This is a genomic window from Pseudomonas sp. Y5-11 (assembly GCF_022368695.1).
Lineage (GTDB): Bacteria > Pseudomonadota > Gammaproteobacteria > Pseudomonadales > Pseudomonadaceae > Aquipseudomonas > Aquipseudomonas parakoreensis.
Window position 1 is genome coordinate 547,847 of sequence record NZ_CP058974.1, and the last position, 115,343, is coordinate 663,189.

Consider the following 115,343-nt stretch of genomic DNA (forward strand, 5'->3'; position numbering starts at 1 on the left):
TTTGGCGACAAGAATCATAAGGCTTTCAGCCGTTTTTGTTTATGCGGTCATGAGAAATCCGGGCTAGGTACCCAATACGTTTGAACGTTGATCACCACATTAAAACCAGCTACTCCCTTCACCACGAGAGCGCTATACGAGAACCTCTTCTTATTCACGCTCCTCAACCCATGCAACAGCATCAGTGCGGCCTTGATCCATGCACGCTCGTAGGCTTCACCTTCGCCACCGGTGGAGTACAAGTTGTATAGCGTGGCCTCAAGCTTACGATTTTTCGCCCTTGCTACCGCACGCTCGCTGAGTTCTGTTGTAAGGCTGAGTCCATGGGTTCGGTTCAGATAACTGATGAAGCCCTGCGCGGTCGCACGCTGTCCCGGCGACTGAGTGAGATATGCCGTTACCGTCTTCTGCGTGGGCAACGTATCGAACTGCTGTGACGCTGAAGCCAATACGTTTTTCGCGGCACGCAAGGAAAGCCGAACAGAACTGATCGACGTAGATCCGTCGCCTTGTTTGGTCCGAAGATACTCTCGGTAACCCAGCAGTGCTTCCAAGCCAACGCCGGCGGGCGTCGATTCGATCAACTCTTGAATTCGGCGTTTTTCGGAGTGTTGGTTGCGCAGTTGCTCATCGGCCGCGACACCGTACCGCTCACTGAGCCATAGCATTGGGGTCTGCATCCTACGAAGCCCCTCTGCACTGAAATGTTCGAGCAGGAAAACGTACGAGGGTAAACCTACGGAATGCGCATCCAGGAAGCTGAAAAAGGGCACGTAGTGTTTGAGTTTCAGCGCAGCCTTCTGCGCCCCCATCTGACTTTTGAGCCACAGGCAGAACTCATTGAAGCGTTGACGCGTGCTGGCATGGGCGAACAGTTCGACATGAATATGCGCGCGACGATCAAGGCTCTTTTCCCAGGCGCAGGTCTCGCATTCGTTTTTGCGTCCCGCCGGCATCAACCGGGTGCAGCTGGCACACTGAACTTTGCCTTTTTCAGCGCACAATTTACACCGCATCAGACCATCGTTGCACTGGACCAAGAAACGGTGATGCCGGCAATCCGGGCACGTTGCCGCGCCTGCCCGTGCGCATTGAGCGCAGCAGCGAACATCGGGATCGATCGCTAGGACTCGGGTTAGTTTTGTTGATAGCTTGCCGCATCGGTGGCAAGGCTCAGGTTCGGAAAAGTGATGTGCACAGCTGGCACATGCTGGGCCATAGACCGTCATCAATCCGACCGGCTTCCCGGTCTTCTTGCACCGTACACAAGGCGCTCTCGACTCGCAGCGGATGCATTTGGCGTCTTTTTCAAATACGGGGAGCCGGGCGAAATTGTCACAGCCGGAACACAATCGGCGCTTGAACAGTCGGGCATAGCACGTGTTGCAGAATCGCCGTCCCTTGTGGATCCGGTGAATCTTCGATGCGATGCATTGGCATTCATCGCATTTCAGTGGCAGTTCCGGAGGTGTCATCGTTGAAACTTCCTGAGCAATCGTCGCCATCTCATCAATACGCTTTTCACAGAGCGCGGGGTTCGGACTGGGGCGAGGTTGTAGTTACGGCGTCGACTGCTTTTCAGCACTGCGCCAAGTCTAGCAAGTGAGGCCGGTAACTCTCCCGAGCGCGGCAGCAACAGCGATGGGCGCACGCGCTCCCGCTCGGCCACGGCCATCAAGCGCTCGGGACCGACCTCCAGCATGCTCCAGACGTGTGCCAAGAGGCCTGCGCGGTCCACGGGTGACAAATACTCGAATGGCAAGCCCGTTGGAGGAGGCCTGAGTTCGGCCAGGTTCACACCAAGCTCACGGAAAAACATCTCCGTGCAGGGGCTGGGTGCGCGCGCGGCGGTGCGCAATATACCAATCATCCATCGCGACAGAGCAAACCATTCAGTCAGAAGCAGATGGTTCTCGCCATACCGCAGGGTAGGTTTGGAAAACAGCTCATCAGCCGCAAGCTGGAAACTCAGAGCCTGGATCGGTGCCCTGTCAGTTGACGCGAAGCCCAGCTCATATCCGCAGCGATGGCACCGACCTAGCGTCTGCTCAGGTGGTGCAAGCAGATGAGGGCATAATGGCGCATGGCAGCATTCACAGCGGTCCAGCAGAATCACCTGGTGCAGTGGACATGCGCTGTGCCACGCCAGCCGATCCTGTATCAGGTAATGAGGAAGTCGTTCCTTGAAGCATTTTGGGCAGTACTGAAGGCCACCGCTGCGACGTCGATTCCGGCACCCCAGACAGAGAAACCAGGGCGCTATCCCTCTTGGGAATTCCGCAGTTCCCGTCATCAACTGATACAGCGGCTGTAAAGTGGCCGCTTGAAGCGCTGCTGTGGGAATGCCAGAAAGGCGGGTCAGATGCTGCGACTGTTCAATGGATAAATCTCTGTCCGGATCGTTGCACCAGTACCTCAGCCTAGGCCAGACCTCGCCTGTTAGCGTCGTGGCATCGCAACCTTGGGCCAAAGCACATCGCATTAGCCAGGAGGAGATAACTTCGTCCTGCAGAAGAGCTGGCACCATCGGCCAGACCGGATTTAAAGGACGCGCTCCCGCACCCCATCTGCACTGGTAGGACGCATCCATTGGTTTTTCTCCAGCAGTCGACGGTCAATCACTTCCGAACCGTTTCGAATCGCCTCCCTTGCACACTCACGTAAAAGGTATTCGATGTTGCCCGTGTTGCCATTGGAGATCGCGTGAATGAGCGGGGTGAGCTCCGGCGAGTACAGTTTTGAAGCGAATTTGAGAGGGAGCACTGATTCGAAGCTTTTCAGGAAACGCTGAAACTCGGCATTGACCGACCAGTTGGGCAGCGAGACAACCTCAAACCGGCTTGAATACTGCGAATCCAGGACCAGTAGCTGAAGTGCCGTCCGGGTGCCGACCAACACCAAAGGAATGTGGAGGATGTTCGACAGCATCTTCAATTCGTTCATGACATCCATGCGCTTGGCAGCCGATCCGTTGTTGATCGTATGCACTTCGTCAAGAATGAGCATGCGAGTACGCGCATCACGCAAGAGATGAATGGCCTGATGTCGAAGCTTTTCCAGCGGCGCGACGGGGTTGTGGGGTGCCCAGAACTCTCGAAGAATGGCGTTATACAGCTCTCGCTCATCAGGCTTGTGAACTTCAGCGCAAATCACTGGCCGCACGCTGACCGCATCGTCACTGACGTACGGCTGCCCTGATAGCTCCTTGAACCGGGTGACCACCGTGGTTTTGCCTGTATTGGACTCACCGACAAGCATGAGGTTTGGCATGCGAGGACGCTCGGGCTTGCGTAGCAAGCCATTGAGGATGTCCATCAGGTTGTTAGCCGCCTGGTAATCAACCCAGCGCGGCTCATCCAGGAATGCGAGCCGATCAAGATCGGACTTTTCCATCACGTCTCTGAACTGCGGTGTGATATGGGCGTAATTGGTCACCAGACTTCTCCAAAAGTGTCCACTTCATCCACCGACAACAGTTGCGGCGATTCAGGTAACCCAATAGGTGGCAACTTGGGCTCGACGTGCGGCGTGGGCCGAGCCGGCGTAGTTTGTTTGGTGTTGTTCGTCCGCTTCTGAACACTTTTGCGAGCCTGCTTGGTGCGCACGGCAGCCTCAGTTTCCTGCTGCTTGTTTTCGTCCAACATCCGTTCGATAACGTCGTGGTTGACCGCGTCGCGGCCGGCCTTCCTCGCTTTTTTCTTGGCGTTGACGTACTCGCCCACCGTTACGCCGGCGTATCTGCCACGAATGATCGGTACCTCAAAGTGCTCTCTCAACGCCGGGTCGTAGAACCAGATTCGATTAATGTCACGAGGGTCGCGGCGAAAAAGGAATTTTCGAGCCTTGCCTGTTTTAGGATCGGTTGCACCTATCCACGGCCGCAGTGCTTCAGCGAAATACATCGCGTCCATTTCCACGCCATAGGGGTGAATGGTTCGCAGCGTCGCAGGCAAGAAGTCGAGTTGGAAACCCCACGGATCCGCGACCCTGGGCGGTAGGGGCACAATCGGGTCGTGCTCTTTATCTCCGAAAAATGCCAGATTCCATTTCTTGATCGGCGCCATGTCGATCTCTTCATGGAATTTATTGTTGTACTTGATGAGGTTTCTGACCAACCGCTGCTCGTATTCTGCAAACGTGTAGATCGACTGCTTCTCAGAGTCATATTCACGACGCTCGGCAGGATTGCTAAAGGTTGCGCCCCGATCTTTTTTGTTGATGCCGGCGAATGTGCCCATCCAGCGCTCAATGTGTCCACCCCATTGCGGGTTTTTCTTCGGCCTGAAGTCACGACGGATATTGTGGTTCACACAGGACTGCACAAGGCTATTGGTCTTGAAATCAGCACCGTTGTCACTGTGCAGCGTGCCCATTTTCCCCCACACCGGCCATTCAGCATCCACCCCATGAAGTGCCAGCCACTTTTCCTTAGGTAGGATTGAATGGACAACGCACATTGCCACCGAGACCGCAGAGGGGGCATCCATCGACAGGTAGTAGCCGGTCACCATTCGCGAATACACGCAGATTGCCAGCGTCAGCCAAGGACGACCGATGGGACGCCGGTGAACGTCGTCGACAATGATCATATCCGCCGGCGTGTGGTCGATCTGCACGATCTGGAGCGGGTACTCAGTGTTAAGTCCGCCTGGGCGCGGGTCATATTTGTTGCCCGCGAGTTCTTTATCGCCGCGTCTTCGCAAACGCGTCCGATCAGGAATGTTCTTGATGCGCGCCTGCACCGTCGACACGGTTGGAGGAGACAGCTTCAAAGCCTTGCAACGCTTTCGGACCTCATAAACCGTTGAGGCAACATCCGGGCGTTGCTCGGTCAGGTAAAAATCGTCGATGGTCTCGGCAATAACCTTCTCGACGCCCTCAGAGATCCTGGAACGACCTTTGCCCCACCCACGCTTAAGTGGGATCAGTGCGGTAACTTCGCCTTGCTCTTTGTAACGGCGCAGCCATCTGTAAACCGTAACCGCATCAACACCGGCGTCTTTCGCACGTTGCTCGACCACGCTACGTGACTGACCTTCAATGCTCAGGAGTGGGGCGATGACCGCGTAGCGTTTCTGCGCGATGGCCCATTCCTCAGCACCGATATCCTCTAAATCGTAATCTGCGTAGGGCCCTCTTACCTTGTCTCCAAGAAACGGCTTGAGCTCGCCGATTTGAAGCACCTTCGGTTGCCCGGTTTCGACATTGATCGCCAGCACGGATTGGAAATCTAATATCTGGGTAATCCGGAAGGTCTCTTTCTGATAGCAAGCAACCTGGCCGGGCGCGATATTTACGAAAGACCGGTCAATCTTGCCTCTCTTAGGCTGTTCACTAACGAAGTCATTCATTCGGCCACCATGACTTCTAACGAATCGCTCAGAGGCCCGGAAATATCGCAATCCAACTGACGGGTCGCGATGAGATGAAAGATATGCGATTTGCCCAGAGCTTCAGCGCCTTGAAAGTGCAGCGCCACGAGATAGCTGATTGATGCAATGCCCTTGAAAGCGACCGTGCGAATGATGGCGTCCAGATCCTGATCCGCGTAATCCGCGTTCTTGAATCGTTCTAAGTACTGGATGTTCTTCAGTGATTGGCCTCTGATCCGCGATTCGTCATAGATATGGAAGCGCCAACCTCGCTCCTTCGCATAACGCAACGCTGCCTTCCATTTTGGTAGCAGGTCGCGCCAGTTCTCACGCCAGTTCTCTGCCGGTTTGACCTCCACGAGCATGGGGCGCAGATGGGTGTGAGAATGGAAATGAACCAGATAATCCGGGGTATAAGTATAGGATCGGCCGCTGCGAGCAACGAAATCCAGTTGAACCGGCTGCGAGACCACAGTCAGAACATCCTTCCTGAAATCCATCCGACTGAGGAAGTCACGCTCCAACATGGACTCGAAGGCAACGCCTTGTCCGCGAAAAGCAAACACTCCGGAAAGGCTACGCGTCGTAGATTTTATGCGCCTCGCAACTGAGAACCGAGGCTGGTTGCAGCTATTGCTATCCATAATGCGGCCAGTTGCACCTATTAGCATGTTTGAGTTGCGTAATATTTGGGCGAATCATACGACAGAATGCGGAGCACAGCGTAGGTGCGTTGCATCTATTCCCAAATGTCACAGCAGCTCGAAACCGCAACCCGGCGAGATCACCCTCGCCCACCACGGCGTACTGTTTCTCGATGAGCTCAGTGTTAGGTGAGCATGTCAACAGTGTCGACATAATCCTGTCTAACTTAGAATCTGGCTAGGTACGCTCAGCATCGATTCAGCCGGCAAAGCAGCGCCCCCGGCTGTTTCGCTCCTGGTCACCTCATACGAGCTTATGAGGTGACCAGGAATAAAAGCCTCTGTTAGCTAGTCCGAGGGGAGATAAAAATTAGCATACCCGTTGCGACATCGGGCAATTGTTGAAAAAACGGGAAATAACTGAGAGGGGCTCCTTCACAACTAGCCCCATTGCCTGGTGGATTCTCAACAAGCCAAATCGCAGAAGCAACTGACCCCACCTGCCCCNGAGAGGGGCTCCTTCACAACTAGCCCCATTGCCTGGTGGATTCTCAACAAGCCAAATCGCAGAAGCAACTGACCCCACCTGCCCCCACTTCTCTTCGATAGTCATTGCAGGTTGTGCCCCCCCCCCCGCGACTACAGGAGGTCGCTTTTTGGTCGCGTCGATCTCAGTGCACGTTTTTACACAGCCTGGGCCAGAAGCGGACATTGAAGCGACTAATACAGGGGCCACATATCGCAACTCACTGACGAGACCTAACCAAGGTGAGTTTGTTGAGCCGCTAGGTCTACCTGAATTGGATAACGAGACCAAAAGTCGGGCGTTTGTGTTAGCAGTTTTTAGGATGCTGATGGCGGCGAGAGGCTTGGGGAAATGTGAAAAACGGCGCTAGGGTCAGACCTTCTTGAGGCCGGTATTGCTCAGTCGGGTTAGATTTCTGACAGCTGAGGCAGAAGGCTTGAAGGGTCGCAGGCGAGCTCCCCTGCGATGCGGTATAGCTTCTCGACGGTGATGTTTACTTCGCCACGCTCGATCCGCCCCACATAGCTGCGGTCGATATTGCACGCCAGCGCCAGTGCATCCTGGGAAATCCGACAGGCTTTCCTCTGCATTCGGATGCGTTCCCCTAACGCTTTCGCCAACTTATCCATGACCGTCTCAATTCCACTGAGGCGGCACTATCGTGCGTTTGCGGACACACGAGCCACGGATTATAATCCGTATTTCTTTCGCATTAACTCTTCTGGTGCCTCAATGAAATCGGCCTCGTTTATCTTCGATAGGCGTCTGTATGAGCTGCTTCAGGAGGAAGGGCGCACAACGTTCACGACCCGTGAACTACGCGATGCCTATGCCAATCGCCTGGACGGCATGAATTTCCGTATCGCCGATGTACGCCGCTATGTGTATGAGCAGATCCGTCGATTACTGCGCATGGGGTGGGTCGTACTCGATAAAGATCTCCGTGTTCGAGGGCAGATCTACCACCTGCAGCCGATTCCGGCGCATTTGCAACTGGAGCTGATCGACAACGGGTTTGAGAACAGCCTCAAGACTGCCTGTGAGCCCGAGCAGATACTTGCAGTGCCAGAAAATGAGGCTTTACCGCTTAACTCTTCAGACCATACGGATCAGCACTTGGAAGCGCTTCACAAAGAAATTCGCTTGGATTTCCTGTCTTCAATGGGCGAGGCGGAGCGATTCAAGCTGCTTCTGGAGGATATGCCCCATTTGCGGGACAAGGTTGAAGGCGAGTACCTGGAGGCCAGAGATCGCAGTTCTCGCCTGCTCGGGCATCTTCGTGCCATCGAAAAGACCCTCAAGACGCTTGCTGCCCCCTTATGACCCGATTGCTACGGGACTGGCAATGCAGATGTATCACCAGGGCACTGGAGCACTTTAATGTCACGCCGCATTTCTTCTGCCAGGCAACACCGGGGGCTGGCAAGACGCGCATGGCTGCAGAACTGGCCAGCCGGCTGCTTGAGCAAAACAGGATCGACCTAGTGATGTGCTTCGCGCCATCCTGCCAGGTCGTTGAGGGCTTCCGTTCGACCTTTGCTGCGGTGCTTGGCAGGCGTCTCGACGGCCAGATAGGTGCCGTGGGTGCGGCATTCACCTACCAAGCCATGGAATACCGGGATGAGGGGTTCTGGCAGCTTCTTGATAACTACCGTGTGCTGGTGGTCTTTGATGAGATCCACCATTGCGCTGGCCATGATCCGCTGCTCAGCAACGCCTGGGGCCAGCAGATACTGCACCGGATACAGGATCGCGCTGCCTTCACGCTGGCCCTGTCTGGCACACCCTGGCGTTCGGACGATCGGGCCATTGCCCTGGCTCGCTACTCCTCGCCGGAGGGGCACTTGATCTGCGACTATCGTTATGGCCTGGAAGAGGCCATTGCAGACGGCGTGTGCCGATCCCCTCGCATTGTCCTGCTCGACAATCAGAAGGTGAAACTCACGGAAGAACTGGGCGCTGATAGCTCTGTGAAGCTGTTTCCCAGCATTCCCAAGCTCTTAGGGGAATCACCTGTCACCTACGAAGAATTGCTGCGCCATGACGATGTGATCTATCAGCTACTCGATCTTGGCTGCAGCAAGCTCAATGATCTTCGCCAGATCAAGCCGGATGCAGCCGGCTTGGTCGTTGCCACTGATATTGAGCACGCCCAGCAAATTGTCCAGGCCCTGGATGCTAGGGGTGAGGGTTGCCGCTTCGTGACCAACAAAACCCCTGATGCGCAACAGGTGATCAATGCGTTCAGGCAGGGTGCTTGCCGCTGGATTGTCGCCGTCGGAATGATCAGCGAAGGCACCGACATTCCACGCCTGCAAGTGTGCTGCTACCTCAGTCGCACCCGAACCGAACTGCATTACCGGCAAGTACTGGGGCGGATACTTCGGCGCACAGGTGAATCCGATGACCAGGCTTGGCTATTTATGCTGGCGGAAACGACGCTGCAGAGCTTTGCGGAGCGAATAGCGGATGACCTGCCTGATGACCTTGCGGTGCTGAACGAGGTGCAGATGCCAGGCCTTACCCCGGGTTCAAAGCCCGGTTTGATTGGAGTTGTTGGCAGCGTTGAAGGCCTGGATGATGGTATTGGTGGAGGGTTTGAGCTGGCTGACGGGGCAGAAGCTACGAACAATATTTCTCTTGGGGGCTTTGCAGCTGAGCCAAGCTATCAGGTGAACTTTTCTCAGCATTATAGGCAGCAGTTGTTGGCTTGTTTTTGATGCTGTGAGGCCTTAGCCAGAGTTGTGGCAGCGTGTGAATTGCGCGCGATCGTCCGCGTCATTGGCTAGGCAAATAATCGGAGGTAAGCATGGGGATCAAATCGCAGGCAACGGTAATTGTGGCTACAGGGGAGGCCGTAAATGGCAAACATAAGCATTGAAAAGATCAGTGATTTTCTATCAAAAGAAGGCGAAGCAATACATAGCGCCTGTGACGACGAGGCTGCTGGCATCGTGCTTGCTCAGGAGCTGTGCCAAGGAAAACCATACTGCTCAGTAAGGCAGTGGATTCTCGTCGATCTCGATATTTCAGATGACAAGAAAGCGTTGGTTACAGAGCAAGGTTTTCAGCCAGTCCTTCTCTATGCCCACACTGTAGTTACCGATAGTGCACGTCGCTTTTCACCAGGTGATTGGGTCAGGAGCACGCTCTTGGTCGATCAAAAGAGTAATTGTCTTTTTGAAACCAAAAATAGTGTTTACATCCTCCTGGGTGCAGGAAGCCGGAAGACAGCAGATCCAGCTATAGTGACCAGCATGTTTTAATGAGCTGCGAAGAGTTCGCCAGATGACGATGCCCCACGAGCGTTCGCGTGCAATTGTGCAGGCGCGGAGTTTCTGGAGGAGCTTTCACGGGATGCTTCTCAAAGCGAAGAAGTTCGGAGAGCCGCGATACACCGTCTCTGGCACTACCCAAGCATAAGTTAGGTACTGCTTCAGGGGCGGATTCAGGACGGGCTTGAGGCTAAGTATAGGTATCAGCCGTTTCTCAGTTCGAAGCTTGAATAACTCAGTTTCTTGGGATTTTTACAGGGGCCGGTGTTTGCCACATCAAAAAATCACTGCCTATTACGACCGGCAGTGGCCGACCGATCGCTGCCGGTCGTGACGGGCAACAATCGGCCAAAGGCGGACAAATCTTATCCGTCCTAAAATTGACGGCTTGCGTTGGAATCTAAAACTTGGCGCTACTCAAATCGAGGGGGCGTCGCCACGATAATCAAGACTGGCCCACAGATGTGCGCCGGCCTTTTTAATTACCTAGACTATCCTTGTCCGCTTCGGACTGATAAGACGAAAACACCACTCAAAGTGATATTCAGAGGGCACCTACCTTGAGCGCATTTGTTTTACTCGTAGCAGCAGCCCATGGCCTTGCCCCCGTTCTTGGTGGCGTTATAGGCAAATCCAGGAATGCGGTAATCATTGGCGCGGTTATTGGCGGCGTCATTGCCCTAGCAACTGGGAGCCCACGATACGCCCTGCCCGACCTGTTCGCAGTGGGTGTCGGCACCTGGCTGGCCCTTTCTCGATTCCCAAAGACTGATACAGACAGTGGCTCGGGAGCCAGCTAGGCCCTTTCCGGCGCCCACCGGCGGAATGACCTCCCAGGCCTCAAAAGGCTGGCGCCACGATGAATATCAGCGGTAGTATCTGTGACACGCGTTCATCGACGCGTGCTGCCCACCTATGGCTCACCTGGTTCGCCGGGACGATGAAGTTTCACCTTATGCGTTGATTCCTTGAGTTTGCGGAATTCAGCAGTGGGCACTGGATAAATCCGCTCTAACTTTTGGAGCACACGCATGACCCTCCCCCTGATTACTGCTACCGCTGTTGAGAAACTCAATCGCGAAGCGAAATCCCTTGTAAGAAGTTCAGACATCAGCCTCGCTCAGGCCCTAGACCTTGTCGCCCATAAAGCTGGCTACTCAAACTGGCACCAGCTTAAAGAGCTTCACAAGCAATCTGAACACTACAGAAATCTTCTGCCACCTCATCACCGTCAAAGGCTCACATGGGTCAGTTTTAAGGATCGATCCTCAAAGCAGGTCCATAGCGTAAATGAGCTATGTGAAGCCCTCGGAGGCGTAACCCCCTACTTCTTTCGTCTGCCGTGTGAACATGCATCACTTGGTAACCCTTGCCTATGCCAACTGGATCCGTTCGCAACAGCCGTCCAGGCCAATGTCAGGCTCGACATCGGAGATAAGTACGATCATTGGAACTACTTGTTCATGATTTACGAACCAGCACGTGATTTTCACCCGTATCAAAAACGCGTGGTCGCGGGTCTTGCGTCTGCGGCTCACTACCCCAATGAGCATCTGACCATTCCGGGCTCAAATACGGCCAACGATGATCGCAGCAATACGCTCAACCCCAACAACCCGGCCTTCAAGGCTACTGCGGATAACCACGCGAACCAACTCAATCCGAATAATTTCAGGTATGAGCTCAAGGACCATGGCCCAAAACGAGATGATGACGAAGAGGAGGACAACGGCCCGTACTTAGGCATCCCTCTTACCTGGGCTGAAATCTAAGAGCTGAGTTCTCATAGGATTGCGTTACCAGCACTCCGTGAAACGATGAGGTCTTTACGGATGCCGAGGACGCACCATGCGAATTGAGTTTGAGAATGGCGCGAATTTCATTACTGCCCGCCAGGACAACGGCATGGTAGAAATACGCTGCCAGTACCGTCTTACCAACTGCCACTAGACCGCGTCGCCGGATGCTTTCACGGAGCGCCACGGCGGCCCTGCAGCAACAGCCGAGTATCTCAAGCAGTGCTATCGCAGCCAGTAACAACCAATCTGTTCGAGGGATATGCCATGGATGCCTGGATCGCTCACCAGATCTTCATTCGCCGTTTCAATGCAGCCATGGCTTACCTTCTGGTCATTGGCACGCTCGTGACGTAGTTCTTTGCCGGGCCCAGACCAGTTGGAGCCTTGTTCCTCATCTTGCTGGTCGCCGGCGGTCTCTGTGTTTGCATGGCAAACGTGGCTCTGCAGCTCGGAACCCCGCCAGTCTCCGCCACTGACGAAGAAATCCGCCACGCCGCAGCAAGCGGCCCAGCCCAGCCTGGCTGATGCGCCTTGTGGCCAAGCTCGACTGTTGAGATGAAGCCATCAGCCTTGCCGCAGCTGAAAGTCTTCTCTTCGTTGCAATCGCATGGATCATCGGAAAAGAAAAACCCAGCTAGTGCTGGGCTTTTTAATTGGTGTGCTGGACAAGCAACACGTTGAATCGCGATGAGTATTCTCGATTAAGACCGAGATACTCGAATGGTCAAGGTAGGCAGGTTGTTGACGCAGAAGGCTGTTGTTGCATTTGCCATGAAATTTACAAATGTTTTAATAACCACTTTCTTCATACGCCCTTCTCCTTCTTGTCCAGGTTGTTGAGTTGCTTTTGGTGTGTCGATGAGTGCTTGCAGGTACCACATTAATATTGCCAGCACGATCAGCATCAACAACCCGCCTCCCCAAGAGCCGCATATGACGCAGCATATTGCTCTGGAGTCGAAGCAACTTTTGTTGCCAAGACGAGATATAACAATGGTATCACAAGGGCACTGAAAAAGTAAACTTGTCAACAGCTAAACGACTAGATTTAGAATGAAATTTAAACGGAGCCGCACCACAAGAGCGAGCACTGAAGCCCTGATCACCCGGATTGCAACCGATCTGGCGCAGCTGAAAGAGCTGCTCGACCAGCCCTGCCATCTTTCAAGAGTCAACAAGACTGGCATAGAGCTGTCACCGGAAAAACTCGAATCCAGACTTAGCGTCATTCTTGAGAACAACGCAGCTGTGGCACATCCCTGCCCTTAATTACGTTGAAACCAGTTTGCCCAGAATTCGCCTACTGCTACGCAAAATACCCAGAACATGAACAGAGGGTGTCCGGACTTTTGTGAAATCGAGACTAGTGGACTGTCCGTAAAGTTCGTTTATCTATAAAGGAGTAACAAATATACTGTGCACCCCTCCTTTTTCGGCGTGAGTAACATGGCTCGACCAGCGGCTTCTTTTTGTTTAAAACCCACTGATGTTGAGACGCTGCAAAGCTGGTTGTGCATGGGATCTCTGCCTCAGAGCCTTGGTCAACGCGCCCGGATTCTGTTGCTGTTGGCTAGCGGCCTCACGCCCAAGCAGGTCAGCGATCGGTTGGAAATTTCGGCGCCAGTCGTATTCAAATGGCGCAAGCGTTATCAGGAAGCTGGCCTCGATGGGCTGAGCGACCTCCCGCGCAGCGGACATCCACGCAAGCTCGACGAGGCGAAGATTAAGGAAATCCTGACCCTGACGACCCAGCGTGTACCGCGTGAGGCGACTCACTGGAGCTTGCGGCTGATGGCCAAATACGTGGGCGTTACCGTCTGGCAAGTCGCCCAGGTATGGGCCGCCGCCGATCTCAAGCCTCACCGGCTGAAAACCTTCAAGATCAGCAACGACCCACACTTTGCTGACAAAGTGGTCGATGTGGTTGGGCTGTACCTGAACCCGCCTGGCAATGCACTGGTGCTGTCAGTTGACGAGAAAACCCAGATCCAAGCGCTGGATCGCACCCAGCCCATGCTGCCTCTCAAGCCGGGTCAGATCGAGCGCAGGACGCATGACTACAAGCGTCACGGTACGGCCAGTTTGTATGCCGCTTTCGACATCCTGACGGGCCAGGTCATTGGTCGCATCACCCAACGACACAGGGCCAAAGAGTTCCTTGAGTTCCTTCGGCAGATCGACCGCGCGACGCCTGCCGAGCTGGATCTGCATTTGATTCTGGACAACAGCTCGACTCACAAGACGGCCGCCGTCAGGGCGTGGCTGGAGAAGCATCCCCGCTTCAAGCTCCACTTCACGCCGACCAGCGCCTCATGGCTGAACGCCGTAGAGGGGTGGTTTGCTCAATTGGAAAGGCGGGCGCTGTATCGCGATGCGTTCAGCAGCGTGGCTGATCTGAAAGCGGCCATTCGCCGTTTTATCGAGGCCCATAATGAGCATTCAGACAAGCCATTTCGCTGGAACAAAACGGCTGAATCCATCATCAGCTCTGTTAATCGCGCAAAGCTCACCGCAATCAAGAATAAGTTATTGAACTAACCAAACAGTCCACTAGGAGAACTAAACACGACGCACTGCTGACGTAAATCATCTTGTCTAGCACAGAGACGATGAATGTCCCCTTATGGCCCAGGCTGTGTAAAAACGCTGGCTCCTTTTTGAGGTCTGCGTTGCTACGTAAAATCTGCCCGCGCGTGGTTGGTCAGCAGCCCTGAAATTTGCATACGGACGCGTTTTTCGTTGCGATTCTGACTGTCAAACTCGCCTTAAAGCGTTTTCACACAGCCTGGGCCGGTAGCGGCCTGTCGTGAACGGCCGGAACAGATCCATTGCTGCCTGTTTGGACGGGTAGAAAACGGCCCGAGGCCGCCGGCCTGCTCTATAAATAAAGTCCCCCTTTTTGTCCGATGTTCAAACGCAGTCCGGGTGCGGTCTTGATCCGGCGCTGAAATCAAAATGCCATTTCAAGCCTCCTTGCTTTCCTGGTTCTGAAACGCGTCACTGAAAGCCGCCGCTAATATGCCGGTTGGCATGGCGACCAACCCAATACCAGCAACCGCAGTAATACCGGCGAAAAAGCGGCCGGCAGCGCTTATTGGAGTGACGTCTCCGTAGCCAACCGTTGTCAGCGTGGCGACACTCCACCACAAGGCTCTCGGGATGCTGCCAAACGCTTCCGGTTGCTCAGCAGCTTCAAGCACGTAGAGGAAGGTGCTGGAGACCAGAAGCAGCATCAATGCGGCCATGCCACTCAGCATCAACTCGTAACGGCGCTTGGCGATGGCTTGCCACAGAAGCGTCCAGGCTTTTGTGAAGCGCCCAAGCTTCGACACCCTGAGAATTCGCACCAGTCTGGCCAGGCGCAAGTAGAAGGCGGTGCCGTCGAATACAGTCAGCAGCAAAGGTAGTAGAGCAATGAGATCAATGATCGACCAGACGCTGAAAATGTATTTGAGCCGGCCATATTTGCCCGAGAACAGGGGATTCATCGGAGCGATGTAGACCCTCAAGCAATACTCGATCAGAAAAACCCCAAACAGCAACCACTCTACTGCACTGAACATCTGATGGTAGGTTTCGGCTATAGGCTGCTCGGTTTCCAATACTGCCAGCAGCACCGCGCCGATAATCAGTATGCAGATGAAGCGGTTGAAACCTGATAAGCCATGGCTTCTGGCAGTTGCATCGACCTCAAGAAAAAGACGTTCCCTGATATTCATCGTGATGCTTCCCTATGTTGGCGATATGCATGGCAAAGACTTCTGACGGATTTTTCTCAGACACCGTCGGTCACTCGAAGTGACTATTTCGATGGATCATGGTGCGATTCCGTGCTCTCTTGGCTTATCAGCAATGATGGCATTATGAGGTCGCCCATGAAGCGTTTGGCTATTGGTTTTGCTCTACTGTTTGCCATCAACCTCCCTTCTCTGGCGGTCAGTTCCTCTAGCCATGGTATGTCACGAAACGGAACGGAGATTGTCGAGCACGGAGGTGGATGCCGCAAAAGCTCACCGCCAGGGCAGTGTTGTCATATGGATAACAAGGCCGGGAGTGTTCACTGTCATTGAGGCTGAGGCCCAGCACCGCATGCAGTCGACTGGCTGAGGGCTATGTGCCGACATGCCCAGAGGAGCGGCTATATCGGCAACGGGCAGGCCTCGCTCGGTCACTTACCTGACGGCTTCAGCCTTGACTTCTGGGGTGAATCGTTGGGTGCTCATAGACTTTCTCCTATGCTCAAAGCATAGGCCGGGGATGTCTACCGGGGCGGGGGTAGTCCAAGCATAGGCCGCTACCGGATCGGGGGTAGTCCAGTGCTTGCTGAGCGCCTCAAAAATGACTCACATTGAGGGCTCCAAACGACTTGGTACCAGAACGCGAACTGAAATCGCAGGCAAAAGTGATTCACGAGGCCATATCCCGAGGATCAAAGAGATTGGCTGATCAGCTCAAATTGCAGATACTGACAATAAGCCAGTATGGACTTAGAGGGGCAGTCAGATCTGATGGCACGGAAGCGAAGAAACAAATCTGAAATTTCCGGGGTAGCTATCCTTGGAGTTTTGTTCTTGGGAGCGATTGCCTCCATCCCCAAAGAAGCCTGGATTGCTCTTGCTGGAGTCGGGGTGATCAGCTTCGGTATATGGCTGATTGTAAAGGCCTACAGCAACTCGTCCAGAACCCCGCCCGCGGTGACACATCAACAGCACCGCCCTCCATCTTCGACAAATCGGCCTAGAGCGGTAGAGGCTGATCCGAATCGGGTCCTAGTGTTCTCTCTGGACGAGGTCGAAATCCAAGATCAGGCCCATACAGGCAACACTCGGGAACTGGCACCTGCTGTGGAGGAGAAAGTCAGGCGGCGAGCGGACTCAGAATTTTTCACGGTCACCCTCGAGGTCTCGACACCATCCTCATATCGCCTGCCGAGTGCGCCGGTGACACTGATGGATGAAAATGTCCGATGGATTCCGGCCGGTGAATTCGTAGAGGTAGCCGGAGAAAAGATTCCTGGCGGCATGATCTATGTCGGTACAGGGCGAGTTGATCGTTATGCTGCACCCGAGCCGTCTTTGATCAACCCCAAACTCAAGGTTTCGCGTGGTGTTATCGACATCGCCGAGAGGCTGACTGGCTACTGGGCCAGTTACGACTCGATTTCACCCGAGGCGCGGCGCGCCTACTTGCAATGGCTGTCCAGTGGACGGAAAGCACCTCATGCCAATATCGGCTATGTATTCCTGTTCTTCTACGGCCTTGAGCGGCGTGTATTCGTTGATGCGAAGAGCGATCCTAATGTCGCTTCCGAAATCGCTGGCATCGCGTTGGAAGTCGAGCGCCTTCTCGCCATCTATGGGGGGAGCAGTTCATTCAGCAACTACGCCGGTCGGTTTCTCGCGTTTCTGCGCATGGGTGAGACCCCGCCGAGACGTTATTTGGCACCGCCTCCGGAAAACCAGGCCTACGGTTATGAAATGCCCATGGAATTGCGTATTGGCCTGGGGCAACTAGCTACCGACAAGCAGCGTGTGCCCGCCGAATGGGCCTTGTCCTGGGCGCTGGCGGATCAGAATATTGGCAAGCGAACGCCAGTGAGCCGTTGCCATGACGCCTTCGCCGTGTTGTTCAAGATCAAGTATGAGCAGCTTCATGGCGACGGCTTGATTCTGCCGCAGAATAAGACCAGGTTGAAGTTGCAGTACAACACCGCGTCGGCTGCCTTGCCGGTTCAAGCGCTCGAGGGGGTGGGTGATATCCCCGACGTAACAGCGACTTCAGTACCCCGAAAAAAACTGCAGCAGATAGTCGATGAATGCACGGCGGAGCTGGAGGCCTACAGCCGATATCTCGGTCGTAATCCGGATGCCCCCGATGCCTTGGAAGGCTTGCTGCAGCTTCCCATCATGCTGTGGCCGGCGGCTTCGCGTGCTGAGTTGGATGCGCTGAAGCAGCGCCTAGGTGACGGCATGGTGGTCATGAGTTTCGGCGAATTGGCGGGGCGACTGAAAAGTGCCGGAGCCCTTTCGCGGGACAAGGTGATCGCACTGGCGCGGGCGTTGGAGTCATTGCATATCGGCATTGAGCCAGATGTATTAGCCGGCAGCAAAACACCTAAGGCGGAAGATACCGTGGCGCTGTTTGCCACCCAGATCGAAGACGGGGATCTAAGAGCATCTCCCGCTTACAATGCCGCCTCGGTCACCTTGGATCTAGCCTGTGCCGTTGCGGCGGCGGATGGCGACACATCTCCAGAAGAGATCATGCTGCTGTCCCGTCACGTCGATTCTTGGAGCCACTTGAGTGGGGCGCATCGCAAGCGCCTGAAGGCCCACCTCCGTCTAAAACTCAACCAGCCGCCGACCTTGCAAAGCCTGAAGAAAAAGCTGGAACCGCTGACCAGCTCGGCGAAGCGAACTGTGGCGGCGTTCCTTGCCCACCTAGCTCAAGCGGATGGGGAGGTGAGCCCTGCGGAAGTGAAGTTGCTTGAGCGTGTCTACAAGGTTCTTCAACTGGACTCTCAGCTCCTATACGGCGACCTCCATGTGGCAGCTAGTGGCGCGCCGACGAGCACTGCTCCTGCAGTTGCGTCGATATCACCGTCCTCCGCATCGTCAGCGTCGATGACTGGCTTCACGCTGGATCATGAGCGGATTGCCCAACTACAACGTGAAACCGAGCAGGTGTCGGCGTTGCTGGCCCAAGTTTTCGTGGATGAGCGAATCGTCGAGCCTGAGGAGCCCGATAATAGTGGCGCTTCGGATGACGCCAGCAGCATCTGTGGGCTGGATGCTGATCACTCGGCCTTCCTTCGCTTGCTTGTCTCTCGGATGGAATGGTCACGAGAGGAGTTGGAGGCGGTGGCCAGCGATATGGATCTCATGCTCGATGGCGCGCTTGAGCACATTAACGACATGGCCTTCGAGCATTTCGATATGCCTATTACCGAAGGTGAAGATCCCCTCGAGATCAATCCTGACATCATGGGAAAATTACCGTTATGAGCAGCATCAGAGCTAAAGATCGCGATGCGGTTATTCAGTCCCTTCGTGCGGGAGTCGTTCCGCGGGCAGGTCAACACCTGATCCAGGTGGGTAGGGTTGGTGAGCTGGAAGCGCTCATTCGTGATGTCGAGCGCTTGACCGAGAGCGGTTCAGCGTTTCGAGTCGTAATTGGTGAGTACGGCGCGGGAAAAACCTTTTTCCTGAATCTTGTGCGTTCCATTGCGATGGAGCGCAAGCTCGTGACCATGCATGCGGATCTGAATCCCGATCGCCGGCTCCATGCCTCTGGTGGCCAGGCTCGCTCGCTTTATGCTGAGCTGGCGAAAAACATGTCAACGCGTACCAAGCCTGATGGCGGAGCCTTGCAGGGCATTGTCGAAAGGTTCATATCCCAAGCCAAGAGCGAGGCCAAGGCGTCCGGTAAGGACAGCGAGGCTGTGATACGCGAGCAATTGGGCCAATTGACCGAGATGGTCAACGGCTATGATTTCGCTGATGTGATTGCGGCCTATTGCAAGGGCTTCGAGGAGGGCAACGAACAGCTCAAGGCCGATGCCATCCGCTGGCTGAGAGGTGAGTTCACCACAAGAACCGACGCGCGCTCTGCCTTGGGTGTACGCACAATCATCGACGATGCTTCCGTCTATGATCAGCTCAAGCTCCTGGCTCGGTTTGTCCGCTTGGCGGGCTTTGAGGGGTTGATGGTTTGCCTGGATGAGCTGGTCAATCTCTACAAACTAGCCAATACCCAGGCACGTAACGCCAACTACGAACAGATCCTGCGCATCCTTAACGACTCTTTGCAGGGTTCTGCCGAAGGCCTTGGATTTGTGCTCGGAGGCACCCCCGAATTCCTGATGGATACCCGCCGCGGCTTGTACAGCTATCCGGCTTTGCAGTCACGTCTGGCGGAAAACAGTTTCGCCAAGTCTGGGTTGGTGGATCTGTCAGGGCCAGTCATCCGCCTAGCGAGCCTGACACCCGAGGATTTCTATGTGCTTCTTCAGAAGCTGCGCCATGTCTACGCCTCGGGCGACAGCGCACGCTACCTCCTTCCTGACGAGGCGCTGCCTTTGTTCATGGCGCATTGCAACCAACGGTTGGGGGATGCCTATTTCCGTACACCCCGCACCACGATCACGGCATTCATCAACTTGCTGGCCGTGCTGGAGCAGAACCCGGGCGCGGACTGGAGACATTTGTTGGGGGCTGTGGAGCTGAGCCCGGATAGAGGTGGTGAAACCGACACTCAAGTAGATGCCGACGATGAGCTCGCAACCTTCCAGCTCTGAGTCGGAGGGCTTCAGCCTTCTTGACTCCCGGATTCAGCGCTGGATTTGGATGGAAGGCTGGACCTCTCTACGAGATGCCCAAGAGCGGGCCATCCCCGCGCTGCTCAATGCTGATCAGGACGTCATCGTCGCCGCGGCGACGGCGGCGGGGAAAACCGAGGCCGCGTTCCTGCCCATTCTGACGAACCTGCTGAAGCAGCAGGAGCCGCCAGGGTCAGTGCTTTACATCAGTCCGCTCAAGGCACTGATCAATGACCAGTGGGAGCGATTGAGCAAGCTATGCGACGAACTCGAGATTCCCGTCGTTGCCTGGCACGGCGATATCTCGTCGAGCCGCAAGCATCGCTTTCTAAAATCCCCTGAAGGCGTGCTGTTGATCACCCCAGAGTCTCTTGAAGCGCTGTTCGTGAACCGGGGGACGAGTCTGCCTGGGATTTTCGCGAACCTGCGCTACCTCGTGATTGATGAGCTGCATGCCTTTATCGGCAGTGAGCGAGGCAAGCAACTGCAGTCTTTGATGCATCGGGTCGAGCAGGTGATCGGACGTCCTCTCCCGCGAGTAGGTTTGTCAGCGACACTGGGCGACATGATGCTGGCTGCTACCTTCTTGCGCCCAGCTTCCCCGAGCAAGGTGACGGTGATCGAATCGAAAGGTTCGGGGCAAATTCTGAAAGTTCAGATCAGAGGCTTTCAGGAGCCAGAGAAAGACACACCCCAGCAGCCCGAAGATAAGGAGAGCCTAGAAGACAACTCAGCCTCCGATCACGCAATTTCCGAGCACCTCTTCCAGGTGCTGCGTGGAAGCAACAACTTGGTGTTCCCTAACAGCAGGACTCAGGTCGAATGGTTTGCCGATCAGCTGCGGCGTCGCTGCGAGCAAGACGGTGTACCTAATGAGTTCTGGCCACATCATGGCAGCCTGTCGAAAGATATTAGGGAGGATACCGAGCGGGCCCTTAAAGCGGGGGACCGGCCGGCGACTGCGATCTGTACCACTACGCTGGAACTGGGCATCGACATTGGCAGCATCAAAACGGTTGCACAGATAGGGCCGCCGCCTTCAGTTGCCAGTTTGCGCCAGCGTCTTGGCCGTTCTGGACGTCGCCCAGGAGAGGCAGCCATTCTCCGCGGATACTGCAAGGAGCGCCGATTGACGGATGACTCCCCAATATCGGATCGCTTGCGCCAAGGATTGGTACAAAGCATCGCGATGATCCGGCTACTGATGAGGGGATGGTTTGAACCGCCAAGAGCGCAGGGGCTGCATTTGTCGACCTTGGTGCAACAATGCCTCTCGATGATTGCGCAGCAAGGTGGTGCCACTGCGGCTGAGTTGTGGGGAACGTTAGTACGCAACGGCCCTTTCTTGGCTGTCGAGCAGGGCAGCTTTCTGAATCTCCTGCGTGCTTTGGGTGAACGAGATCTGATTATTCAGGAATCGGCTGGGCTTCTGCTGCCAGGTGAGTTGGGCGAGCGGCTGATCAACCACTATGACTTCTACAGTGCATTCACAAGCAATGAAGAATTCCGAGTTGTTTGCGATGGCAGACCCCTTGGGGCCCTGCCTGTCTCGCGACCACTGTGTGCTGAACAACGCATCATCTTCGCCGGGCGTCGTTGGCAGGTGATTAACGTTGATACGGAAGGCAAGGTGATTGTCGTCAGGCCCTCTCCAGGAGGAGCTCCCCCGGCTTTTGACGGTCTGGCTGCTCGAGTTCACGACAATGTTCGGCAGGAGATGAAAACCGTACTGCAGGAAGAGAAGGCTTATCCCTACCTCGATCCAGTGGCACAGAGTTTATTGGCGGAGGCGCGGCAAAGCTTTGCTGATCTTGAGTTGGGCCACCAGAGCTTTATTGGGAGCGGAGGAAGAACCTGTCTTTTCACCTGGCAGGGCGATTGGACCAACGACGCCTTGGCCGTTCTTCTGGAGTACGTCGGTTTGCCCACTGAGAACTCAGGGCTAGTCATCGAAGTGCAGGGGGGAGTGGCGTTGCTTGAAAGCAAGCTTCGAGAGGTTGCTGCGTTGAAAGAGCTTAAGGCGAGCACCGTCCTTCACAATGTTCAGAATTTGATCAGGGAGAAATGGGACTGGGCGCTGCCTCCTGAGCTTCGTATGGAGTCGTTCGCCACGATGTATCTCGATCTGGAGAAAGCACAGCAAACCGCAGCTCATCTGATTGGACTTGATACCCCAGCTTCTCTTTCGTGATGCCATGTATTGCTAGATTGAAGACAGCGTCCTACCGGGATTGGCCGCTTTTGGCCGGTAGTAGCTTGTTAGGATGCCCAGAAACGGTCAAAAGCAGATGCATTGAAAATGCCTACCAAAGCAGTGCCGTTTCAGCACTCGGCCTTTAGCCTGTCCATAAACAGTTGCAGGTCGCTCAAATCCAATATCGGGGCCGCATATAGCGAACCAGCAACACCGGGCGAGAGAGGCAGAATATGGCGACCTGCACATAGACGCTCAATGTCGACTCGAACCTGCTGGCCACTCCCCTTTTTCCGACAGAACGGGCAAAGGGTGGCAGCCTCCGGTGAAACCATGTGGCAGGTGTTGCATCGTCTTCCCTTTCCCGCTTGGTGAACGAAAACCCAGAGCTCTGATGCTAGGATCGCCAGTACACGTTCAGCGACATGCGGCTCCATGTGAGGGGGTGGGCCCTTGCGCAGGCGCTCCAAGTATTCGTCCTGATACCTGCAAGCCTCATCGGACTTACGGGCTTTCTCGACACAAGCATTTTCAGTCGCTTTGACGTGTGCCGCATGCGCTTCTTCAAGCGTGCTACCCCGCGGCTCATAGGCAACTCGCAAGATGCTTGTCTTGAAGTGGGTACGCTGTCTCACGATCAACCCGAGAGAGCACAGGTGATCCAGGTACGCAGAGATCACTACCGTAGACCGCGGTAGGGCGGCAATCTCATCAGCGTACAGCGCCAGTCTGCCGGACTTTGTACGCATGGCGTTCCTCAACTCTTTGATGAACCTGGCGACTCCGAACTTCGACTCGACCTCGTCACCGACGAATTGCAGCAGCACATACTTGGGCGGCTCACGGTCTATTGGATAGAAGTGATCGAGGACGTAGGACTGCCATTGAGCGAACGTGGCATTGAATACCCAGTGTCCTTTGACCCGAACGAAAAGGTTAGCGACCCCGCACACTTCGTATCGTCCCAAGCTGGGCACTGAAATCCGCTCGGATAGTTTATGTTCACGGGTAGCCATCCTCTCCGTATTTTGACTGAGCATCAGTTGCTCCAAGTGGGGTTCCAATGTAACGCGCGCAACCTGGATTTTCGTGGGTTGCTCTGCCCTGTACTGTTCCGTAGCTACTTTACGTTGGATGCGGGGCTCTTTCTTGCGCTGCTCCAAGGCGCGTTCGGCCGCACGTATTTTCTGGGCCTCTGGTGTGTGGACTGCAACCCGTGCGCGTAGCCTCGCCCTCGCCTCCGACTCGAGCTTGTCGATCTTGCGCGAATGTAACCAAGTCCGAATAGTGGGGTCTGAAACCAAGCAGTTATCAAATGAGGCCTGATCCCTTAGCGCCTCTGGCTCAATGACGCTCAGATCAATCTCAATGGCGGAAATGCCCTTTCCCTTGATTTTCGCCAGTTTTACTTCATCAACCGCATGGGTGACCTTGATCTCAATTAGCAGTTGTTTGCCATTAACCTCAAACACTACATCGGGCCGAAACCTACCCAGCCACACCTCCTCCCAAGCTTGATCCGCCTTGATAGGTGTGGTGGTTTCGAGATGAATCGTTTCCTTGAAAATCTTGCCGTCGATAGCTTGGGCATGGAGCGTGGTGATGTACTCAGGAAGGCACACGCGCTTTAGTCGCTGGAGTGCTTCCTTGCCGGCCAGGTGAAGGGCTGTTTCGTAGCCACCAGCGCAATCAGCCCCCGACGAATGGCTAAAGTGGGCAGCCCGGACTCTCCCATTGTTCTTGGCTTCCAGCTGTGCGGCACACTCAGGGCAAACACAGCCACAGGCTTTCCCGTTGGGCACATCCTTAACATGCCACATAGTCCCCTTCCGAAGCCCGAACATCAGCATTCGGCCATGCACTGAAGGGGCTCGCGTTGGGGATGCTAACTCATCATCCAAGATAGGCATCTGATTGCACTCGGCTGCACCTGCTCACACCGCAGCGTGTTGGCAACTGCGGTCTGTCACGACCGGCAGAAATCGGCCAGACTTTAAAGTCCGAGACGCACCGGAATCAACCGGTCTCTTTTGATAATGCAACAAAAAACCCGCCGAAGCGGGTCTCTTCAAGACCATTCCGACATCCTGTCGGCAGCCTCCCAGGCGATGGTCGATCATCCGTGATCCTGAGCGCGTCCTGCGCTTCAGTTGATGTATGTAGGTTAGGCTTAATGGCGAAGCCTCAACAGAGGATATCGCAGCCAATGTGTGTAAGCCTTTCGCTATGGGAAACCTGCGAGCGCGTGATGTTCTTTGTTTGCATTGGACGATTGCAGTCATTCTCACAGACCGGAATCGGCCAAAAGCAGCCGTTAGCTAGGTGCTACTTCCGGCCCGAAGCATCCTATCCAAGATGATTCAAAACACCTGTGCAGCCAGTCAGAGCGAAAGCGGCCAGCCCCACTCACAGCAACATGGGGCTTAAGTCTAACTATCGAGGACTCTACGATAGCTGGACCTATTTGCGGGTACGGCCAAGCCCGCCACTCTGTCTCGGCGCAATTGGTTGGCGTAGTCCAAATACTACCGCGTGACAATGGGGAAGCGTCCGTCTGGCTGATCCAGTAGGCTGAAGAAGCGCCCAAGGGCCAGGGGGTTGCCGTCGATCGACACCTGATCGGAGCTGAGCAGGGCAGCGGCGCCGGCTTGCCCACTGATCATCTGCAAGAAGAAGTCCTTACTCAGGTTGAGGCTGGCGTCGGCCTCGGCGACTTCGTCTTCATTCATGCGGCGGTGATGCAGCACGGCGTTCTCGATCCACAGGTGATAGCGCGCGCCGCTGTCGGTGAAGTTGAGGTTGATACGCAGCGCGCTGTCGGCTGCCGCCGTGCCATCGAGCTTGGTGGCCATCACGTCCAGGAACCGCTCGGGCGCGGTGTGTTTGAGCATGTCGAGCATCATCACCGGGGTGAAACCCTCTTCCGGCAGGCCGTGGCGCAGCTCATAGGCGCCACTCAGGTAGAAGTTGCGCCAGGGCCCCGACTCGGCCTGATAGCCCAGTTGCTCGAAGCTGCGTGCCTGCAGATCGCGGGCGCCCTGGTCGTCCGGATCGGCATAGAGCAGATGTTTGCCCAGCTCCGCGGCCCAGCGGTAATCGCCCTCGGCATAGGCCTGCTCGGCGGCTGCCAGCAGCGGCTCACGGCCGCCGGCCAGGGCCACGTACTTGGCGGCGGCGGCCACCGGCGGCAGTGGGTCGAGGTTGGCCGGGTTGGCGTCGAACCAGCCCAGGTAGAACTGATAGATGCCGCGCACGTTGTGCTTGAGGGTTCCGTAGTAGCCGTGCACGTTCAGATGGCGGTCGAGGCTGGGCGGCAGGTGCAGTTGCTCGGCGATCTCCGGCGCGGTGAGGCCGGCATTCATCAGGCGAACAGTTTGATCGTGCAGGTAGCGGTAGACATCACGCTGGGTGGTGAGGAAGGTCTGGATGTTGTCCTGCCCCCACACTGGCCAGTGGTGCTGGTTGAACAGTACCTCGGCGCCAGCGGCTTGCGCGCGGCTGGCGTCGATGTAGTTGGCCCACTGCAAGGCATCGCGCACCTTGGCGCCGCGTAGGGTGTACAGGTTGTGCAGGGTTTGCGAGAGTAGCTCGGCGCCGCCAAAGGCGTTCAGCTCCGGCAGGCTGAAGGTCATTTCCGCCGGGGCTTCACTCCCGGGTACGTTGTAGAAGACGAAGCGCACCCCATCCACGTCCAGCGTCTGTTCGCGGCCGTCGATCAGTTGGGTGGGCGGCAGAATGCCCATGTGCCCGAAGGCCACCGCCTTGCCCAGGCCGTTGTCCACCAGGCCCTCGGCGCTGCGCGGCAGACGCTTGCCATACATGAAGGTGGCACGGCGGGACATGGCGATGCCCATCATCAGGTTTTCGCTGGTGGCCTCTTCCATAAACCCAGCCGGGGCAATCACCGGCAGCTGACGAACCTTGGCGTCTTCGGCGCTGATCACGCCGAGGGCGCCGCCAAAGTGATCGACATGGCTGTGGCTGAAGATCATCGCGCTTACCGGGCGCGGGCCCAGATGTTGCGCAACGAAGTCCATGGCGAAGGCGGCGGTTTCCCGGCTGGTTAGCGGGTCGATGACAATCCAGCCGCTGTCGCCTTCGATCAGCGTCATGTTGGCTAGGTCGAAGCCGCGTAGCTGATAGATTTTGTCGCTGACTTTGAACAGCCCAACCTGGTTATTCAGCAGCGCTTGCCGCCACAGGCTGGGGTTGACGGTAGTGGGGGCCTCGCCTTGGATAAACGCAAAGCTATCGAAGTCCCAGATCACTTCGCCTTCGGCATCGCGCACCTGGCCCTGAGGCGTGGCAATCAGGCCGCGGCGTGCCTGGGCCAGGCCCTCGACATGGCTCAGGTCATAGCTCTGCGCCACCTCGGCCTGGGCAGCTTGCGTGCGTGGCGTGGCGGCGCTGTGGCTGGGCGCAGGGCTGTCGCTGCATGCACTGAGTAGCAACAAGGTGCTGGTTAGCATCCAGCGAAAGGGCAGATTCATCGGCGTTCTCCAGAGAGTGTCTGGTCAGAGCATGGCGTGCGCCCTATTATGCGTCCAATGCAATCAAATCATCTCCTTGATGCGCGAAAGACATGAATATAGAGCTCCGTCACCTGCGTCATGCCTTGGCCCTGGCCGAACATGGCAACTTTGCCCGCGCCGCAGAGGCGCTGCACCTCTCCCAACCGGCGCTGACCCGCAGCCTGCAAGCGCTGGAAGCGCAGGTTGGCGAGCAGTTGTTTGATCGCAGCCACCGCGAAGTGACCCCCACTACGATGGGCGAGCTGCTATTGCAGCATGCCCGGCAACTGCTGCTGCACGCCCAGGACTTGCAGCGTGACCTGCAATTGGCGCGCGGCCTGGAGCAAGGTGAGTTGCGTGTGGGAGTAGGTCCGTTTGCCGGCGCCGCGCTTGTCGCCCCGGTGCTGGCCATCTTGAACCGCGCGCACCCCGGCGTGCATTTGGAGGTGGTGCTGGCACCCTGGCAAGAACTGCCCGCGCGTTTGCAACGCCGGGAAATAGATCTGCTGGTGGCCGACTTGCACGAGATCGAAGACGACCCCAGCTATACGATACAAGCCCTTGGTGAGCACCACACGCTGCCAATGTGCCGCGCCGGTCATCCCTTGCTTGAGCACCCCGAGCCTAGTCTGGAGATGCTGTTGAAGTATCCACTGGCCGGACCCAACCTTCCCGAGGATATTCGCGAGCAGCTGCTCAAGCGCCTACCTAGAGCCTTGCAGAACACCTGGCGTGAGCAGTGGAAGCTGGCCATCACCTGCGATAGCTCGGCCATTCTCAAGCAGCTCCTGCAGGGCTGTGAGGCGCTGGCGATATTGCCTTGGTTTATGGTGGAAGACGAACTGCGGCGCGGCGACTTGCAGGCTTTACGCAGCCTTGACCCTGGCCTGCGTGGGCGTTTCGGGATTGCTCGTCTGCGCGGCAGGCGCCTATCACTGGCTGCGCAATGCTTCATCGAGGTGCTTCTGGCCCATGATGCCACCGTGCGCCAGCGCCAAGATGCTTGGTTGGCCCGTTAGGGAAGGGCATGGCAAGGCGGTCAACCTGCAGCAGATCGTCGTCCGACGCCGAATGGCTGACTCGCCGAAGACCGATCCTTCAGTTCTTCCCACCCAAGCGGCGCAAGGCATCTGGCTTGAAGTCTTGGCGCAGAGCCTCATGGCCGAAGCTGGCTTCGCGCTTGACTTCGTTGCTCAGACCGCTCAGCAGGTAGCGGCGCGACTGCAGGTCATGTGTGGCCTCAGCGGTCATCCATGGCACCAGGTCGTTGTAGAAGTTCATCTGGTAGGCGGTCGATACTCTCCAGAGCTCTCCGCGAGCATCATAGTGATCCGCCAGGGCAATTTGCCAGGTGTCTTCATCGATGAAGAAGGTGCGCTTCTGATAGATGTGGCGCTGGCCAGGTTTGAGCTCACCTTCAATCTCCCAGACCCGATGCCGCTCGTAACGTATATAGCCGCTGTTGATGTGGGCGGGCTGGATGATCTGAGCGTATTTCAGGCCTTTGTCGTGCAGGTGGTAATTGTTGTAGGGAATCAACAGCTCCCGTTTGCCTTTGAGGGTCCAGTTGTAGCGGTCGAACGCACCGTTGTACATATCCATGTTGTCTGAAGTTGCCAGGCCTTCCGCGCTGTTCTGTGGGGAGTCGTAGGCCAGTGTCGGAGCGCGGCGCACACGCCGCTGTCCGGCGTTGTAGGACCAGGCCTGACGGGGCGTACGTAACTGATCAAGGGGCTCGTGAATCAGGGCGATATTGCCGGCCAGGCGGGCAGGAGCCAGGGTCTGGCCGATGAAGTAGAAGAGGATATTGCTGTCCGGGGTGTTGTCTTTGACATGGGTGGCAAAGACCTGGGTCTGGCGGATGAGACTGGCCTGATAACTGCCGTCAGTTTGCACTGGCATACGATGCGTCTCGCGCATGACAGCGCCGCCGCGGTAGCGGGTGACATGGTTCCAGATGACCTCTTCGGCCCGCTGCGGAATCGGAAATGGCACGCCACTGGCGTAGCCGCCCTCCAGGCCACTACCACTGGCATTGAGGCTGATCTGGGTAGCATTCTGACGGCTCTGCTGCAGGATGGACTCGGGGTAGGCCGCGCTACGGTGTGTGGGATACAGCTGCAGGTAAAAGCTCTGCGGATACTGGTGGAGCATCGCTTGGGTGCCGGGGCTCAGCCATTTGGCGAACGGCGCCATATTGCTGGAGTCGATGCGTTGCAGCATCTGTTCGGTGCTATAGGGGTCAGCCAGCGTTCGGTCCATGCTCGATGTCTTGAAACCTCCGTCCCAGGAGGGAATGCTTCCGTCGGCATTCCCGGCGCGTTCGGCCCCCATGGGGGTCAGCTGTAGATCAAGCTGTGCAGCCAGCTCGGGTGAAACTGCACAGAGTACGGGTTGACTGAGCGCCAGCCCCAATGCAAAGAGGACGTGGCGGGTGGCAGAGTGATTGAACATGCGTGGTTCCTCAGAACTTGGCGCCAAGGGTGAATGAGATGAAGTCCCGGTCAGTCTGTGGGTTGAAGTCGCCCCCAAAGAAGTCGGTGTAACTGAGCGCCGCGTTGTACCGATTTTGATAATCGAAGTTCACGGCTAGCGTGACGGCCTGGCGACCCTCGATGAACTGTGGTGCCGGAGAGGGCGCGTAGCCTTTGACATCATGGCGCCAGGCCAGCGACGGGGTGACCACGGTGCCTGGTAGCAGGTTGCTGTAGGTCAGGTTGGCCCGAGCGGCATAGCCCCAGGACCACGGCGTGGTGTAGCCATCAAGCCGGCAATAGTCTTTGTTCAGCGCCGGGTTCTTGCAGGCGATGGCGGTGCCTTCCACGCCAGAGCCGTAGACCGCATCGCGCCCGTAGGCAATGGTTTGCACCGGTTCCAGGTCAGCCACATGCACGGCCCCGACCTCGGCCATCAGCAGCAGGTTCTCCGCGCCCCAGATGTCGCTGAAGGTTTGCATGGCGGTCAATTGCAGCTGGCTCACAGGTTTGCGCTGGTAACCCTGTACTTGCTTTCCATAGAGACCTGCGGCTTTAGCAAGGATGGGACCGGTGCCCGGGGTCACGATGTCCAGGCCGAATAGTTCATCGACGATGGGCGACTCGGTATCGAGAAAACCGCTGGCATAGAGAAAGTCCTGGCCGTTGATGGCAATCGGCTGGTTGGGCCTGTGGCTTATCTCACCGGCTAAGGAAATTCCCCAGGGACCCGAGGTGTTGAAGCTCAGCCCGTACAGGCGGATATCTTCTGGGAAGGCCATCTGATAGAGCGGTGCCTGGGCCAAGGGATTGGCGATGCTGCCTCCATAAGCCGGGTTGTTGGTGACCCCGGGCAGGAAGAATCCGCTTCCGGGCCGTTTCGAATAGTCGGCAGTGGCGGCGTTGGTATAGGGCAGACGGCTGTGATAGTTCATCACGTAGAAGGCGAATTCGGTGCTGTTCAGCGCTTCGGCGAAGTAGTCCAGCCTTAGGCCCCACTGCCCGCTATCTGAAGGCTTATCGTCACTGAGACGAGGAATTCGCATGTTGGCCCCAGCTGGCAGCCGCGGGTAGACCAACTGCAGGTTGTCCTGCTGCGCTTCGGTGAGCGCGGCCACTGCGTGCAGCGGGCCGCAGCCCGGTTGGCTGGCATCCGACTGAGCGAAGAAGGTGCCGCAGCCCGGTTGTACCGTGGCACGCCATTCCAGCTGATAGAAGGCGCTGGCCGAGAGGTTGTCGCTGAGTCCCAACGACAGATTGAACAGGTTGACTGGAATCAAGGCTTCCTTGATCTCGACCCCTGGGCTGGTGAGGGCATTTGCGTCGATGGGATTGATCACATTGATACCGCCCTGGATGAAGGTGCTTTCCCCCCAGCTCAGGACCTGCTGACCAAGGCGGATATCCAGCGCTCGGTCATTCAGCTGGAACTCACCCCAGACGTAGGCATCCATCAACTCGGCCCCGGAAAACGTGGCCAGTGAATCAAAACCCGAATCGTCGAAGTCTTTGAAGCGGGCGTCCCCGTTTTTCAGCAGGTCGTCATACCAGAACTTGCCACTGATCTGCAGGCCGAGGTTGTCTCGGCTCAGAGCCAGCTCGGAGATGGCTTTGACCCGTCGGGAGAAGGTGTCGCCAGCCTTGAAGTTCTGGCGCCCATCGTTGCCGTTGATGCCGGCTGCAGACCCGCCGTAGGCAATGGGCAGTAGCGGCTTGTCCGGATTGCTGGTGCTGATGCTGAGGCCGGCTGACAGGCTGGTGTCCCAACGGCCGCTGATGCCGTTGTCCAGCTCGAAGGTAGCGGCCTGGCAGAGCGCACCATTGAGGGCTAGCAGCGGGTACAGGATTGCACCGCGGCCTCTGCGAAATTTGTGCATGAGAATCCTCGAGGATTGTTTTTGTTGTTGTGAGCGCAAACGGTTGTTCCGCATGGCTGGAGGCTTAAGATATGAAGAAGCGTCTTATCTTTCTTGGCGTGCATTGCCGCTTTTTTGGCATTTTCAGACAGGAATACAGATGAGCAGCGCCCCCCACGAACTGGTCCACACCACCATCGCTACATGGACTCTGGCTATTCAGCGTGCCCTGCAGGGCTATGGCATAGAGGCTGAGCCTCTAATGTTGGAGGCGGGCATCGATCCGGCGTCGGTACTCGATCCGGAGTTTCGGGTCGCGGTGGTCAATATGTGGAAACTCTGGCGGCTCAGCGTGGAGCGGACTGGCAACGATGCCTTCGGACTGCAGGTGGCGGCCAACCTCTACCCCACACACCTCAATGCCATGGTCTTTGCCCTGCAGGCCAGCGCCACTTTGCGCGAAGCTCTGCAGCGTCTTCAGCGTTACGTCCAGGTGGTGACGACCATCGCCGAGATCGAGGTGAACGAGGGGCCGCAGGGAGTCGCGCTGATCCTCGGGTCCGACAGTTCCACCTCTGCGCAACGGCCTTATTTTCCGATCGATGCCTTCATGGGGGTGTTGTTCCGCACCTTCCGCGAGTTGCTCGGCGCCTGTGCGGCGGATGGCCTGCTGGAGGTGCATCTGCGCCGCCCGGTTCCGCAGCAGCGGGATGCGTTCGAGCAGTTCTTCGGGGTGCCCCTGCACTTCGGCGCGGAGGCGAATGTACTGCTGATGGCCTCCGGCATGCTGGACCGTGAGCTGCCGGCGGCCAACGCCATGATTGCTGGCATGAATGAGCAGCTGCTACGCGATTACCTGGGGCGCATGCGCCATGAGCAGGTCAGCCTGCAGGTGCGCAAGGAAATCATTGCCCTGCTGAGCACCGACCAGTTCGGGCTTGAGCAGATTGCCGAGCGCCTGAACATGAGTGGACGCAATTTGCACCGCAAGCTGGCCGAGGAAGGCACCTCGTTCAAGGAGCTGCAGGACGAGATCCGCCATGACTTGGCGCTGCGCTATCTGGGCATGCCCGGCATGAGTCTGAATGAGATCGCATTCAGCCTTGGTTTCATTGATCAGAGCAGCTTTAACCGGGCCTTCAAACGCTGGACAGGTGGCAGTCCTGGGCAGTACCGGCGTGAACGGAAGGCGCGCTAGTTTGCAGAGTTCAGGCTGGGGCATAAGGCGGACCCAGCCTGGCCGCTATCAGCTCTGGTCCTGAGGCTGAATGGCGGGAATAAATTGCTGCAGTGTTTGCGGATTGCGTGTTTGCTCATTGGGCAGATAGATGCGGTAGTTCAAGCGGAATAGACCCGTTTGTGGAGTCGGTAGCCAGTTGCTCTCCTGCCCTGCCGGCGGCTGGTGCTGGATGTAGAGGGTCAGGGAACCATCCGGGTTGTATTTCAGGCCCGGGGTGCGGTCGCCGATCGAGTAGCGGTCGATGGCATTGTCCACCAACTGGAAATTCGTGCCGTACAGGGTGATGGACCAGAAGCCCTTGTTCTGCAGTTGAGGCAGTGCGTCGCGCTCGAAGTGCAGGACATAGCGGCTCTGGCCGTCGAGCAACTGGCCGGTGCCGTCCTCGTAGGTGCTGAAATACACCCCTTCCTCGCGATCATGCACCATCAGCCCTTCGAGCGCGCCTTCTGCCCGGTTGATGAAGTGGAAGCCGTAGGTGCCCTCGTGCAGGTTGTTCCAGCGAGTCGGATAGGGCGTACCGCGGTACTTCACCTTCCAGGTCATCAGGTCCTGGCTGTCCTGCAGGGCGCGTTTAAGGCCAGCCACCGTGGCAGGGTGCAGCTTGCTGGCATCGAAGGGCTTGCCGAGCTCGATGCCGATGCTCTGGAACATAGCTACGGCGGCCTGTTGCCCAGGGCGTGGAGGGTTCTCATTAAGCAGGTCGACCATGCGTTCGAAGACGGCTAGGTCGCCACTGTATTCCTTGCGGTTCATCTTCACCGCGACCACCTTGCCGAAGCCATCGGGTCTGCTCCAGTTGCTCAGCGACGTGGTATGCACCTGTTTCTGCAGCTCCAGCACGCGCGGCAGATCCTGAGGGTCTTCCTTGCTCACCCCGTAGCGCAGGGCGAGGGCGCCGGAGTTGGTCGGCAAGCGACGCAGTTCGACGCCGGGCGGTACCTCGCCCTGCCAATCCGGGCCGGTGAACAGATAGTGGCCGCCCTTGCCCAGGGTCGCACGGGTGCCGATATAGGGCAGATTTTCAAGATAGGCATCGACGACCTGCACGCTCCAGTAGCGGTCGTGGACTTCCGGCAGGCTGAGGATCACCGGATCATCCTTGAGCTCCAGCATGACGCCGCTGTAGACGGTGTCATTGTTCGGGGTGTAGGGCAGTTCATCATCCGAGGTGGCGAGTTTGGTCATGTGGCCAATCTGGTTGATGGGCGCGCAGGGACAGATCTGGCGTTCCGTGACGAACCGCAGTTTGCGTTCGTTAAGCCGCAGCAGGCGCTCGCGGTCGGTGATGGTCAGCGGCAACCCCCAGATATATGCCTGCAAGCCCAGTGAGTAGGCCCAGTTTTCTTGCGCACGCTCATCGCGGCTGCGAAGCTCGTCGCGACTGAGGCCTGCATCCGGATCTTTCTTCTGCAGGTCGGGGACGGCAAGGTACTGATACCCGGCGGTCAGAGCGACGCCCACTAGAACCGTCGCCAAGAGTTTGAGTTTCATACGCATTCCCTGTTATTGAAAGTATCGGGAATGCCACTCTAGGTTTGGTTGGCTGGTGGGTCTCAACTCTGGTTGCCAGTTTTTTGACCTGCGCAGACAAGCCTAAGCAAGCCACAGCGCCCAAGCCTCTCATCAAGGCAGCTGCATTGGTGAGGTTCGCGCAGCTGCAGGCTAACCGATTCAATCCTGAGCCAAGGGTCGCTTCAGACCTATTGCAACCAACTGCCATGGACGGAGACATTGTTCGGTGGCCGTCAGCTCCTGACCTTTTACGCTGCCTGCTACAGGCCGCTTTTGGCCGCTTTGATCCTGTCGCATCAGGCAGGAGTCGGCCAAAAGCGGACTCACAATTAGGCATGGAAGCCTTTAGAGAACTCGAGGCTATTCAATCAGCTAAAAGATGGCGCTTACCGAGGCAGTAGTCGATCAGTCTCCTGCCTGACTATGGCATAGCACTCACAGCTCAGATGTTCGAGTTTAATACGATCAAGCACAGTGATATGACCACGGTTGTATGCGATCACGCCCAATCTCCGCAGTATACCGGCAGCTTCAGTGATGCCCTCACGACGCACCCCGAGCATGTCGGAAATGAGCTTCTGGGTCATCGTCAACTGATTGCCCGGCAAACGATCCAGCGATAACAGTAAGCATCGGCATAGCTGTTGGAGGATGGAGTGATACCGATTGCAAACTGATGTTTGCGACATTTGGATAATCAGTGTCTGGATGTAGCGCAGTATCAGTATATTCAGCTCACTGTGGTGGTTGAACTCGTCCTGGAGTAGTTTTCCAGGCATTCGGTAGGCACGACCAGCACTTTGTACGACTGCACGGCTGATTGTGCTATCGACGCCCAGGAACAGCGAAATACCGGCTAGTCCCTCGTTACCAACCACAGATACCTCAGCTGAATCACCGTTCCCCAATACATGGAGGAGCGAAATGATCGAGTCAACGGGAAAATAGACATGACTTATTGTCTCGCAGGACTCGTAGAGAATTTCGCCCTGCGGTAATGCCACCCATTCCATATGACTGAAAAGGCGCTTTTTAGCGGCCTCTGAAAGGGCTATCAAAAGGCGGTTCTGCCGAAGCATGCTCAACATCTCTAACAGAAGTTGAGTACACTGTAATAGCGACAGAAATGAAGCTCTGTTCGGTACTGCACATAAGGTTTGCGAACGATCCAAAAAGGTGCGGCCCAACAAGCAAGCAGTCATTTCGGAGGTCTGCCTGAAGAAACGGCAGAGACGATAGATTATCCGCAGGCCTTAGTGGCAAGGCTTCGTTCTGTTCTGCCGTCAGCGCTCGAAGGCGGTGGCCACCGCACTCGCCCGATTACTGGCAGCAGCCGATACAGATGTGAGTATCGCCAATTACCACGGCTGACTTTTTCAACAGAATCGGCCAATGGCTGCCTGTCGTGGGCGGCTGAGATCGGCCAGAAGCGCCCACAAACTAGCTGTTTACGATCCAGGGCTTGATGGGGCTGGCGGATAGCCTTCCGACATGCCCTCAAACCTCATGTGCACTTGATGAGGAATCGCTGCGGAAGAGCTTCGCGAGGATGAAGAAGAGCGCGAGCGTACCGGTAGCTTCGAATAGGCTACCCCGACGACTCCATTTGGCCGGCAGCGGGCACATCTGACAGGCGGTACCCGTCACTTGCCGCTCTTCGAACCGCCTCTCGCACCTTGTCAGTGATTGGGCGACTCGGCGCCGAGCACGAGTGATTTTAATCCACGATCTGTTCCACAGCGGTATCGACGGCCTTGTCCTGTATACGCTCTTTCGGCTTTGTCTGATTACGTCGTGCTTGTCCGCGCTGCCGCTTAGCCTGCTGCTTAGCATGCAGCGCCTGAGCCGCCGTCACCATGCCAACTGCCTGGCCGTTTAAGTCCAAGCGCGGCGCATTCTCCGTCATGCTTGCCCAGTAGCGATTTCCTCGGCACCAGGCAGCGATGCCCTGCTTGAGCTGTTCGCAGGATATTCCGAGCAGCTCCAGGTGTTGCTCGGCATCCTTGAAAATGCCCTCCTTTAGCGGAGCCTTGGGGGCCGGATTGACCGGGAAGGCCAATGGAAAGTGCTTCTGCAATCGCCAGATCGCTTCGACCGCAGGATCTTGCTCGCTAGGCTTCGTCTGCAGAGAAGGATTCCGCATACGCTGCTTCGTACTATCAGTCTTTACCTGCACTTTTTCGGCCCGCAGGCGGTCGCGTAGCTCAGCTAGTTGTTCAAAACCCATCGTTCAGTTCGCAGCCTTATGATTGATTCATGGTGCAAGGTTATCCCATTCAGTCTTTTGACACAGCCTGGGCCGAAAGCGGACTGCATCCAAGGGTTGCTATCGGCCCAGAGTGTGTAAAAACGCTGAGCCAAAATTGAAGTGCGCGCGTCTACGCGAAATCTGAAATTTATCGGTAGGTCAGCAGATATGGATTTTGCGTAGAACCGCATTTTTCAGCACGTTTTTTGGTCTTTGCTGCCCTTGAAAACGTTTTTACACAGCCTCGGCCAAAAGCTGTCATCGAGTGTCTACGAATTCAGGGCCGATTCAGTTTAGCGTGCTTACTCTATCCATTAAAATGAGTATGATATGGTTGTTATTTTTACCCGCTTAAATTTATTTGGAGCATCAAATGTCCCGTCTTGCTGAGTTTCGTAAACTCGAACAACAACTTGCGTCCCAGCTTGCTGAGCTTGAAGCAATGAAGGGCGATGCAGGTCTCAAGAAAGAAATAGAATTTGAATCGAAGCTACGGGACTTGCTTGCCAAGTACGGCTTCAGCTTGAAAGACATCATTAACCTGCTTGATCCTCAAGCTGGTCGTCGCGCTCCAACCGTCGATTCCAAAGCCGGCAGCCGCAAACCACGCCAGGTAAAGGTTTATAAAAACCCTCACACTGGCGAAGTCGTAGAAACCAAAGGCGGCAATCAGAAAACGCTGAAGGAATGGAAAGCTGAGCATGGCTCCGCTACCGTCGAGTCCTGGCTGACCAAGTGATTTTTGTTTGAGTACAAAAGGGCCCTGCAAGGGCCTTTTTTTGAGCCGAAATTTTGGATGGTTGAATCGCCCCTGTATTCGTAGAAACTCGATGGCCGCTTTTGTCCGACCTCAGTCTGGCGCAGCGGGCAGATGTCGACCCAAAGCTGCCGGTGGCGACAGGCAGAAATCGGCCAGAAGCGGTCGTAGGTGTCTACAAAAGCCGGGGTAATTCATCTCATACTTCCCCCATCAGTCGCGATTACTCAGTTGTCGGAGTTGCAATCCGCGAACACCTTGCAGCCAACACCTACAATCAGAAGCTGCAACGGTTGCTCACCTAGAGTTCAGCGCTCGTCTGGCTTCTTGGCTATTTGTGCCTGATACGTCCGGCATTGACCAGGTGATGGATGTAGGGTGCAAGACTCTCTACATAAGCTTCAATAAACTCGTCAGGGTCTACTTGGTCGTTGCCCGCGAAACGACGCTCCATCGCTGCTCGCGAGCTGGCAAGAACCTCTTCTAGATGCTGCTCCTGCTGCCGCTGGATCTCATGGGGAAGGACAGCGTGCAGGCAGTCCAACGCTACCTGCGAATCGTAGAACTGATACTCATAGATTTTCCTGATCTCTGACTCATCAAAATTCAAATCGAAATCGACAGAAAATTCCTGACCCTTGGTTGGGTCTATCGCATACGAATGCTTAAAATCGTCACCCTCGTAATCTGCGCTCAGCGAAATAACGATTCGGACAATGCCAAAATATTCGAGATACGCTTGAACCGTCCGCGCGGCCTTGTTGCCCTTCACGCAAATGCAGTGGACGGGCACGCCGACTGGCCGGTTGATGAGTAGGTCATGGTGGTAGTAGTGGCCGAAGCACGGTTCACCATCGTTGAAGATATAGGCGTTCGCTCGCTCGCAGATCTTGGGGTTGATACCGTTTGCAGACAGCAGAGCTAGAGCCGTTTTCACGAACGACTTGCCAACACTCAGGCCGCCGAAGCTGAATTCGAAGTGGAAATACCCATCAGGGTATTTTGGCTGTGCTATCGCGCCGGCTAAGGTTTTCTCGACATCCAGCGTGGGATAGGTGCGTTTCAAGCCAGTCACGATCTGGCGGGCCTGCTTCATGTCATTGGCGCTGATTTGAAAGTGAACGCCATCTTCCTTCACTTCCTTCTTGATCTCTGGCGCGAAGAATTTCAACGAATTCTTATCGTAGATTAGCTTTTCGCCAGCAGTCGTCTCAACGACTTCAGCGCGGTTCTCGCCTCTGTCACGTACGACACGGAAGAACAAGGCCAGCTTGTTCAGTTGCTTGGCTAGATCTGTATCCCACGTCTCCCCGGCCTTACCATTGCACGTACGACAGATGAAACCTTTAACCTCACGTATCCCGCCGATTGAGTTAGGGATGATGTGCTCACCAGAATCGTTTTGAGGCGTTAGAGACTCACTGCACAGGTAGCAATCCATACTTCCCACTCCTAACGGCTCACCGGGCTTTCCAAACCTTCAACGCCTTCTTCATAAGGGTGTTGAACGTGGCACCCATGCTACCTGTAATCTCGTTCGTGGAGGCATACAGCACACACTCGGCCTAGGTCACGAACGGCCAAGAGCAGTCACTCGCGCGACTGAGTCCGCATCAAGTTTACGGCAGTATCCGACTTATCGGACAAGAAAGCCTTTGTGAACTTCGTGCTTGCCTGATATGCCAGGCATGATGCTCGTGGGCTCGCTCAGGAGAAGCTGTCACCATTGCTGCGACTTCGCTACAAGGAGCTGTCGGCTGCATTTGCAGAGCTCGGCACGTTGTAAACAATCAGGAAAGTCTTCGTCGAATTTCAGAGGCACACGTATGTCGGATAAAGTAGCCACAGAGCTGGCGGGGTGGGAGAAGACCCGGCCCATACGGGTAGCGTTTCTCATCGAACCAGGTGAACACGCAGATCTCATTCTCGACGGTATATTTGCTGACTGCTACTCGCGATGGGGTGGTCGATTCAGCCTTATCGCCCCATGTGCAGCCGGCCGGATTGTCGCCGACTACTGGCCATGGTTGGAGGCCTTCGATCCAGACATCGTCTACTCCTATGTTGAGCTGGCCGGAGATGCGGTTCTTGAAATTCACGAACGCCTCGTCCCGTCGGACTACATCCTTCATCGGCTGGAGTCCAATTCGAGACTGGATCTTCCTGCGTTCAGGCCGCAGTATCGCTTTACCGCGCTCTCCTCACTGTCGACCATGTTCCGTCTAAGTCGTCACAGCCCATTGCCAGATGGGCCAAAGATCAAGGTCATCGACAGTTGGCACACGGAAAGGCCTACCCGATTCCTGACCGACAACCTTGGCACCTACCATACGAGTGCGGCCACGGGCATCTACCCAAATGATGCGCGGTCAACGGCTGGCCTACTGACGGTTGTCTCCGAAGAGTATTTTCAAGACCTCAAGTACGGAGTGCCTCGCGATCTTGATCGCGTCGCGTCCGAAGCTGAGGCCTTTACCGAGTTTGTGTGCAAGCGGGCAACGGGCATCAGTTTGCTGTCGTCCTTGTATGCGACGCGTCTCGAGATACGGGACAGTCGGTGGAGCAGTGCGTTCAACCTGGTAATCGGTGAGTCATTCGAAGACAGGCTTCTGTTCTGGAATGCAAGGTTGCTCATACCCGCATGGCTCGACAGCGACCTGTGCTGCTTCCGGCTGACGCTTGACCAGTTGAAGGACGAGGACTGGGTTAGCCAACTCGCCCAACTGCTTAATTCGCGCAATCACGTTAATAGTGGTGCTGGAGGACAGTCGCAGCTTCAGGTGCGCTCGGCGTCACATAGCGCAGATGAACTCGCCGAAGTACTGAGTACGCTTCGCGGCGCAAAAGTGTGGAGCGTTAGTGGAACGGGAGACGTCGTGCCGGGTGGTCACGTCATCCCGAGCGAGGATTCGCTGCGACGTGCATGTGAAGAGACTCAAGCCATGGAGGGACGACTTAGGGGGGCTGCATGGCATGGCTTTCGGTGGAAACCGCCTATTGCTCGGCCGTCAGCAATGGAGCCGGAACATCTGAATGATGCTCCACCGGGTCAATCGTTCACACTTGGACTCTGGGCGCTCGATCTGAGCTTCGAGTATGAGCGGGACAAACCCAGATTTGCGCAGGACAACATGTGGATGCTGCCAAAGCGGTGGCGCATGGCCGCTGCCTTTGAGGCCAAATTCGTAACGCGCGGCCTCGGGCAGAGCCTGCCTCCTATGTGTCGCACGGGTAGGCACGGTAACCTGGCTGTATTTGCTGGTGTTAACCGTGCGCTTGAGTCGGTAAGGGTCCCGAGCGCCTACGAGGCTATGCAGCATGCACTGTGCAGGGACTCCGCGATCTGGAATGTAGGTCCAAGTGATCCGCCGTGGCCTTCGGCGAAGGCGGGATGGATGCATCCCTCAAGTGAAAGCCCTCATCTCATTGGCGTCCTTGGGATGGCCGGTGGTCTCTCGAGGGCCAAGAGCCTCCTTTTGCATCCCTTCTTACAAGAGGAATTCGCAGCCTTGGGCGGATCGCCAAATCTTGCGGATGCCGATGTTTTGGCCACCGCGAACGCTATCGCGAAACGTGCGCGTGGAAGACCAGTCTTCGATCTTCAACTTGAGAGTGAGCGCACAGCCCTTGCAGCGCTTGTCGTCAAGGCGGCGCAATCAGTCAAGGCTCCGAAGATGCATGTTGCGCTCGACCATCTACGAGAGCGCTGGAATGCTTACAGGGAGAGGTACTGGGCACAGCGCCCCGATGAGGTGGCTGGCACTGAAGAGGAACGCAGAGAGCAGAATGCCAGGGAGCAGCGAGCCATTGATGACTGTCTCGCTGAAATGAGAACAGCACGAATGCTCTTTCAGGGTTATCCCTGGACTTGTGTGGCCTGTCAGCATCGCAACTGGACGGACTTTCAGGCCCTCAGATCGCCTCTTGCCTGTGATGTCTGCCGGACCGAAACGAATCTGCCTGTCGGTATTCCCTGGTACTTTCGGCCGAATGAATTCCTTATTGAAAGCCTTCGCTCTCATAGCGTGCTGTCGCTGGTCTGGGTTCTGTCAGCGCTGCGCGATCGTGCTCATTGGTCGTTTATGTATTTGGGGCCGACATGGTTTGGTTCCTTGCAAGACTACGACAATCCCGACTCCGAAGCGGACCTACTTGCCATCGTCGATGGCGAGTCAATTCTCTGTGAGGTGAAGTCAGCATGGCGCAGCCTGCGGGGCGTGCATGTAGAGGACTTTGTCCGTATTGCAAAGCGCCTCAGGCCCGACCGAGCGATGCTTGCCGTCATGGAGGAAAGCACGCGGCTCGATAAAGAACTCAACAAGGCCAGGAGTGACCTTGAGGCAGATGGTATTAAGTTCGAACTGCTGACGCTGGCAACGTATCGCGTTCACGACGACCTATTTCTTGTTAGCTAGATCACCTAACCAGTGAGCGTTTTATTCAAAGCTGACATTGGTGAATGTCCGCTTTTGGCCAAGGCTGTGTAAAAGCGTTTTTGAGCGCGACAGGTACTTAAAAACGGACTGAAAAGCGCGCTTCTACGCGAAATCCACATCTGCTGACGTGCCGATAAATTTTAGATTCAACGTAGAAGCGCACACTTCAATTTTGGCGAAGCGTTTTTACACACTCTGGGCCGATAGCTGCCCGTAATGAATCGCAGCTATCAGCAACGACTGACGCTCGTCTCTCCTCAGTTCTGGCCCACAGCGGCGGGGTTAAAGTTTATTGACTATGCCAGCAAATTTTCTATTTTAGATTCTGACAATTCCTGTCCCGGGAGTTCGAAGGCGAGTTAACCAAGTCTTAACGGCGTCTCGCTCAACAACCTGTATCGGATAACCGCGAGCACTGATTGTGGTTTGTGCACCCGGACTTAACTCCGAGGTTGTAACTATCATGCCGTAGTCTGCGCCCATAAACTGCACGTCCGCCGCAAGGCCCTTGATTATTACTTTCTCGATTTTTGCTTTCTGGCGCTTGCACTGGATCAGACAAGTAGGTTCCGCATCCTTCAGCGTTTCGGGTTTCCACAATCGGACGTCTACACCATCGTCGTTGGTGCCAGGACCAATCTCAACTCGAAAGCCATCTCTTTCGAAATATTCTGCTGTGAGTTCTTCGAATTTTCGCCAGTGCATTTCACCCAAGCGGTGATCATTGTTAGATAGGTAATTTATGAACCGCTGGTCAATGAATGTTCCCCTTTCAGGTGTTTCTAGGGTGCCGGAGAAGAGTGCCTTGAGCTCTAAGGGGGTGGCCCATTCATCGCACCTTGATAACGTATGAAGACTGATTCGCATGTGGTGGTCGAAGCCATTAATATGCTCCATCGCCATATCCAAGCCCGTTCGATCAAACTCCACGGCACAACGCTTCATTATTTGAGATGGATCTAAGGATTTACCACCGCCCTTAGTGGTTTCTTCAATTAGGTCCATCATCATTTCATTGAAAATTTCGCTTACACCCTCGTATATAGCGAGCAAACGTGGGTTGTGCTTGTATTTATGGTAGAGCTTAATCTGTGGAGGTATGCCATTCTCTTCGCCTTCTGTATAGCCGATCCTGTGAAGTAACCGATAGCAGACCGCCTCAAATTCCTCAGAGCGTATCCGCAAGCCAGCTTTTTCAGACTTAAGTAATACATCACCAAGATTCCGATGATCCCCCGAGAGGTGATCACATAGCTCTGGCACCGACAAAGCCAAGCCGACCTTTTGACCTGCAATTTCAGATAGATGATCGGCAAATACACCGGGTGAAAAATTCATGGCCATCGAACACGTCCTTGATTTGGCAATTGACTAAAGATTGTAGATCGACACTTCACAACGAAATTTTAGCGGTTCGTTGTTTTTTAGAACACAAAATTGATATGACCAGCGCGAATTAGACATTCGCATCTGACCTGATCGTATGTCCCGGTACAGACTCATGGGTTCTTCACATTAGATAGGAGTCGCATGACTGGTTTGGGTCGAAAGCGGAGCCAAGTCGAACGCCCGCTTTTGGCCGGATAGCGACGGTCTAGTTGCGACTGTCGCTGGAAAATTTACACCTCTGCCTGCTCAGCCATTTCCAATGGTATCGTCGACCTCAACCCCAAGGTATCTGACGGTACTTTCAAGCTTCGTATGACCAGGCAGCAGCTGAACTACCCTAAGATTCTTCGTCCTACGATAAATCAAAGATGCCTTGGTGCGTCGTAATATGTGAGTGCGGTATATAGCTGGATTAAGGCCAGTAGCCGTCGCTACTCAGTAAACTCCGATCGGCTCCAGACCTGAGCGATTGCGGACGTCATGCGCTGATGACAGGCGATAGAACAGGTTCTGCGGCTTGTCCTTTGCCAGAGCCCCTACCAACTCCTCAACGAGAGCATGTCCTTTAGGCTTGTCAGTCCATGCCTGGGGAAAAACTCAATTTTGAATATGTGTGACTTGAAGCCCCCTAGGTCCTTAGGGGCAAAGCCGATCGCATATGCAGAATTAATTTTGGTGACATATAGCACCTCCCAATGGGCCTCAGTTTAAGGCTGGAGGTGTCTACGAAACCCGGGGCGATCACAGAGCTTATTTTCCTCGCTGTAAAGGCTCACCTTAAAGTGTGATCTTCACTTCAGGTTACTTAACCGGCCTCAACCGCACAACTTTTGATTCTGCCAATTGCTTTTCCAGAAATAAAATCATCAGATTTTTAGATTTAATTTCATCCTCATAATCGCGCCGCGCATCCTCTAACTCCACAAGCAACTCAGAACACGCCTTCGCTAGGACCGAAACAAGATATTTTCGATCGGAAAGTTGCCTTTTTAACAAGTGAACTTTCAACTCCTGTTGTCTTTTCGGCTCGGCATCAATTCCAGAATTATAAATTCTCACTAGTTCCACAATGTCAGGATAGTATTTATAAATAGACGAACGAGTTAAATTCACAGCACGGGCCAAGCTCGTTATACTGAGGGTGCCCTCAAGCTTAAGAGCCTCAAAAGACTTTAGTATTGCTTCGCGGCTACCTTTGCTCATGCTTAAATTAACCTCTCGCAATTACGCCCAAAACTTTTTCAGCCTGTTGCAGCCTCAATTTTAGAACATGGCGCGTCTGATCCGGCATCCCGGAAAGCGATAACCATTTCAAGCTATCATCCCGATACTGCTGCCACCAAATCTCGTGCTTAGGCGTTGCTAAAAAATTTGAACAGCGACTGCAAACCTCAGGGGTTCTCTTCGAAGGATTGGGCTCTTCCCGACTTCCTTCACAAGCGCTCAACTCCTGCTTGTAGTTACAGGCCCCCCACTGACAGGGAATCAGTTTTACCCCCCGTCCAAGCAACAACAAGACATCCTTATTAGTTTTAAACTCACCTGCAAACCGCAGGATAGACTCCGATTGGTGCACACCACTTGGGGTCGTATAAATTGTGCCACTATCAACGCCTACAAGATCCCGCACTGCGGCTTCCATCTCCAGCGCAAGTTCATCTTTCACCAATCGCCGAAACTCAATCCCTGGCTTGGCATAGCTAATATCAACACTATATGCCGAAGTATGCGAGTACTGGACTGCCAGATCACCTAAAGCAGAACGATCGCGCATCGCGACGAATCGAGCGAATAACTTCCGCCCCATATGAGAGTGTAACCTTCCACTCCAGCCAGTGACCTCACTCAGCCCAATAAACTTAGCAAAGGTATTTAACCTTATATTTACCGCAGTAACACCAATGACGTTGAAGCCTACTTTTGGGAAAAATGGCCACAGGGTATCCCCACTTGAAACCAACCAGAGATTATCCGTGCCACTGGCCAATCGGGCGGGCGCGGAAAGTCTAGTAAGCGTTTCAAATGCTTTCACGGCCGCACTGGATAGTACCCATGGGTCATCCTCACCTTGATCTCCATAGCTACTCTCAAGATCTGCCGAATACCTCTTCTTAGATCGAGCAGAACTATAATAATAGTATTCCCTTCCAGTATAGTGCTTACGCTTACTAATACTGCCAACCCTAGCTCGCCGCACCTCACTAATACGGGGCGCAGTTGTAAATGTAATCACAATGAAGCATGCGGTCTGAATGTGGCAAAGAAGCGTGGAGATATCTTGCTGGCGACTCGCCTTTAGTGACTCTAAGGACTGACCTAAGCCGGGGCCAAAGCTGAAAATCTCGTTTGAGATTACACTATCAGCATATTTTGCAACAGCCGCTCTATTAGTTACCCCTTGGGCTTTTATATTATCCACCGCCCCAACATATTTACCATACACCCGCAGAAGGCATTCAGTGCAGGTGTCGATAAGTTTTATTGCCTGCCTAAGCAAATAAAACGATGCATTATTAGGGGGCGCCTCCCACTCCTCCAACTCGCGAAAACCAAACAAAATCCGTTTGCGAACTTTTGTTGGAAATGGTTCGGATTCAAATCCATCGCCCGTGTAAGAGGATAAACGATGAACGAGATTTATGCTAAACAAGCATTGACCAATAGTTTTATTGCAGTGCTTCTTTTCGCCATTATTTAAAAATAGCTCTTCTATTATTTTTTGAGCTTGCATTGCCGTCATCGTAGCTAACTTTGGGAAGCCTTTTTCATGTGCGCCAAAGAAGAGCCTTCGGATATATGTTAATTTCACCTTCACCGTCTCTGGCGAATATCGAACCCCTGCCAAGCCTACAAGCATGCATGCGGCAACTGATTTTAAAAGCCCTGCATAGTGCGGAGAGAGATTGTAAGGTTCGACCAATATTTTGGGCCACTTAAATAGTGTCGGGCGGTCAGCAATAGAGTCACGATTTGGATTTGTAAAAGTCCAAATATCATCATCAAATTCGCAACCATACTTTGCCAGACCGTCAGTGACGAGTGAATAGTGCTGAGGCAATAGGATTGGATTTTCCATCTCAATACACCATCGGCAATTCTGGCAGTTGATCCAACATACGCTCAGCCCGGTCGATCACTTTGCGCGAAATACGTGGAACTATTTGCTCAGAAATAATAGAAAGTATTGGGCGAAACACAGATTCAAAGCGCATAATTTGATCAGCCGAAAGCTGGCATTCCCGCTCCATCTTTTCAAGGGCCATCTGGGACTTTATAATTCTAGCAACGAATCTTGGATCGTCCACTACCACCAGCGCATTCGGACAGGTTGCACATGAAAGAAACTCAAGACAGTCTTCTCCCCTTACTGAATTAGGAGCCCTGCCTTCCTTTGCACCATGGCATGAGAAGCCAAAAAGAGTTGAGTATCTTGACTGGCCATCTGTTTCGTCAGCTAACACCGCGGTGATCAACTCCCCTTGATAAGCAGCAACTTTCTCATAGCTATCCTGCTGCGCTTGCTTACCATTCAAATAAAATCTATTTGTAGTCGCTATATCTTTATGCTGCAGATGATTCTTGGCGTCTTTTGCTGTCTTTTTGTTTTTTATAAAAGCCGAAACCGCTTTTCGTAAGTCGCTGAAGTTAAAATACGGAAAACCATACAGATCCCTAAAATCGGAGAGGTAATTATGAAGGGACTGCACGCAGAACCTCCTCGCGACATGACCGGTGCGTATCAAAAATAAAAGCCGTTCATCGCCTGGTTGGGCTAGATGTCTAGTTGTCTCAGTCAAGGTGAGCACTAGCTCAATCAAACTTGGCGCTGAGTATTTACCTGCGTTGAGAAAGGAGAGTTGTTGCTCCCTACCTGACCGCCCCTTCTCCCACCGGATAAAAGCCCGAGTTTCATCTGCCGGGTCGGTATCATAACAGGTCGCCTCTATTTCCATGAGCGCAACTGGATTTGCGGCCATCTCAACTAAAAGCAAAATATAAATCGGCAGGGCCGCTCTATAGGTTAATTCACGATAGTGCCGAAATTTCTTCAGGCTAATGAGATTTATAGTGCGGCCAATTTTTGCTCTTATCTCTGCCCGCGTCCACGCATTCTCTTTTGCTGCGCCAATCAAAACCGATATAACCTCAATGTCCTCTGCAGTCAAATCAGGATGCGATACAGCTTCACCTTTTCCGATAGCGCGGCTAACCGCAAAATCCTTTGTTACACCCGCGATTTCCTTTTTGCACACCGAGACTATTCGCTGCAGATCCTTATACGAAACATCATTATCTCGATTGTTTTTACGCTCACGAGTAAAATCGAATAACTGAATCACCTGGCGTTTCCAAAAAATAGATTCGCTAACTCCTGAGAGCCAATCAACCAAGCGACGAGCAAAATTATAATGTGAACCAATAGTTTTCTTTAGCCTTTTACCACTATCCAAGAACAGCGCATATCCAGCGAGAATATCTTTGCAATCATCTTCAAAAGATATCTTTCGCTCGACAATGCAGGAGCAAAGTAGTCTTGTCGACCTCCACGCTTGTATCCTGCTCCTAGGGTGGTAGTGTCCTACTAGCTCTACGAAGGCATCCTTAAGGTCTTGAGCAATCGTGTGGTCCAGGCCAACGATTTCAAAATCATAGGTATTCCACCGCTTGCGTTCCGGATCATAAAACTTTGCTTCTAGTGGCCTACTCATACGCCCCCCGCAATATCGCCGGCCACATCTTCAAGCAGTGCGAGTACATCGCTGTTATTAGAAACAATCGAATCCAGGTAATCCTCTGTTGTTTCTGAAGACGCATGACTCAACAACCCCTGCATAACCTTTACTGAATCAAGATCATTGAATGCTGGAGACGTCGACATCCTTCTTTCCACCACTGTCGCAAACGTATTTCGCGCTTGATGAGGGTTGGCCTTAATTCTAATTGTAGAGCAAGCTCTTTTAAATGCAGAGTAATAGCAGCTATAGGAGACCGGTGTCCCTGTGGAGTTCAAGAACAACGCCTCAGGAGGGCGACCAGACTTGATTTCTCGTCCCAGGCTCAAAACCCTATCTATTTCCACGTACCGGCTTGTTCTCTCAATGACTAACCTCGGAACATAAGCGTGGACTACCTTACCCCCTTTAGAAAGTACAAAGACAAAACGATCAGAGACCTCACTACATAGTTGCTCGAAATCAACTAACTTGACATTCAGCAGTGCACCAATGCGCAATCCGGTTGAGACCGACCATACAAAAATCAACTTGTGCACGCCATGCAAATTAGCTACCAATGCATTGCAGGCGGCGACAGGAATACTCCTTTGCTTCTTAATTCCCCCTCGAAGGTTCAGCTTCAGCCTTGATAGCTCTTGCAAGCTATCATGATAAATCTGCGCACTTGGTGAAGGCTGCAACGATAGCCTAGACCAATAGAACTCATAAAATTCAGAGACAACCACGAGCCTTAGATTTATCGTGCGCACCGCGAGCAGCCGATTAGTTTTCTCACTAATAGTATTTTTTATTGAATTCCGATATCTTAAAATGACTCTTGGAGTCGCGCGCCTCCAATCAAAACCACTCTTTTCTGCATAGTCAAACCAAGCAGCCAAACATTCCGCGTAAGTCTTAACGGTTTTATCGGTTTGGTATGCGGGTGAGTAAAACAGTTTTTCCTGAAGAAAATAACTAGCCTCTCTAACGATGGAGTTCGAATTGTCGATTATGAGAGGTATCCCAGATGAGGGAGCAAATTTCTTGGAGGCAAAGTGATTCGCGACGTCGAACAGCCTCGCCTCATCAAGCGACTGCTGTAGGGCGCTATGGGTAATTTGAGCAGGCCAAAGCAGCTTCATAGACCACCTCCAACGTCTACAGTGTAGCCCGGTATCCTAATGCCGGAGTTCGATCGCAAGGTACTGGAGGTGCTGCGCGAGCCGCTGGAATCCGGGCATATCGTGATTGCCCGAGCCAAGGATCGCGTACGTTTTCCGGCACGCTTCCAGTTGGTGGCGGCGATGAATCCCTGCCCTTGTACGGGCAACATTGCTGGCTATACCAGTACACTGTACATATCAAGGCATGGACATTTCGGTGAGAGAGCAGCGGCATGGCGACACTTGAGACTATTCGATACGTTCCGCACCGGCCGGAGGTAGCAACCCAAAAGGTTACGTGGCAGGTGAGAAATACAAAAATTATCGAAACACTCCCGCAGATAATGTGGGCAAACAACACACCTTGGCGAGAAGCCAACCTCTGGGCGTTGGAAAAAGCTAAAAATAAGAAATCAAATATTAAAACTGTGTGGTCTGCAATGACACACATCCACGCATATGCTAAATGGCTAGAAGCAGAAAACACCGCCTGGTGGCATTTCCCTGCCCGTGAGTCTGAGCGGTGCTTGGTCAGATTTCGGGGGTTCCTGATTGATTCGCTTGAGCACTCCGAACTTGCACCTTCTACTGCCCAAAAACGAATGAACGCTGTAATCAGATTTTACAGATGGCTTCAGGCGATGCGCCTTCTGTCTCCCGAATGGCCGATGTGGAACGATAGGCAAATTGGGGTACGTCTTAACGACAAGTTCGGGCTCGAGAGAACAATGTCTGTGGAGACTACCGACCTAGCAATACCTAATAGAAAATCCAAAGAATACAATCTTGAGGATGGACTTTTCCCAGTCGCCTCTAGTGAAGTGGCCGGAATGCTGAGCTTTGCTAGAAAGTACGCTAGTGAAGAGCTCGCACTGATGCTCCAACTTGGATTTGGAACTGGCATGCGTATCGGAACATTGACTGATCTTAAAGTCGCTACAATTAACAGAGCGGTTCCGTCACCCCTAGTTTTGGGTTTCTACTGTTTGGCCGTAGGGCCAGGGGCCCACCCCACAGTCCACACTAAATTTGGAGTTACTGGACAAGTAATAATAAGCGAAGGCGATCTAGCTGCGTTGCGCTCATACATTCAAAGCCCGAGAAGGCTAAAGCGAAAAGCTAAGGCTTGCTTAGAAAACAGCGAGCACGTATTCCTAACACGTTATGGTGAGCTATACGGCCATAAAGGCGTGGAATCAAGCAAAAGCATCAATGTGGAGCTTGGGAGATTGCGCAAACTTGGCATAGCAGCGAACATGGAAGCATTTAACAATTTTCGTTTTCACCAGACACGGTGCACCTTCGCTACTGAGTTAGCACGAGTAATTATTAAATATGGAAGCGTGAGCATGGCTATTGACATAGTTAAAAGCTTGCTACTTCATAAAGATGAAAGCACGACGCTGAAATACATAAAATTCGTAGAGGCGACCGCCGCAATGAGCGAGGCAGCCAATGAGTTCACTCGTAAGTTTCTCGGCTTAGATCCCTTGAGAAACAAAGCATGATAAATATTCTTCATAATCTAACCTTTCCTAAAATAGCTTACGGAACACACGCCACCCCGCATGACCTTCAATGCCTGCTCTATCGCGGAGGCGCCGGCACACCTCGCCATAGATTCGAAAGTTTGGCCACCAGTGAAGCTTTAGGGGCCATTCTTGAAAATAGGTTGGCCCTAGTGCAAAAGTTTCATGAAATGCTTACCGCCGATCTTCATAGGGGCCTATCACAGGTTACCGTAATGAATCGCATAGAAAGCCTCAGAGACTTCTACAAATGGTGTGACGTAGAAGGTAAAGCGATCACGGAACAAGAACTTCCGCATAACTTCCATCTCTGGGTCGGGGAGTTACTACATCGCGTGAATGTCAAACGTGATATCGCACAGATGTCCGCGTATAGAATTGCACGAAACGTAGACCGTTTAACCTCAAAAGTCCTATATCTCAAAAATGGCCTACTTAGTAAAACAGCTCTATTTGCGCCAAATCAGAAGAAACGAGTGCTAGGCATTCAAGCAGACAAGCAGAATCTAGATTCAACTTTCGAGTTCGGATCCATGTTGCTAGCCCTCAGGAACACTTTAAACACAGCAACGATACGCGGGCCGTTACCGGTGAAAATTTATTTGCCCAAAGGTCGCATGCTCGAAGAATGGTGCGGGTTGACCAACCATCAATCTGAAAATGACCTTATCAACTCCACAAGAACAAACGCAGAAGTCGCGGCAATTCTTGAACTGCGTAAAGCTCTCGCTAGTCATCAAGTGACAGATCGAAGAAATCCGCTTATTAATCTTCGGATAGAATCTGAGTTACTTTTATTTATCGCTCAAACCGGCATAAATCTGAGTGAAGCATTCAGATTAAAGCGTGAAAAATTTCGATTCCAAACAATTGGTGACGATGTAACCGTCTTTCGAACATACAAATCGAGAAAAAAAGGCGAAGCACTTTTTCGAATCTTTCGAGAGTATCGGCACCTCTTCAAAGAATATATCGACTGGGTCGACGAACTATTTCCAAACGATGGCAGACTGTTCCCGCGCCTACCTAAATATCAAATTCCAGCAGGCAGCAAAGCACCGAACTTCCAAGCAATATCCGCCCGATGTAAGATTCTAGGTGTGGAGATGTTTAAACCTAGAGCACTTCGAAATACTCGTATTAACTGGTTATTAAGGCGAAGCAACGATCCGAAGCTGACAGCAGAGATGGCACAGCACACCGAGGAAACTCTAATCAGGGTTTATGAAAAGCCACATCACCAATCTGCCGTTTCGGGCATAGCGAGATTTCATAGTCTGACCGAAAGCGCTATCACGCCTCCTGGACCGGGCTTGTGCATAGACATTATGCGCGCACCAAAACTTATCCTCGGAGCGGCTACTGAAGCACCTACGCCAGACTGCGTAAATCCAGCAGGATGCATGTTTTGTGACTTTCATCGGGATATGCAAAACCAAGATTACGTATGGTCACTAGCCAGTTATCGATATTGCAAAACATTAGAGCTAGAGCAATTCAAATCGATGGATAACAGCTCACACCCTGCTGCAAAATTAATTGAAAGAATTAATAACAAGATTGAATATTTTAAATCTTCCGATGAAACACAAAATAGCTGGGTTGAGGAAGCCATGAACCGCATACGGGAAGGAAGATACCACCCGATGTTTGACGGGTTTATTCAATTGATGGAGGTCGGCGCATGAACTCTACTATGGTAGTAAGTGGCATTGCGGTCGAAAGCGTTGTACTCAAAAATGAGAGTGCTAATTATGACCTTCCGACTTGGCCACCATCTGACGACTTCCCGGTCGTAAAGGATGCGTCCGGAAAGGTAGTGAGTCGCTTCGGAGATTCAATTTGGGATTTTACCCCATGGTGTAGAAAAGTGACTCGCTTAAATTTCGGGGACGGTGTTCTGCGCCGTGACGATCCAGGAATTACGCCAGATAACAGCAGAATTCTCCGTTTAATAATGTTTTGGTATCTTTACAGGCCGGGCAAAAGGCGCAGCGCTAGGACATACGTGAATATTTTCACTGATCTCAGGGGTTTATTTGTATTCTGCTCAATACACAAAGTTTATGCGGTAGATCTGGTACGGTTTCCCCGTCTGCTGGAGTTACTTCCTTCTTCGTTAGGATCTTTCAGCGCAAATCAAATTATAAGTACTTCCCACGATATCTGGGACCATCGCGAGGAACTCGGCTTCTATCTTATGGATCCAAGCTCCTTGCGAGAATACGCAAATAGTGTCGTTCAGCCGGAAACCTTTCAGACCGAATACATACCGCCGCGTATCTGGCTCTATCAACTTGGTCGGTTGAAACATTGCCTGGAAGACTTTTTAAAAAACGCTAAACAAATCGAAGATTGCTTTAACTTTTGCCTCGATGCCTACGCGCACAACGCAGGGTCTTTAACCGAAGCATGCACCACAGAGCTACCCGAAACTCGTAAGCCATTCAATAGCAAAAATCAGAGATTGACAGGCAGTAATACAGGAGCAGTGTTTCCTGGGGCATTCACAGAAATTGCAAAACGATTCAAAGTATATGACCTACTTCAGCGCTGGTTGACAAAAGTTGACTCTGGTGGAATGACAACGCTTTCAACGTATTTTACTTTTATATCTCTCGTCGGCACCGCTTATCTGATGAACTATTCTTTAATGCGGAAAGATGAAGCATTTTCCCTGCGCTCAAAATGTTTGGTTGAGGAACTCGACGAGCTAACAACAGAGAATGTATATATTTTACAAGGAGCGACAACTAAGACAATACAAGATGATAGTGCACGATGGATAACCTCGCCATCAGCAGTGCTGGCAGTAGATGCGCTATCGTTGATTGCACGCCTACGCATGGTAACTGCTGCTGCTAATCCAAAAATCCCACTTACAACGGAGGATAAAGATAACCCCTATCTATATCTACGCCCATACGAGCCTTGGAGACGTCAGGTAAAGCACCTGCACCAGCCACTAATGATCAGGCCCACCACGCCCAGTTATTATGCGTTGACCAAGGCCTACCCGAAACTATTCGACGCTCATGAGCTGACTATAACCAAAGCAGACTTGGAAATTGCATTGATGGTTACTCCCACGTTAGATCCAAAAATTTACGACGTGGGAAAACCATGGATATTTGCGTGGCATCAACTAAGGCGTACGGGCGCTGTAAACATGGGCGCTTCCGGATTAGTCAGTGATGCTTCGATTCAGTACCAGTTGAAGCATGCGACCCGTGCCATGTCGCGATACTATAAACAAGGGCATAGGTATCTACATTTCGGTCTAAATGAAAATTCCCGCCTGGAATTTATCAATGCAATGTATGAAACAATCGCGATTGAATTCAAGCAATTACAATCGCACCGATTCGTCAGTCCACATGGCGAACGAAGAAAGTCAGAGATCTTGAGAATAATCAGTGATAAAGATCATAAAGAACTTATTGCAGCGGCAAAATCTGGAAAAATACACTATAAGGCCACTCTTCTAGGAGGCTGTACAAATCCAGATCCGTGCCCATTTGGAGGCGTAGAACACGTCGCGCGTTGCGGCGGAGGGGATGGCAAAGCACCTTGCAATGATGCTTTGTTTGATAGAACAAAGATGCCACAACTTCAAAAACTTTTAAAAGTAGTTAACATTAACTTGAACTCTGCACCCTCTGAATCGCCTCTCCGTGATTCTTTGCAAGCACAGCTACGCGGCGTGGAGAACGCTATCAATGCTCTCGAAACCAATTGAACCTAAGAAGAACCGCGCTGAAATCGCATTTCGCGAAGCGTTTAACCGACTGAAAACAGGCAAGCCAAACTTATTACACAAAGGAGTTGCTCTAAGCCAAAACAATGTAGCGCGAGAAGCAGGTCTGGACCCTTCCGCGTTAAAAAAAGCGCGTTTTCCGGAACTTGTAGCTGAGATCCAAAGCTGGGTAAACAATAACACTGAGACTCATACTCCTACCGCTCGGCAAGCCATGTCATCCCAGCGAATTCGCAATAGAGAACTCAGGGATAGGATGGAGGCAATCAAGGCCCAGCGTGATTTGGCACTTAGTATTCTGGCAGAAGCTGACGCGCGAATTCTTGAATTAACGATCGAGAATGAGCGTTTGAGAGCTTTAGCTGGGCCGAAAAATGTGAGTCCAATTCAGGTTGCTAAATTGCACTCCACTTGACCACCCGCTTGCATCCGATCTGACCACCCATTGAACCGGCACGCTTCGTAACCATGCCCGGCAGAGAAGGGCCAAAAAGCGAAGGTCAGACGCTGGCCGCCGTCGACTCATAGCGGTGGCAGCGGTCATCCTTGATGGCTTAAGACCAAGCCCTATAAAGGTGGTATCATTGGGCAATTTAAATGCAACGAGTTTGAACGCATATGGATTTAGCGCAACTCAAAGATGCCATTCTTACTAGCGAACCTGAAGACTTCGTCAAAGATCATATATTGAATGGTCATTGCAAACACTTTAGGCAAGACCAAATAGATCATATTAGACAGAGTGTCTCCCAAGCTACTGGAGTTAACATTTTACCTGAAGAAGTTTATGTGGTCGGCTCTGCCAAATTAGGTTATGGGCTTTTTAAGAAAAACCGAAGAGATCGCGCCGCATTGCCAGCGTTTCGCGAATTCAACCGGGACTCCGATATAGATATAGCATTCACATCTGCCGAACTTTTTGACCTTGTTTGGGACGAGTTGTCGTCATTTGCTGTTGCGCAGCCCTGGATGCCGTCGCGATTTGGAAACCTTGGCGATTACTTAGTTTATGGATGGCTTCGACCAGATCATTTCCCTAGAGAGGCGAGGCTCCATCGATATGACCGTTGGAACGACAAAATAAAATCACTGGGTTCTGATCGTTTTCTCGATCGACGAAAAATAAGTGGCGCACTCTATCGCAATACAGAATTTATAGCAAAATACCAAGCACGCGGCATTAAGGCTTGCAAAAACGCATTGGAGATCTTATGAAAACTTCACCAACTAACAAAAAAATCAGAGAGCTCATCACTATGGTGAAGGAGCAGAAACTCATACCAAGACCTGAGTTTCAGCGCCGACTTGTTTGGTCAAGAGACGACAAGAATCATTTTATCGACAGCGTACTTCAAGGATTCCCGTTCCCTGAAATTTACCTTGCAGACGGGGAGGTAAATCTCGAAACCAGCCAAGGAACGCAACTTCTCGTTGATGGCTTGCAGCGAGTCAGCACTCTAGTTCAGTACTTTGACGGAGACTCGAATTTACCCCTAACTATTGTTCCTCCCTATAAAGATCTAGGGGATGATCAAAAAAAGGAATTTCTTCAGTATGACGTAGCAGTACGAGATCTGGGATCGATAAGCAAGGCACAAATTATTGAAGCATTCAAGCGACTTAACGCAACAAAATACTCGCTGCTAGATATCGAAGTAAACAACGCACTCTATAGCGGGAAGATGAAGAGCTACTGTGACAAATTGGCCGCCCACCAGTTCTTCACTTCGCATAATGTTTTTAATGCACTTGACTATAAGCGCATGGGGGATTTGCGCTATGCCCTATCACTCGTTGGCACTATGATGCATGGCTATTTTAATCGTGATGATGAATTTGAAGATTTATTAAGTCGCTACAACGATGACTTTCCGCTGGAGCAAGAAATAAATACTCGTGCGGAAAAAACAATAGCTTTCATTGAAGAGTGTGGCATCGACAATAAATCACGAGCTTGGAAAAAAGCTGATCTCTTCACGTTGTTTGTCGAGATTGACCGAATATTGAATCTTGATGGTACGCCACTGACACCTTCATTCGTAATTGAATCCCTAAGCCAGTTTTATAATCAAGTCGAATCATCCTCAGTAAGTGAGCCAACAATTCATTCAATTTATTATAAGGCTGCACTTCAAGCATCCAATGACCGCATCAATCGACTTAGGCGTGGCGTAGTTATCGAGAGCATACTTTTAAATGTTCCAGAACCGTCAATTATGCTTAAGCTCAAGGAAGAAGGTTTAGCCTAAACAACGAATAATTTCTCCCCGATCTTTTAGACCCATTGGAGGCGCGGATCAAAGGCCTCCCAATTGGCTCGTCAGATTGAACGCATCTCAAGCAGATTAGATGACTACGGACAAATTATGGATTTTTGTCCACGCTTTAGTAAACTTACCATGGACACAACTGAACACTTTACAACCCTCGACTGTAAAGGCGTCACGGGGTGTCCATAGGTTGTAATGTTGCCGGTCGCGGTGTGGATATCTTGGCGAGCCGAGCGGCAAATGTTCGTGCACACCGGACATGGTGCAGCGCTACCGCAACAAGCTATCGGGGCCGTTGCTGGATCGGATCGATCTGCACCTGACGGTCGCGCGGGAAGCGACGGCGTTGAATCCGGCAGTGAAGCCAGGCGAGGACAGCGCCAGTGCGGCAGCCGTGGTGGCCGAGGCACGCGAACGCCAGCAAAAGCGTCAGCGTTGTGCCAATGCGTTCCTCGATCTGCCAGGCCTGAAGCGGCACTGCCAGTTATCCACAGCCGATGAGAAATGGCTGGAGTCAGCCTGCGAACGGCTGACCTTGTCACTGCGCTCAGCCCACCGTTTGCTCAAGGTCGCCAGAACCCTGGCAGACCTTGAGCAAGTCGATGCAATCAGCCGTGAGCATCTGGCCGAAGCGCTGCAATACCGCCCGGCGACGCCTTAATGCTCGGTCAGATCAACCAGCGGCGTCTGTCGCACTTCGGTTTCACGCCCGGCCTGGATTTCGCTCACGCGCTTCAGCGCGTTATCCACAGCGCCTTTGTCTGCCAGCAGGCTGTAGCTGATCTGAAACTGTTGGCTGGCCTTTGGCGCAATGGTCGGTACCAGGTTCAGCGGACGCTGATAGCGGCGGTTGTAGGAAAAACTGGTTCCCGGCTCAAGGCCCGTGACATAGCCCTGCCCTTGGGTGTCGGTGTTTTTCCACAGAGAAAATACCGGCAGCTGCCGGGTATTGAAGCCGACGGAGACACCGAGGCTGCCAGCCTTGTCATGCAGCACGGTCAAGGTTTCGCCTTTGGCGTCGGCGTAAGGTATGACGTTGTAGACGGTTTCGTCATAGTCCTTGGTCGGCCCGCGATAGGTCTGCCAGTCGGCCAACTCGGCTTTGGCCTTGTCGTTGAAGGGCGAGACCTGTTTCACCGGTGCTGCGAACCGCGCGCCCTGCTCGAGGAATGGCGTGCTGAAATTGCTGTGGTACAGCGCCTGGTATTCCTTCGGATAATCGCCGTTATTGGTCAGCGTATCGTTAAGGGCAAAACGGGTGCTGCCGGGCTCAGTGACAAGCTCGGTCATCACCGAAAAATCGACTTTCTTGAACGCCTGCTCTTTCAGTTCGCCGCGCAGGCTGATGGCGTAGGGCGGTTTTTCATCAATGTGCAGCGTGACGCTGCTGGCCGGGATATTGGCAGCGCGGCCGTGCAGGGTCAGCAACTCGCCATTGTCCATGCCGGGATGGCCGACCCATTCGTAACCGCAGCGGGTCACCAGTTCATTGAAGCCTTCCAGCCAGCCCAGACCACCGCGCCCATTGAGTTCGATGAAGGCCGGGTTGACCACGTCCTTGACCGGCGAATCCCAACCCATGCGCACGTTGCCGACAGACGCCTGCAGGACATTCATGCCACGGGTTGGCACCACCGAGAGTTTCATCGTGCCGTTATCGATATCGACGATGCTGACACCTTCCTGTCGCCCACCATGCAGGGTGCGCAGGCTTATGGAGAAAGGTTTGCCGGTTTTCACACCGAGCTGCTCACTGGTGATCGTCCAGTTTTGCGCGGGCTTGTTGGTATCGAGGAGTACGTAATCCCAAGCCATGGCGTGGGAAGCAGCAGAGAGTGCGCCGAGGGCAACGGCGAGTTTGAGCGGGGTCATGGCTGCAGCCTTTATTGGAGTTGTGCCATTTTTATAGCGCTGCGGAAACGTTTCAGCAAGAAAAGATGAGAGACATATGGAGTGATTTGCCATGGATCGGCGGCGTTGCATTCGCGAGCAGGCTCGCTCCCACAGAGTATTCGGGTGCTCAAACGATTTATGAGCGACCCCGGAAACTGTGGGAGCGAGCCTGCTCGCGAAAGCTATATCAAGGCTGTATCAACGGAAGCGATCAACCTCGGAACGCAGATCCGCCGCCAGCTTTTCAAGCTCTTTGGCGGTGACCGCGAGGTTGGAAACCACTTCACGCTGCTCGCTGTTGGCCAGCGCAATACTCTGCAGATTGCTGCTGAGCAGCGTCGCCGTGCTGCTCTGCTCCTGCGTCGCCGTGGTAATCGCCGCAAACTGCTGCCCTGCCGAACGGCTCTGTTCATCGATCCGCGCCAGCGCCGAAGCCACATTGGCGTTGCGCGACAGGCCTTCCTGCATCAGCACATTGCCCTGTTCCATTGTGCTGATGGCGTTGCCGGTTTCCTGCTGGATGCTGTGGATCATCCCGGAAATTTCATCGGTCGCCTGACGGGTGCGCGACGCCAGGTTACGCACTTCATCAGCCACCACGGCAAAACCACGGCCCTGTTCACCGGCCCGCGCCGCTTCAATCGCCGCGTTGAGCGCCAGCAGGTTGGTCTGTTCGGCAATCGAAGTGATCACACTGACGATGCCGCCAATTTCCTGAGAGCGTTGACCCAGCGTGTTGATCACGGACGCCGTGGTGTTCAGCGCGCCAGCGATTTGCTCCAGCGAGGACGAAGCTTCTTCCATCGAGCTGCGACCGATCTGCGTTTGCTGGGCATTTTCCTGCGCCAGACGCTGAGTCGCGCCCATGTTGTCGGCAATGTTCAGCGAAGTGGCGCTGAACTCTTCCACCGCGCCGGCCATGCTGGTGATTTCACCCGATTGTTGTTCCATACCTTCGTACGCACCGCCGGACAAACCGGACAGCGCCTGGGCGCGGCTGTTGACCTCTTGCGAAGCGCGGCGGATGTGCTCGACCATGGTCGACAGCGCCTGGCTCATCTGGTTGAACGCGCGGGACAGCTGGCCGATCTCGTCATTGCTCGACACGTTCAGGCGCACGCTCAGATCACCGGCGCCCAAGGCTTCGGCCTGACGTACCAGATCGCTCAATGGCGCCAGTTTGCTGCGCAGCAGCCAGACCACCGAACCGACCGCCAACAACATCGCCAGCAGACTGCCGATAGCCAGTTGCGTACCGACACTCCAGGTCACCGCGCGGATCTCGGTTTTCGGCATGCTCGCCACCACCGACCACGGCCCGCCCTCGAACGGAACAGCAATGCTGTAAAAGTCTTCAGAGGTGTCGCTCCAGAACTCACCCTTGCCCGGTTTCGCCGCCAGCCCCTTGATCACCGGAACGGCCTGATCCAGCGCTTGCACGCCGGCCGGCGCCACCAGCCATTTATTCTGCTCATCCAGCAGCGCCAACGAACCAGTCTGGCCGATGCGGAAACGCTTGAGATTGGCAAACTGGGCGTTCTGCGCATCGGTGTAGTCAAAACCAACGAACAACACCGCAATCACCTTGCCGCTGCTGTCGCGCACCGGGGTGTATTGGGTCATGTAGGAACGATCGAACAACAAGGCACGGCCGACGTAGCCCTGCCCCGCCATCAACCTGGCATAGGCGGGGTGCGCATGATCGAGCAAAGTGCCGATGGCGCGCGTGCCGTCCTGTTTGGTCAGCGAGGTGCTGACGCGCACGAAATCTTCGCCGTTGCGCACGAACAGCGTGGCGACACCAGCGGTCATCTGCTTGAACTCGTCGACTTCCTTGAAGTTGTTGTTCAGCACTTCACTGCCCAGGTGCAGGCCCGGGGTCTGGGTGCCGGCGACGTTCACCGGTTCATCCGGGTGAATGCTCAGGCCCGCGCTGAAGCGCTTCTCGAACAACCCGCTCAGGCGCTGCGTGCTCTCGCGCAGCGTGCCGTGGAAGGTGCTCAACTGGTCAGCCAGCAGCCGCGCCTCACTGGCGAGGTGTTCTTCACGGGTGGCGAGATTGGCGGAATCCAGCGAACGCAGGGCGAATACCGTACTGCCGCTGATGACGATCGCCAATATCACAGCGAGCGCGAGGCCCAGCTGCGAAGCGATCCGAGCGCGAGGTTGAGACATGAACAGCTCCTGGCCGAGCCACCGGATCCTCCTTGATCGCAGCACCTGCTCGGAAAATTCTAATATGGGGGTGGAATCGTGGAGACCGGCACGACGGTCCCACATGCTCATTTTCGGCGGTTAAACCGAATACTTGAGTAAATAGCGGGGTTATGGCGCAAGGCCGGCATTGTGGCGGCTCTAACGTTTCAGCTCAAGCGCTTGACCTGCGGCAGCACCATGGCGCGCACTTCGCCTTGCAGAAAATCACTGAGACGGCGCAAACGTTCACCTCCCGGACGGGTTTTCGGCCATACCAGGTAGTAATTCAGGCCACTGGCGACGGCAGTCGGCCACGGCAGGCTCAACCGTCCTTGCGCGACGTCCTCGGCGACCATCAGCAGATCCCCCATCGATACCCCATAGCCACGGGCGGCAGCGATCATGCCCAGTTCGAGGGTATCGAACACCTGCCCACCCTTGAGCGAGACCTGATCGGACAGCCCCATATGCTCCAGCCAACTGCGCCAGTCACGCCGGTCCGGGGTCGGGTGCAGCAACTCGGTGGAGGCCAGCCGCGCCACGTCCCAGGGTTGATCGTTCAGCAGGTTCGGCGCGCCGACCGGGATCAGTTCTTCGGGAAACAGCAGGCTGGCCTCCCAGTCCGGCGGGAAGTGCCCGTCACTGAGCAGTACCGCGCAATCGAATGGCTCATTGTTGAAATCCACCGAATCCACGTCCATCCACGCACTGGTCAATTGCACTTCGTTACCCGGTTGCAGATGACGGAAACGACTGAGTCGCGCCAGCAGCCAGCGCATGGTCAGGGTCGATGGCGCTTTCATGCGCAGGATGTCGTCCTCGGTGCGCAAGGTGTTGCAGGCGCGCTCAAGGGCTGCAAAGCCCTCGCGAATGCCGGGCAACAACATCCGCGCCGATTCCGTCAGTTGCAGGTTGCGTCCGCTGCGGTGAAACAGCTTGCAGGCGAAATGCTCTTCCAGCGTCTTGATGTGCCGGCTGACAGCACTCTGGGTAATCGACAACTCCTCGGCCGCCCGAGTGAACGAGCTGTGCCGCGCCGCCGCTTCGAATGCGCGCAGGGCATACAAGGGTGGAAGACGACGGGACATACACAAAGCTCCTCTAGCGGCATCCGGTCAACCCGACGGGGTGTTCTCATGATGAGTTTTAATCATGCCACCCATCCTTTTTATCCTTTTGTGCAAACCCTGCCAAGCGCCGAGAATCGACGGTCTCGTGTTCCCTTTGATAAATGGGTGGTGATGACCATGCAGCATCCTGTGCGTACCGAACTCTGGGCCATCCTGCGGCTGGCGGGGCCGTTGATTGCTTCACAGTTGGCGCACATGCTGATGGTGCTGACCGACACGCTGATGATGGCGCGCCTGAGTCCCGAGGCGCTGGCCGGTGGCGGACTGGGCGCGGCAAGTTATTCGTTCGTGTCGATTTTCTGCATCGGCGTGATCGCGGCGGTCGGCACCCTGGTGGCGATCCGGCAGGGCGCCGGTGACATCATCGGCGCGGCCCGCCTGACTCAGGCCGGATTATGGCTGGCATGGCTGATGGCGCTGGGCGCCGGGCTGCTGCTGTGGAATCTGAAACCGGTGTTACTGCTGTTCGGCCAAACCGAAACCAACGTCCAGGCCGCCGGGCAATTCCTCATCGCCCTGCCCTTTGCCCTGCCCGGCTATCTGAGCTTCATGGCCCTGCGCGGCTTTACCAGTGCGATCGGCCGGGCGACGCCGGTGATGGTCATCAGCCTGGGCGGCACCGTGGCCAACTTCCTGCTCAATTACGCGCTGATCACCGGCCTGTTCGGCCTGCCGAAACTGGGGCTGACCGGCATCGGACTGGTCACGGCAATCGTTGCCAACTGCATGGCGCTGGCGCTGGCCTGGCACATCCGCCGGCACCCGGCCTACGACGCTTACCCGTTGCGCGCCGGCCTGTCGCGGCCAAAACGTCAGTATCTGAAAGAACTGTGGCGACTCGGCCTGCCGATTGGCGGCACCTATGCCGTGGAGGTCGGTTTGTTCGCCTTCGCCGCGCTGTGCATGGGCACCATGGGCAGCACGCAACTGGGCGCACACCAGATTGCCCTGCAAATCGTTTCGGTAGCGTTCATGGTACCGGCGGGGATGTCTTATGCGATCACCATGCGCGTCGGCCAGCACTACGGCGCCGGGCAACTGAGCGATGCACGCATGTCCGGCCGGGTCGGCATCGTCTTCGGCGCAGTGGTGATGCTGGGTTTCGCCATGGTGTTCTGGCTGTTGCCGAATCAACTGGTCGGGTTGTTCCTCGATCACCACGACCCGGCGTTTGCCGAGGTGATCCGCCTGGCGGTGAGCCTGCTGGCGGTGGCGGCATGGTTTGAGCTGTTCGATGGTACACAGACGATTGCCATGGGTTGTATCCGTGGACTCAAGGACGCTAAAACCACGTTTCTGGTCGGCCTCGGTTGCTATTGGCTGATCGGCGCGCCGGCGGCGTGGTGGATGGCGTTTCACCTGCATTGGGGGCCAACGGGCGTCTGGTGGGGGCTGGCGCTGGGGCTGGCGTGTGCGGCGGTGAGCCTGACGCTGGCGTTTGAATGGAAGATGAAGCGGATGATCCGGCTGGAGCCTGTGTCACAGAGGTTTGAGGCCGTTCGCGCAGATTAGGATCAAAAGATCGCAGCCTTCGGCAGCTCCTACAGGGATTTGTGTAGGAGCTGCCGAAGGCTGCGATCTTTTAAACGGCCTCCACAGAAACCTGCTGGCTTGAGCCAAACGTCAGGTACTCAACCAACTCCGCCAACGGCAACGGCCGGCTGATCAGATATCCCTGCACCTGGTCGCAGCCAAACCCGCGCAACAACTCCAGCTGCTCCGGTGATTCCACGCCTTCGGCCACCACTTCCAGATGCAGGTTGTGCGCGAGGTTGATCATTGCGTGCACCAGTTTGCGGTTCTCTTCGCGCTGCTCCATGCCGCCGACGAAGCTCTTGTCGATCTTCAGCAAGGTGATCGGCAGGCTGTTGAGGTGCACGAACGATGAGAACCCGGTGCCGAAGTCATCCAGCGAGAAGCGCACGCCGAGGCGGCCGAGGGCATCCATGGTCTGTTTGACCAGATCGCTGCGGCGCATCACGGCGGTTTCGGTGAGTTCGAATTCCAGCCACTGCGCCTCGACCCCACGCTCGGCAATAAGCCGACTGAGCGTCGGCAGCAACTGACTGTCCTGAAACTGGCGGAATGACAGGTTGATTGCCATGTGCAGCGCAGGCAGCCCGCGCTCGCGCAGCGCCTGCATGTCACGCAGGGCGCGGGAAATCACCCAGTAACCCAGCGGCACGATCAAACCGCTTTGTTCAGCCAGCGGCACGAATTCGCTCGGCGGCAGCAGACCACGCTCGCCATGACGCCAGCGTACCAGCGCTTCGAGGCCGACGATTTGTCCGTCCGCCAGATTCAGCCGTGGCTGGTAGTGCAGCTCCAGCTCATCACGACGCAAGGCCCGGCGCAGTTCGCTTTCGAGGTCGGCCATGCTCCGCGCGTTGCGGTTGATGCGTTCGTTGAAGATATGGAACGTGCAGCCCTGGGTGCTCTTGGCCTGCTGCATGGCGATGTGCGCATGCCACATCAGCGGATCGGCGCCACCTTGTGCGCGGGCATGGGCGATGCCGAGGCTGGAGCCGATCAACAGGCTTTCGCCATCGACCCAATACGGCTCGGACAAGGCTTCGGTGATGCGTTCGGCCATCCACTCGGCGCGTTGTGGCGCACGGCGAGTGTCGATCAGCAAGGCAAATTCGTCGCTGCCCAGCCGCGCCAGTTGATCACCGGCCTCGAGCTGACTTTTCAGCCGCGCAACGACCTGCAGGATCAGCCGGTCGCCGGCCTGATGGCCGAGGGCGTCGTTGGCGTGGCGGAAGTTGTCGAGATCGAGATGCCCGAGGGCCAGGCCACGGCCGTCGTTTTCCGCCAGACGCGCCGCGAGCAGGGTCTGGAAGCCCTGACGGTTGGCGATGCCGGTCAGCGGATCCTGTTCGGCGAGGCGTTGCAGGGTGTTTTCCAGCACGCCGCGTTCACGCACGTGGCGCAGGCAGCGGCGCAGCATGCCGGCGTCGAGCGCGTCGAACACCAGCCAGTCGCTGACGCCAACCGGCGCGCTGGCCGGCTCGTGTTCCAGCAGCAACACCGTCGGCAGGCTGCAACGGCCCGGGGCCGGCTGCAATGCGGGAACGGTCAACAACACCGCGTGGCGATTGTCTTCGAACAGACTGCTGACCGACTCCCAGCTCGGCGCGCTGATCAGCACCGCCGCGCTCCCCATCGGAGCCAGACACTCGCGCAATAACGCTGTCCACGCTGGCTCTTCGGCCAGTAGCAGCAAACGCAAGGGTTCGACAGGCGTAGACAAGCTAGCTCCCTAGACTCTGCAATGATGTGGGCGGGGCATTATGCCGTTGCGATGTTCAATGACAACGATTATCAGAACGTTATTTTGTGTCACGAATGAGAACATTAGCCGCAAAATCACCGTGTATCCTCCGCGAAAGTAACAAAACCGGCAAATTTGAATCGCGTGGTGCGTCACAAGTCGGAGAGAGCAGCACAAATCGCTGAGCCTGTTAAAATGCCGGCCCATTTCGTCAACGACTCCCGAATTTTCGTATGTCCCGACTCAATCCCCGGCAGCAAGAAGCCGTGAACTACGTCGGCGGCCCTCTATTGGTGCTCGCCGGCGCTGGCTCCGGCAAGACCAGCGTGATCACGCGCAAGATCGCGCACCTGATCCAGAACTGCGGCATCCGCGCCCAGTACATCGTCGCCATGACCTTTACCAACAAGGCTGCGCGCGAAATGAAGGAGCGGGTTGGCACCCTGCTGCGCGCTGGTGAAGGTCGCGGCCTGACGGTCTGCACCTTCCACAACCTGGGCCTGAACATCATCCGCAAAGAGCATGCGCGGCTGGGCTACAAACCCGGTTTCTCGATTTTCGACGAGACCGACGTCAAAGCCCTGATGACCGACATCATGCAGAAGGAATACGCAGGCGACGACGGCGTCGACGAGATCAAGAACATGATCGGCGCCTGGAAAAACGACCTGATCCTGCCGGCCCAGGCGCTGGAAAACGCGCGCAATCCCAAGGAACAGACCGCTGCCATCGTTTACACCCACTACCAGCGCACGCTCAAGGCGTTCAACGCGGTGGACTTCGATGACCTGATCCTGCTGCCGGTAAAACTCTTCGAAGAGCACGCCGACATTCTCGAAAAGTGGCAGAACAAGGTGCGTTACCTGCTGGTCGACGAATACCAGGACACCAACGCCAGCCAGTACTTGCTGGTGAAGATGCTGATCGGCAAGCGCAACCAGTTCACCGTGGTGGGCGACGACGACCAGTCGATCTACGCCTGGCGCGGCGCGCGGCCGGAAAACCTGATGCTGCTCAAGGACGACTATCCGTCGCTGAAAGTGGTGATGCTGGAGCAGAACTACCGCTCCACCAGCCGCATCCTGCGCTGCGCCAACGTGCTGATTTCGAACAACCCGCACGAATTCGAAAAGCAACTGTGGAGTGAGATGGGCCACGGCGACGAGATCCGCGTAATCCGCTGCCGCAACGAGGACGCCGAAGCCGAGCGCGTGGCCATGGAAATCCTCAGCCTGCACTTGCGCACCGACCGCCCGTACAGCGATTTCGCGATTCTCTATCGCGGCAACTACCAGGCCAAGCTGATCGAGCTGAAGTTGCAGCACCACCAGGTGCCGTATCGCCTGAGCGGCGGCAACAGTTTCTTCGGGCGTCAGGAAGTGAAGGACCTGATGGCCTACTTCCGCCTGATCGTGAACCCGGATGACGACAACGCCTTCCTGCGGGTAATCAACGTGCCGCGCCGGGAAATCGGTTCCACGACGCTGGAAAAGCTCGGCAACTACGCCACCGAACGCAAGATCTCGATGTACGCCGCCACCGACGAAATCGGTCTGGGCGAGCATCTGGACAGCCGCTTCACCGATCGCCTGTCGCGCTTCAAGCGCTTCATGGACAAGGTCCGTGAACAGTGCGCCGGCGAAGACCCGATCTCGGCCCTGCGCAGCATGGTCATGGACATCGACTACGAGAACTGGCTGCGCACCAACAGTTCCAGCGACAAGGCTGCGGACTACCGGATGAGCAACGTCTGGTTCCTGATCGAGGCCTTGAAGAACACCCTGGAAAAAGACGAAGACGGCGAGATGACCGTCGAAGACGCCATCGGCAAACTGGTCCTGCGCGACATGCTTGAGCGTCAGCAGGAAGAAGAGGACGGCGCCGAAGGCGTGCAGATGATGACCCTGCATGCGTCCAAGGGCCTGGAATTCCCTTACGTGTTCATCATGGGCATGGAAGAGGAAATCCTCCCGCACCGCTCCAGCATCGAAGCCGACACCATCGAAGAGGAGCGCCGCCTGGCCTACGTGGGCATCACCCGCGCGCGTCAGACCCTGGCCTTCACCTTCGCAGCCAAACGCAAACAGTACGGCGAGATCATCGATTGCGCGCCCAGCCGCTTCCTCGATGAACTGCCGCCGGACGATCTGGCGTGGGAAGGCAACGACGACACACCGACCGAAGTCAAAGCCGTGCGGGGCAACAGCGCACTGGCTGATATACGCGCGATGTTAAAGCGCTAGAATTGACCACTTTTTACTAGACCTTCGGCGCACAAAGCGCCAAATGAGGACAGCTTCATGGAAGCATTGCACCAGAAAATCCGCGAACAAGGCATCGTGCTTTCCGACCAGGTCCTGAAGGTCGACGCCTTCCTGAACCACCAGATCGACCCGGCCCTGATGAAGCTGATCGGCGACGAATTCGCCACGCTGTTCAAGGATTCGGGCATCACCAAGATCGTCACCATCGAAGCCTCGGGCATTGCCCCGGCGATCATGACCGGTCTGAACCTCGGCGTGCCGGTGATCTTCGCCCGCAAGCAACAGTCCCTGACCCTGACCGAAAACCTGCTGTCGGCGACCGTTTACTCGTTCACCAAGAAGACCGAAAGCACCGTGGCCATCTCGCCGCGTCACCTGACCAGCAGCGACCGCGTGCTGATCATCGACGACTTCCTGGCCAACGGTAAGGCTTCGCAGGCGCTGATTTCGATCATCAAACAGGCTGGCGCCACGGTGGCCGGTCTGGGCATCGTGATCGAGAAGTCATTCCAGGGTGGGCGTGCCGAGCTGGACTCGCAGGGCTATCGCGTTGAATCGCTGGCTCGCGTGAAGTCGCTGAAGGATGGCGTCGTGACCTTCATCGAATAAAGCCACACCGCACCGCAATATCTTTGTGGGAGCGAGCCTGCTCGCGAATGCTCCGTGTCAGTCGACATCCTGGTTGTCTGATACACCGTTTTCGCGAGCAGGCTCGCTCCCACCGTTGGTTTTGGGTTGGGCCGTTATTGCGCGGTAGCCTTCAGGCCGGTGAGCAGCAGGCGCTGGAACAGGTCTTCCTTCAGGCCTTCCGGGTTGGTCAGTTGCATACGTTCAAGGTGTTCGGGGAACGTCGAAGCCTCCGGCGCATCCAGCGCAGCCTTGCCCAATTCCAGGATCTCGCTCAGCTTGAACTTGCTCTTCAGCCAGTTCAGCGCTCGTAACAGATCGCGCTCGATCGCGGTGAAATCACAACCCAGCGGATACTCCGGAAACAGGTTCGGATGCTTTGCGGCAATGGCCTGCAAGCGTTGCGGGGTGTTGTCGGCAAATCGCGGATCGAGGCGGAAGTCCTTCGGCAGCTTGCCGACCTTCTGTGCCTGCTCGATCAACCCCAGCTGGAAGCGTGAATCGCTGATATTGAGCAACGACTCGATCACCGCCGCATCGGCCTTGCCGCGCAGGTCGGCGATGCCGTACTCGGTGACCACGATGTCACGCAGGTGCCGTGGAATCGTGCAGTGGCCGTACTCCCAGACAATGTTCGAACTGACCTCGCCGCCGGACTCGCGCCAGCTGCGCAGGATCAGAATCGAGCGCGCATCGTGCAGCGCGTGGCCTTGGGCGACGAAGTTGTATTGCCCGCCAACCCCGCTGAGCACCCGCCCGTCTTCCAGTTGATCGGCCACACCCGCGCCCATCAGGGTCATGGTGAACACGGTGTTGATGAACCGGGCATCGAGGCGCTGCAAGCGCTTGAGCTCTTCCTGACCGTACAGCTCGTTGATGTAGCTGATGCCGGTCATGTTGAATTCGAGGCGCTTGCTCTGCGGCAGCTCGCGCAGGCGCTCGTAGAAACTGCGCGGGCCGAGGAAGAAGCCACCGTGCACCGAGATGCCATCGGTCTGCGCCGCTTCATCGAGGGTGCCGGCGTTGGCCTGCTCCTGAGTCTGCACGTCGGGATAGACTTTGCGCCGGATGATCCCGGCATCGGCCAGCACCAGCAGACCGTTGACGAACATTTCGCTGCAGCCATACAGGCCTTTGGCGAATGGCGTAGTGCCGCCCTCGCGTTCGATCAATTGCGCCCACTGGCTGAGATTGATGTCATTGAGCAGGGCCTGATAACCGGCGTTGTCCGCCTGCCGTGCCAGCAGTGCGGCGGTCAGCGCATCGCCCATCGAGCCGATGCCGATCTGCAAGGTGCCGCCGTCGCGCACCAGCGTGCTGGCGTGCAAACCGATGAAATGATCCTGAAAGCCCACCGGCATGTTCGGCGTGGAAAACAGCGTGCTGCTGTCCTTCGCGTCGATCAGCAGGTCGAAGGTGTCGATATCGACTTCGGCATCGCCGGGCATGTACGGCAAATCGATGTGCACCTGGCCGACCAGCAGAATGGTCTCCCCGGCATCGCGGCGCTTGGCGATCATCGGCAGCAGGTCGAGGGTGATGTCCGGGTTGCAGCTCAGGCTCAACCGATCAGGATGTTCGCTGCTGCTGGCAAGTAACTGCGCCACCAGATTGAGGCCGGCGGCATTGATGTCGCGGGCGGCATGGCTGTAGTTGCTGCTGACGTAATCCTGCTGGGCCGGTGCACTGTTGAGCAGGCTGCCGGGCTGCATGAAGAACTGTTCGATGCGGATGTTGGCGGGCAGGCTGTCGCGGCGCAGGTCGGCGAGGAAATCGAATTCGGGGTAATCACCGAATACACGCTCGACGAAGGGTTCGATGAAGCGCTTCTGCAGACCGTCGCCCAGCGTCGGCCGCCCCAGGCACAGCGCGGTGTACATCGTCAGTTGCCGTTCGGGCAGGCCTTTGATGCGCCGGTACAGCGCGTTGACGAAGTGATTGGGCTTGCCCAGCCCCAGCGGCATGCCCATGTGGATATGCGCCGGCAAGCGTGCGAGCACCTCGTCCACTGCCTGTTCGATCGAACACAACTGCACCATCTGAAGCCTCCTGCCCGTTCCGTGAATAGAGGTAGACCGAGCTTGCCTCGACTTTGCTGCAAAGGACAGCCCAGGTCGCGAATCGCAGGCACAAAAAAACCGTCCGAAGACGGTTTTTTTCGTCAGAAGCGCGGCTTATTTCAGGCCGGACATCTTCTGGATCGCGCCTTTCAACTCGTCATCCGAGCAATCGGCGCAAGTGCCTTTCGGCGGCATGGAGTTGATGCCGGTGATGGCTTTGGCCAGGATGCCGTCGAGGCCGCCCTGATGATCGGCGCGGTCTTTCCAGGCGGCGGTGTCACCAATTTTCGGGGCGCCCAACAAACCAGTGCCGTGGCAAGCGTTGCAATGTTTTGCAATCACTTCATCCGGGGTCTTCGCACCACCGCCGCCGCCCGCAGAGGCAGCGACTTCCATTCCTTTGCATTCCTGCCCCTGAACGCACACCTGGCCCACTGGCTCGAGGCGCTTGGCAATGTCGTCATTCGTCGCAGCTTGAGCGCTGACAGCCCAGAGGGCCAGTACGGTTGCTGGTGCGGCCAGCATTTTCATAATTAGGTTCACGCGTTCACCCTCAATGGTGGCTATTCACGCCTGCGGCCACGGTTCGCAGGCGGGCGCAAGTATAGCGGGTAGCCCGCCACACTGAAACAACCCCATAGTCGAAGGGGTTATACCGCGCAGTGGAAAAACTCTTCGGATGCCTTCGCCGTCATGGCCTGGCGCCTCTGTGTTTAAAAATTCGCCGGCGTGGCTGCGCTGATTAGTCGCGCAGGCGCGTCGAACGGATTACGGAAACGGTGCGGCTTGGTACTTTCAAAATAGTAGCTGTCGCCGGCTTCGAGAATAAAAGTTTCCAGCCCCACCACCAGCTCCAGACGACCTTCCACCAGAATCCCGGTTTCCTCGCCTTCATGGGTGAGCATTTCTTCGCCGGTATCGGCGCCGGGCGGGTAGATTTCGTTGAGGAATGCGATGGCCCGGCTCGGGTGCGCGCGGCCGACCAGCTTCATGGTCACCGCGCCGTCGGAGATGTCGATCAGCTCGTTGGCCTTGTAGACGATCTGGGTCGGGACTTCCTGCAGGATTTCTTCGGAAAAGAACTCGACCATGGACATGGGAATCCCGCCCAGTACCTTCCTCAGCGAACTGATCGAAGGGCTGACGCTGTTCTTTTCGATCATCGAAATGGTGCTGTTGGTGACGCCCGCGCGTTTGGCGAGTTCACGCTGGGAAAGCCCTTTGAGCTTGCGGATCGATTGCAGTCGTTCACCGACGTCCAAGGCGGGAGCCTCCTGATGTTGTAAGAATATTGAGCGTTATCATGGCGACAGCGTTCAGTATTTACAACACTTGGCCCCCGCAGCGGCGTTAACCCTCGGAATAGAGCCTTGGCACCCGACGCAGGTTGCAGAAGATCTGGTACGGAATGGTGTCCGCCCACTGCGCCACTTCGCTGGCGAGGATGTTTTTGCCCCACAGCTCGACGGTCGAACCGAGGTCGGCTTCCGGCACCTCAGTGAGGTCGATGCACAGCATGTCCATCGACACACGGCCAAGAATCCGGCTGCGTTTACCGGCCACCAGCACTGGCGTGCCGGTCGGTGCCTGACGCGGGTAGCCGTCGGCATACCCCATGGCCACCACGCCGATGCGCATCGGCTTGTCGGTAATGAATTTGGCGCCGTAGCCGATCGGCTCGCCGGCGGGCAATTCACGCACGCAGATGACTTTCGATTCGAGGGTCATCACCGGTTGCAGGCGCTCGGCCACGGCGTTGGCTTCTTCGAACGGGGTGGCGCCATAGAGCATGATGCCCGGGCGTACCCAGTCGCTGGGGATCTGCGGCCAACCGAGCACCGCCGGCGAGTTGCGCAGGCTGACTTCGGCCGTCAGGCCCTGACGCGCCGCTTCGAACACCGCGACCTGATCGGCGCTGCTCTGCTCGTGCAACTCATCGGCGCGGGCGAAGTGGCTCATCAGCACGATCTTCGCCACTTTGCCGCTGGCCAGCAGGCGCTGATAGGCCGCCGCGTAATCCTTCGGATGCAGACCCACACGGTGCATCCCGGAATCGAGCTTCAACCACACGGTGATCGGTTTGCTCAATGCCGCCTGCTCGATGGCTTCGAGCTGCCACAACGAATGCACCACGCACCAGAAATCATGCTCGACGATCAGCGCCAGTTCATCGGCTTCGAAAATGCCTTCGAGCAACAGCACCGGGGCCTTGATGCCCGCCGCGCGCAGCTCCAGTGCTTCTTCGATGCAGGCGACGGCGAACCCGTCGGCCTCGGCTTCCAGCGCCTGGGCGCAACGCACCGCGCCGTGCCCGTAGGCATCAGCCTTGATCACCGCCAGCGCCTTGGCGCCAGTGACTTCGCGGGCAATTCGGTAGTTGTGGCGCAGGGCTTCTAGGTCGATCAGGGCACGGGCAGGACGCATGGCGGCAGACTTCTAGGCGGTCATGGGAATAAAAACCGGCGCTGGCTGACGGCGTGAACCGCCAACAGCGCCGGGAGAGGGATCTTTGAAACGGTTACGGCAACGCGGCGACGATGGAAATCTCGACCAGGATGCTCGGCTTGGCCATCTTCGCTTCGACGGTGGCGCGGGCCGGGGCGGCGCCTTTGGGCAGCCACTGATCCCACACCGAGTTCATCCCGGCAAAGTGCGCCTCGATGTCGTTCAGGTAGATCGTCGCCGACAGCAGATGCTGCTTGTCAGTCCCTGCCAGATCCAGCAAACGCTCGATGTTGGCGAGCACGTCGCGGGTCTGCTGTTCGACCCCGGCGTTGAAGTCATCGCCGACCTGACCGGCCAGATACACGGTGCCGTTGTGGGTAACGATCTGACTCATGCGCTCATTGGTGAGCTGGCGCTGGATTGCCATGTTTTGCGGACTCCTGAGGCTTGTTGCCGTAACGGGAAATATCGAGGCCTTCGGCGCTGATCTGCGGCTTTTTCTTCGCCATCAGATCGGCCAGCAAACGACCGGAACCACACGCCATGGTCCAACCCAGGGTGCCGTGACCGGTGTTGAGGAACAGGTTCTTGAACGGTGTGGCACCCACGATTGGTGTACCGTCCGGCGTGGTCGGACGCAAACCGGTCCAGAAGCTCGCCTCGGCCAGATTGCCGCCCTGAGGATAAAGGTCGTTGACGATCATCTCCAGGGTTTCGCGCCGACGCGGGTTGAGCGACAGGTCAAAACCGGCGATTTCCGCCATGCCGCCGACGCGGATGCGGTTGTCGAAACGGGTGATCGCGACCTTGTAGGTCTCGTCGAGAATGGTCGAAGTCGGGGCCATGTCCGGGTTGGTGATCGGCACGGTCAGCGAGTAGCCCTTGAGCGGATACACCGGGGCCTTGATGCCCAGCGGCTTGAGCAACTGCGGCGAGTAGCTGCCGAGGGCCAGCACATAGCGGTCGGCGGTTTCCAGCTTGCCGTCGATCCACACGCCGTTGATGCGGTCGCCAGCGTAGTCGAGGCGCTGGATGTCCTGACCGAAGCGGAATTCCACACCGAGTTTCACGGCCATTTCCGCCAGACGCGTGGTGAACATCTGGCAGTCGCCCGTCTGGTCGTTCGGCAGACGCAAGGCGCCGGCGAGGATATCGGTGACATTGGCCAGCGCCGGCTCGACGCGGGCAATGCCGGCGCGGTCGAGGACTTCAAACGGCACGCCGGATTCTTTCAACACGGCGATGTCTTTGGCGGCGCCATCCAGCTGCGCCTGGGTGCGGAACAGTTGCGTGGTGCCGAGGCTGCGGCCTTCGTAGGCGATGCCGGTTTCGGCGCGCAGTTCGTCGAGGCAGTCGCGGCTGTACTCGGACAGACGCACCATGCGCTCCTTGTTCACCGCGTAACGGCTGGCAGTGCAGTTGCGCAGCATCTGCGCCATCCACAGGTACTGGTCAATGTCAGCGGTGGCCTTGATCGCCAGCGGCGCGTGGCGCTGCAGCAGCCATTTGATGGCCTTGAGCGGCACGCCCGGCGCGGCCCACGGCGAGGCATAACCCGGCGACACCTGGCCGGCGTTGGCGAAACTGGTCTCCATGGCCACGGCTGGCTGCCGGTCGACCACCACCACTTCAAACCCGGCACGGGCCAGATAGTAAGCACTGGCGGTACCGATGACGCCGCTACCCAAGACCATTACGCGCATTTTTGTATCCCTCATCGCGGCAGGGCCGCGTACGTCTGTTGTTAGAGCAATGATGCGCGCAGTGTAAAAAAGAATGGCCAGTGCATTTCACTATATAAGCGCCTATATTTGGCGACAATTCTCGGCAAAAACCCTTTTCACGGAGGCGCATCCCCTATGCGTACCAACACTCAGACCAAACGTGAGCTGGACAAGATCGACCGCAACATCTTGCGGATCCTGCAGGCAGACGGGCGCATATCGTTTACCGAACTCGGGGAGAAGGTCGGTTTGTCCACCACGCCGTGCACTGAGCGGGTGCGACGGCTGGAGCGTGAGGGGATCATCATGGGCTACAACGCCCGCCTGAATCCGCAGCACTTGAAGGGTAGCCTGCTGGTGTTCGTCGAGATCAGCCTCGACTACAAATCCGGCGACACGTTCGAGGAGTTCCGCCGCGCGGTGCTGAAGCTGCCGCACGTGCTGGAATGCCACCTGGTGTCAGGGGATTTCGACTATCTGGTGAAGGCGCGGATTTCCGAGATGGCCTCGTACCGCAAACTGCTGGGCGACATTCTGTTGAAACTGCCGCATGTGCGTGAGTCCAAAAGCTATATCGTGATGGAAGAGGTGAAGGAGAGCCTGAGCCTGCCGATTCCGGACTGAAGATTGGCATCGCTCCATTCGCGAGCAGGCTCGCTCCCACAGGGGAATGCATTTCAAATGTGGGAGCGAGCCTGCTCGCGAAGGCGTCAGCTCGGTTGCGAGTGAACCCGCTAAACCAGCACCTGCCGGTTCGAAGCCATGTACTCGAAGATCTGCTTTTCCACCCGTGGATGAATCAGCTCCACCGGCCCGCGCCCGTTCGGGCACGGCAGGGTTTTGGTGGTACCGAACAAGCGACAAATCAACGGCCGCTCGCCATACACCGTGCAACCATTGGACCCCAGGTGCACACAGTTCAGCTCTTCCATCGCCGCATCCTGCTCGGCGCGGGTCTTGCGCGGCAGTCGCGACATCTCTTCCGGCGAGGTCGTCACCGGCCCGCAGCAATCGTGACAGCCCGGCACGCAGTCGAACGTGGGGATCTGCTGACGCAGGTCGCGAAGGGTCTGGCGATTGCAACTCATCGAAACGGTAACCCACATGAAATAGGCGGCAATTGTGCCGCAAAAGCCGTGATCCAGACAGCAACGGCCGACCAGTGTTGCCGGCCTTCGGCGGTGCGGCTTATGCTCCGTCAAATTTTCTCGACACTCAGCCGTTGGATGATGCCCATGAATGCCCGCGCCCGAACCTTCGCGAGCCAACCCCACGTTGCCTCTTACTACGCCGCCAGCAGCCTTCCGCAGCCTGACCATCCGGCGCTGCAAGGCGAGCTGACGGCGGACGTGTGCGTGGTCGGCGGCGGCTTCTCCGGGCTGAACACCGCGCTGGAGCTGGCAGAACGCGGCCTCAGCGTGGTGTTGCTGGAAGCGCACCGGATCGGCTGGGGCGCCAGTGGCCGCAACGGCGGACAGTTGATTCGCGGGGTCGGCCACGGTCTCGAACAGTTCAGCAACGTCATCGGCGCTGACGGTGTACGCCAGATGAAACTGATGGGCCTGGAAGCAGTTGAAATCGTCCGCCAGCGCGTCGAGCGCTTTCAGATCCCTTGCGATCTGACCTGGGGCTATTGCGACCTCGCCAACAAACCGGCCGATCTCGAAGGCTTTGCCGAAGACGCCGAAGAACTGCGCAGCCTCGGCTATCGCTACCAAACCCGCCTGCTGCAAGCGGATGAAATGCACACCGTGGTCGGCTCCAAACGCTATGTCGGCGGCTTGATCGACATGGGTTCCGGGCATTTGCACCCGCTGAACCTGGCGCTGGGTGAAGCCGCTGCCGCACAGCAATTGGGTGTGAAGCTGTTCGAGCAATCGGCGGTGACGCGGATCGATTACGGCACCGAAGTTCGCGTCCACACCGCTCAAGGTTCAGTGCGGGCGAAAACCCTGGTGCTGGGCTGCAACGCTTACCTCAACGACCTCAATCCGCAACTCAGCGGCAAAGTGCTCCCGGCCGGCAGCTACATCATCGCCACCGAACCGTTGAGCGAAACCCAGGCGCACAGCCTGCTGCCGCAAAACATGGCGGTCTGCGACCAGCGGGTGGCGCTGGATTACTACCGGCTCTCGGCGGATCGGCGCCTGCTGTTCGGCGGTGCCTGCCATTATTCCGGGCGTGATCCGAAGGACATCGGCGCCTACATGCAACCGAAGATGCTCGAAGTGTTTCCACAACTGGCAGGCGTGAAGATCGACTATCAATGGGGCGGGATGATCGGCATCGGTGCCAACCGGCTGCCGCAGATTGGCCGACTCAAAGACCAGCCGAACGTGTATTACGCCCAAGCCTATTCCGGGCACGGGGTTAATGCCACGCACTTGGCCGGCAAGCTGCTGGCCGAGGCGATCAGCGGGCAGCACAGCGGCGGCTTTGAACTGTTTGCCAAGGTGCCGCACATCACTTTCCCCGGCGGCAAGCATTTGCGTTCGCCGTTGCTGGCGTTGGGGATGTTGTGGCATCGGCTCAAAGAGTTGGTCTGAAAGCCGCTGCCCCTGTAGGAGCTGCCGCAGGCTGCGATCTTCTGCTCTTCAAAAATAAAGTCAAAAGATCGCAGCCTGCGGCAGCTCCTACAGGGGAATGCATTCCAAATCAGGTTACAGCCGCCAGAACGGCTTCAACCCCTCCTCCTGCGCCTGCTCCCGGGTCAGCCCAATATCTTTGAGCTGCTCCGGCGTCAGGTTCAAAAGCGCCTTGCGCGTGTGCAGACGATGCCAGAACAGGCCCCAGCGACTCAGGCCGGACGGCGCGTTGCGCATGGCGCTATTCCATGCGCTGTCCTCCTGCCCTGCCGCCAGTTCCTGACTGTGTAACGTCAGCCGCACATCGCTCAAGCCGTTCATTTTTGTCGCTCCTGTTTACTTGGGTAGCCAGAGATTCCATGATGCGCGGGTCGGCAAAAGCATTACAGATTCAACACATCTGTATTAATCCCATACAGATTTGCCGTTTCTGCGTCTGAATCACCGATTTTTGCTGCATCTGTACTGGTTTAACGAATCACCTGCATCGAGGCAGTGCCATGACCCTGTATGTGAACCTCGCCGAGCTGCTCGGCACCCGCATCGAACAAGGCTTCTACCGTCCCGGTGATCGCCTGCCTTCGGTGCGCGCCCTGAGCGTAGAACACGGGGTCAGCCTGAGCACCGTGCAGCAGGCCTATCGCATGCTTGAAGACAGCGGCCTGGCAACGCCGAAACCCAAGTCCGGCTACTTTGTGCCGGTCGGTCGCGAGCTGCCGGAGCTGCCTGCCGTTGGCCGTCCGGCGCAGCGGCCGGTGGAGATTTCGCAGTGGGATCAAGTGCTGGAGCTGATTCGCGCGGTACCGCGCAAGGACGTGGTTCAACTGGGTCGCGGCATGCCCGACGTGACCACGCCCACCCTGAAACCACTGCTGCGCGGGCTGGCGCGGATCAGCCGCCGGCAGGACATGCCCGGGCTGTATTACGACAACATCCACGGCACCCTCGAACTGCGCGAACAGATCGCCCGACTGATGCTCGATTCCGGCTGCCAGTTGAGCGCCAGCGATCTGGTGATCACCACCGGTTGCCACGAAGCGCTGTCCACCAGCATCCACGCGATCTGCGAGCCGGGCGATATCGTCGCGGTGGATTCGCCGAGCTTCCACGGCGCCATGCAGACCCTCAAAGGGCTGGGCATGAAAGCCCTGGAAATCCCCACCGATCCATTGACCGGCATCAGCCTCGAAGCGCTGGAACTGGCGCTGGAGCAGTGGCCGATCAAGGTCATCCAGATCACCCCCAACTGCAACAACCCGCTGGGCTACATCATGCCGGAGTCGCGCAAACGCGCGTTGTTGACGCTGGCGCAGCGTTTCGATGTGGCGATCATCGAGGACGACGTGTATGGCGAACTGGCTTACACCTACCCGCGACCGCGCACGATCAAATCCTTCGACGAGGATGGTCGCGTGCTGCTGTGCAGTTCGTTTTCCAAGACTCTGGCGCCGGGGCTGCGCATCGGTTGGGTCGCGCCGGGACGGTATCTGGAACGGGTGCTGCACATGAAATACATCAGCACCGGTTCCACCGCGCCGCAGCCGCAGATTGCCATCGCAGAATTTCTCAAGTCCGGGCACTTCGAACCGCATTTGCGGCGGATGCGCACGCAATACCAGCGTAATCGCGACATCATGATCGACTGGGTCACTCGCTATTTTCCGCCCGGCACCCGCGCCAGCCGTCCACAGGGCAGCTTCATGCTCTGGGTCGAATTGCCGGAGGGTTTCGATACGCTGAAACTCAATCGTGCGTTGCATGACCAAGGCGTACAGATCGCCGTGGGCAGCATCTTTTCCGCCTCGGGCAAGTACCGCAATTGCCTGCGAATGAACTACGCTGCCAAACCGACACCGCAGATCGAAGAAGCGGTGCGCAAGGTCGGTGCAGCGGCGATCAAACTACTGGCCGAAGCCGACTGACCTTTTTCGAGTGATCAGCGTCCATATGCCGACCTTTGCAGCCGACCGGAACGTTCCTACGTGAGCTTCAGACAGCCCCTACTCGCTTTGCTGATGTTCGCCTCGCTCCTGAGCGGCTGCGCCAGCTTTGATGTACCCCGTGAGCCGAGCCAGGCCTTGCCTGCGTCGAAGTCCAGCTTCGGCCGCTCGATCCAGGCCCAGGCCGCGCCCTATCAGGGCCGTTCCGGCTTCCGCTTGCTGTCCAACAGCACTGAAGCGTTCACCGCGCGCGCCGAGCTGATCCGCAATGCGCAAACCAGCCTCGACTTGCAGTACTACATCGTTCACGACGGTGTCAGCACGCGGATGCTGGTGGAAGAACTGCTCAAGGCTGCCGACCGCGGCGTGCGCGTACGCATCCTGCTCGATGACACCACCAGCGACGGTCTGGACACGATCATCGCCACGCTGGCGGCGCACCCACAAATCCAGATTCGCCTGTTCAACCCGCTGCACCTGGGTCGCAGCACCGGCGTGACCCGCGCAGCCGGACGCCTGTTCAACCTGTCGCTGCAACACCGGCGCATGCACAACAAACTGTTTCTGGCCGACAACAGCGTGGCCATCGTCGGCGGGCGCAATCTGGGCGACGAGTACTTCGATGCCGAGCCGAACCTGAATTTCACCGACATCGACATGCTCAGCGTGGGCCCGGTGGCCGAACAGCTCGGGCACAGTTTTGACCAGTACTGGAACAGCGCGCTGAGCAAGCCGATCGACGAATTCCTCTCCAGCAAACCGAGCATCAAAGACCTGCAAAACACCCGCACGCGCCTGGAAGAATCGCTGGATGAAACCCGCAAACAGAACCACGCGCTGTATCAACAGTTGATGACGTTCAAGACCGCGCCACGCATGGATATCTGGCGCAAGGAACTGATCTGGGCCTGGAACCAGGCACTGTGGGACGCGCCAAGCAAGGTGCTAGCCAAGGACGAGCCGGATCCGCAACTGCTGCTGACCACGCAACTGGCGCCGGAACTGCGCGGCGTCAGCAAAGAGTTGATCATGATTTCGGCGTACTTCGTGCCCGGCCAGCCGGGGCTGGTGTACCTGACCGGACGCGCCGACGCCGGGGTCTCGGTGAGCCTGCTGACCAATTCGCTGCAAGCCACCGATGTGCCGGCGGTGCACGGAGGTTATGCGCCGTATCGCAAGGCGTTGCTGGAACACGGTGTGAAACTGTATGAACTGCGCCGTCAGCCCGGGGACAACTATGGCAGCGGTCCGCATTTGTTTTACAGCAAGTCGTTCCGCGGCTCGGACTCCAGCCTGCACAGCAAGGCGATGATTTTCGATCGACAGAAAGCGTTCATCGGCTCGTTCAACTTCGATCCGCGCTCAGTGTTGTGGAACACCGAAGTCGGGGTGCTGGTGGACAGCCCGGAGCTGGCCGGACACGTGCGCGAACTGGCGCTGCAAGGCATGGCGCCAGCCCTGAGTTATCAGGCGAAATTGCAGGATGGGAAGATTGTCTGGGTGACCGAGGACAACGGTCAGATGCACACGCTGACCCAGGAACCCGGGAGCTGGTGGCGGCGCTTCAATGCGTGGTTCAGCACCACGGTGGGCCTGGAACGGATGCTTTAAAAAGCAAAAGATCGCAGCCTGCGGCAGCTCCTGGAGTGGAGGAATGCGATTTCCCTGCAGGGGGCTGCCGCAGGCTGCGATCTTTTGACCTTAAGCCGTCTGCACCGTCCCGAATGCACCTTGACGCATCAGCAGAATCACCAACCCGAACGCCCCCGCCGCCATCAACAATGGCAACGCATGCCCGCTGATCCACTGGCTGCCCGCTCCCGCGAGCAAAGGCCCGATCAGACAGCCCACACCCCACAGCTGCGCAATGTGCGCATTGGCTCGCACCAGCGCATCGTCGCGATAACGCTCGCCGATCAGGATCAGTGACAAGGTGAACAGGCCACCGGCACTGGCCCCGAACAACACCCACAACGGCCAGATCAGCAGCGTGTCGATCAACAGCGGAATCGCCAGGCTCGACAGCATCAGGATCACCGCGCATCCGGTAAACAACGTGCGCCGCGACAGGTAGTCTGCCAACGCGCCAATCGGCAGTTGCAACAGCGCGTCGCCGACCACCACGGTGCTGACCATCGCCAGCGCAATCTCGGCAGTGAAGCCCTGCTGCAGGCAATACACCGGCAGCAGCGTGAGGATCATCGCCTCGAACGCGGCGAACAACGACACCGCCCAGGCAATCGCCGGCAACTCGCGGGCAAATCCCCAGAGATCGCCGAAGGTCACACTGCTGGCTTCACTGCTCGGCGCCCCGCTGCGGCCCATCAACAGAAAAGGCGAAATCGTCAGCAGCCCGACGCCGACCCAGAATCCATAATCATGCTCAGTACCCAACGCCCCCAGAAGCAATGGACCAGACAGTTGGCTCAATGCATAACTGCTGCCATACAGAGCGACCAGTCGCCCGCGCCAGTTTTCGACGACCAGTTGGTTGATCCAGCTTTCGCCAAGGATGAACACGATGGTCAGGATCACCCCGATCATCAGGCGCAATACCAGCCAGACCGGATAACTCGGCAGCAGCGCCAGCAGGCCAATCGACAACGCGCCGGCCCACAGGCACAGGCGCATCAGGTTGGCTGTGCCGAAACGCGCCGCCAGATGACTGGAAATCTTCGCGCCCAGCAATACGCCAATTGCCGGCATCGCCGCCATCACACCGATGGCGAAAGAGCCATAGCCCCACCCCTCCAGACGCAACGACACCAGCGGCATGCTGACCCCCAGGGCCAGACCGACACTCAAGACAGACGCCAACACGGCGAAATACGTCGCCCAACGCATGGTCCACGCTCCTGTGGATTATTTTTATGTACACCACAAAACCAAATGTGGGAGCAAACCCTGTGGTGAGGGGATTCATCTCCGACAGGTCGCGCAGCGACCTCAAAACCTGCACCATCAAATGCACTGGTTTTGCGACTGCTTCGCAGCCGATCGGGGATAAATCCCCTCAGCACAGAGACTTGCTCCCACAGGGATCTCTGCTCGATTCGGGAGCCTGATTCACTCAGGCTCCCGTCAACGATTTACAGCTTGATCCACGTCGCCTTCAGTTCGGTGTACTTGTCGAATGCATGCAACGACTTGTCACGACCGTTGCCTGACTGCTTGAAGCCGCCGAACGGTGCGGTCATGTCGCCGCCGTCATACTGGTTGACCCACACGCTACCGGCGCGCAGCGCTTTGGCGGTCAGGTGCGCTTTGGAGATGTCCTGGGTCCAGACTGCTGCGGCCAGGCCATACGGCGTATCGTTGGCGATCTGGATCGCCTCTTCGGCGGTGTCGAAAGCAATGACCGACAGCACCGGGCCGAAGATCTCTTCCTGAGCGATCTTCATCGCGTTGCTCACGCCGTCGAAAATCGTCGGCTCGACGTAAGTGCCACCGGTTTCCTGGAGGATGCGCTTGCCGCCAGCGACCAGTTTGGCGCCGTCGCTGTGACCGGATTCGATGTACGACAGCACGGTGTTCATCTGCTGGGTATCGACCAGCGCACCAACGTTGGTCGCCGGATCCAGCGGGTTGCCCGGCTTCCAGGTTTTCAGCGCCTCGATCACCATCGGCAGGAATTTGTCCTTGATCGAACGCTCGACCAGCAGACGCGAACCGGCGGTGCAGACCTCGCCCTGGTTGAAGGCAATGGCGCTGGCGGCGGATTCGGCAGCGGCTTGCAGGTCCGGCGCATCAGCGAAGACGATGTTCGGGCTCTTGCCGCCGGCTTCCAGCCACACGCGCTTCATGTTCGATTCGCCGGAGTAGATCATCAACTGCTTGGCGATTTTGGTCGAACCAGTGAACACCAGCGTGTCGACATCGTTGTGCAACGCCAGCGCCTTGCCAACGGTGTGGCCGTAGCCCGGCAGCACGTTGAGCACGCCTTTCGGAATGCCGGCCTCAACCGCCAGCGCAGCGATGCGGATGGCAGTCAGCGGGGATTTTTCAGACGGCTTGAGGATCACCGAGTTACCGGTCGACAACGCCGGGCCGAGTTTCCAGCAGGCCATCATCAGCGGGAAGTTCCACGGCACGATGGCGCCGACCACGCCGACCGGCTCGCGGGTCACCAGACCCAGTTGATCGTGCGGAGTGGCGGCGACTTCGTCGTAGATCTTGTCGATCGCCTCGCCGCTCCAGCTCAGGGCCTGCGCCGCGCCGGGCACGTCGATGTACAGCGAATCACTGATCGGCTTGCCCATGTCGAGGGTTTCGAGCAGCGCCAGTTCTTCGGCGTGCTGCTTGAGCAGGCCGGCGAAACGAATCATGGTGGCTTTGCGTTTGGTCGGTGCCAGGCGCGACCAGACGCCGGAATTGAAGGTGGCGCGAGCGTTTTCCACAGCGCGCTGAGCGTCGGCGGCGTCACAGCTGGCGATCTTGCCCAGCAGACGGCCATCGACCGGGCTGATGCACTCGAAAGTCTCGCCAGAAACGGCGTCGGTGTATTCACCGTTGAGGTAGGCGCGGCCTTCGATCTTCAGGTCGCGGGCGCGTTGTTCCCAATCGGCACGAGTCAGGGTGGTCATTCGAGTGTCCTCCTCTTGTTGAATAGAGCGCCGCGTTCTTCGCGGTCGTCTTCAGGAATGCTGCCCGGCCAGCCTGCTTTTCGGCCCAAGGCACCCGCCACCCTAAACCAGCGGCCGGGTTTGTTTCAATATATTTGACATAAGCGCGCCATACGACCTTGCGGTGTTCATTTTAATAAACATAGACTTTGGCACTTTCAAGTCACCGCGCCGTCATCACGGGAGAAAACAACAATGAACATCCAGAACGTCGTCGACATCAGCCTGACCACCAGCGCAGCCGAACGCTATCGCCCGGACCCGGCCAAAGTGCTCAAGGGCGATCCCGAGCAAGCGGTGTTCAACCAGTACGACAGCCCTTGCGGGCAAATGGGTGTCGGCGTGTGGGAAGGCGCGGTTGGCCAATGGACGGTGAACTACACCGAGCACGAATATTGCGAAATCCTGCAGGGAGTTTCGGTGCTGCGTGACAGCGATGGCAATGCCAAGACCTTGCGCGTGGGTGACCGCTTTGTGATTCCAGCCGGCTTCCGTGGCACCTGGGAAGTGCTGGAGGCTTGCCGCAAGGTCTATGTGATCTTTGAACAGAAGGCTTGAGGACTTTCGCTGACTGCTCCGGCCCTTTCGCTGGCAAGCCAGTTCCCACAGGTTTTGTGGTTAACACCAATATTGTGAACACCGGTAATCACTGTGGGAGCTGGCTTGCCAGCGATGAGGCCCGGCCTGACACCGCAGAAATCCGAGGCAACAAAAAAGGCCCGTATCGTGAGATACGGGCCTTTTTCGTAAGTCGGGAAAAATCAATTACTTGATTTTGCCTTCCTTGTAGATCACGTGCTTGCGAACAACCGGATCATATTTCTTGATCTCGATTTTGTCCGGGGTAGTACGCTTGTTCTTGTCGGTAGTGTAGAAGTGACCAGTACCGGCGCTCGAAATCAAACGAATCAATTCACGCATGATTAGCTCCCTTAAATCTTGCCGTCGCGACGCAGCTCGGCCAGCACAACGCTGATGCCACGCTTGTCGATGATACGCATGCCTTTGGCGGAAACGCGCAGGCGTACGAAACGTTTCTCTTCTTCAACCCAGAAGCGGTGATGCTGCAGGTTCGGCAGGAAACGACGACGGGTTTTGTTGTTTGCGTGGGAAATGTTATTCCCGGTTACCGGACCCTTACCGGTAACTTGACATACTCTCGACATGCCTCAGCCCTCTAAAACCACATGCCCAACCCGGCATGGGTTGGCCGCTTAATCTCTCAGTCATTTGGCGCCAGGCGCCGCGTTTCTTTAGAGGTCTTACCGGCTACACCTACAGTGAAGGAACCGGGCCCCTAGAAAAGAGCGCTGCTTTATACCAGAAAGACCGGGGTGCAACAACAATGGATGTGCAATCGACCGGTAAAAACGCGCATTTTCCGGCTGCGGACGCTTTGGATAAAGGCTGAGGCGCGTTTTGACCACTCGTCGCAGAAAACCGCTCTAAAAGAGGTTCCCGACTTTTCCTCGTGCACCGTGGTCTGAAAAACACCACTGTCCCGGCCCGAAAAATGCAAAAAGGGGATAGTCATTTGCAATCCAGCCCTCTAGGGTAACCCTTTTCCAGACTGCACCTGCAGATGGGCCTTCGATCTGTAAAGGAAGCCGACCATGCGCCTCGCTGCCCTACCCCTGTTGCTCGCCCCGCTTCTGCTGAGCCCCCTGGCCCAGGCTGCCGCCCTGAGCGTGTGCACCGAGGCCAGCCCTGAAGGGTTCGACGTGGTGCAATACAACTCGCTGACCACCACCAATGCCTCGGCCGACGTACTGATGAACCGCCTGGTGGACTTCGACACCGCCAGCGGCAAAGTCGTGCCAAGCCTGGCCGACAGCTGGGAAGTCAGCCCCGATGGCCTGAGTTACGTGTTCAAGCTGCACCCGCAGGTGAAGTTTCACAGCACTGACTATTTCAAGCCGACCCGCACCCTGAGCGCCGAAGACGTCAAGTTCAGCTTCGACCGCATGCTCGACCCGGCCAACCCATGGCACAAAGTGGCGCAAAGCGGCTTCCCGCACGCCCAGTCCATGCAGTTGCCGACGCTGATCAAGAAGATCGACGCACTCGACCCGCTGACCGTGCGCTTTACCCTCGACCACCCGGATTCGACGTTTCTCGCGACGCTGAGCATGGGCTTCGCCTCCATCTATTCCGCCGAATATGCGGACAAGCTGCTCAAGGCCGACGCCACCGACAAGCTCAACAGCCAACCGATCGGCACCGGTCCGTTCGTGTTCACGCGCTTCCAGAAAGACGCCTCGGTGCGCTACAAGGCCAACCCGGACTATTTTGGCGGCAAGCCTGCGGTCGATCCGCTGATCTTCGCCATCACCCCGGACGCCAACGTGCGCCTGCAAAAACTGCGGCGCAACGAGTGCCAGATCGCTCTGTCGCCAAAACCGCTGGACGTGAAGGCCGCACAGGAAGAACCAACGCTGAAAGTGGAAAAGACTGACGCGTTCATGACCGCTTTCGTCGGCATCAACAGCCAGCATCCACCGCTCGACAAACCGGAAGTGCGCCAGGCGATCAACCTCGCCTTCGACAAAGCCAACTACGTCAAAGCCGTGTTCGAAGACACTGCCGAACCCGCCAACGGCCCTTACCCGCCGAACACCTGGAGCTACGCGAAGAACCTGCCGGGCTATCCGCACGACGTGGCCAAAGCCAAGACGCTGCTGGCCAAGGCCGGACTCAAGGACGGCTTCCAGACCACCATCTGGACGCGTCCGTCCGGCAGCCTGCTCAACCCGAACCCGAGCCTGGGCGCACAGTTGCTGCAATCGGACCTGGCGGAAATCGGCATTCAGGCGGAAATCCGCGTGATCGAGTGGGGCGAACTGATCCGCCGCGCCAAGGCTGGCGAGCATGACCTGCTGTTCATGGGCTGGGCTGGCGACAACGGCGACCCGGACAACTTCCTCACGCCGCAGTTTTCCTGCGCAGCGGTCAAGTCCGGCACCAACTTCGCCCGCTACTGCAATGCCGACCTGGACAAGCTGATCAGCGCCGGCAAGACCACCAGCGAACAGGGCGTGCGCACCAAACTCTACGAGCAGGCGCAGGCGCAGATTCAGCAGCAGGCGCTGTGGTTGCCACTGGCCCACCCGACCGCCTATGCGCTAACGCGTAAAGACGTTCAGGGTTACTCCGTCAGCCCGTTTGGGCGGCAGGACTACTCTAAGGTCAACCTCAAATAACCCACCACAGCACAATCCCCCTGTAGGAGCTGCCGGAGGCTGCGATCTTTTGATTTTGTTTTTCAGATCAAAAGATCGCAGCCTCCGGCAGCTCCTACAGAGGGTAGGCCGGCTACATCCAGCGACACTCCGCCATCGACAGCGGTTCGCCATCGCCGACAATAAAGTGATCGAGCACCCGCACATCAATCAGATCCAGAGCCTTCTGCAAACGCTTGGTCAGTTGCCGATCCGCCTGGCTCGGATCGCTGTTCCCCGATGGATGGTTGTGGCAGAGAATCACCGCCGCCGCGTTGTTGGCCAATGAGCGCTTCACCACTTCCCGGGGATGCACGCTGGTATTGTCGATCGAGCCGCGAAATAGCGCCTCGAACGTCAGCACTTGATGCTTGGAATCAAGAAACAGGCAGCCAAACACCTCGTGGGGCTCATGGCGCAGCATGGATTTGAGGTAATCCCGAACAGCCTGTGGATTCTCCAGTGCCGGCTCTCTACGTGAGCGCTCGGCCAGATACCGGCGGTTCATTTCTTGGGCAGCCTGCAACTGCGCAAACTTTGCGGGCCCCAGCCCCAACTGTTTGCTGAATGCTTCCTGATCGGCCTCAAGCAACAAACGCAGGCTGCCGAACTGATTCAACAAGTGTCGCGCCAGGTCCACTGCGCTTTTTCCAGCGACTCCCGTACGCAAAAAAATCGCCAGTAACTCGGCGTCTGAAAGGCTCGCAGGGCCCTGTTCCAACAACCTTTCTCGCGGCCGCTCCGCCGCCGGCCAATCGCGAATACTCATACACGTTCCTTGTCTGTGGGCGCCGCTGTTCCGTAGCGGTCGCTGTGATATCGTAGCCCATCTTTTTTGCGGGCGAATTCACCCTGGGGAGGGGGTTTCGCCACGTATCAACCACGAAATGAAAGGCAGACCTATGCAGCGGCTGTATCGGAAACGCATCGTTCTGGGCGTCGGCGGCGGCATTGCGGCCTACAAGAGCGCCGATCTGGTTCGTCGCCTGATCGACCAGGGCGCCGAAGTGCGCGTGGTCATGACCCATGGCGGCGCCGAGTTCATTACCCCGCTGACCATGCAAGCGCTGTCCGGGCACCCGGTTCACCTCGACTTGCTCGACCCGGCCGCCGAAGCGGCGATGGGCCACATCGAGCTGGCCAAGTGGGCCGATCTGGTATTGATCGCCCCGGCCACCGCCGACCTGATCGCCCGTCTGGCCCAGGGCATCGCCAACGATTTGCTGACCACGCTGGTTCTTGCTACCGACGCCGTAGTGGCCGTCGCGCCGGCAATGAACCAGGCCATGTGGCGCGATCCGGCGACCCAAGCCAACCTGCAACTGCTTGAAAGCCGTGGCCTGAAGACCTTTGGCCCGGCCTCCGGCAGTCAGGCTTGCGGCGACGTCGGCATGGGCCGGATGATGGAAGCCACCGATCTGGCGCAGTGTGCGGCGGACTGCTTCCAGCGTCAGGCACTGACCGGCAAGCACGTAGTGATCACCGCCGGCCCGACCCAGGAAAACATCGACCCGGTGCGCTACATCACCAACCACAGCTCCGGGAAAATGGGCTTTGCCCTCGCCGAAGCCGCGGTGGAAGCCGGCGCCCGCGTGACGCTGATCAGCGGCCCGGTACACCTGCCAACGCCGGATCGCGTCACGCGCATCGACGTGGTCAGTGCGCGGGACATGCTCGCGGCCTGCGAAGCCGCGATCCCGTGTGACGTGTTTATCGCCTCGGCTGCGGTAGCGGACTACCGTCCGGAAGTCGTTGCCCCGCAAAAACTCAAGAAAGACCCTACAAGCGGCGACGGCTTCGTCCTGCAAATGGTGCGTAACCCGGACATCCTGGCCACCATCGCGACCCGTCCCGACCGTCCGTTCAGTGTCGGCTTCGCCGCCGAGACCGAACACCTGCTCGACTACGCTGCACGCAAGCTGAAAGACAAGAATCTCGATTTGATCGTCGCCAACGACGTGGCCAATCCGAGCATCGGGTTCAACAGCGAAGAAAACGCCTGCAGCGTGATCGACCGTGAGCTTCACGCCACCGTTTTCGCCCAGACCAGCAAGGGCAAGATCGCTCGCCAACTGGTCACTTTTATCGCCGAACGTCTGAACCAGGTTTAATTTACATGCACGCTTTGCAAGCCAAGATCCTCGACCCCCGCATCGGTACCGAATTCCCGCTGCCACAATACGCCACCCCGGGCTCCGCCGGCCTCGACCTGCGCGCCATGCTGGAGCAGGACATCGTGATCAAGCCGGGTGAAACCGTGCTGATCCCTACCGGTCTGTCGGTCTACATCGGCGACCCGAACCTCGCCGCGCTGATCCTGCCGCGCTCGGGCATGGGCCACAAGCACGGCATCGTGCTGGGCAACCTCGTCGGCCTGATCGACTCGGACTACCAGGGCCCGCTGATGGTGTCCTGCTGGAACCGTGGCCAGAGCGACTTCACCATGACCGTCGGCGAGCGCCTGGCGCAACTGGTGCTGGTGCCGGTAGTACAGGCGCACTTCGAAATGGTGGAAGAGTTCGTCGAAACCGAGCGCGGCGCGGGCGGCTTCGGTCATACCGGCACTAAATAACCCTGAAACATTATTGTGGCGAGGGGATTTATCCCCGATGGGCTGCGAAGCGGCCCCAAGACTTTTGGATCTGTTGCGCAGCCATCGGGGATAAATCCCCTCACCACAAATTTGTGCATTTTCGACAGCAGGTTTTAACACCGAAAATCAAGGTTTTGCCGGCCAAAAGCCACGCCAGCCGAGGCGTCATGGCCCTTTCACACCACGAACTCTCTGTGGAAAACGCCGTCATACCCTTCAGTTTGAGCCTGCCGCCGAGTGAATCGTCGGTCTGTCCCGCCCTTTTCGAGATGGAGCATTTGTGCAGATGAGCACCCCAGCCAAGATCGCCCCGAAGCTTCCCGACAGCATCTTCCGTGCCTACGACATTCGCGGCACCGTGCCGGAATTCCTCAATACTGAAACCGCTTATTGGATCGGCCGCGCCATCGGCTCGCAGAGCCTGGCCCAGGGCGAACCGAACGTGTCGGTCGGTCGTGACGGTCGCCTGTCCGGCCCGGAGCTGGTTGCCGAACTGATCCGCGGTATCGCCGAAAGCGGCTGCCATGTCAGCGACGTTGGCCTGGTTCCGACCCCGGCGCTGTACTACGCGGCGAACGTGCTGGCCGGCAAGTCTGGCGTAATGCTCACCGGCAGCCACAACCCGTCGAACTACAACGGCTTCAAGATCGTGATCGCCGGCGACACCCTCGCCAACGAGCAGATCCAGGTGCTGCACGAGCGCATCAAGACCAATGACCTGACCAGCGGTCAGGGCAGCGTGACCCAGGTCGAAATCCTCGACCGCTACACCACTGAAATCGTCAAGGACGTCAAACTGGCCCGACGCCTGAAAGTCGTGGTCGACTGCGGCAACGGTGCGGCTGGCGTGATCGCCCCGCAACTGATCGAAGCGCTGAACTGCGAAGTCATTCCGCTGTTCTGCGAAGTCGACGGCAACTTCCCCAACCACCACCCGGACCCGGGCAAACCCGAGAACCTCGTCGACCTGATCGCCAAGGTCAAGGAAACCAACGCCGATCTCGGCCTGGCCTTCGACGGCGACGGCGACCGTGTCGGCGTGGTGACCAACACCGGCAGCATCGTCTACCCGGATCGCCTGCTGATGCTGTTTGCCCGCGACGTGGTGGCGCGCAATCCCGATGCGGAAATCATCTTCGACGTCAAATGCACCCGCCGTCTGGTGCCGCTGATCAAGGAGTACGGCGGTCGCCCGCTAATGTGGAAGACCGGTCATTCGTTGATCAAAAAGAAAATGAAACAATCCGGCGCTCTATTGGCCGGCGAGATGAGCGGGCACATCTTCTTCAAGGAGCGCTGGTTCGGTTTCGACGACGGTATTTACAGCGCCGCACGGCTGCTGGAGATCCTCAGCAAGGAAAAATCCACCGCCGAAGAGCTGTTTGCGACCTTCCCGAACGATATTTCTACGCCGGAAATCAATATCCATGTGACCGAAGAGAGCAAATTCAGCATCATTGATGCACTGCACGACGCACAGTGGGGTCCAGGCGCTGACCTGACCACCATCGACGGCGTGCGAGTCGATTACGCCAAAGGCTGGGGCCTGGTGCGCGCCTCCAACACCACACCGGTGCTGGTGCTGCGTTTCGAGGCCGATGACGAGGCAGAACTTGCGCGTATCAAGGCGGTGTTCCACACCCAACTGAAACGCGTTGCACCTGATCTCCAACTACCGTTCTGATTCACCCGGAGCCCTGAATGACCCTCGAACGCGAAGCCGCCGCCCACACCGCCCAGGTCCTGTCCGAAGCGTTGCCTTACATCCGACGTTATGTCGGCAAGACTCTGGTGATCAAATACGGCGGCAACGCGATGGAAAGCGAGGAGCTGAAAACCGGCTTCGCCCGCGACATCGTCTTGATGAAAGCCGTGGGCATCAACCCGGTGGTGGTTCACGGCGGCGGCCCGCAGATCGGTGATCTGCTCAAACGCCTGTCGATCGAAAGCCACTTTGTCGATGGCATGCGCGTCACTGACGCGGCGACCATGGACGTGGTGGAAATGGTCCTCGGCGGTCAGGTCAACAAAAGCATCGTCAACCTGATCAACCGCCACGGTGGCAGCGCCATCGGCCTGACCGGTAAAGACGCCGGACTGATTCGTGCGAAGAAACTGACCGTCACCCGCCAGACTCCGGAGATGACCCAGCCGGAAATCATCGACATCGGTCAGGTCGGTGAAGTGGTCGGGATCAACACTGAACTGTTGAATCTGCTGGTCAAAGGCAACTTCATTCCGGTGATCGCGCCCATCGGCGTCGGTGAGAACGGCGAGTCGTACAACATCAACGCTGACCTGGTGGCCGGCAAGGTCGCCGAGGCGCTGAAAGCCGAGAAGCTGATGCTGCTGACCAACATCGCCGGCCTGATGGACAAGTCGGGCACTGTGTTGACCGGCCTGAGCACCCAGCAGGTCGACGACCTGATCGCCGACGGCACCATCTACGGCGGCATGCTGCCAAAGATCCGCTGTGCGCTGGAAGCGGTTCAGGGCGGCGTCGGCAGCTCGCTGATCATCGACGGTCGTGTGCCGAACGCGATCCTGCTGGAAATCTTCACCGATACCGGTGTGGGTACGCTGATCAGCAATCGCAAGCGTCCGTAAGCCGTCGCGGAAACCAAAAGACCCCGCTCAGCCTGACTGAGCGGGGTCTTTTTTATCATCGCAAACTTTGTGGGAGCGAGCTCGCTCGCGAAGACGGCGGCACATTCAACATTGATGCAAGCTGAATCACCGCATTCGCGAGCAAGCTCGCTCCCACAGGTTTGGCACCAGTCGGTCAGACGCCGAACTGGGCGCGGTACGCTTCCACAGCTGGCAGATGCTGCTTGAGCTGCGGATCGTCAGCGAGGAATTCCAGTACCTGATTCAGTGAAACGATGCTGATCACCGGAATACCGAAATCACGCTCGACTTCCTGGATTGCCGACAACTCGCCGTTGCCACGCTCCTGACGATTCAGGGCGATCAACACGCCAGCGGCCTTGGCGCCATCCTGGGAAGCGATGATCTGCATCACTTCACGGATCGCGGTGCCGGCGGTGATCACGTCGTCGATGATCAGCACGTCGCCGGTCAGCGGTGCGCCGACCAGACTGCCGCCTTCGCCGTGGGCCTTGGCTTCCTTGCGGTTGAAGCACCACGGCAGGTCACGGTCGTGATGTTCGGCCAGCGCGACGGCAGTGGTTGCCGCGAGCGGGATGCCTTTGTAGGCCGGGCCAAACAGGACGTCGAAAGATATGCCGCTTTCGGCGATGGCTGCCGCGTAGAAACGCCCCAGTTGCGCCAGGGCCGAGCCCGTGTTGAACAGGCCGGCGTTGAAGAAGTAAGGACTGGTGCGCCCGGACTTCAGGGTGAACTCACCGAAGCGCAAAACGCCGCGATCGATGGCAAAACGAATGAAATCGCGCTGATACGCTTGCATGAAAAAAACCCCAAATACCACGGATTTAGCTAATTAGCTTGACGCCGTGTATCATACACGCACGCGATTTTTGGGGCCATTTATGCGGATCATCAGTGTGAACGTCAATGGTATTCAGGCGGCAGTCGAGCGTGGTTTGCTCAGTTGGCTGCAAGCTCAGAATGCCGACGTCATCTGCCTGCAGGACACCCGTGCCTCCGCCTTTGAACTGGATGACCCAGCCTTCCAACTGGATGGCTACTTCCTTTATGCCTGCGATGCTGAAGTCCCTGCCCAAGGTGGCGTGGCTTTGTATTCGCGGTTGCAACCGAAGGCTGTCATCAGCGGTCTCGGTTTCGAGACGGCCGACCGCTACGGGCGCTACCTGCAAGCAGATTTCGACAAAGTCAGTATTGCTACCTTGCTGCTTCCTTCGGGAATGAACGGCGATGAGGACTTGAACCAGAAGTTCAAGCTCATGGACGATTTCGGCAAGTACCTGGACAAGCAGCGGCGCAAACGTCGCGAGTACATTTATTGTGGCTCGCTGTACGTGGCGCAGCAGAAGCTCGACATCAAGAACTGGCGCGACAGTCAGCAATCCCCGGGCTTCCTGGCGCCAGAACGCGCCTGGATGGACGAGATTGTCGGCAACATGGGCTACGTCGATGCCCTGCGCGAAGTCAGCCGCGAAGGCGATCAGTACAGCTGGTGGCCGGACAACGAACAGGCCGAGATGCTCAATCTGGGCTGGCGCTTCGATTACCAGTTGCTGACCCCGGGCCTGCGGCGCTTCGTGCGCAGTGCACGCCTGCCGCGTCAGCCGCGGTTCTCGCAGCACGCGCCGCTGATCGTCGACTACGACTGGACGCTGACCATCTAAGCGTCGATCGTGGATGCAAAAAAGCCGACATCGCTGTCGGCTTTTTTGTGCGCGCTGATTACAGGTCATTTGTGCTGATCGTTATTTGATCAACCGCCAGGTAAACGGATAGCGGTAGGGGAACCCTTCGTTCGCCTTCACCCCGGCAATGATCGTCAACACCAGCGCCCCGATGGCCAGCAGGCCCAACAGGAAGAAGCCGATGATCAGCACCATCAAAAGCAGACAGATCGCGGCAGCAATCGCCACGGTGATCTGAAAGTTCAGCGCCTCTTTGCCCTGAGCGTCGATGAACGGATCAGTTTCGCGCTTCATCTGCCACAGAATCAGCGGCCCGATCAGGTTGCCGAACGGAATCCAGATCCCCAGCAAGGCGGACAAGTGACAAAACATCGCCCATTGGCGAACCTCTTGGCTCGGTTTGGGCAGCAACTCTTGCTCATCACTCATCGCATCCTCCTTGCGGGTTACGAACCTGCTCAGTCGGCCAGTGCGGCCTTTTGCAGTTCGAAGATTTCGTTCATGCCTTTCTTCGCCAGTTCCAGCATGGCGTTCAGATCCTCAGGCTGGAACGGCGCGCCTTCGGCGGTGCCCTGGACTTCGATGAAGCCTCCAGTGCTGGTCATCACCACGTTGAGGTCGGTCTCGGCGGCGGAATCTTCAAGATAGTCCAGATCCAGCACCGGCTCGCCCTGATACATGCCGACCGACACCGCGCCGATCATTTGCTTGAGCGGGTCGCCGCCCTTGAGGCCGCCACGCTTCTTGATCACTTTCAGTGCATCAACCAGGGCGACCATGGCACCAGTGATGGAGGCGGTGCGGGTGCCGCCGTCAGCCTGGATCACGTCGCAGTCGACGTACAGGGTCACGTCGCCCAGCTTGGACATGTCCAGCGCAGCGCGCAGGGAGCGGCCGATCAGGCGCTGGATTTCCAGGGTGCGACCGCCCTGCTTGCCACGGCTCGCTTCACGCTGGTTACGCTCGCCAGTGGCACGCGGCAGCATGCCGTACTCGGCGGTCAACCAGCCCTGGCCCTGACCCTTGAGGAAACGCGGCACGCCGTTTTCGACGCTGACGGTGCAGATGACTTTGGTATCACCGAATTCGACCAGTACGGATCCCTCGGCGTGTTTGGTGTAGTTGCGGGTAATGCGGATCGAGCGGAGCTGATCGGCAGCGCGACCACTTGGACGTTTCATAGGGAATACCTGTACTGGGGACGGAAAACTGCCGAGCATTATAGAGCGCTGCACCGCGCCTGGGCACGGGTTAAAAATTCCGGCCGTCGACCCACGGCCCTGAAACACGCATAACCGACGGCCTGCAGCCCTTTGTCACACCGTGTGTTTGGGCGCATCCGCCGCACTGCGCTACAATCCTGCGCCTTTGCTGCCAGTCGGCTTAAATTCATTGATATCGAGCCTGCGGAACATCCCTTCTGCGCCGATCTGCATTGCGAGGTCACCGCCATGGTGCACAGCATGACCGCCTTCGCCCGCGTTGAGAAAGCCGGCGCCCAGGGCACCCTGAGCTGGGAACTGCGCTCGGTCAACAGTCGCTATCTGGAACCGCACCTGCGCCTGCCGGAGTCGTTCCGCGACCTCGAAGGCGCCGTGCGTGAAGCCCTGCGTCAGGGCCTGTCGCGGGGCAAACTGGAATGCACCCTGCGCTTCACCGAAGAAAGCACCGGCAAGCCGTTGCAGGTCGACCGCGAGCGCGCCGCGCAATTGGTCGCCGCCGCCGAGACCGTTGCCGGACTGATCAACAACCCGGCGGCACTGAACCCGCTGGAAGTACTGGCCTGGCCCGGCGTGCTGGTGGCCGACGCGACTGATCCACAGGCGCTGAATACCGATGCGCTGGCCCTGTTCAATCAAGGTCTCAAGGAACTCAAGGCCGGCCGCGAGCGCGAAGGCGCGGAGCTGGCACGCCTGATCAACGAGCGCCTGACCTCCATAGAAGAAGACGTCGTGACCCTGCGTGAACTGGTGCCGCAGATGCTCGCGACCCAGCGCCAGAAAGTCCTCGACCGCTTCGCCGACATGAAGGCCGAACTGGATCCGCAGCGTCTGGAACAGGAAATGGTCATGCTCGCGCAAAAGAGCGATGTGGCCGAAGAACTGGATCGCCTGAGCACCCACATCATTGAAGTCCGCCGGGTGCTCAAGTCCGGCGGTGCTGCTGGCCGGCGCCTCGACTTCCTGATGCAGGAACTCAACCGCGAAGCCAACACACTGGGCTCCAAGGCCTTCGACCCGCGCAGCACCCAGGCCGCCGTCAACCTCAAGGTGTTGATCGAGCAGATGCGCGAACAAGTGCAGAATATTGAGTAAGGCAACAGACATGACCCACCACACCGGCACCCTGTACATCATTTCCGCCCCTTCGGGTGCGGGCAAGAGCAGCCTGGTCAAGGCGTTGACCGACACCAACCCGGAAATCCGCGTCTCGATTTCACACACCACCCGCGCCATGCGCCCGGGCGAAGTGGATGGCGTGAACTATCACTTCGTGACCCGCGAAGAGTTCGTGAAGATGGGCGAACACGGCGACTTCCTCGAACGCGCCGAAGTCTTCGGCAACTTCTACGGCACCTCGCAAAGCCGCCTGCAGCAGACGCTGGATGAAGGCCACGACCTGATTCTGGAGATCGACTGGCAAGGCGCCGAGCAGGTCCGCAAGTTGATGCCGCAAGCCCGCTCGATCTTCATCCTGCCGCCGTCGCTGCAAGCCCTGCACCAGCGCCTGACCAACCGTGGCCAGGACAGCGACGAGATCATCGACGGCCGGATGCGCGAAGCAGTCAGCGAGATGAGCCACTACGTCGAATACGATTACCTGATCATCAACGATGATTTCGCCCACGCGCTGGACGATCTGAAAGCGATTTTCCGTGCCAATCAGCTGCAGCAGAAGCGCCAGCAAGTGCGTTTCGGCAGATTGCTGGCTGAATTGCTGGGTTAATCAGCACTTCCCAAAACCGCTGCAAGCGCTTTACATTGGTGCCTGCAGCGCGTTGAAGGGTCTGGTCAAAAAATCAGCGCTTCCCTAATCGCTGGTGATTTTTTAAACTGTTGAGTCCGCTCGCCCAACCGGGCAGCGCGCATATTGCATTCGCTCCGAGGAATACCATGGCCCGCGTAACCGTTGAAGACTGCCTAGAACACGTGGAAAACCGCTTTGAGCTGGTCATGCTCTCTACCAAGCGTGCCCGTCAACTGGCCACCGGCGGCAAAGAGCCACTGGTCCAGTGGGAAAACGACAAGCCGACCGTTGTCGCCCTGCGTGAAATCGCTGAAGGCCTGATGAGCTACGAGTTCATCGCCGAGCAGGAAATCGTCCAGGATGAACCGCTCTTCGCTGCTTTCGAGGACGAGTCCAACGAGGCCGTCTAAGCCTATGCCTGGTCGACGTAGCACGGCGCGGGAACACAGCCTACGGCAGGAGTCATCATGCCGAGCATAGACGCCCTCGCCGATCGCTTATCGACCTACCTCGGCAACGACCAGGTCAACCTGGTCCGCCGAGCGTATTTCTACGCCGAACAAGCCCACGACGGCCAACGCCGCCGCAGCGGTGAGGCGTACGTCACGCATCCGCTTGCGGTGGCGAATATTCTTGCCGACATGCACATGGACCATCAGAGCCTGATGGCGGCGATGCTGCATGACGTGATCGAAGACACCGGTATCGCCAAGGAAGCGTTGCAAGCGCAGTTCGGTGAGACCGTGGCCGAACTGGTCGACGGGGTCAGCAAACTGACCCAGATGAACTTCGAGACCAAGGCCGAAGCCCAGGCCGAAAACTTCCAGAAGATGGCCATGGCCATGGCCCGCGACATTCGCGTGATCCTGGTCAAACTCGCGGACCGCCTGCACAACATGCGCACGCTGGAGGTGCTGTCCGGGGAAAAACGCCGGCGCATCGCCAAGGAAACCCTTGAAATCTACGCGCCCATCGCCAACCGGCTGGGCATGCACGCGATTCGTATCGAATTTGAAGACCTCGGCTTCAAGGCGATGCACCCGATGCGTTCCGCGCGGATCTACCAGGCGGTCAAACGCGCCCGGGGCAACCGCAAGGAAATCGTCAACAAGATCGAAGAGTCCCTCGGCCATTGCCTCGCCATCGACGGCATCCAGGGCGAAGTCAGCGGACGCCAGAAACACCTCTACGGCATCTACAAGAAAATGCGCGGCAAGCGTCGAGCCTTCAACGAGATCATGGACGTCTACGCGTTCCGGATCATCGTCGACAAGGTCGATACCTGCTACCGCGTGCTGGGTGCTGTGCATAATTTGTACAAACCGTTGCCGGGGCGCTTCAAGGATTACATTGCGATCCCCAAGGCCAACGGCTATCAATCGCTGCACACCACGCTGTTCGGCATGCACGGCGTGCCGATCGAGATCCAGATCCGCACCCGCGAAATGGAAGAGATGGCCAACAACGGCATTGCCGCCCATTGGCTGTACAAGTCCAGCGGTGACGAGCAACCGAAAGGCACTCACGCCCGCGCCCGCCAGTGGGTCAAAGGCGTGCTGGAAATGCAGCAACGTGCCGGCAACTCGCTGGAATTCATCGAGAGCGTGAAGATCGACCTGTTCCCGGACGAGGTCTATGTGTTCACGCCCAAAGGCCGGATCATGGAGCTGCCCAAAGGCTCTACGGCGGTCGACTTTGCCTACGCGGTACACACCGACGTCGGCAACAGCTGCATTGCCTGCCGGATCAACCGCCGTCTCGCACCGCTGTCCGAACCGCTGCAAAGCGGCTCCACGGTCGAGATCGTCAGCGCGCCCGGCGCACGGCCGAACCCGGCGTGGCTCAACTTCGTGGTCACCGGCAAGGCGCGCACGCACATCCGTCACGCGCTGAAACTGCAGCGCCGCTCCGAGTCGATCAGCCTCGGTGAACGCCTGCTGAACAAGGTACTCAACGGTTTCGACAGCGCGCTGGAGAAGATCCCGGCCGAGCGCGTCAAGGCAATGCTCGCCGAATATCGCCTGGAGCTGATCGAAGATTTGCTCGAAGACATCGGCCTGGGCAACCGCATGGCCTATGTCGTGGCGCGCCGTCTGCTCGGCGAAGGCGAACAGCTGCCGAGTCCGGAAGGGCCGCTGGCGATTCGCGGTACAGAGGGCCTGGTGCTGAGCTACGCCAAGTGCTGCACACCGATCCCGGGCGACCCGATTGTCGGCCACCTGTCGGCGGGCAAAGGCATGGTCGTGCACCTGGACAACTGCCGCAACATCAGCGAAATCAGGCACAACCCGGAAAAATGCATCCAGCTCTCGTGGGCCAAGGATGTCACCGGCGAATTCAACGTCGAACTGCGCGTCGAGCTGGAGCACCAGCGCGGCCTGATCGCGCTGCTGGCCAGCAGTGTCAACGCGGCCGACGGCAATATCGAGAAAATCAGCATGGACGAGCGCGATGGCCGCATCAGCGTCGTCCAGTTGGTGGTCAGCGTCCACGACCGTGTGCACCTGGCCCGCGTGATCAAGAAACTGCGCGCCCTGACCGGGGTCATCCGCATCACCCGCATGCGTGCCTAATTCACACCTAACAAGGAGTCATACATGACCAAGACTGTTATCACCAGCGACAAGGCCCCAGCCGCCATCGGTACTTACTCCCAGGCGATCAAGGCCGGCAACACTGTCTACATGTCGGGCCAGATTCCTCTGGATCCAAAGACCATGGAGCTGGTTGAAGGCTTCGAAGCCCAGACCGTCCAGGTGTTCGAGAACCTCAAAGCCGTGGCTGAAGCTGCCGGCGGTTCGTTCAAGGACATCGTCAAGCTGAACATCTTCCTCACCGACCTGAGCCACTTCGCCAAGGTCAACGAAATCATGGGCAAATACTTCGACCAGCCTTATCCGGCCCGCGCCGCCATCGGCGTTGCAGCCCTGCCGAAGGGTTCGCAAGTCGAAATGGATGCCATCCTGGTCATCGAGTAATGCACACGGCGCAGCCTTCAACCGCTGCGCCGACTGCTCTGCGGTAAAGAAAAGGTTTTGAAAGGATTCCACCATGCGCAAAGCGCTTGCTCTCTCGCTGCTCGCCATTTTCCTCGGCGGCTGTGCCAGCGACCCCGCCGACCGTGACATCAGCGGCACCTGGATCAACCAGGTGGCGATCGATGCCGCTGCCAAGGGCGGTCCCCTGCGCGAAGCGCTTCAGGCCTATGGCCCGAACCTGGAGTGGGACGTCAATACCAAGGCCGGTCAGGCCCGCTACACCAACGGTTTCGAGAACGTCGAAGGACGGCTGCAGGGCGAACAGTCCGGCGCCTGGAAAGTCGACTTCTATGGCAGCTCCGGTAGCGAGCTGAAACGCGACGGCGGCCGGATGAAACAAGCCGCCACCGAGAACGAGCCGGATCAGTTGTTCGATCGCGCGCAAATCCCCGTGCCGGAAGGCGCACCAATCGGCGCCAGCTTCGAACGCGCACTGTATTCAGCCTATCTGGGCGGCAGCTGGAAGATTGCCAGCGGCGACGGCGAAGGCAACACCGTGCAATTCCAGGCCGACGGCCAGGTGTCCGGCCTGCCCGGCGCCGACCGTTATGCGCTGTGCCTGGCAGGCGACTGCGCCTCGATGAACAGCGACCACGACAGCATGTGGCTGCAGCTCAACGGCCAGGGCAACAACTGGATCTTTGCCCGCAAAGGCAAGGCGCTGGAAATCTTCCAGGCAGTGAATACCGCACTGGCGGATGAAATGCCGCAGTTCACCCCGGGTGAGCGCAAGTGGTTGCTTGAGAAACAGTAACCGCGCCTGAGAACAATACATAACCCTGTGGGAGCAAGCTTGCCCGCGATGAGGCCATCAGACTCAACACTTTAGTTGACTGCCAAGCCGCCATCGCGGGCAAGCCCGCTCCCACAGTGGTTTGTGGCGTTAGAAAGTCAGCACTTGCCTTCAAGAATCGCCGCATAACCTTCGCGGTAACTCGGATATTTCGGCGTCCAGCCCAGCGCCTTCGCACGAGCATTGCTGCAGCGTTTACTGCCAGTGCGGCGTACGCTGGCGTCGTCAGCCCATTCGGTAACCCCCAGATACTCCCGCAGCCAGGCGACCACTTCGGCCAGCGGTGCCGGCGCATCGTCCACACCAATATAGATATCCTGCAACGGCTTGCCCTGATGAGCCGCCTGCAGCAGAAACGCCATCAGCCCCGCCGCGTCATCAGCATGGATGCGATTGCCGTACAGCGGCGGCTCGACCGCTACCCGATAACCACGACGCACCTGGGTCAGCAGCCACTCACGCCCCGGGCCGTAGATACCGGTCAGGCGCACGATGCTCGCCGGGATACCGCTGTTCAGCGCCACTTGCTCAGCTTCGAGCATCAGTCGCCCGGAGTATCCGCTGGCGACAGTCTCTGAATTTTCGTCGACCAACTCTCCTTCCTGCTGCCCGTACACACTGCTGCTGGACACGAACAGCAGTCGCTCAGGCACCTGGCCAAAGTCATTCAGCCAGCTCAGCACATTCTGCAAACCCTGTACGTAGGCAGCGCGATAACCGGCTTCATCGTGATCGGTCGCCGCCGCGCAATACACCAGATAGTCCACCGCCCCGAATGGCCAGTTTTCCGGGCAATCTTCCTTGAACAAATCACCAGCAACGCCGATGACGCCGTCCGGCAAACGCGACACATCACGGCGCAGACCCTGCACCTCCCAGCCGGCGGCCAACAATTGCGTAGCCAGACGACTGCCGACATCACCACAACCGGCAATCAAAACAGAAGGCGCGGACATCAAAAAACTCCCGAAAGAAAGGAACAGACTAGCCCTCGTACAGGACGAACGGCTAGCAATGAAGGAAAAAAAGAAACTCTATTACTTTTGTTAACAAGAATTACTTGCAATAATGCACCCCACTTTTGTTCTCGGCCTTACGAGGCCTGGAAGAGCATTACCGTTTTTCTACCTCAGGTCCGGCCAGCATGACACGTAATCAAAACCCCGCTTCGCCAACCAAACGACCTCGCGCCTTCAGCGCAGTGGCGGCCCTGCTGCTCAGCCTGATGCTGGCACCGACCGCCGCTTTCGCCGACGCACAAGCGCCAACCGCTCCGGCTGCCACCGAACAGCACGCACCAACTGCAGCCGCGCCAGCCACCACTGACCCGGTGCAGGCAGTAGACGCCGCCCCGGCAGATGCCCCTGAAGTGCTCGAACCCGACAACACCTTGGGCATGGCCCACGACCTGTCGCCATGGGGCATGTACCAGAACGCCGACATCATCGTGAAAATCGTAATGATCGGTCTGGCCATCGCTTCCATCATCACCTGGACCATCTGGATCGCCAAAGGCTTCGAGCTGATGGGCGCCAAGCGGCGTCTGCGTGGTGAAATCGCTGCCCTGAAAAAAGCTGCCACCCTCAAGGAAGCCAGCGCCACTGCGGCAAAGGAAGGCACCCTCGCCAACCTGCTGGTGCACGACGCCCTCGAAGAGATGCGCCTGTCGGTCAACAGCCGCGAGAAGGAAGGCATCAAGGAGCGCGTCAGCTTCCGCCTTGAGCGTCTGGTCGCCGCCTGTGGCCGCAACATGAGCAGCGGCACCGGCGTCCTCGCCACCATCGGTTCCACCGCGCCGTTCGTCGGCCTGTTCGGCACCGTGTGGGGCATCATGAACAGCTTCATCGGCATCGCCAAGACCCAGACCACCAACCTTGCCGTCGTGGCGCCGGGCATCGCCGAAGCGCTGCTGGCCACCGCGCTGGGTCTGGTTGCTGCGATTCCTGCGGTGGTGATCTACAACGTGTTCGCCCGCTCCATCGCCGGCTACAAGGCGCAGGTGTCCGACGCTTCGGCGCAGGTCCTGTTGCTGGTCAGCCGTGACCTCGATCACCAGCCTGAGCGCAGCAGCTCGCAACCACACATGGTGAAAGTGGGGTAATCGGCCATGGGCCTGCATTTGAAAGAAGGCGCAGACGACGATCTGGCCGAGAACCACGAAATCAACGTCACGCCGTTCATCGACGTGATGCTGGTGCTGTTGATCATCTTCATGGTGGCCGCGCCACTGGCCACTGTGGACATCAAGGTCGACCTGCCGGCCTCGACCGCCAAACCGGCGCCGCGCCCGGAGAAACCGGTGTTCCTCAGCGTTAAAGCTGATCAGCGCCTGTACATCGGCGACGATGAAGTGAAAGCCGAAACCCTTGGCGCCGTGCTCGACGCCAAGACCCAGGGCAAGAAAGACACCACCATCTTCTTCCAGGCCGACAAGGGCGTGGACTACGGCGACCTGATGAGCGTGATGGATAAACTGCGCTCGGCCGGTTACCTGAAGGTCGGTCTGGTGGGCCTTGAGAGCGCAGCCAAGAAATGATCACGACGCGCCATAAGCTGACGCGTTACAGCGGTAGCCTGGCCGTGGTGCTGGGCGTTCACGCGCTGGCCATCGCGCTGGCGCTGAACTGGACCGCCCGCCCGCCCATCGAACTGCCGCCGCAGGCAATGATGGTCGAGCTGGCACCGGTTCCGACCCCGCCACCGCCTGCTCCGCCGAAAGTCGTCACACCGCCGCAGCCACCAGCTCCGGTCGAAGAGTTGCCGATTCCGAAACTGGCTGAAGCACCCAAGGCCGAGATTGCCGTACCAAAGCCCAAACCCAAGCCAAAGCCGAAACCGCAGCCGCCCAAACCGGTGGAGAAAAAACCGGAGCCGGTGAAGGAAAAACCTTCCGAGGAAAAACCGGCGGAGACACAGCCGACCCAGGCACCGACGGAGAAATCCGCCCAGCCGGCACCGGGACCGTCGCCCGCACAAATGGCCGCCAAGGCCAGCTGGCAAAACACCCTGCTCGCGCACTTGGGCAAGTACAAGAAGTATCCGGCCAGTGCACAGGCTCGGGGCAAGGAAGGCGTGAACCGTTTGCGTTTCGTCGTCGACGCTGAAGGCAATGTGTTGTCGTTCGAACTGGTCGGCCGCTCGGGCAACGCCGACCTGGATCGGGCCACCCTGGAAATGATCCGTCGCGCACAACCGCTGCCCAAGCCGCCGGCCGATATGCTGAACAACGGCTCGATCGAAATTGTGGCGCCGTTTGTGTACTCGCTGGACCGTCGTCGTTAAGTAGCAAGATCAAAAGATCGCAGCCTTCGGCAGCTCCTACAGGTATTCGCCCCCTGTAGGAGCTGCCGAAGGCTGCGATCTTTTGTTTTTCAGCTCATCCATACGGCAAACTCACATTGCCCGGTGTCGCATTCCTCACTCAGTCTGATAACGTGCGTCTATCGATTGCAGCCGTTATGCTTGGCCCGCAACTTCATGGACGCTCGCTATGACCCTCACAGAATTACGCTACATCGTTACCCTCGCCCAAGAGCAGCACTTCGGCCACGCCGCCGAGCGTTGCCACGTCAGCCAGCCGACTCTCTCGGTGGGCGTGAAAAAACTTGAAGACGAACTCGGTGTGCTGATTTTCGAGCGCAGCAAAAGCGCCGTACGCCTGACCCCGGTCGGCGAAGGCATCGTCGCCCAGGCGCAGAAAGTCCTGGAGCAGGCGCAAGGCATCCGTGAACTGGCCCAGGCCGGCAAGAACCAGCTGACCGCCCCGCTGAAAGTCGGTGCGATCTACACCGTCGGGCCGTACCTGTTCCCGCACCTGATTCCGCAACTGCACCGGGTCGCCCCGCAGATGCCGTTGTACATCGAAGAAAACTTCACCCACGTGCTGCGCGACAAACTGCGCAACGGCGAGCTCGATGCAATCATCATCGCCCTGCCGTTCAACGAAGCCGACGTGCTGACCCTGCCGCTGTACGACGAGCCGTTCTACGTCTTGATGCCAGCCCAGCACCCGTGGACGCAAAAAGAATCCATCGACCCGGGCCTGCTCAATGACAAGAGCCTGCTCCTGCTCGGCGAAGGCCACTGCTTCCGCGACCAGGTGCTCGAAGCCTGCCCGACCCTGACCAAGGGCAACGACGGCGCCAAACACACCACGGTGGAATCCAGCTCGCTGGAAACCATCCGCCACATGGTCGCGTCCGGTCTGGGCATCTCGATCCTGCCGCTGTCGGCGGTGGACAGCCATCACTACGCCCCCGGCGTGATCGAAGTGCGGCCGCTGTCGGCGCCGGTGCCATTCCGCACCGTCGCCATTGCCTGGCGCGCCAGCTTCCCGCGGCCGAAAGCCATCGAGATCCTCGCCGACTCCGTTCGCCTGTGCTCGGTGGCCAAGCCCGCCGCGCCGGTTACGGCCGGTTAAGCCAGGGTCATGACTGAGCTGTCGCAAGTGTCGGTGACGGCACTCAAGGGTGTCGGCGAAGCCATGGCCGAGAAGCTGGCCAAGGTCGGCCTGGAAAACCTCCAGGACGTGCTGTTTCACCTGCCGCTGCGTTATCAGGATCGCACCCGCGTGGTGCCGATCGGCCACTTGCGCCCGGGCCAGGACGCCGTGGTCGAAGGCACTGTCAGCGGCGCGGATGTGGTCATGGGCCGGCGTCGCAGCCTCGTCGTGCGCATGCAGGACGGCACCGGCGGCCTGAGCCTGCGCTTCTATCATTTCAGCAATGCACAGAAAGAAGGCCTCAAGCGCGGCACGCGGATTCGCTGCTACGGCGAAGTCCGGCCCGGCGCTTCGGGGCTGGAAATCTACCACCCGGAATACCGCGCCATCACCGGTGACGAACCGCCGCCAGTGGATGAAACCCTGACCCCGGTCTACCCACTCACCGAAGGCCTGACCCAACAGCGCCTGCGCCAGTTGTGCATGCAGACCCTGACCCTGCTCAAGCCGAACACCCTGCCCGACTGGTTGCCGACCGAACTGGCCCGCGACTACCAACTGGCGCCGCTGGCCGATGCGATCCGCTACCTGCACAATCCGCCCGCCGACGCCGACGTCGATGAGCTCGCCCTCGGTCATCACTGGGCCCAGCATCGCCTGGCGTTCGAAGAACTGCTGACTCACCAGCTATCGCAGCAGCGCCTGCGCGAAAGCATGCGCTCCCTGCGCGCACCGGCGATGCCGAAAGCCACGAAACTGCCGGCAAAATACCTGGCCAACCTCGGCTTCAACCCGACGGGTGCCCAGCAACGCGTGGGCAACGAAATCGCCTACGACCTCAGCCAGCACGAACCGATGCTGCGCCTGATTCAGGGCGACGTCGGCGCGGGCAAAACCGTGGTCGCCGCCCTCGCGGCACTGCAAGCGCTGGAGGCCGGTTATCAGGTCGCACTGATGGCGCCGACCGAGATCCTCGCCGAACAGCACTTCATCACCTTCAAGCGCTGGCTCGAACCGCTGGGCATCGACGTCGCGTGGCTGGCCGGCAAGCTCAAGGGCAAGAACCGCGTCAGCGCACTGGAACAGATCGCCAGCGGCACGCCGATGGTGGTCGGCACCCACGCGCTGTTCCAGGACGAAGTGCAATTCAAGAATCTGGCGTTGGTGATCATCGACGAACAACACCGCTTCGGCGTCCAGCAACGCTTGGCATTGCGGCAGAAAGGCGTCGGCGGGCGCATGTGCCCGCACCAACTGATCATGACCGCCACGCCGATCCCGCGCACGCTGGCGATGAGCGCCTACGCCGATCTCGACACCTCGATCCTCGACGAACTGCCGCCCGGTCGCACCCCGGTCAACACCGTGCTGGTCACCGACACCCGCCGCGTCGAAGTCATTGAACGGGTGCGCAGCGCCTGTGCCGAAGGGCGTCAGGCCTATTGGGTGTGCACGCTGATCGAAGAGTCGGAAGAGCTGACGTGTCAGGCCGCCGAAACTACTTTCGAAGACCTCACCGCCGCCCTTGGCGAGTTGAAAGTCGGGCTGATCCACGGGCGCATGAAACCAGCGGAAAAAGCGGCAGTCATGGCTGAATTCAAGGCCGGCAATCTGCAACTGCTGGTTGCCACCACCGTGATCGAAGTCGGCGTCGACGTGCCCAACGCCAGCCTGATGATCATCGAAAACCCCGAGCGCCTCGGTCTCGCGCAGCTGCACCAGTTGCGCGGCCGGGTGGGTCGAGGCAGCGCGGTCAGCCATTGCGTGCTGCTTTACCATCCGCCGCTGTCGCAGATCGGCCGTCAGCGCCTGGGCATCATGCGCGAGACCAACGACGGTTTCGTCATCGCCGAAAAAGACCTCGAACTGCGCGGCCCTGGCGAAATGCTCGGCACCCGTCAGACCGGCCTGCTGCAATTCAAGGTCGCCGACCTGATGCGCGACGCCGACCTGCTGCCCGCGGTACGCGATGCCGCGCAGGCGCTGCTGGAGCGCTGGCCGACTCACGTCAGCCCGTTGCTCGACCGCTGGCTGCGCCATGGGCAGCAATACGGCCAAGTGTGAGCACCGTCGCAGTTTGTGAAGGATCGTTCCGACAGAGCTGGTTATACTCCTGCCATTGTTTCAAAAACGGATACAGACCATGACTGACGCAGCTCTCGCCCCCGAACTCCCGCACGCGCCGTCTGTAATTCGGCTGCTGCTCGGCAAGCTGGGTATCGCCTACGAAGAAGTGCTCGACCACCACGGCCTCAATGCTTCGCGCAAGGTACAAGCCGTGTTGCTGGACGACGCCGTGGGCGCGCTGATGGTGCTGTTTCCGCAGAGCCAGTTGCTCGACCTCAATCGCCTCGCCGAGCTGACGGGCCGGCGCCTGACCGCAGTCTCGACCGAGCGCCTGGAAAAGATGCTCGGCAAACACAGCCTGAGCCTGCTGCCGGGCCTGCCGGCACTCACCAGTTCGCCGTGCCTCTACGAAGAAAGCCTGCTGCGCGAGCCGAAGCTGCTGATCAACTCTGGCGAGCCGGGCGTGCTGCTGGAAATCACCAGCGAAGCCTTCAAGACCATGCTGACCAAGGCCAGCGCCGCCAACTTCGGCGAAGCCCTGAGCAGCATCCGCCCGAACCTCGATCGCCCCGACGATGACCGCGAGGAAATTACCCAGGCCGTGCAGGCGTTCACTGCACGCCGGATCCAGCAGCGTCTGGAAGCGACCATCGAGATTCCACCGCTGGCCGAGACGGCGCAAAAAATCATCAAGCTGCGCGTCGACCCCAACGCCACCATCGACGACATCACCGGCGTGGTCGAAACCGACCCGGCGCTGGCTGCACAAGTGGTGAGCTGGGCGGCGTCGCCGTACTACGCCTCGCCGGGCAAGATCCGTTCGGTGGAAGACGCGATCGTTCGCGTACTGGGCTTCGATCTGGTGATCAACCTCGCGCTGGGCTTGGCCCTCGGCAAGACCCTGAGCCTGCCGAAAGACCATCCGCAACACACCACGCCGTACTGGCAGCAATCGATCTACACCGCCGCCGTCATCGAAGGCCTGACCCGCGCCATGCCGCGCGCCCAGCGCCCGGAAGCCGGCCTGACCTACCTCGCCGGTCTGCTGCACAACTTCGGTTACCTGCTGCTGGCCCACGTGTTCCCGCCGCACTTCTCGCTGATCTGCCGCCACCTGGAGGTCAACCCGCACCTGTGCCACAGCTACATCGAGCAGCACCTGCTGGGCATCAGCCGCGAACAGATCGGCTCGTGGCTGATGCGCTACTGGGACATGCCCGATGAACTGGCCACCGCCCTGCGCTTCCAGCACGACCCAAGCTACGACGGCGCCTACGCCGAATACCCGAACCTCGTCTGCCTGGCCGTGCGCCTGCTGCGCAGTCGCGGCATCGGCTCCGGCCCCGACGAAGACATCCCCGACGCCCTGCTCGAACGCGTCGGCCTGACCCGCGACAAAGCCAATGACGTGGTCAGTAAAGTCCTCGAAGCCGAAGTCCTGCTGCGCGAACTGGCCTCGCAGTTCAGCCAGGCCTGAACCCAAACAGGCCCGCTCCCCCAAGGTTTACACACCCCTGCGGGAGCGAGCCTGCTCGCGAAGAATCCACCTCAACCCAACTGACTCAGCGAAACCCTGTGGTGAGGGGATTTATCCCCGACCGACTGCGCAGCAGTCGCAAACCCAGCCAACAGGGTGCGTCAGTTATATCGAGGTCTCGGGTTTTGGGGCCGCTGCGCAGCCCATCGGGGATAAATCCCCTCACCACAACAGCCCCTCCACTCAAGCCCTTCTACTCAAGCACATCTACTCAAGCCTTAGGCTTGGCTTTCCTCGGCTTCAAATACTTCATCAACCCCTGAAACCACATCACCAGCGCCGGATTCCCCTTCAGCTGGATCGACTTGTCCTGAATCCCCTGCATGAACGCCAGCTGCTTGTTCTTCGCCTGCATCGTGGCAAAGGCATAACCCGCATCCTTGAACGCAATCGCAAACGCCGGCTCCGCCACCACACCAGACTTGCTGGTAACGCGCTGATTCTTCACCACGAAATGCCGCGCCACTTTCCCGTCCAGCGTCTGCAGCTGAAACACCAGATTCTTGTCACCCAACTGCTGCTGGAACGCAGGATTTGTCCGGCTGGCCTTCCCCATCAACAAACCCATCATCCACAGAAGAAAACGAAATTTCATGCGCACAGCCTCAAAAGGAAAATGAACGGCCGAGGCAGTGTAAGGGATTCGAACGATAACGCCACTATCCGCCGCTATTGGAAGATGATGCAGACCATTTCCCGCACGATGACCGCCAAGTCACACGTCTGCACCCACCGTCCTACACCTGTTGAAACACATCCCTGTAGGAGCTGCCGAAGGCTGCGATCTTTTGATCTTCCAGCCTGCAAACCTATGGGAAATTTCCTGCAAAGCGTGGTGTTGTGCGTGAACTAGGCAGGATGAGGGTTCATCGATAGCCTCAATAGGTCACCACGAATTGGTGATACGGACGTGCAAGTCCGGCGGGAGTCCACATTGGTTATGGCAATTCGCCGAGCGTTTTCCTATGCTCGCGGATCGTTATGGCTGCTGTGTATGGGAGGCCTTCGGGTCTGCCGGGTGACTCCACCGGTCTTGCACACCTATGCACAGCTGCCACCACTTTCGAAGTGCGAGCGAAACGGTGTCGGCTCCTGAAACTGGAGTAAGACCGAATGATCAAACCAACACCCAATCCCCCCGAAACCCCAGACATATCGCCCTACGAATCGCTGGAATCCAAGAAACTCCACGAAGCCGCCGAACGCGCCCTCGACCACCACTTCAAACCGCGCACCGAATCCCAACCCAAACGCGAAACCGGCCTCTTCAGCCTCGCCCCCGGCACCGACGCCGAAGCCCTGATGGCCAACGCCTCCGAAGACCTCCTGTCCATCAGCGCCATCGCCTGCGACCTCGCCGACGACCTCACGACTCCCGCCGCTCGGTCGCGCTGGCCCTGAGCAGAATGGCAGACGGGGTGCGATTGATGGTGGAAGGGACGCTCGATCATATTGAAGTGCGGAACCTGGCAGCCAAGTCGTAGCGGGATTTACGGATGAAAAAAGGGGACGTTAAGTCCCCTTTCTGAATATTCCCTGCCTCACCACTGACAGCCTGTTTCTGACGAAGCGTCCATGGTGATGTCTTGATCGAATGAGTACTTCTTACCGGATTTGTAATTCGTGTAGGTCATCCCGTAGATTCGGGCACCTTGGCTGACCATTTCGTATTCGCCTGTCAGCGATCCTTCGGAAACCTCCACCCAGATTGTCGTGAACTGAGAGGGGCGCCCTTCCTCCATGACTTCCTCTTCGACACCCCGGTAGACAAGGGGAATCGCCTTTGGGGACTTTGTGTATCTAACCCCTGCTCCACTCCAGCGGGAGACCGTGTCGTAATAGGATCGAAACTCGAAATTGATGTTCTTGCCTCCCAACGAACGGAAGCAAGAAACCTCGGTAGTAATCTCACCGTGGGCAGTCAGCGGTATCAGGAGAAGCGCAGAAATAAACGCAGACGAAGATTTCAAACCAACCATTCCTTAGCGGTTCATGGGTAATTGAAAGCGCATCCTCACCGCGCAGTAGGCGACGTCTTCACGCAACAGACGGCCAGCCATCTCACAATGCCCGTCTGCGTACTTCTTCCAAAGCGGATCATCGAACACATCCCCTCCCAGCCGCTCAATCGCGGCCGCTAAGTCTCTCTCATGATCCTTCCCCGCAATCGCAGATGCCGCCTTGTAAAAGCCATCTAGCGGTAAGCCCGTCTGCAGAGCAATCAACTCTCCCAACCGGGCATTGGTCGTTTGCATCAGGCACCCAAGCCTCTCGATTGGCGCCTCAGCGCCCGGCAAAGTGGATTGATAAAGCTCCTCGCAAAACGACTCTTTGAAACGCACCCAGTTCTTTTGCACATCTCTCAGATGGCTCTGCTCCGCAGGAGCCAAACTCGTCAGCGCTTTTTTATATTGCTCGTTCAACACAGCGTCGACCTTCTCGAAGGTTTGCTGCCCGCAAATGATCAAGTCGGGGTTGGAAAAGCTGTCTGGATTACACACTTCTGCGGCAAGTGCCGCAGTAGAGGTTGCCAATGCCAAGCAGCAGAGAAGAATCGAAAATCCTTTCACGCTATAACTCCTTCGATACCAATATGCCCAATGCGCATTTATTGAGCGATTTTTCGGCGGTCCTGGATATACAGCCAGATCAACGGCGGCAATAGCACGAGCAACGCAAAACCGTCGAGCCACAGGTGCGACCAGACCTGCCGTTGCGCTGAAAGCCACATGTCCTGCGGTGCCCATAGCAGGATGCCGGCGATCAACCATTCCCACACTGCCGGGGCTTTCAAGCGACTGCCCAAGTGCACCAGCGCGAGCATGTACAGCGAATAACTTTGCAGCGTTGCGCCGAACAGCGCGAGCCACCAGACCTGTTGTTCGTAGCCGGCGGTGGGAACCGCATCGGCGCCCCAGAATGCGAGTTCGAGGGTGTGCAAATAGCCGTCGAGTAAACCGGAGTGACCGGCCCAGGTCAGGGTGAGGCCGGCGAGAATGTGCACGATTGCGGCTACGTAAAGCCAGAGCACTAACGCTGGGCGGAGCGAGGTAGAGAGGGCTGGCATTCCGTGTCCTGAGCGCATTACTTGGGGTGGAGAGTTTAAAGGAAGGACAACATAAAAAATCCAAAAAACTTTCTAAGGCATATTTTTAAGTCGTACTTATTCTTCAAGTGAGATAGCCATTTTCAGAGTAGATCCATTCAGATAAACGATTGCCTCGCGCCCGTTAATATCGATGGGCGTAGGATTCTGAATCATTCCTTCATCACTGGCCTTCGCAATTTTCGTCAGCGTCTTATCCGCAACATTGGCACGCCAGACAGTTTCATCGCCATTCTTGAAATAAAACGTCGGCCTTGATTTACTCCAGATTGGATTATAAATATTCCAACCAGCATCCGGCCGACCAACCGGAGCTATCGTTTCATACCCTGGGGTATGCGAATAATACGCTTGCAACTTTCCATACTCTCCACCCCAGCCGAATGTCAAACCACTTACAGCATTTTCATTAGTATTTGGCCACTGCTGAAACAACAAACTACTTTCAACCGGCGGCAGCTTGGAGCCGAGTTTATAAACCATCCCCCGCAACTGATTTTTCGAAAGCTGCTGTCGATAGTAAAACGATCCGTCCAGAATTCCCGCAAACCTTTTGCCTTCGTCATTCGACCCCAGACTCAGAGCACCATCAAAACCGATATCTTTCGCAATCGTGTGCAGTACTTGCCTGTCATTGCGATCAACGTACTCATAAAGATTGCCCCTGTACGCAATCATCGCTGGATCAAAATGCCCTTCAAATACGATGACATGCAACATGCCTGAGATTGTTTCGGCGGAGATTAAAAATCGTTCGACAACCCCCTTTTCATTGGGAAGCCATGCTAAATCAACGACCTTCCATGAGCGCTCAGACTGCGTATATGGCTTATCGCCCAACATCAACTTAATATCTTTCTGGGTCGGCCTAGGCGCAATAGGAACCGGCGACAGAAATTGTATCTGCTGAGCATAAGCATCCTCTAAACACTCAACTGACTCACAAGAGTTACGCTCCGACTCCAACCAATCGCTTTCGATTACTTGAAAAGCCCGTCGACTCTTTAACGGCTTGAAAAACTCACTCAACTTTTCATCCATTATGGACAAAGATGGAGAATTACAAATTTTCTTTTCTACGTCCGTTGAAGCCTTGCCGCAATCGAAACTCGCGGAAAGTGCGAACGAGCTAAAAAATAGAAAGGTTAACGATAAAAATCTTGGAAGTGAATATGTATTTTTCATTGAGTCCGTCATCAGAGAATTTTTTTAACAAGCGCCACATACTTCGAAAGTAGAACCTTGCAATACAACAAACACATCCTATTCATTTATTTTTTTCATTTTATTTTCCGCTAACCTGTCTGTTGGCCAGACACTTTGCATAGCCGTTGGCGAATTTGGCATCTGCGACTGACCCGACGCATTGCCCACCGAGACAACACTTGCGGCGGCATGACTAGCCTGCGCGAAAGCTGCAATGCCGATCAGCAATACCCGCAGATATCGACGACTCACGAAATCCGGAATCGACAAGTCAGGCACAGTTCCATTCACTTAGATTTAACGGCAAAGAATCGCGACACATCCGCGCTCCGAATTTCAAATGCAGTGGCTCGCCTTGATCGGCTCTGGACCTTGCGACTTCAATCGCGCCACGTTGTCGATGCTCAACCGGTGACCTTTATCAGCCGCCATTTGATAACAGGCTAACGCTCGGGACATATCCTTTGTTCCCAACTCGCCACCCTCAAAAGTAGAAGCCAGATAACTCATCGCCTCTATGGAGCCCATGTTGATTGCTCGAATGACCTGCTCTTCTGCCTGCTTGGGATGGAGGCAAGGACCGTCGTAATCGGTGGAGTTCCCCATACAAAAAAACGAGGCATAACCCAATGCACCACTCGGCGTCTTTGACGCGGCTTGGAACAAAGCCTCAACTTTGCTGGTTTCCAGCTGGGACGCCATCTGCGAAAGGCTCAGTCTTGCCGCTGACTCGCTCGCCTCTGGATCACCTGACTCTGCTGCGCAGACATAATTTTCCAGAGACGCTTCAATCAACTCCACAGTTAGACGGTACTGCTCAAGAAACCCTAGCCCTCCTAAAGCCTCGGCACGTTGTTCGCAGAAGTTCTCGGCGCGGCTCATTCCGGGTTTACGTGTTGCGACAAGATCATTCTCGCTGATCGACCAGTCTTCGACGCCCTCAAGCACCCAACATGCCTGACGTGAGAAGTTGAAGATTTTTACATTGCTGTTGCCCGCCCGCTTATCGATCACGTTGACGTGACTGTCATCGACCTCTTCAATCTCGACTCCCGGTGTCTTGCCGGGTGTGATGGCGGCCATCAGCGGATAGGTGAAGGAAGCTTCGCTGACGCCCGAGGTCGAAGGCTCAAAGGTACTACGGTCCTTGCCTGCAACCGGCTTCAACACAAGCGATTTGACTGTCATCGCAGTGAGACGGCGCTGTGATTCACCGCTGGCGGAAAACGCTGTCAGGAAAGCAGGGAATTCCTCCGAAGGACAAGCGCCGTTGGCCGGCGCTGTCGAAGTGCTCTTGTCGGGTGCAAGTGCAGGGACAATCTTGTCCAGATACGCCGAGCGTTCGCGACTCATTCTGGCGATGCACGAGTTGACCGCGAACACATGTGCCGGCACCCCCGTCTCGATCTCGAATGCCTCCAAAGGGCAGTTCGCATCGCGCAACTTCAGCCATGCACGTTGCGACTCTTTAATCTTCGCTGCGTACTCCGCTCCCAATGCCGGATCCGCTCGATAATCAGACTCAAGCCGCGCCATCAATTGCTTGTAGATGAGGTTCAACTGCGTATCGGCAGCCTTCTTCGCCGCTTCCGAGCAGGGCACCATTTCCAGGCTTGAGCTGACATGGCTGCAGTCATCCTGCGCGTACACCGCTGAGAGTGGCAGCAGCACGGCCAGCAGGGTAAAAATAAAACGTTTCACTGTGTTCTTCCTTGATTCATTCAGGCTTTGCGTTTGGTGAATCGGGTGACGCATTGCTTGGGTATGTTCATTTCCCAGTAGGCGCTGAGCAACGCTTTACGCTTTTTGTCGACGCGCAAATTAACGAAGCCATCGCCGCAGTCCGGCCGCAATTCTTCGAAGGTGCCGGTTCTGGCTTGGTAAATGAACACCCGGTAGTAGTCGTAAGTGCCCATGCCGTCATCAAGCTGCCAGATTGCGAAATCCTTGGCACCGTCGAAATTGTAATCATCGATCTGCACATGGAGTTCGTTTACGGCTTCAAAATCGATAGTTCGCGACTCGTTATGCAATGCGCCTTTAACCGCGACGTTCAGCGTGGAGCCTTCGAGAACCAGTGTTGCTTCGACGCCTTTGTTTGGGCTGAACGTAGTGGTTTCGGCTAACACCGGCATCGTCCACAGCAGGCCGAGCAGTGATGCTGCTAGAGTTTTTGATCTCATGTACTCGCCCTACCCCCACTTGCATCCGGACTCCAAAGAGGAATCGACGCTGGTGTTATTTCCAAAGTAGTAAACCTTGCCGTTGGACTTCTTCGTGTACGTCATCGAGACGATATGCGTTCCTTGAGTCACGAGTTCGTAGGTCCCTGAGACCTTGCCGCTGATGACTTCAGACCAGCTTCTGGTGCTCTGCCAAGGGGCATCGGCGCCGAGCATTTCGTTCTGGGTATCCGTCAACACAATGGAAATTGGCTCGCTGGACTTGGCGTACTTTACGAAGCCGCCTGACCATTTGCTGGAAGCGTCGTAAAAGGTACGGAATTCGAACTTCACCGGGCTCGTTTTGGATAGTTCGAAGCAGAGTGATTCGCTGGTGACTGCGCTGTGGGCGGCAAAAGGAAATAACGCCAAAAAACAAAAATATGAGTTTTTCATATTTATTGGAACTCGTTAACCACGTACGATTTCTCAAGCAGCCGATGTAGTATTGCTATAAAAAAGTTGGCAGTTTTATTTAAGACCCTGCCACACTTACTTACATAGAGCAAAACAATTCAATCCGCCTCCTTTCGCACCACTAAAACGCAGACCAATCACATCACCCTTAAAATCTCCAAACAAATAATGGCACAACAACTAATTCAAACGCCCAAAAACCCTCTCAGGAATCTTATTTACCAAACCTTTTTTTATCATTGCGTCACGATACTTGACATAATAACTCCTAGCATCTTCATGCCTACCCAGGGCCCAAAGGGAGTCGGCAGCGTTCAACTTCAATGGAATCCTATCTTCAGCAATCGGTAACAAATAATTATAAATCTGTATCGCTAAAAGATGCTCACCACCTTGGGCGAGATAGAATGCAATATCATTATACTCAGATATGTTTTTTCCAGGAGGATAGCACGCAAAATAAGAGGGAGCCCCCATAAAAAAAGAGTCCTTAAGCGTATTCGCCCGCGAGTCTTTTTCAGTCAAGCCAATCGTTTCAGAAATTAGTTTTCTCGGAGGAACCCCCCCTTTTGAAAACTCAAAAAACTCTCCCTGAGAACTCTTCCATTTATTACCTACCCACTGACCATCGCACTGTTGTACCGCGCCAATATTTTCTACACACCCAGTTTCCAGCGAAACCAT

General features: G+C 56.8%; 95 protein-coding genes and 5 pseudogenes (1 of these 100 cut by a window edge). 48 read left to right on the forward strand and 52 right to left on the reverse strand.

Annotated elements, in window-relative coordinates; all coding sequences use genetic code 11:
• Window positions 1–47: 47 nt before the first annotated feature.
• The 5 genes from HXW87_RS02525 to HXW87_RS02545 form a co-directional block, all read right to left on the reverse strand.
• A complete protein-coding gene (locus HXW87_RS02525) occupies window positions 48–1,016 on the reverse strand; it encodes a hypothetical protein (protein ID WP_239778397.1) in 969 nt (322 codons plus the stop codon).
• 1,525 nt (window positions 1,017–2,541) lie between these two features.
• A complete protein-coding gene (locus HXW87_RS02530) occupies window positions 2,542–3,435 on the reverse strand; it encodes a TniB family NTP-binding protein (RefSeq protein WP_034139803.1) in 894 nt (297 codons plus the stop codon).
• The gene (locus tag HXW87_RS02535) at window positions 3,432–5,351 is read right to left on the reverse strand and encodes a Mu transposase C-terminal domain-containing protein (protein WP_034139804.1); all 1,920 of its coding nucleotides are present in this window, start codon (window positions 5,349–5,351) and stop codon (window positions 3,432–3,434) included. The genes HXW87_RS02530 and HXW87_RS02535 overlap by 4 nt, the downstream gene beginning before the upstream one ends.
• Window positions 5,348–5,899 carry a TnsA endonuclease N-terminal domain-containing protein gene (locus HXW87_RS02540; protein WP_034139805.1) on the reverse strand — a complete coding sequence of 184 codons (552 nt, stop codon included), beginning with the start codon at window positions 5,897–5,899 and terminating at the stop codon, window positions 5,348–5,350. The genes HXW87_RS02535 and HXW87_RS02540 overlap by 4 nt, the downstream gene beginning before the upstream one ends.
• 1,050 nt (window positions 5,900–6,949) lie before the next feature.
• The gene (locus HXW87_RS02545) at window positions 6,950–7,171 is read right to left on the reverse strand and encodes a helix-turn-helix transcriptional regulator (RefSeq protein ID WP_131670701.1); all 222 of its coding nucleotides are present in this window, start codon (window positions 7,169–7,171) and stop codon (window positions 6,950–6,952) included.
• A 103-nt stretch (window positions 7,172–7,274) separates the two neighbouring features.
• Between HXW87_RS02545 and HXW87_RS02550 the strand changes: the two genes are divergently transcribed.
• The 4 genes from HXW87_RS02550 (at window position 7,275) to HXW87_RS02565 (ending at window position 11,589) form a co-directional block, all read left to right on the forward strand.
• On the forward strand, window positions 7,275–7,865 hold the full coding sequence (locus HXW87_RS02550; RefSeq protein ID WP_131670702.1) for a hypothetical protein: 591 nt from the start codon (window positions 7,275–7,277) through the stop codon (window positions 7,863–7,865).
• On the forward strand, window positions 7,862–9,262 hold the full coding sequence (locus HXW87_RS02555; RefSeq protein WP_131670703.1) for a DEAD/DEAH box helicase family protein: 1,401 nt from the start codon (window positions 7,862–7,864) through the stop codon (window positions 9,260–9,262). The genes HXW87_RS02550 and HXW87_RS02555 overlap by 4 nt, the downstream gene beginning before the upstream one ends.
• Window positions 9,263–9,403: 141 nt before the next feature.
• Window positions 9,404–9,808, forward strand: coding sequence for a hypothetical protein (locus HXW87_RS02560; RefSeq protein WP_131670704.1), 405 nt, complete (start codon window positions 9,404–9,406; stop codon window positions 9,806–9,808).
• 1,040 nt (window positions 9,809–10,848) lie between these two features.
• A complete protein-coding gene (locus HXW87_RS02565) occupies window positions 10,849–11,589 on the forward strand; it encodes a hypothetical protein (RefSeq protein WP_217325388.1) in 741 nt (246 codons plus the stop codon).
• A 728-nt stretch (window positions 11,590–12,317) separates the two neighbouring features.
• Here HXW87_RS02565 and HXW87_RS02570 read toward each other — a convergent pair.
• Window positions 12,318–12,521 (reverse strand): hypothetical protein, encoded by a 204-nt coding sequence (locus tag HXW87_RS02570; protein ID WP_131670706.1) that lies wholly within the window; start codon window positions 12,519–12,521, stop codon window positions 12,318–12,320.
• Window positions 12,522–12,669: 148 nt separating this feature from the next.
• On the opposite strand from HXW87_RS02570, the gene HXW87_RS02575 reads away from it, so the two are divergent.
• The gene (locus tag HXW87_RS02575; protein ID WP_131670707.1) at window positions 12,670–12,885 is read left to right on the forward strand and encodes a hypothetical protein; all 216 of its coding nucleotides are present in this window, start codon (window positions 12,670–12,672) and stop codon (window positions 12,883–12,885) included.
• 177 nt (window positions 12,886–13,062) lie between these two features.
• Window positions 13,063–14,154: an IS630 family transposase gene (locus HXW87_RS02580; protein WP_131670708.1), complete on the forward strand. Its 1,092-nt coding sequence runs from the start codon at window positions 13,063–13,065 to the stop codon at window positions 14,152–14,154.
• A 425-nt stretch (window positions 14,155–14,579) separates the two neighbouring features.
• Here HXW87_RS02580 and HXW87_RS02585 read toward each other — a convergent pair whose 3' ends face one another.
• Complete coding sequence (locus HXW87_RS02585) at window positions 14,580–15,335, reverse strand: ion transporter (RefSeq protein WP_131670709.1); 756 nt, start codon at window positions 15,333–15,335, stop codon at window positions 14,580–14,582.
• A 789-nt stretch (window positions 15,336–16,124) separates the two neighbouring features.
• On the opposite strand from HXW87_RS02585, the gene HXW87_RS02590 reads away from it, so the two are divergent.
• Genes HXW87_RS02590 through HXW87_RS02600 form a run of 3 tightly spaced genes read left to right on the forward strand, consistent with a single transcriptional unit; the run spans window position 16,125 to window position 22,124 of the window.
• Window positions 16,125–18,620, forward strand: a complete 2,496-nt coding sequence (locus tag HXW87_RS02590) for a TerB N-terminal domain-containing protein (protein WP_131670711.1) — start codon at window positions 16,125–16,127, stop codon at window positions 18,618–18,620.
• Window positions 18,617–19,912: an ATP-binding protein gene (locus HXW87_RS02595; RefSeq protein ID WP_131670712.1), complete on the forward strand. Its 1,296-nt coding sequence runs from the start codon at window positions 18,617–18,619 to the stop codon at window positions 19,910–19,912. The genes HXW87_RS02590 and HXW87_RS02595 overlap by 4 nt, the downstream gene beginning before the upstream one ends.
• The gene (locus HXW87_RS02600; protein ID WP_131670713.1) at window positions 19,887–22,124 is read left to right on the forward strand and encodes a DEAD/DEAH box helicase; all 2,238 of its coding nucleotides are present in this window, start codon (window positions 19,887–19,889) and stop codon (window positions 22,122–22,124) included. Before HXW87_RS02595 ends, HXW87_RS02600 begins: the two co-directional genes overlap by 26 nt.
• 131 nt (window positions 22,125–22,255) lie before the next feature.
• Here the strand turns inward: HXW87_RS02600 and HXW87_RS02605 are convergent, their stop codons facing one another.
• Both HXW87_RS02605 and HXW87_RS02610 read right to left on the reverse strand, forming a co-directional pair.
• Entirely contained in the window at window positions 22,256–23,947 is a 1,692-nt protein-coding gene (locus HXW87_RS02605; RefSeq protein WP_131670714.1) for a hypothetical protein, read from the reverse strand.
• A gap of 705 nt (window positions 23,948–24,652) precedes the next feature.
• Window positions 24,653–26,617: an alkyl sulfatase dimerization domain-containing protein gene (locus HXW87_RS02610; RefSeq protein WP_131670715.1), complete on the reverse strand. Its 1,965-nt coding sequence runs from the start codon at window positions 26,615–26,617 to the stop codon at window positions 24,653–24,655.
• A 92-nt stretch (window positions 26,618–26,709) separates the two neighbouring features.
• On the opposite strand from HXW87_RS02610, the gene HXW87_RS02615 reads away from it, so the two are divergent.
• Window positions 26,710–27,657, forward strand: coding sequence for a LysR family transcriptional regulator (locus tag HXW87_RS02615; protein WP_131670716.1), 948 nt, complete (start codon window positions 26,710–26,712; stop codon window positions 27,655–27,657).
• A gap of 79 nt (window positions 27,658–27,736) precedes the next feature.
• On the opposite strand, the gene HXW87_RS02620 is transcribed toward HXW87_RS02615, so the two are convergent.
• Window positions 27,737–29,092, reverse strand: coding sequence for a DUF1329 domain-containing protein (locus HXW87_RS02620; RefSeq protein ID WP_217325390.1), 1,356 nt, complete (start codon window positions 29,090–29,092; stop codon window positions 27,737–27,739).
• 10 nt (window positions 29,093–29,102) lie between these two features.
• Window positions 29,103–30,989: a DUF1302 domain-containing protein gene (locus HXW87_RS02625; protein ID WP_239778398.1), complete on the reverse strand. Its 1,887-nt coding sequence runs from the start codon at window positions 30,987–30,989 to the stop codon at window positions 29,103–29,105.
• Between the two features lie 139 nt (window positions 30,990–31,128).
• Here HXW87_RS02625 and HXW87_RS02630 point away from each other — a divergent pair, with 139 nt between their 5' ends.
• The gene (locus tag HXW87_RS02630) at window positions 31,129–32,166 is read left to right on the forward strand and encodes an AraC family transcriptional regulator (protein ID WP_131670717.1); all 1,038 of its coding nucleotides are present in this window, start codon (window positions 31,129–31,131) and stop codon (window positions 32,164–32,166) included.
• 48 nt (window positions 32,167–32,214) lie between these two features.
• Here HXW87_RS02630 and HXW87_RS02635 read toward each other — a convergent pair whose 3' ends face one another.
• From HXW87_RS02635 to HXW87_RS02645, 3 genes are all read right to left on the reverse strand, one after another.
• Window positions 32,215–33,699 carry a DUF1254 domain-containing protein gene (locus HXW87_RS02635; protein WP_131670718.1) on the reverse strand — a complete coding sequence of 495 codons (1,485 nt, stop codon included), beginning with the start codon at window positions 33,697–33,699 and terminating at the stop codon, window positions 32,215–32,217.
• Window positions 33,700–34,106: 407 nt separating this feature from the next.
• A complete protein-coding gene (locus HXW87_RS02640; protein ID WP_236170289.1) occupies window positions 34,107–34,799 on the reverse strand; it encodes a Crp/Fnr family transcriptional regulator in 693 nt (230 codons plus the stop codon).
• 638 nt (window positions 34,800–35,437) lie between these two features.
• On the reverse strand, window positions 35,438–35,947 hold the full coding sequence (locus HXW87_RS02645; protein ID WP_131670719.1) for a ProQ/FinO family protein: 510 nt from the start codon (window positions 35,945–35,947) through the stop codon (window positions 35,438–35,440).
• 394 nt (window positions 35,948–36,341) lie between these two features.
• On the opposite strand from HXW87_RS02645, the gene HXW87_RS02650 reads away from it, so the two are divergent.
• Window positions 36,342–36,707 carry a histone-like nucleoid-structuring protein, MvaT/MvaU family gene (locus HXW87_RS02650; RefSeq protein ID WP_131670720.1) on the forward strand — a complete coding sequence of 122 codons (366 nt, stop codon included), beginning with the start codon at window positions 36,342–36,344 and terminating at the stop codon, window positions 36,705–36,707.
• A gap of 349 nt (window positions 36,708–37,056) precedes the next feature.
• Here HXW87_RS02650 and HXW87_RS02655 read toward each other — a convergent pair whose 3' ends face one another.
• Window positions 37,057–38,166 carry an HNH endonuclease gene (locus tag HXW87_RS02655; protein ID WP_131670721.1) on the reverse strand — a complete coding sequence of 370 codons (1,110 nt, stop codon included), beginning with the start codon at window positions 38,164–38,166 and terminating at the stop codon, window positions 37,057–37,059.
• Window positions 38,167–38,551: 385 nt separating this feature from the next.
• On the opposite strand from HXW87_RS02655, the gene HXW87_RS02660 reads away from it, so the two are divergent.
• Complete coding sequence (locus HXW87_RS02660) at window positions 38,552–41,140, forward strand: hypothetical protein (RefSeq protein ID WP_131670722.1); 2,589 nt, start codon at window positions 38,552–38,554, stop codon at window positions 41,138–41,140.
• Window positions 41,141–41,479: 339 nt separating this feature from the next.
• On the opposite strand, the gene HXW87_RS02665 is transcribed toward HXW87_RS02660, so the two are convergent.
• From HXW87_RS02665 to HXW87_RS02690, 6 genes and pseudogenes are all read right to left on the reverse strand, one after another.
• Window positions 41,480–42,505 carry a restriction endonuclease gene (locus tag HXW87_RS02665; protein ID WP_131670723.1) on the reverse strand — a complete coding sequence of 342 codons (1,026 nt, stop codon included), beginning with the start codon at window positions 42,503–42,505 and terminating at the stop codon, window positions 41,480–41,482.
• Between the two features lie 275 nt (window positions 42,506–42,780).
• Window positions 42,781–42,970 (reverse strand): annotated as a pseudogene (locus HXW87_RS02670) (integrase); the annotation flags it as partial.
• A gap of 381 nt (window positions 42,971–43,351) precedes the next feature.
• Window positions 43,352–43,753, reverse strand: coding sequence for a hypothetical protein (locus HXW87_RS02675; RefSeq protein WP_131670724.1), 402 nt, complete (start codon window positions 43,751–43,753; stop codon window positions 43,352–43,354).
• Between the two features lie 7 nt (window positions 43,754–43,760).
• Window positions 43,761–45,626, reverse strand: coding sequence for a hypothetical protein (locus tag HXW87_RS02680; RefSeq protein ID WP_131670725.1), 1,866 nt, complete (start codon window positions 45,624–45,626; stop codon window positions 43,761–43,763).
• 1 nt (window position 45,627) lies between these two features.
• Window positions 45,628–47,259, reverse strand: coding sequence for a hypothetical protein (locus HXW87_RS02685; protein WP_131670726.1), 1,632 nt, complete (start codon window positions 47,257–47,259; stop codon window positions 45,628–45,630).
• Window positions 47,256–48,407 carry a tyrosine-type recombinase/integrase gene (locus HXW87_RS02690; RefSeq protein ID WP_131670727.1) on the reverse strand — a complete coding sequence of 384 codons (1,152 nt, stop codon included), beginning with the start codon at window positions 48,405–48,407 and terminating at the stop codon, window positions 47,256–47,258. The genes HXW87_RS02685 and HXW87_RS02690 overlap by 4 nt, the downstream gene beginning before the upstream one ends.
• Window positions 48,408–48,446: 39 nt before the next feature.
• On the opposite strand from HXW87_RS02690, the pseudogene HXW87_RS02695 reads away from it, so the two are divergent.
• The 8 genes and pseudogenes from HXW87_RS02695 to HXW87_RS02730 form a co-directional block, all read left to right on the forward strand.
• Window positions 48,447–48,605 (forward strand): annotated as a pseudogene (locus tag HXW87_RS02695) (ATP-binding protein); the annotation flags it as partial.
• Window positions 48,606–48,661: 56 nt separating this feature from the next.
• Window positions 48,662–49,936 (forward strand): site-specific integrase, encoded by a 1,275-nt coding sequence (locus HXW87_RS02700; protein ID WP_032894556.1) that lies wholly within the window; start codon window positions 48,662–48,664, stop codon window positions 49,934–49,936.
• A complete protein-coding gene (locus HXW87_RS02705) occupies window positions 49,933–51,645 on the forward strand; it encodes a site-specific integrase (RefSeq protein ID WP_032894555.1) in 1,713 nt (570 codons plus the stop codon). Before HXW87_RS02700 ends, HXW87_RS02705 begins: the two co-directional genes overlap by 4 nt.
• Window positions 51,642–53,696: a hypothetical protein gene (locus HXW87_RS02710; protein WP_156995560.1), complete on the forward strand. Its 2,055-nt coding sequence runs from the start codon at window positions 51,642–51,644 to the stop codon at window positions 53,694–53,696. The genes HXW87_RS02705 and HXW87_RS02710 overlap by 4 nt, the downstream gene beginning before the upstream one ends.
• Complete coding sequence (locus HXW87_RS02715) at window positions 53,677–54,129, forward strand: hypothetical protein (RefSeq protein WP_084570998.1); 453 nt, start codon at window positions 53,677–53,679, stop codon at window positions 54,127–54,129. Before HXW87_RS02710 ends, HXW87_RS02715 begins: the two co-directional genes overlap by 20 nt.
• 203 nt (window positions 54,130–54,332) lie before the next feature.
• Complete coding sequence (locus HXW87_RS02720; RefSeq protein WP_156995559.1) at window positions 54,333–54,929, forward strand: hypothetical protein; 597 nt, start codon at window positions 54,333–54,335, stop codon at window positions 54,927–54,929.
• A complete protein-coding gene (locus tag HXW87_RS02725) occupies window positions 54,926–55,963 on the forward strand; it encodes a DUF262 domain-containing protein (protein WP_050499458.1) in 1,038 nt (345 codons plus the stop codon). The genes HXW87_RS02720 and HXW87_RS02725 overlap by 4 nt, the downstream gene beginning before the upstream one ends.
• Before the next feature lie 232 nt (window positions 55,964–56,195).
• Window positions 56,196–56,645, forward strand: a pseudogene (locus HXW87_RS02730) (ATP-binding protein); the annotation flags it as partial.
• Here HXW87_RS02730 and HXW87_RS02735 read toward each other — a convergent pair.
• From HXW87_RS02735 to HXW87_RS02745, 3 genes are all read right to left on the reverse strand, one after another.
• Window positions 56,642–57,856, reverse strand: coding sequence for an aldose 1-epimerase family protein (locus HXW87_RS02735; RefSeq protein WP_239778399.1), 1,215 nt, complete (start codon window positions 57,854–57,856; stop codon window positions 56,642–56,644). The pseudogene HXW87_RS02730 and the gene HXW87_RS02735 overlap by 4 nt on opposite strands.
• Before the next feature lie 219 nt (window positions 57,857–58,075).
• Window positions 58,076–60,052 (reverse strand): methyl-accepting chemotaxis protein, encoded by a 1,977-nt coding sequence (locus HXW87_RS02740; RefSeq protein ID WP_239778400.1) that lies wholly within the window; start codon window positions 60,050–60,052, stop codon window positions 58,076–58,078.
• Between the two features lie 188 nt (window positions 60,053–60,240).
• On the reverse strand, window positions 60,241–61,161 hold the full coding sequence (locus tag HXW87_RS02745; RefSeq protein WP_239778401.1) for a LysR substrate-binding domain-containing protein: 921 nt from the start codon (window positions 61,159–61,161) through the stop codon (window positions 60,241–60,243).
• A gap of 159 nt (window positions 61,162–61,320) precedes the next feature.
• Between HXW87_RS02745 and HXW87_RS02750 the strand changes: the two genes are divergently transcribed.
• Complete coding sequence (locus HXW87_RS02750) at window positions 61,321–62,715, forward strand: NorM family multidrug efflux MATE transporter (protein WP_239778402.1); 1,395 nt, start codon at window positions 61,321–61,323, stop codon at window positions 62,713–62,715.
• A gap of 70 nt (window positions 62,716–62,785) precedes the next feature.
• On the opposite strand, the gene HXW87_RS02755 is transcribed toward HXW87_RS02750, so the two are convergent.
• Window positions 62,786–64,456 carry a bifunctional diguanylate cyclase/phosphodiesterase gene (locus tag HXW87_RS02755; protein ID WP_239778403.1) on the reverse strand — a complete coding sequence of 557 codons (1,671 nt, stop codon included), beginning with the start codon at window positions 64,454–64,456 and terminating at the stop codon, window positions 62,786–62,788.
• 254 nt (window positions 64,457–64,710) lie between these two features.
• Here HXW87_RS02755 and rep point away from each other — a divergent pair, with 254 nt between their 5' ends.
• Entirely contained in the window at window positions 64,711–66,720 is a 2,010-nt protein-coding gene (rep, locus tag HXW87_RS02760) for a DNA helicase Rep (protein WP_027610430.1), read from the forward strand.
• Window positions 66,721–66,777: 57 nt separating this feature from the next.
• On the forward strand, window positions 66,778–67,350 hold the full coding sequence (locus tag HXW87_RS02765) for a xanthine phosphoribosyltransferase (protein ID WP_003229440.1): 573 nt from the start codon (window positions 66,778–66,780) through the stop codon (window positions 67,348–67,350).
• Window positions 67,351–67,484: 134 nt separating this feature from the next.
• Here HXW87_RS02765 and HXW87_RS02770 read toward each other — a convergent pair whose 3' ends face one another.
• The 6 genes from HXW87_RS02770 to dadA form a co-directional block, all read right to left on the reverse strand.
• The gene (locus tag HXW87_RS02770) at window positions 67,485–69,407 is read right to left on the reverse strand and encodes an acetyl-CoA hydrolase/transferase C-terminal domain-containing protein (RefSeq protein WP_239778404.1); all 1,923 of its coding nucleotides are present in this window, start codon (window positions 69,405–69,407) and stop codon (window positions 67,485–67,487) included.
• A gap of 135 nt (window positions 69,408–69,542) precedes the next feature.
• The gene (locus HXW87_RS02775; RefSeq protein WP_041071964.1) at window positions 69,543–69,959 is read right to left on the reverse strand and encodes a c-type cytochrome; all 417 of its coding nucleotides are present in this window, start codon (window positions 69,957–69,959) and stop codon (window positions 69,543–69,545) included.
• Window positions 69,960–70,141: 182 nt separating this feature from the next.
• Window positions 70,142–70,690, reverse strand: coding sequence for a cupin domain-containing protein (locus tag HXW87_RS02780; RefSeq protein ID WP_007920393.1), 549 nt, complete (start codon window positions 70,688–70,690; stop codon window positions 70,142–70,144).
• Window positions 70,691–70,778: 88 nt separating this feature from the next.
• Window positions 70,779–71,852 carry an alanine racemase gene (gene alr, locus HXW87_RS02785; protein ID WP_131670733.1) on the reverse strand — a complete coding sequence of 358 codons (1,074 nt, stop codon included), beginning with the start codon at window positions 71,850–71,852 and terminating at the stop codon, window positions 70,779–70,781.
• 94 nt (window positions 71,853–71,946) lie between these two features.
• Complete coding sequence (locus HXW87_RS02790; RefSeq protein WP_041071962.1) at window positions 71,947–72,300, reverse strand: RidA family protein; 354 nt, start codon at window positions 72,298–72,300, stop codon at window positions 71,947–71,949.
• Window positions 72,272–73,576 carry a D-amino acid dehydrogenase gene (gene dadA, locus HXW87_RS02795; protein ID WP_025112723.1) on the reverse strand — a complete coding sequence of 435 codons (1,305 nt, stop codon included), beginning with the start codon at window positions 73,574–73,576 and terminating at the stop codon, window positions 72,272–72,274. The genes HXW87_RS02790 and dadA overlap by 29 nt, the downstream gene beginning before the upstream one ends.
• 156 nt (window positions 73,577–73,732) lie before the next feature.
• Between dadA and HXW87_RS02800 the strand changes: the two genes are divergently transcribed.
• Window positions 73,733–74,221, forward strand: a complete 489-nt coding sequence (locus tag HXW87_RS02800; protein WP_003177284.1) for an Lrp/AsnC ligand binding domain-containing protein — start codon at window positions 73,733–73,735, stop codon at window positions 74,219–74,221.
• 110 nt (window positions 74,222–74,331) lie between these two features.
• Here HXW87_RS02800 and HXW87_RS02805 read toward each other — a convergent pair whose 3' ends face one another.
• Entirely contained in the window at window positions 74,332–74,685 is a 354-nt protein-coding gene (locus HXW87_RS02805; protein ID WP_047297503.1) for a YkgJ family cysteine cluster protein, read from the reverse strand.
• Window positions 74,686–74,832: 147 nt separating this feature from the next.
• On the opposite strand from HXW87_RS02805, the gene HXW87_RS02810 reads away from it, so the two are divergent.
• Complete coding sequence (locus HXW87_RS02810) at window positions 74,833–76,143, forward strand: FAD-binding oxidoreductase (protein WP_239778405.1); 1,311 nt, start codon at window positions 74,833–74,835, stop codon at window positions 76,141–76,143.
• Window positions 76,144–76,257: 114 nt separating this feature from the next.
• Here the strand turns inward: HXW87_RS02810 and HXW87_RS02815 are convergent, their stop codons facing one another.
• Window positions 76,258–76,503, reverse strand: coding sequence for a DUF1127 domain-containing protein (locus HXW87_RS02815; protein ID WP_131670735.1), 246 nt, complete (start codon window positions 76,501–76,503; stop codon window positions 76,258–76,260).
• Between the two features lie 179 nt (window positions 76,504–76,682).
• On the opposite strand from HXW87_RS02815, the gene HXW87_RS02820 reads away from it, so the two are divergent.
• Together HXW87_RS02820 and HXW87_RS02825 are read left to right on the forward strand one after the other, a co-directional pair.
• Complete coding sequence (locus tag HXW87_RS02820) at window positions 76,683–78,104, forward strand: PLP-dependent aminotransferase family protein (RefSeq protein WP_047297271.1); 1,422 nt, start codon at window positions 76,683–76,685, stop codon at window positions 78,102–78,104.
• Between the two features lie 60 nt (window positions 78,105–78,164).
• Entirely contained in the window at window positions 78,165–79,733 is a 1,569-nt protein-coding gene (locus HXW87_RS02825) for a phospholipase D family protein (protein WP_182403011.1), read from the forward strand.
• A gap of 90 nt (window positions 79,734–79,823) precedes the next feature.
• Here the strand turns inward: HXW87_RS02825 and HXW87_RS02830 are convergent, their stop codons facing one another.
• A complete protein-coding gene (locus HXW87_RS02830) occupies window positions 79,824–80,966 on the reverse strand; it encodes an MFS transporter (RefSeq protein WP_239778406.1) in 1,143 nt (380 codons plus the stop codon).
• Between the two features lie 245 nt (window positions 80,967–81,211).
• Entirely contained in the window at window positions 81,212–82,705 is a 1,494-nt protein-coding gene (locus HXW87_RS02835; protein ID WP_041071948.1) for an aldehyde dehydrogenase, read from the reverse strand.
• Between the two features lie 234 nt (window positions 82,706–82,939).
• Between HXW87_RS02835 and HXW87_RS02840 the strand changes: the two genes are divergently transcribed.
• Complete coding sequence (locus tag HXW87_RS02840) at window positions 82,940–83,302, forward strand: cupin domain-containing protein (RefSeq protein WP_041071946.1); 363 nt, start codon at window positions 82,940–82,942, stop codon at window positions 83,300–83,302.
• A 207-nt stretch (window positions 83,303–83,509) separates the two neighbouring features.
• Here the strand turns inward: HXW87_RS02840 and rpmG are convergent, their stop codons facing one another.
• On the reverse strand, window positions 83,510–83,665 hold the full coding sequence (gene rpmG / locus HXW87_RS02845) for a 50S ribosomal protein L33 (protein ID WP_003177274.1): 156 nt from the start codon (window positions 83,663–83,665) through the stop codon (window positions 83,510–83,512).
• 11 nt (window positions 83,666–83,676) lie between these two features.
• Window positions 83,677–83,910: a 50S ribosomal protein L28 gene (gene rpmB / locus HXW87_RS02850; RefSeq protein ID WP_003229474.1), complete on the reverse strand. Its 234-nt coding sequence runs from the start codon at window positions 83,908–83,910 to the stop codon at window positions 83,677–83,679.
• Between the two features lie 447 nt (window positions 83,911–84,357).
• On the opposite strand from rpmB, the gene HXW87_RS02855 reads away from it, so the two are divergent.
• On the forward strand, window positions 84,358–85,944 hold the full coding sequence (locus HXW87_RS02855; protein ID WP_239778407.1) for an ABC transporter substrate-binding protein: 1,587 nt from the start codon (window positions 84,358–84,360) through the stop codon (window positions 85,942–85,944).
• 112 nt (window positions 85,945–86,056) lie between these two features.
• On the opposite strand, the gene radC is transcribed toward HXW87_RS02855, so the two are convergent.
• Window positions 86,057–86,731 (reverse strand): DNA repair protein RadC, encoded by a 675-nt coding sequence (radC, locus tag HXW87_RS02860; RefSeq protein WP_239778408.1) that lies wholly within the window; start codon window positions 86,729–86,731, stop codon window positions 86,057–86,059.
• Window positions 86,732–86,864: 133 nt separating this feature from the next.
• On the opposite strand from radC, the gene coaBC reads away from it, so the two are divergent.
• The 4 genes and pseudogenes from coaBC (at window position 86,865) to argB (ending at window position 91,162) form a co-directional block, all read left to right on the forward strand.
• Window positions 86,865–88,073, forward strand: coding sequence for a bifunctional phosphopantothenoylcysteine decarboxylase/phosphopantothenate--cysteine ligase CoaBC (coaBC, locus tag HXW87_RS02865; RefSeq protein ID WP_182403026.1), 1,209 nt, complete (start codon window positions 86,865–86,867; stop codon window positions 88,071–88,073).
• 5 nt (window positions 88,074–88,078) lie between these two features.
• Window positions 88,079–88,534 carry a dUTP diphosphatase gene (gene dut, locus HXW87_RS02870; protein ID WP_003229483.1) on the forward strand — a complete coding sequence of 152 codons (456 nt, stop codon included), beginning with the start codon at window positions 88,079–88,081 and terminating at the stop codon, window positions 88,532–88,534.
• A gap of 307 nt (window positions 88,535–88,841) precedes the next feature.
• Window positions 88,842–90,239: pseudogene (locus HXW87_RS02875) on the forward strand (phosphomannomutase/phosphoglucomutase); the annotation flags it as partial.
• A gap of 17 nt (window positions 90,240–90,256) precedes the next feature.
• Entirely contained in the window at window positions 90,257–91,162 is a 906-nt protein-coding gene (gene argB, locus HXW87_RS02880) for an acetylglutamate kinase (RefSeq protein WP_003229488.1), read from the forward strand.
• 175 nt (window positions 91,163–91,337) lie between these two features.
• On the opposite strand, the gene pyrE is transcribed toward argB, so the two are convergent.
• Window positions 91,338–91,982, reverse strand: a complete 645-nt coding sequence (gene pyrE / locus HXW87_RS02885; protein WP_041071932.1) for an orotate phosphoribosyltransferase — start codon at window positions 91,980–91,982, stop codon at window positions 91,338–91,340.
• An 82-nt stretch (window positions 91,983–92,064) separates the two neighbouring features.
• On the opposite strand from pyrE, the gene HXW87_RS02890 reads away from it, so the two are divergent.
• Window positions 92,065–92,844 (forward strand): exodeoxyribonuclease III, encoded by a 780-nt coding sequence (locus HXW87_RS02890; protein ID WP_003229491.1) that lies wholly within the window; start codon window positions 92,065–92,067, stop codon window positions 92,842–92,844.
• 81 nt (window positions 92,845–92,925) lie between these two features.
• On the opposite strand, the gene HXW87_RS02895 is transcribed toward HXW87_RS02890, so the two are convergent.
• Window positions 92,926–93,294 carry a DUF4870 domain-containing protein gene (locus HXW87_RS02895; protein ID WP_003229492.1) on the reverse strand — a complete coding sequence of 123 codons (369 nt, stop codon included), beginning with the start codon at window positions 93,292–93,294 and terminating at the stop codon, window positions 92,926–92,928.
• 29 nt (window positions 93,295–93,323) lie between these two features.
• Window positions 93,324–94,046: a ribonuclease PH gene (gene rph, locus HXW87_RS02900; protein ID WP_027610407.1), complete on the reverse strand. Its 723-nt coding sequence runs from the start codon at window positions 94,044–94,046 to the stop codon at window positions 93,324–93,326.
• A gap of 270 nt (window positions 94,047–94,316) precedes the next feature.
• Here rph and HXW87_RS02905 point away from each other — a divergent pair, with 270 nt between their 5' ends.
• The 6 genes from HXW87_RS02905 to HXW87_RS02930 all read left to right on the forward strand — a co-directional run bounded on the left by HXW87_RS02905 (window position 94,317) and on the right by HXW87_RS02930 (window position 99,624).
• Window positions 94,317–95,180, forward strand: a complete 864-nt coding sequence (locus tag HXW87_RS02905) for a YicC/YloC family endoribonuclease (protein ID WP_182403028.1) — start codon at window positions 94,317–94,319, stop codon at window positions 95,178–95,180.
• 10 nt (window positions 95,181–95,190) lie between these two features.
• A complete protein-coding gene (gene gmk, locus HXW87_RS02910) occupies window positions 95,191–95,811 on the forward strand; it encodes a guanylate kinase (protein WP_041071927.1) in 621 nt (206 codons plus the stop codon).
• Window positions 95,812–95,978: 167 nt separating this feature from the next.
• Window positions 95,979–96,242: a DNA-directed RNA polymerase subunit omega gene (rpoZ, locus tag HXW87_RS02915; protein WP_008030604.1), complete on the forward strand. Its 264-nt coding sequence runs from the start codon at window positions 95,979–95,981 to the stop codon at window positions 96,240–96,242.
• 57 nt (window positions 96,243–96,299) lie between these two features.
• On the forward strand, window positions 96,300–98,405 hold the full coding sequence (spoT, locus tag HXW87_RS02920; RefSeq protein WP_041071922.1) for a bifunctional GTP diphosphokinase/guanosine-3',5'-bis pyrophosphate 3'-pyrophosphohydrolase: 2,106 nt from the start codon (window positions 96,300–96,302) through the stop codon (window positions 98,403–98,405).
• Window positions 98,406–98,429: 24 nt separating this feature from the next.
• Window positions 98,430–98,810 (forward strand): RidA family protein, encoded by a 381-nt coding sequence (locus HXW87_RS02925; protein ID WP_003229509.1) that lies wholly within the window; start codon window positions 98,430–98,432, stop codon window positions 98,808–98,810.
• Between the two features lie 73 nt (window positions 98,811–98,883).
• Complete coding sequence (locus HXW87_RS02930; protein ID WP_027610405.1) at window positions 98,884–99,624, forward strand: hypothetical protein; 741 nt, start codon at window positions 98,884–98,886, stop codon at window positions 99,622–99,624.
• 137 nt (window positions 99,625–99,761) lie between these two features.
• Here HXW87_RS02930 and HXW87_RS02935 read toward each other — a convergent pair whose 3' ends face one another.
• Window positions 99,762–100,619: an SDR family oxidoreductase gene (locus HXW87_RS02935; protein ID WP_047297278.1), complete on the reverse strand. Its 858-nt coding sequence runs from the start codon at window positions 100,617–100,619 to the stop codon at window positions 99,762–99,764.
• A 188-nt stretch (window positions 100,620–100,807) separates the two neighbouring features.
• On the opposite strand from HXW87_RS02935, the gene exbB reads away from it, so the two are divergent.
• The 6 genes from exbB (at window position 100,808) to HXW87_RS02965 (ending at window position 107,648) form a co-directional block, all read left to right on the forward strand.
• Window positions 100,808–101,764: a tonB-system energizer ExbB gene (gene exbB, locus HXW87_RS02940; RefSeq protein WP_108184206.1), complete on the forward strand. Its 957-nt coding sequence runs from the start codon at window positions 100,808–100,810 to the stop codon at window positions 101,762–101,764.
• A 6-nt stretch (window positions 101,765–101,770) separates the two neighbouring features.
• On the forward strand, window positions 101,771–102,199 hold the full coding sequence (exbD, locus tag HXW87_RS02945) for a TonB system transport protein ExbD (protein ID WP_047297280.1): 429 nt from the start codon (window positions 101,771–101,773) through the stop codon (window positions 102,197–102,199).
• Window positions 102,196–102,945, forward strand: coding sequence for an energy transducer TonB (locus HXW87_RS02950; RefSeq protein ID WP_047297281.1), 750 nt, complete (start codon window positions 102,196–102,198; stop codon window positions 102,943–102,945). The genes exbD and HXW87_RS02950 overlap by 4 nt, the downstream gene beginning before the upstream one ends.
• Window positions 102,946–103,153: 208 nt before the next feature.
• Window positions 103,154–104,083 (forward strand): hydrogen peroxide-inducible genes activator, encoded by a 930-nt coding sequence (locus tag HXW87_RS02955; protein WP_007962352.1) that lies wholly within the window; start codon window positions 103,154–103,156, stop codon window positions 104,081–104,083.
• 9 nt (window positions 104,084–104,092) lie between these two features.
• A complete protein-coding gene (gene recG, locus HXW87_RS02960) occupies window positions 104,093–106,168 on the forward strand; it encodes an ATP-dependent DNA helicase RecG (RefSeq protein ID WP_239778409.1) in 2,076 nt (691 codons plus the stop codon).
• A gap of 79 nt (window positions 106,169–106,247) precedes the next feature.
• Entirely contained in the window at window positions 106,248–107,648 is a 1,401-nt protein-coding gene (locus HXW87_RS02965; RefSeq protein ID WP_007962347.1) for an aminoacyl-tRNA deacylase and HDOD domain-containing protein, read from the forward strand.
• A 271-nt stretch (window positions 107,649–107,919) separates the two neighbouring features.
• On the opposite strand, the gene HXW87_RS02970 is transcribed toward HXW87_RS02965, so the two are convergent.
• Window positions 107,920–108,303: a helicase gene (locus tag HXW87_RS02970; protein ID WP_182403034.1), complete on the reverse strand. Its 384-nt coding sequence runs from the start codon at window positions 108,301–108,303 to the stop codon at window positions 107,920–107,922.
• Between the two features lie 518 nt (window positions 108,304–108,821).
• Between HXW87_RS02970 and HXW87_RS02975 the strand changes: the two are divergent.
• A pseudogene (locus tag HXW87_RS02975) lies at window positions 108,822–109,192 on the forward strand (DUF6124 family protein).
• A 57-nt stretch (window positions 109,193–109,249) separates the two neighbouring features.
• On the opposite strand, the gene HXW87_RS02980 reads toward HXW87_RS02975, so the two are convergent.
• The 9 genes from HXW87_RS02980 to HXW87_RS03020 form a co-directional block, all read right to left on the reverse strand.
• Complete coding sequence (locus tag HXW87_RS02980; protein ID WP_239778410.1) at window positions 109,250–109,678, reverse strand: hypothetical protein; 429 nt, start codon at window positions 109,676–109,678, stop codon at window positions 109,250–109,252.
• A gap of 12 nt (window positions 109,679–109,690) precedes the next feature.
• A complete protein-coding gene (locus HXW87_RS02985) occupies window positions 109,691–110,278 on the reverse strand; it encodes a lysozyme inhibitor LprI family protein (RefSeq protein WP_239778411.1) in 588 nt (195 codons plus the stop codon).
• Between the two features lie 38 nt (window positions 110,279–110,316).
• Entirely contained in the window at window positions 110,317–110,775 is a 459-nt protein-coding gene (locus tag HXW87_RS02990) for a cell division protein (RefSeq protein ID WP_131670743.1), read from the reverse strand.
• Window positions 110,776–110,871: 96 nt separating this feature from the next.
• A complete protein-coding gene (locus tag HXW87_RS02995) occupies window positions 110,872–111,999 on the reverse strand; it encodes a hypothetical protein (protein WP_236170288.1) in 1,128 nt (375 codons plus the stop codon).
• 78 nt (window positions 112,000–112,077) lie between these two features.
• Window positions 112,078–112,290 carry a hypothetical protein gene (locus HXW87_RS03000; RefSeq protein ID WP_239778412.1) on the reverse strand — a complete coding sequence of 71 codons (213 nt, stop codon included), beginning with the start codon at window positions 112,288–112,290 and terminating at the stop codon, window positions 112,078–112,080.
• 66 nt (window positions 112,291–112,356) lie between these two features.
• Window positions 112,357–113,721 (reverse strand): lysozyme inhibitor LprI family protein, encoded by a 1,365-nt coding sequence (locus HXW87_RS03005; protein ID WP_239778413.1) that lies wholly within the window; start codon window positions 113,719–113,721, stop codon window positions 112,357–112,359.
• A gap of 20 nt (window positions 113,722–113,741) precedes the next feature.
• Window positions 113,742–114,203: a hypothetical protein gene (locus HXW87_RS03010; RefSeq protein ID WP_131670746.1), complete on the reverse strand. Its 462-nt coding sequence runs from the start codon at window positions 114,201–114,203 to the stop codon at window positions 113,742–113,744.
• 9 nt (window positions 114,204–114,212) lie between these two features.
• On the reverse strand, window positions 114,213–114,638 hold the full coding sequence (locus HXW87_RS03015; protein ID WP_131670747.1) for a hypothetical protein: 426 nt from the start codon (window positions 114,636–114,638) through the stop codon (window positions 114,213–114,215).
• A gap of 201 nt (window positions 114,639–114,839) precedes the next feature.
• Window positions 114,840–115,343, reverse strand: the 3' portion of a protein-coding gene (locus HXW87_RS03020; protein WP_131670748.1) for a tetratricopeptide repeat protein. Its footprint extends 354 nt past the window's final position; the window shows 504 of its 858 coding nt (coding positions 355–858); its start codon lies off the right edge, out of view — the gene reads right to left on this strand; it ends in the stop codon at window positions 114,840–114,842.

Bases quoted from the DNA above. Each gene is read 5' to 3' on its own strand.
- HXW87_RS02525 (WP_239778397.1), bottom strand. From the start codon at position 1,016: ATGCGGTGTAAATTGTGCGCTGAAAAAGGCAAAGTTCAGTGTGCCAGC.
- HXW87_RS02535 (WP_034139804.1), bottom strand. From the start codon at position 5,351: ATGAATGACTTCGTTAGTGAACAGCCTAAGAGAGGCAAGATTGACCGG.
- HXW87_RS02540 (WP_034139805.1), bottom strand. From the start codon at position 5,899: ATGTTGGAGCGTGACTTCCTCAGTCGGATGGATTTCAGGAAGGATGTT.
- HXW87_RS02545 (WP_131670701.1), bottom strand. From the start codon at position 7,171: ATGGATAAGTTGGCGAAAGCGTTAGGGGAACGCATCCGAATGCAGAGG.
- HXW87_RS02550 (WP_131670702.1), top strand. From the start codon at position 7,275: ATGAAATCGGCCTCGTTTATCTTCGATAGGCGTCTGTATGAGCTGCTT.
- HXW87_RS02555 (WP_131670703.1), top strand. From the start codon at position 7,862: ATGACCCGATTGCTACGGGACTGGCAATGCAGATGTATCACCAGGGCA.
- HXW87_RS02560 (WP_131670704.1), top strand. From the start codon at position 9,404: ATGGCAAACATAAGCATTGAAAAGATCAGTGATTTTCTATCAAAAGAA.
- HXW87_RS02565 (WP_217325388.1), top strand. From the start codon at position 10,849: ATGACCCTCCCCCTGATTACTGCTACCGCTGTTGAGAAACTCAATCGC.
- HXW87_RS02570 (WP_131670706.1), bottom strand. From the start codon at position 12,521: ATGCTGATCGTGCTGGCAATATTAATGTGGTACCTGCAAGCACTCATC.
- HXW87_RS02575 (WP_131670707.1), top strand. From the start codon at position 12,670: ATGAAATTTAAACGGAGCCGCACCACAAGAGCGAGCACTGAAGCCCTG.
- HXW87_RS02580 (WP_131670708.1), top strand. From the start codon at position 13,063: ATGGCTCGACCAGCGGCTTCTTTTTGTTTAAAACCCACTGATGTTGAG.
- HXW87_RS02585 (WP_131670709.1), bottom strand. From the start codon at position 15,335: ATGAATATCAGGGAACGTCTTTTTCTTGAGGTCGATGCAACTGCCAGA.
- HXW87_RS02590 (WP_131670711.1), top strand. From the start codon at position 16,125: ATGGCACGGAAGCGAAGAAACAAATCTGAAATTTCCGGGGTAGCTATC.
- HXW87_RS02595 (WP_131670712.1), top strand. From the start codon at position 18,617: ATGAGCAGCATCAGAGCTAAAGATCGCGATGCGGTTATTCAGTCCCTT.
- HXW87_RS02600 (WP_131670713.1), top strand. From the start codon at position 19,887: ATGAGCTCGCAACCTTCCAGCTCTGAGTCGGAGGGCTTCAGCCTTCTT.
- HXW87_RS02605 (WP_131670714.1), bottom strand. From the start codon at position 23,947: ATGTGGCATGTTAAGGATGTGCCCAACGGGAAAGCCTGTGGCTGTGTT.
- HXW87_RS02610 (WP_131670715.1), bottom strand. From the start codon at position 26,617: ATGAATCTGCCCTTTCGCTGGATGCTAACCAGCACCTTGTTGCTACTC.
- HXW87_RS02615 (WP_131670716.1), top strand. From the start codon at position 26,710: ATGAATATAGAGCTCCGTCACCTGCGTCATGCCTTGGCCCTGGCCGAA.
- HXW87_RS02620 (WP_217325390.1), bottom strand. From the start codon at position 29,092: ATGTTCAATCACTCTGCCACCCGCCACGTCCTCTTTGCATTGGGGCTG.
- HXW87_RS02625 (WP_239778398.1), bottom strand. From the start codon at position 30,989: ATGCACAAATTTCGCAGAGGCCGCGGTGCAATCCTGTACCCGCTGCTA.
- HXW87_RS02630 (WP_131670717.1), top strand. From the start codon at position 31,129: ATGAGCAGCGCCCCCCACGAACTGGTCCACACCACCATCGCTACATGG.
- HXW87_RS02635 (WP_131670718.1), bottom strand. From the start codon at position 33,699: ATGAAACTCAAACTCTTGGCGACGGTTCTAGTGGGCGTCGCTCTGACC.
- HXW87_RS02640 (WP_236170289.1), bottom strand. From the start codon at position 34,799: ATGCTTCGGCAGAACCGCCTTTTGATAGCCCTTTCAGAGGCCGCTAAA.
- HXW87_RS02645 (WP_131670719.1), bottom strand. From the start codon at position 35,947: ATGGGTTTTGAACAACTAGCTGAGCTACGCGACCGCCTGCGGGCCGAA.
- HXW87_RS02650 (WP_131670720.1), top strand. From the start codon at position 36,342: ATGTCCCGTCTTGCTGAGTTTCGTAAACTCGAACAACAACTTGCGTCC.
- HXW87_RS02655 (WP_131670721.1), bottom strand. From the start codon at position 38,166: ATGGATTGCTACCTGTGCAGTGAGTCTCTAACGCCTCAAAACGATTCT.
- HXW87_RS02660 (WP_131670722.1), top strand. From the start codon at position 38,552: ATGTCGGATAAAGTAGCCACAGAGCTGGCGGGGTGGGAGAAGACCCGG.
- HXW87_RS02665 (WP_131670723.1), bottom strand. From the start codon at position 42,505: ATGGCCATGAATTTTTCACCCGGTGTATTTGCCGATCATCTATCTGAA.
- HXW87_RS02675 (WP_131670724.1), bottom strand. From the start codon at position 43,753: ATGAGCAAAGGTAGCCGCGAAGCAATACTAAAGTCTTTTGAGGCTCTT.
- HXW87_RS02680 (WP_131670725.1), bottom strand. From the start codon at position 45,626: ATGGAAAATCCAATCCTATTGCCTCAGCACTATTCACTCGTCACTGAC.
- HXW87_RS02685 (WP_131670726.1), bottom strand. From the start codon at position 47,259: ATGAGTAGGCCACTAGAAGCAAAGTTTTATGATCCGGAACGCAAGCGG.
- HXW87_RS02690 (WP_131670727.1), bottom strand. From the start codon at position 48,407: ATGAAGCTGCTTTGGCCTGCTCAAATTACCCATAGCGCCCTACAGCAG.
- HXW87_RS02700 (WP_032894556.1), top strand. From the start codon at position 48,662: ATGGCGACACTTGAGACTATTCGATACGTTCCGCACCGGCCGGAGGTA.
- HXW87_RS02705 (WP_032894555.1), top strand. From the start codon at position 49,933: ATGATAAATATTCTTCATAATCTAACCTTTCCTAAAATAGCTTACGGA.
- HXW87_RS02710 (WP_156995560.1), top strand. From the start codon at position 51,642: ATGAACTCTACTATGGTAGTAAGTGGCATTGCGGTCGAAAGCGTTGTA.
- HXW87_RS02715 (WP_084570998.1), top strand. From the start codon at position 53,677: ATGCTCTCGAAACCAATTGAACCTAAGAAGAACCGCGCTGAAATCGCA.
- HXW87_RS02720 (WP_156995559.1), top strand. From the start codon at position 54,333: ATGGATTTAGCGCAACTCAAAGATGCCATTCTTACTAGCGAACCTGAA.
- HXW87_RS02725 (WP_050499458.1), top strand. From the start codon at position 54,926: ATGAAAACTTCACCAACTAACAAAAAAATCAGAGAGCTCATCACTATG.
- HXW87_RS02735 (WP_239778399.1), bottom strand. From the start codon at position 57,856: ATGACCCCGCTCAAACTCGCCGTTGCCCTCGGCGCACTCTCTGCTGCT.
- HXW87_RS02740 (WP_239778400.1), bottom strand. From the start codon at position 60,052: ATGTCTCAACCTCGCGCTCGGATCGCTTCGCAGCTGGGCCTCGCGCTC.
- HXW87_RS02745 (WP_239778401.1), bottom strand. From the start codon at position 61,161: ATGTCCCGTCGTCTTCCACCCTTGTATGCCCTGCGCGCATTCGAAGCG.
- HXW87_RS02750 (WP_239778402.1), top strand. From the start codon at position 61,321: ATGCAGCATCCTGTGCGTACCGAACTCTGGGCCATCCTGCGGCTGGCG.
- rep (WP_027610430.1), top strand. From the start codon at position 64,711: ATGTCCCGACTCAATCCCCGGCAGCAAGAAGCCGTGAACTACGTCGGC.
- HXW87_RS02765 (WP_003229440.1), top strand. From the start codon at position 66,778: ATGGAAGCATTGCACCAGAAAATCCGCGAACAAGGCATCGTGCTTTCC.
- HXW87_RS02770 (WP_239778404.1), bottom strand. From the start codon at position 69,407: ATGGTGCAGTTGTGTTCGATCGAACAGGCAGTGGACGAGGTGCTCGCA.
- HXW87_RS02775 (WP_041071964.1), bottom strand. From the start codon at position 69,959: ATGAAAATGCTGGCCGCACCAGCAACCGTACTGGCCCTCTGGGCTGTC.
- alr (WP_131670733.1), bottom strand. From the start codon at position 71,852: ATGCGTCCTGCCCGTGCCCTGATCGACCTAGAAGCCCTGCGCCACAAC.
- HXW87_RS02790 (WP_041071962.1), bottom strand. From the start codon at position 72,300: ATGGCAATCCAGCGCCAGCTCACCAATGAGCGCATGAGTCAGATCGTT.
- dadA (WP_025112723.1), bottom strand. From the start codon at position 73,576: ATGCGCGTAATGGTCTTGGGTAGCGGCGTCATCGGTACCGCCAGTGCT.
- HXW87_RS02800 (WP_003177284.1), top strand. From the start codon at position 73,733: ATGCGTACCAACACTCAGACCAAACGTGAGCTGGACAAGATCGACCGC.
- HXW87_RS02805 (WP_047297503.1), bottom strand. From the start codon at position 74,685: ATGAGTTGCAATCGCCAGACCCTTCGCGACCTGCGTCAGCAGATCCCC.
- HXW87_RS02810 (WP_239778405.1), top strand. From the start codon at position 74,833: ATGAATGCCCGCGCCCGAACCTTCGCGAGCCAACCCCACGTTGCCTCT.
- HXW87_RS02815 (WP_131670735.1), bottom strand. From the start codon at position 76,503: ATGAACGGCTTGAGCGATGTGCGGCTGACGTTACACAGTCAGGAACTG.
- HXW87_RS02820 (WP_047297271.1), top strand. From the start codon at position 76,683: ATGACCCTGTATGTGAACCTCGCCGAGCTGCTCGGCACCCGCATCGAA.
- HXW87_RS02830 (WP_239778406.1), bottom strand. From the start codon at position 80,966: ATGCGTTGGGCGACGTATTTCGCCGTGTTGGCGTCTGTCTTGAGTGTC.
- HXW87_RS02835 (WP_041071948.1), bottom strand. From the start codon at position 82,705: ATGACCACCCTGACTCGTGCCGATTGGGAACAACGCGCCCGCGACCTG.
- HXW87_RS02840 (WP_041071946.1), top strand. From the start codon at position 82,940: ATGAACATCCAGAACGTCGTCGACATCAGCCTGACCACCAGCGCAGCC.
- rpmG (WP_003177274.1), bottom strand. From the start codon at position 83,665: ATGCGTGAATTGATTCGTTTGATTTCGAGCGCCGGTACTGGTCACTTC.
- rpmB (WP_003229474.1), bottom strand. From the start codon at position 83,910: ATGTCGAGAGTATGTCAAGTTACCGGTAAGGGTCCGGTAACCGGGAAT.
- HXW87_RS02855 (WP_239778407.1), top strand. From the start codon at position 84,358: ATGCGCCTCGCTGCCCTACCCCTGTTGCTCGCCCCGCTTCTGCTGAGC.
- radC (WP_239778408.1), bottom strand. From the start codon at position 86,731: ATGAGTATTCGCGATTGGCCGGCGGCGGAGCGGCCGCGAGAAAGGTTG.
- coaBC (WP_182403026.1), top strand. From the start codon at position 86,865: ATGCAGCGGCTGTATCGGAAACGCATCGTTCTGGGCGTCGGCGGCGGC.
- dut (WP_003229483.1), top strand. From the start codon at position 88,079: ATGCACGCTTTGCAAGCCAAGATCCTCGACCCCCGCATCGGTACCGAA.
- argB (WP_003229488.1), top strand. From the start codon at position 90,257: ATGACCCTCGAACGCGAAGCCGCCGCCCACACCGCCCAGGTCCTGTCC.
- pyrE (WP_041071932.1), bottom strand. From the start codon at position 91,982: ATGCAAGCGTATCAGCGCGATTTCATTCGTTTTGCCATCGATCGCGGC.
- HXW87_RS02890 (WP_003229491.1), top strand. From the start codon at position 92,065: ATGCGGATCATCAGTGTGAACGTCAATGGTATTCAGGCGGCAGTCGAG.
- HXW87_RS02895 (WP_003229492.1), bottom strand. From the start codon at position 93,294: ATGAGTGATGAGCAAGAGTTGCTGCCCAAACCGAGCCAAGAGGTTCGC.
- rph (WP_027610407.1), bottom strand. From the start codon at position 94,046: ATGAAACGTCCAAGTGGTCGCGCTGCCGATCAGCTCCGCTCGATCCGC.
- HXW87_RS02905 (WP_182403028.1), top strand. From the start codon at position 94,317: ATGGTGCACAGCATGACCGCCTTCGCCCGCGTTGAGAAAGCCGGCGCC.
- gmk (WP_041071927.1), top strand. From the start codon at position 95,191: ATGACCCACCACACCGGCACCCTGTACATCATTTCCGCCCCTTCGGGT.
- rpoZ (WP_008030604.1), top strand. From the start codon at position 95,979: ATGGCCCGCGTAACCGTTGAAGACTGCCTAGAACACGTGGAAAACCGC.
- spoT (WP_041071922.1), top strand. From the start codon at position 96,300: ATGCCGAGCATAGACGCCCTCGCCGATCGCTTATCGACCTACCTCGGC.
- HXW87_RS02925 (WP_003229509.1), top strand. From the start codon at position 98,430: ATGACCAAGACTGTTATCACCAGCGACAAGGCCCCAGCCGCCATCGGT.
- HXW87_RS02930 (WP_027610405.1), top strand. From the start codon at position 98,884: ATGCGCAAAGCGCTTGCTCTCTCGCTGCTCGCCATTTTCCTCGGCGGC.
- HXW87_RS02935 (WP_047297278.1), bottom strand. From the start codon at position 100,619: ATGTCCGCGCCTTCTGTTTTGATTGCCGGTTGTGGTGATGTCGGCAGT.
- exbB (WP_108184206.1), top strand. From the start codon at position 100,808: ATGACACGTAATCAAAACCCCGCTTCGCCAACCAAACGACCTCGCGCC.
- exbD (WP_047297280.1), top strand. From the start codon at position 101,771: ATGGGCCTGCATTTGAAAGAAGGCGCAGACGACGATCTGGCCGAGAAC.
- HXW87_RS02950 (WP_047297281.1), top strand. From the start codon at position 102,196: ATGATCACGACGCGCCATAAGCTGACGCGTTACAGCGGTAGCCTGGCC.
- HXW87_RS02955 (WP_007962352.1), top strand. From the start codon at position 103,154: ATGACCCTCACAGAATTACGCTACATCGTTACCCTCGCCCAAGAGCAG.
- recG (WP_239778409.1), top strand. From the start codon at position 104,093: ATGACTGAGCTGTCGCAAGTGTCGGTGACGGCACTCAAGGGTGTCGGC.
- HXW87_RS02965 (WP_007962347.1), top strand. From the start codon at position 106,248: ATGACTGACGCAGCTCTCGCCCCCGAACTCCCGCACGCGCCGTCTGTA.
- HXW87_RS02970 (WP_182403034.1), bottom strand. From the start codon at position 108,303: ATGAAATTTCGTTTTCTTCTGTGGATGATGGGTTTGTTGATGGGGAAG.
- HXW87_RS02990 (WP_131670743.1), bottom strand. From the start codon at position 110,775: ATGCCAGCCCTCTCTACCTCGCTCCGCCCAGCGTTAGTGCTCTGGCTT.
- HXW87_RS02995 (WP_236170288.1), bottom strand. From the start codon at position 111,999: ATGAAAAATACATATTCACTTCCAAGATTTTTATCGTTAACCTTTCTA.
- HXW87_RS03010 (WP_131670746.1), bottom strand. From the start codon at position 114,203: ATGAGATCAAAAACTCTAGCAGCATCACTGCTCGGCCTGCTGTGGACG.
- HXW87_RS03015 (WP_131670747.1), bottom strand. From the start codon at position 114,638: ATGAAAAACTCATATTTTTGTTTTTTGGCGTTATTTCCTTTTGCCGCC.